This window comes from Halocynthiibacter namhaensis (assembly GCF_000812685.1).
Classification (GTDB): Bacteria; Pseudomonadota; Alphaproteobacteria; order Rhodobacterales; family Rhodobacteraceae; genus Halocynthiibacter; species Halocynthiibacter namhaensis.
The window spans coordinates 1-115,343 of record NZ_JWIF01000067.1 but is presented as its reverse complement, the minus strand read 5'-3'; the positions used below and the strand labels follow the sequence as shown (position 1 = coordinate 115,343).

The window sequence follows — 115,343 nt, the reverse complement described above, 5'->3', positions numbered from 1 at the left end:
GGAAGCGCGCGGCGATCTGATCACGACGTCCACACTGCTGTTGTCAATGAATGACGTCGATTTTGACACCGCGTGCGAGGCGCGTTTCACTTTGGAACGTGCCTGCGCCCCCCTGTCCGCCCAACGCAGAACCCCCGATCATCTGGCAACAATGCGCGCGGAAATCACACGCCAAGGTCAGGCGGGCCTGTCCGATGAAAGCTTTTGCGCGTCAGATGTGGCCTTTCATCGGGCGCTTGTGGATGGTGCAGGAAATCCCGTGTTGTCATGGCAATTGGCCGCCGCGGTTGAGGCCATTGAACCCCTGATGAATATGATCACCTATAGTCAACGAGATCGCGACCAAATCATCGCTCTGCACACAAGAATTGCCGATGCCATCGAAGGCCAAAATGGTGCGGACAGTGACCAAGCCTTGGCTGATTTGGCAGAATACACCCGCAGCTTGGCCCGTGCCGCCATGGAGCGCCGCAAAGCACGTTAACTGTGGATTTACTTTGATGTGATGACGTGAAGATATGCAAAATATGTCTTCATATCCAAACTCACCTCTCACCCCGGACATTTGGTTGCGCGACTTATTTTCATCAAAGGCCGCCCGCGATGGCAAAGTTATTCGACGTAAATCCGAGGATATTGAACGCCTTGTGGGATGGCCCCTGTTCACAGCCGAACTGGACCGACGCGGGTATCACGCCGTGGAAAAATGTGGCCAAGTGGTGATTTTCTGCAACCAAGCGCCGGTCCGTGTTTTGCGGTAATTCGTTTTCTTTGAAAGAAAACGGACCGGAAACTTTCAAAGTTTCCGGCGCTCCCCCTTTTCAATCCGCGTAACTGCACCTATATAGAAAATGTCCTTCGGGACTATGAACATAAACGCGCTCGTAATAAGCGGATCGGACCCGGGGGCGGTACCCGGCGACTCCACCAACACATTTCTCATTTGGGGATTTTGGGGTCGAAATAGGATCGACGGACGTCTAAAGGGGTTAGCTTTGTTTCGGTGAGATACCACCGTTATCGGTTCAATATAAGCTAGTTGCAAATGACAACAAAGCTCCGGCAATGGTTCTGGCAGCGTAAGCTGTTCGGATCGCCGAAACTAAGCCCCTTCGCCTAGCCGCGTTGGGCGGGGTCCGCAGGTACCTGGCAACAGAAACCTGCACCTTCCCCCATTTCGCCACCCCGCGATTTCCACTGCTTGACCTTGCCACATTTGTTTGCGAAATAAGCATATGGGGTACATTGCGAATACCCCGTGAGGCTTCGGTCAAAATTTCGCGTCCCAGCCCTAAAACGGAGGATGCAATGCCCGCGCCCAATGAAATCACCCCTCAGAAACTATCTCGGCTGATTGGCACGCCAGATGCACCTATCATCTTGGACGTCTGCCTTGCGGAAGACTTTAACACTGATCCGCGCACCATACCTGGTGCATCTCGCCAGTCCCATCTTGAACTTATGCAAAATGCAGAACAATGGCGTGATAAGCGTTTGGTTGTAAGCTGTTGGCAAGGTCAAAAATTATCGCAAGGCACCGCTGCAATATTACGTGATGCAGGTGCCCGTGCCGAATATCTGCGTGGCGGCAACTGCGCTTGGGCCGCTCTCGATCTGCCAATGATCCCAATTTCAAAGATACCACATACCACGCAAGAAAATTCAATATGGGTCACACGTCATCGCCCGCGTATTGATCGCATCGCATGCCCGTGGTTAATCCGTCGTTTTGTCGACAAAAACGCCCGTTTTCTCTTCGTCGCCCCCTCTGAGGTGCTGGGCGTTGCAGATCGTTTCAATGCGATCCCCTTTGACGTAGAAAACACGTTTTGGGGGCATCGCGGTGACCAAGGCGAGTATTGTACATTTGACACGATGATCGCCGAATTTGGCCTAAGAACGCCTGCACTGGAACGTCTCGCAACCGTCATTCGTGCCGCAGATACGAACCGCCATGAGCTTCACCCCGTGGCCGCTGGCCTTTTGGCGATATCCGTTGGGCTTTCGCGCCAGTATAAGGATGATGTACAGCAACTGGATGCTGCGATGCCACTTTACGACGCGCTTTATCGATGGGCGCGGGACGGTTTTGAGGAAGAACATGATTGGTCACAGGAAAGCAAAACATGAATAATGATATTGTTTCGTATCGTGAACTCTTTCGTGTTTTTGGCCGCATTGGGGTGATGTCTTTTGGCGGTCCCGCCGCGCAAATCGCATTAATGCACCGCGAGTTGGTCGAAGACCGGCCTTGGTTGAGCGAGGATAGTTTTTTGAACGCACTCTCTTTCTGCATGCTCTTACCCGGTCCAGAAGCCATGCAACTTGCGACATGGGCAGGTTGGAAAAAACGAGGCATCCCCGGTGGCCTGATCGCTGGTGGTTTATTCGTCATTCCCGGTGCATTGATGGTGCTGGCCCTTGCTTTAGCCTATGCCAGATTTGGCGCTTTGCCTTGGGTCCAAAGTCTGTTTCTTGGCGTCAAGGCAGCGGTGGTCGTGATCGTGATTGAAGCCCTCTTGAAAGTCTCTAAGCGTGCATTTGGCCAGGCCTCGGGCGCATCCGCCCAGCAAAGCTGGGTCATCGCAGGGCTTAGTTTTCTTGGCATCTTCGCCCTCAATATTCCGTTTCCAATAATCATTTTTCTGGCCGGGCTGTGGGGATATTTCACGGCCTTAAACACGCATCAACAAGAAGCGCCCAAAAATACGCATAAGCCCGTCCATTCACTGTGGGTCATCATGTTTGGCATCCTAATTTGGGCCCTGCCCTTTGCCTTCATCAGCGCAAGCCCGGCTGCGGACTTCTTAACACACAGTGGCATCTTCTTTTCCAAGCTCGCGGTGGTGACATTTGGGGGGGCCTATGCCGTTTTGGCCTATATGACCCAAGAAGTCGTCAGCACGAATGGCTGGCTTAGCACGCAGGAAATGTTGGATGCTTTGGGGCTGGCCGAAACCACGCCCGGGCCTTTGATCTTGGTCACTGAATTTGTCGCGACGCTTGCGGCGCATAAACAAGGTGGTGTTTCATTGGCCATCGGCAATGCCGTTTTGACACTATGGGTCACCTTTGTGCCCTGCTTCATCTGGATATTCGCCGGCGCACCTTGGGTCGAGCGTATCATGGCACATCCTCGGTTGCGCGCGGGTTTGCAGGCCATCACCGCTGCGGTGGTTGGCGTCATCGCAAACTTATCGATCTGGTTCGCGCTGCATGTCTTCTTTGATCAGGTTGATACCACCGAAATGTGGATGTTCTCCCTGCTAAACCCAGTGTTATCAAGCCTGAACCTTTCTGCCTGCGTCCTTGCGGGGTTGTCTGCGTATCTTCTGCTGGTGCGCAAGTGGAACCTGCTCATTGTCCTTGGCGTCCTGGGGATATCAGGGCTTCTGATCAACGCAATATTGTAGCCAACCAGGGTGTTACGCGAAAAACCATCTGCGCGGGGCTACCATTCGTCTGGGAATCACTTATGATCGACAAAACAAGCCGGTGCTTCCGGCTCAACAAATCAGAGATATAAAAATGTCCGACAGCACCGACAACGACACCATTGAATACGGCATTCTCATGCATGATGCCCTACGCGTTTTGATTAAGACAGTGCTTACTGACGTTTCGGAACGTGGCCTGCCCGGCGATCACCATTTCTTCATTACCTTTGATACGACCCACCCAGATGTGCAAATCGCTGAATGGCTGCAAGATCGCTATCCTGGCGAGATGACCATTGTCGTACAGCATTGGTTTGAAAATCTCGAGGTCGGTGACGAAGGCTTTGCCATCACATTAAACTTTGGCGAGCAGCCCGAACCCCTATATATCCCTTGGGATGCTCTGGTCACATTTGTCGACCCATCTGTCGAATTCGGCCTGCGGTTTGAAACACACCAAGAAGATGACGACCCAGACCCCGAGGATGACGAGATCCCTGAGGCGCCGATGGAAGAAAATGCCCAAGACGATGACACGCCTCATGAGGCCGAAGTCGTCAGTCTAGACGCCTTCCGCAAGTAAGCCTTCACTTGTAAGATCCATTGAAACGCCCCAACAGGTTTAGGGGCGTTTTTTTTGTAAGATCGCGTTGTTCTTACAGCGGCAGTAGGTACAGCAAGCCCGGCAAAATCACCATGCCCGCAATCGCCTGCCATGTCATGATATCCGCATACAGCCCTGCATTGCCGCCCATCCGCCGCGCAATGATATATCCGTTCGCGGCAGCAGGCACTGCCATGACCATCGCTCCGATCAACAGATGCAATGGCACAAGCCCTGCATAGGTTCCAAGCAAAACAAAAATCGCTGGCGCAAGAACCGGGCGCATCACCAGCCCAACAATCACCAAAGGTCCAACGCGTAGCAAGCGACGAAACGTAATCCCAGCCCCCACAGCCAAAAGCCCCACACCAAGTGCTGCACGGCCAATAAAATCAAGGGATTGCGCAATCGGCCCGGGAATAGTCAACCCACTTATACTAAGGGACAGGCCAATCGCACAGGCTTGCACCAGCGGGTTTTTTACAATTGTCATGACCACAGTCTTCAAGCTGGCCTCGCCCGGGCCATAGACCGACAGCATAATGATGCAGACAATGTTGATCAGCGGAATAAGGAACGCCATAACCACGGCGATCAGCAAAATCCCCTCATCCCCTGCGATTTGTTCCGCCAAGGCCAAGGCAATAAATCCGTTCCAACGCGTCGCCGACTGAAACACCGTGGTAAACGAGGGCGCATCCATCACGTGATCGGGCAACAAGAACCGCAGCAAAAACACCAATGCAGCCAAGATCACCAACGTCAGGATCAACATACCAATCAAGGGGCCAAAACGCGACATTTCCAACTCGGATTCTGCAATCGCGCCAATCAGAACCGCAGGAATTAACAAGCGAAAGCTCATCACTTCAACCCCGGTCCATTGGTCCGCAGGCAGCCCCCCACTGACAGCAAGACCATATCCACAAAGGATGGTTAAAAAAACTGGCAATACAAGAAGTGCTAGATCCATGAAATTTGTCCCGTGATGCGACGTAAACACGACGCTTTGCGCATTGGAAATTCTTAACCTCTGGGGTATTAGAAACGCAACCACAGAACTGGCACTTTACAGCGGAGATTCCCATGACCGATACACGCACCGAAACGGACAGCTTTGGCCCATTAGAAGTTCCTTCAGACAAATACTGGGGCGCACAAACGCAGCGCAGCCTGATGAACTTCCCGATTGGTTGGGAAAAACAACCGATTGCCATCGTGCGCGCACTTGGTGTGATCAAGCAGGCCTGCGCCGAAGCCAATATGGCCGCAGGTGTTCTGGAATCTGACAAAGGCAAGGCAATCGTTCAAGCCGCAACTGAGGTGTTTGAAGGCAAGTTTGACGACAACTTCCCGCTGGTTGTTTGGCAAACAGGATCTGGCACACAGTCCAACATGAATTCAAACGAGGTCATCGCGAACCGTGCGATTGAAATTATGGGCGGCGTGATTGGGTCCAAAACCCCTGTTCACCCAAATGATCACTGCAATATGGGTCAATCTTCTAACGACACATTCCCCACCGCGATGCATATCGCAACCGCCATGTCCGTGCGTGAAGTATTGCTGCCAGGTCTTGAAAAACTGCTTGCTGGTCTTGATGCCAAAGCTGAAGAATTCAAAGACATCATCAAAATTGGGCGCACACATACACAGGATGCGACCCCTTTGACCTTGGGTCAGGAATTCTCTGGTTATGCCCATCAAATCCGCAAAGGCATTGCACGTGTAAACGCTTGTTTGCCTGACATTTATGAGTTGGCGCAAGGCGGCACTGCCGTTGGCACCGGCCTGAACACACGTCCCGGTTGGGGTGAAGAAGTGGCGGCCAATATGGCCCGTATCACTGGTTTACCTTTCGTGACCGCACCGAACAAATTTGAAGCCCTCGCCGCCCATGATGCGATGGTGTTTATGTCTGGCGCATTGGCGACTGTTGCCGGTTCCGCTTACAAAATCGCCAATGACATCCGTTTCTTGGGCTCTGGCCCACGGTCTGGTTTGGGGGAATTGATCTTGCCTGAAAACGAGCCAGGATCATCTATTATGCCAGGCAAAGTGAACCCAACCCAAGCCGAAGCCCTGACCCAAGTGGCAGCGCACGTCATGGGCAACAACGCCGCCATGACTTTCGCAGGCTCGCAAGGTCATTTTGAGCTGAATGTTTACAACCCAATGATGTCTTACAATCTGCTGCAATCTATCCAACTTCTGGGTGATGCGGCAGACAGCTTCACCGAACGTATGCTCAACGGCATTCAGGCGAATGAACCCCGTATCGACAAGTTGATGAAAGAAAGCTTGATGCTGGTCACAGCCCTAGCCCCAACCATCGGTTACGACAACGCAACCAAAGTTGCCAAGACCGCGCATAAGAATGGTACAACTTTGAAAGAAGAAGCCATTGCCCTTGGTTTTGTAGATGCGAAAACCTTCGATGAAGTGGTGCGCCCGGAACAAATGATCGGTCCAAAAGCATAGGCATTTCACATGGCAAAGCTCGTAAACCTCAACCGGGCCCGTAAACAGCAGGCCCGGGAAGAAAAACGTGATCAATCTTCTGAAAATGCTGTAAAACATGGGTTGAGCAAAGCAGAAAAACTGCTTATGGCCACACGTAATACGCGGGCGCAACAGATGCTCGATCAACACAAAAATGAAGATGACCACGACGAATGAACATCTATACCGACACACGACCAAAAAAACGTTCCCTCACTCTTAAAGGGCACCGCACCTCTGTCACCCTTGAGGATGATTTCTGGCGCGCCTTTCGTTCCATCGCTTCTGACAAAGCGGTAGCGGTCAACACGTTGGCAGCTGAAATTGATTCAGAACGTGGCACTGAATCCGGCTTGGCGACTGCAATTCGTCTTTATGTTTTGCGTCACTTCCAAGCCATAGCACGCGAGACGGCGCAAGTTCACTCGCATGCTCAGGCCAGCTGATTGATAAATCAGAAACTATGATGAACGGCGGCTCCCTTATTGAAAGGCAGCCGCCGTTTTCATTATGCCGTTTCACGTTTCTTTAGGTCCAACCAAATACCATTTTTGGCCCGTACCGTCAGATGTGCAACCGGCACAGGTGTTTGATCTGGCACGGTTTGAAATTCAAAACGCTGCAATATCATCGAAAGCAACAACGGCCCCTCGACCATCGCGAACCCTGCCCCGGGACAAACCCGACTGCCGGTGGAAAATGGAATGAATGCTTTACGCATGCATTCGCGGCCGTTCTCGCTGTGCCAGCGCGTCGGATCAAATCCATCAGGATTATCCCAAAGACGTTCATGGCGATGCAGGTGCCACGGCGAAACCACCACTTGGGCACCCGGCGCGATGTCTCGGTCCCGAAAATGTTCAGGGCACTGGGTTTCCCGCACCATCATCGGCACGGGCGGATACAGACGTAAAGCCTCGCGGAACACATCACGACTGACTTTCAGTTTTGACATCTCGGAAAACGCCCCGTCCTTCAACGCAGATGCTTCCTCTGCAAGCTTATCTTGCCAAACAGGATAAAGCGCTGACAAATACAATGTCCAAGCAAGTGCAGAGGCGCTGGTTTCATGCCCTGCCAAAAAGAAGATCGCCACTTGATCCACCATTTCCTCAGTCGTGAAACAATCCCCTGTCACCGGATCTGCCGTGGTCATAATTTTGGTCGCCAAATCATCCGGGGCCGTGCCTGCTTCGATTTCGCGCATCCGCGCAATAGTCAATCCCGTGATCAAATCGCGAATGTCTTTTGCGGCTTTCTTAGTGTTTTTCCGAAACAAACGCGGCATCCACCGCGGCATGGGAATAAACGCCGCAATGTTTAAGATCGGCTGACTGCGTTGATAATCGCGAAACTTTGTGAATACAGCACTGGCTGTTTCATGTTCAATCGGGATCGAGAAAAGTGTGCGGAAAATCACATCGGCTGCCGCATGGCTTGCTTCTTCCTCGATTTCAATGCGTCCGTCGCCACGCGCTTCCAGTCGTGCAACGCAGGCCTCAGCCGCCGCATACATCGCAGGCCAAGTTTCGCGCAACCTGCCCCCCTCAAATGCCGGGTCAATGATGCGACGCTGCCGCTTCCACACCGCGCCATTGGTCAAGAACACCGAATTTCCCAAAAGCGGGCGAAGTCCTTCGGATATCCGCCCGGATTTTGGAAAATCATCGGGACGCGCTTTCAACACCTCATCAATCAACTCAGGCTGATTGATCATATAACTGCGGAAAAACGGCGTCTTGAACGCCGCCATCCATGCCCGGTACAACCGCTGCGGCTGCGCCGACAAAATGTCTTGCCGGAACAACTTCACATAACGCCACAGAGATACTTTATCCGGCCGCGCTGGGGGCTTAGGGGGCAAAATCACAGTCATAAGACATCCTGATACGGCGACAGCGGATCTTCTAGGCGAGACTTTGACGCAGGGCGGTTTTCATAGCGCTGCCACAGAGTTTGGGGACCAGCTGTAATCTGAAAATAGTCATAGTCCTTCGGTGCATCAAAGGCGCAAAGATATTGGAAATGAAGTCGGAAAAACCGCCAACGCAAGGCTTTCCAGCGCGCGGGCGTCAGGCTTTGTGTAAAGGATGCGGAAAACACCAAAGGCCAGCGTTTGTTTTTAGGTGCAACGCCAGTCACTGAAACCGGGTCACACAGCGCGAATGCACAACCATCCCCAGGCGCAGTCACATCCACCCAAGGGATTACATCCTGCCCTGACATAAACTGAAGATCACCGCGTAACCTATTGGCATTTTTCAAAAAAGACACCATTGGAACAACTTGCCCAAGGGTTAACAAAGACACGGTCGTCCCCCCCTTTGGCATGTTATTCCTGCGTGAAAAATCCGCCAACAAGGACACCGCAATATGCGCGCCGGAACTGTGCCCGACCACCAATATTTCATCGTATCCTTCAGACAGTGACTGCAACAAGCGCCCTCGAAATGCTTCGATCTTTGCTTCCAATTCAGGGGGGCTGGCCCCGTGATTGCGCGCGGACCACGAATAATCATGCATCAAATAATAGGCGAACAGCTTGTTATCGATTTTGCGGAACCCTCGCAGGGAAAACATCAACACCAAGGCAAAGACTGGGACAAACAACCACCCATGCAAAAGCCTTGACGTCAAATTTCCGAAAATCATGCCTAAACCGCATGCGACAAGCAGTTGTAAAGTCAGCATGAAGATCGGATAAAGCGCTGCGATCATTGGGCCTTTTCGGGTTTTCAGCAAACGCGAAAAAGCGCCAGATCCAATATAAGTCCATGCCGTGCGCGCCAACATAAGATAGGTGCGCGGGATGTTTTGGGTCATGGTTTCTTTGACGATATCGGACCAGACGAGCACCTCGAAATCAGACGAAACCACTTGGCCGCCAATCTTAGCATCAACATGCCACCCATAAGGACCACCGCCCTCGGCCCGTTTCAAGGCAATATCATAACCGGAAATCTCAGCCTGAAGCGCGCTTTCCTTGCGGTATAGTTCACGGTACCGGCGGGGATGAAACGGATCATAGCCTGGAATATAGAAAACCTTACGCCTGCGCACAAAAGGCACCGCCTGAGTTGGTTTAGGATCATTTTCAGACGACATATCCGGGTTACACCTACGTTCTACAAGGGCAGGATAAACCGGGATGATGGTAAGATTAAGTTAAATTCGTCACATGTCACTGAGAGAGTTTTACCTCTGCGGCATTTGCGCCGCAAAAGCGTTGATAGGACTCAGCCAAAAGCTTGAAGAACGGGGAATTTCTCGTTGATCCAAAGCGCAAATTCGGTGAATTGCCCTGTTGCCATCATCAAACCAACCGTCCAAAGCAGCAGACCCATGGTGGCTTCGATACGGCCCATATGGCGTTTCATCCAGCTCATGAGGCCCTTCAAGCGTGGGAAAAACGCAGCCACCAGTATAAAGGGAATTCCTAGACCAAGTGCATAAAAGCCAAGCAACAACATGGAGCGTGCAGCAGAGCCTTCCATCATCGCAAGAGAACTGATTGCCCCGAGAATCGGGCCAAGGCATGGCGACCAGCCAAAGGCAAAAGCAAGTCCCAACACAAAAGCACCCAGCGCAGATCCGCCCTGATCCCCGGCATCAAGCCGCGCCTCGCGATCCATGAACTTAATGCGATAAACCCCGACAAAATGCGCGCCCATAATCATAATGACGACGCCTGCGATCGTGGTGAACAAATCTTGGTTTTGGATCAAAAACCGCCCAGCAAAAGACGCCGCCAGACCGATCATCAGAAAGACAACGGACAAGCCCATCACAAAAAACACTGCTGCAATCAACACCTTAGCACGACCGTTGGTCTTAACATTATCTTCACCAGACATCTCAGTCATACTAATCCCACTCATGTAAGCGAGATAGGGTGGCACGATTGGCAGAACGCATGGGCTTAGAAATGAAATCAAACCGCCCGCAAGCGCGATGAACAAAGAAATCAGCAGTGAGGCGTCAAAAATTTGGGTCGCGTCAAGCACAGGGCATCCTTTCGGGACAGGTCAGCGGCGAGAAAACCTTTACCGCAGTTGATATTTAGGCGAAACAGCTGAGAAGGTCACGCCGCAGAATGTCACATTCACGTGCGTCCGGCGTGCAACGCGAAAAGAGAGTGAACATGAACGAGATGCCAAGCGCAGATCTTGAGGTCGACGCCCTCGGAATGCTGTGTCCCCTGCCCGTGTTGCGCGCCGCAAAACGTTTGCGTGGATTGCGGCCTGGCCAAGTCTTGCGCTTGGAAACCGACGACCCGGCGGCTGTGATTGATGTGCCGCATTTTTGTAACGAAAGCGGGCATGAATTACTGGGGCAGCAATCGGGTCAAGGTTCCCACATATGGTGGATTCGACACAAACCCTAGGGGCATCCTCAACGAGAAACGCCGGGCAATGCCCGGCGTTTCTGTTTCGTCTCAATGCCTTGGGAGTATTAGCGCCCCAAAGACCACCAGCCCTTACGTTTTGGCGCCGCAGGCTCATCAGGCGCCGGCGTTGGTTCCACCGCAGCTTCCACAACAGGAGTTTCTTCTGCAACTGGGGCTTCTGCAACGGGAGTTGGCTTCGTGATCACTGCCTCTGCGGCAGTTTCGGTTGCAGGTTCAGAAACCACCTCAACTGCAACGTTTTCAGCTGGCGCTGCCTCGACCACGGGTTCCGCCTTTTTACGCGTGCGGCGTTTTCTAGGCGCAGGCTTTTCTTCGGCTGCGGGGGTTTCCCCCTCTTCCACGGAATCGCCTTCAACAACAGGTTCTTCAACCTTTTTCTTGCGCGTCCGACGAGGCTTTGGCTTCGGCGTTTCTTCAGGTTCAGTAGTGTTTGCATCGCCAGCTTCCGCTGTTTCCGCTGCAACAACGGGGGCTTCATCCGTTTTCTTACGACGCGTACGCCGTTTCTTCGGTGCTTCTTCAACCGCCGGAGTGCCCTCTGCAACCGTCTCGGCATCAGCAGTCACCTCAACCGCTTCAACCTCATCCACCTTTTTCTTACGTGTCCGGCGACGTTTGGGTTTTTCTTCAACCTCGGTTTCAGCAGCAACATCTTCGGTTGGGGCAACGACGCTCTCGGTTGCTTCTTCTAGGGCTTCAACCGGCGCAACAGAAGATTTACGACGACGACGGCGTTTTGGTTTTTCTTCTGCCTGCGCCTCTGCATCACCTTCTGTAGGTGCTTCGGACGTTACAGCATCACCCAATGTCGCATCCGCAGAAACGGCATCCGACTGTTCCGTCGTATCGGAACGTTCGGTGCCATCTTCATTATCGGTCTCGGCACCGTTTTCACCACCACGACCACGGCCACCACGACGACGCGAACGACGACGACGTTTACGCTTGGGCGTGCCATCTTCATTCGTTTCAGTGTCAGTATTGGCTTCCACGACTTCCGCCTCTACCGCGTCATCAATGTCTTCCATCATCTCTATGGAGCCAGTCACAACTTGGGTTTCGGCTGGTTTCACGCGACGGGTTGCTGTTTTAAAGCGTTCGATTGTGAAATCTGGGCTGGTCAAATGCACGTCAGCTTCGATGCGAATGGAGATGCCATAGCGGGTTTCAATATGAGCAATATGTTCGCGTTTGTTGTTGAACAGATAGTTCACAACAGCCAGTGGCGCTTTCAACAGAACCTCGCGGGACCGCTTGCGCACGCCCTCTTCTTCCAAGGCACGCAAAATGGTCAATGCAAGATTGTCATCAGAGCGGATCAGGCCCGTGCCATGGCAAGATGGGCAAGGCTGTGTCGTTGCCTCAAGCATGCCAGGACGCAGACGTTGACGCGACATTTCAAGCAAGCCAAAGCCAGAGATCCGGCCGACTTGAATACGCGCACGATCCGTTTTCAGGCGATCTTTTAGACGCTTTTCAACCGCGTTGTTATTGCGGCGTTCGTCCATGTCGATGAAATCGATGACCAACAGACCTGCAAGGTCGCGCAGGCGCATTTGACGCGCAACTTCTTCTGCTGCCTCAAGGTTGGTCTTAAGCGCAGTATCTTCGATCGAATTTTCTTTCGTCGCACGACCAGAGTTCACATCGACAGCCACCAAAGCTTCCGTCGTATCAATCACGATATAACCACCGGATTTCAACTGAACGGTTGGGTTGAACATGCTGGACAAATAATTTTCGACTTGGAAACGCGCAAACAAAGGCAGTTGTTCTTTGTACAGTTTCACATTGTCTGCATGGGTCGGCATGATCATCTGCATGAATTCTTTGGCGTTTTTATAACCCGCCTCGCCGTCCACGATCACTTCGTCAATGTCACCATTGTAAAGATCACGGATCGAACGTTTAATCAGATCGCCCTCTTCATAGATCTTCGCAGGTGCGATCGATTTCAACGTCAGTGCACGGATTTGCTCCCACATGCGTTGCAGATATTCATAGTCGCGCTTGATCTCACTTTTGGTGCGCTGCGCACCAGCTGTGCGAACAATCAAACCAGCGCCCTGAGGCACATCAATTTCGGTTGCGATTTCCTTAAGTTTCTTACGATCCGCAGCGTTGGTGATCTTACGAGAAATGCCACCGCCACGGGCAGTGTTTGGCATCAAGACGCAGTAACGGCCCGCCAGTGAAAGATATGTGGTAAGTGCTGCGCCCTTGTTGCCACGTTCTTCTTTAACCACTTGAACCAGCAGAATTTGACGTACTTTAACAACTTCTTGGATCTTATAGCGACGTTGACGTGGCTTGCGTGGGCGACGAATTTCTTCTTGCACATCTTCGTCCGCAACGGATTCAATGCTTTCGTCTTTGTCCGTAGGTTGGGCCACTTCCGCTTCTTCAGCAACCTCGTCGTCAGATGCATCATCCACATCTGCGACAACTTCATCAGAAGTATCCGATGTGGTTTCAATCGCCGCTTCGGATGTTGTGTCGTCTGCTGTTGAAGCTTCAACTGCAGGCGTTTCAACTGTGTCACTGGTTGCTTCGATGACAACTTCAGATTCTGCAACTTCTGTCGCCTCAATCTCTGGAACAGCAACATCAGCCGGGGTCTCTTCAGTCCCTGTCTCAGGTGTATCAACCGGTGTTTCTGACACCAATTCCATCGGAGAGCTGCCCTCTAGATCGTTATTATCATCATCTAGATCAACAACTTCCATGCCGCTTGGCGCATCAGAGGATACCTCTGGAACATCACGGGTTTCCACCGCATCTTTGTTCTCAGTACGCGCAGCAGCTGGCTTACCGCGACGACGACGGCGGCGCGGTTCAGAATTGGCTTCGTCTTGTTCTTCTTCTGCGCGCAAAGCTTCAGTATAGGCGCGTTCTTCCGCCATAAGCGCTTCACGGTCCGCAACAGGGATCTGGTAATAATCTGGGTGAATCTCAGAAAACGCCAAGAAACCATGACGGTTTCCGCCATAATCCACAAAGGCCGCCTGAAGCGAAGGTTCAACCCGCGTTACTTTCGCGAGATAGATAGAACCAGCTAGCTGGCGCTTGTTTTCACTTTCAAAGTCGAATTCTTCAACTTTGTTTCCGTCAACCACAACAACACGGGTCTCTTCCGCGTGGGTGGCATCGATGAGCATCTTTTTAGCCATAAAGTTTCTGCGCAGAGCAGAGACGCGAGCCGGGGCACGCGAAGGCGTGACGACCGGCGGTCTGATCTGCAATGTCCTGATTTGGCGCGCGGGGTGCCACAACAGGAAACGTGGGCAAGCATGGCTTCCCCTTCGTAACGTCCTGTGCCTGCACTGCCTCGCATCGCGTTTCTCTCTGACGTCTTGGTGACGCCTGTTTAGCCGCTTTTGGCCAATCGCCCGGGGTTGTCAGCGCCCGGTGGGTCAAAAGCTTGTATCCGGTTGCCGTTTCCCGTCGGGATCGTTCGTCAACCACATCAGTCTGCATCTGGAGGCCTGAAAGCGGCACAACCCTAAGCAGTGAATTCCATCGGCGCACATCTGTAGCCGCCGTATTGTCAACATAGTGTCATAAGTGGGTCAATTACAATGGCAAATAGCGCGGTCACCTCAGTGAATTCAGCTTCATTTGTATTCACCAGGCAAATAACTGCGGCGGATGGCCATCGCCGCCTCTTGTGATCCAACGAAGTTTATAATCCCGTCACGAAAATGAGGGGCCCCATTCGCCCCCCCATTCGTTGTTTATGTCTGTACGGTTTTCTCAAATCAGCCCAGGTAATCGGACCGCTGCAACCCATATTTCGCCATTTTCTCGTTCAATGTGCGGCGTGGCAAACAGAGTTCCTCCATCACATTCACAATCGACCCTTTATGGCGGCGCATCGTGTTGTCGATCAGCATCCGCTCAAAGGCTTCCACATATTCCTTCAAAGGTTTGCCTTCGGTGGTCATAACGGGCTGCGTATCGTCATCATCTGCCATCAGCAAGCTGGCGATGGTGCCGGAACCACGACGGTTTTGCAAAACGGCGCGTTCCGCGACATTGATCAGCTGACGGATGTTACCCGGCCAAGGCGCTTGCAGCAATTGTGCCGCTTCTTGTGCAGACACCTCAGGTGCCGGGCAGCCGTATTCTTCCGCAAATTGTTCAGACAAGCGAGAAAACAGCAACAACACATCGTCGTCTCTTTGACGCAGTGGTGGAAGCGTAATTTTCAGTGCAGCCAAGCGGTAGAACAGGTCAGGCCGCAATGCGTCTTCCAGAGTTTTGCCTGCTTCTTGCAAGTTGGAAATCGCAATCACACGCGTTTCGGCCGGGTTGCCTTGCTCATTGATGAACGTCAGTAAACGCGCCTGCGCGACTTGTGACAGGGTTTCGACATCTTCCAATACCAAGGTTCCGCCACGCGCAGCTTCGACCAAAGGAATTGAACCGCCGTCGTCATCCATGGGGCCAAACAAGGTTTTCAGCAGCGCTTCTTCCTCCAAGGCGGCACAGGACAAAAGAATGAATTTTTTACCAGCGCGCGGCCCAACCGCATGCAAAGCGTGTGCAACCAAGGATTTCCCTGTACCAGTCTCGCCTTCGATCAGAACATGGCCGTCGGCCTGCCCCAAATCCAAGATGTCTTCACGCAATCGCTGCATAGCATCCGAACTGCCGATCAATTTTTTCATGATCGTCCCACCGTCGGACAATTCTTTGCGCAGTGCACGTGAATCCAATGTCATCCGACGCTTAAGCGTCGCCTTCTTGGCAAGTTCGGTCATCCGATCTGGGTTGAACGGTTTCTCTAAGAAATCCCAAGCACCAAGACGCATCGCCTCGACCGCCATAGGCACATCACCGTGGCCCGTGATCATAATCACCGGCAAGCCGCTATCAACGCTCATCAGTTTTTTCAAAAACTGCATCCCGTCCATACCTGGCATGCGGATATCACTGACCACAATCCCAGGGTAATCCGCGCCAAGGCCTTTCAAGGCTTCTTCGGCTGAGGCGAAGGTTTCCGTGTCAAAGCCCGACAGCGCCAACCATTGGCTGATGGATTGGCGCATGTCCCGCTCATCATCCACGATCGCAATTTTCATAGCCTGTGCCATTTGTAATACTCCTGCCCCACCTAGGGACTTATCTTAGCTGTTGTCACGGGGCGTGCCCGCAACCTCTGTCTCGGAACCCAAAGATGGCAGGTGCAATACAAACACCGCGCCACCATCTGCGCTGTTGTGTGCAGTTAATCGTCCACCGAAGTCGCCTGCAATCCCAGATGAGATCGCAAGCCCCAATCCAACCCCGTCGCCAGGTTCCTTTGTGGTATAAAAGGGTTCAAACAGACTTTCGAAATCATCGATGCCTTCGCCGTTGTCTCGGATCGTGAGGGTCACTTGATGCCCCATGGACAAGACGATTTCGATGCGCGGATCCGGTGTGAACTTCGTGGCATCCAAAGCGTTGCGCAAAAGATTGATAAGCACTTGTTCCAAACGCAGCGGATCCGCTAGAACCATTGCGGGTTCTCGGGGCAAACCCGCTTTGATCTCGACATAACGCTGCTTCAGCTGAGGTTCCATCATTTCAAGGGCTGCATTCACGCAAGATCTTGAATCTACGGGCTCAAATGTCTCTTTGCTTTTGCGCGCATAGCTTTTCAGCTGTCGGGTAATCGCGCCCATACGTTCAATCAAATCGTCAATGCGATAAAACGATGAAAGTGCTTCTTCGGGCCGCTTGCGTTGCAACAAAAGGCGCGCGCCAGCCAGGTAGGTTTTCATCGCGGCCAAGGGTTGATTTAACTCGTGGCTCACGGCGGCGGACATCTCGCCCAAGGCCGCCAATTTGGAACTTTGCGCAAGCGTTTGTTCGGCAAATTTGAGGTTCTTTTCCACCTTCTGGCGTTCGGCAACTTCTCGCTGTAGCTGGTGATTAAGCGCGCGCAGTTCCGCCGATTCTTGCTGAAACATCCGCAACTTGCCCGTCGTACGTCGGCTCATCAGGTAGAACGTCAGGGTCAGAAGCATCGCAAACCCCATGATCTCGATCGCCAGAACGCCATTCACCCGTTCGCGCACAGAGGCAAAAGACGTGAATGATGCGATGCGCCAACCGTGAAATGGCATCCGCGCTTCAAGGCGCAACACCGCCGCCCCCTCAAGCCATGCATCCGGCGGCACAGACCAGTCAACAGTCGCTTGAAAGGCGCGGGTCAAAGCCGAAGGCACCGACTGAACAGCAAGTGCATCTGCCTCGCGCAGGCCCCGCCATTTGGGTTCTGTGGACAGCAGAATTACCCCTTCGCTGTTGGTCACAAAAACAGCATCTGAGATGCCAGCCCAAGCGGTCTGGAACTTGTGCAAATCAACTTCAACGACAATAACGCCGATGGTTTGGTCGCCCTGCTCCATCCGGCGAGACCATGTGAAACGTGGAACGGATCCTGCTGGGTCCCCCGTGGAAAACAGGGTTTCGTTACTACGGACAGCTTCAATAAAAAACCGTTCGGATCGCATAGGCGTACTAATTAAGTTGCGATCAGTAGATGCAACAACGCGCCCATCACGATCCAACATGAAGATGTTGGCCGCGCCAATTTCTTCGTCATAAGTGATCAGACGTTGGCTGGATTGCGAAAAGTCAGACGATTGCAGCGCCCCAATCAACGCCGGATCACGCGCCAAAAGCTGCGGTACAATCGCATTGCGGCGCAGTTCAGACAGCAGATTTCCAGAATATAGGGCAAGGCGCAACTCGCCCCGATTACGCGTTGTTTCGGTGAATCTTTCGGTCAAGAACAAGTTACTGACCCAAACAACCAAAGTCGCAAACACCACAAGCACAGCCACGAGGATGCGCATGCGCCACGACAATGATGTCGGCTTGTCACTTGGAGTGCTGGCGGCAGTTTGGGCAGTAATCATCGGGCGAACCTACGCTCTGCACGCGAAGGTAACAACCAACGAAACACCCAAAGCGGTTTTACAGCAGTTTTCAGCCATGCCTAAGTTTAGGCGGACTCAAGCATGCCAGCAAGCCCCTTGAACATGGGCATACCCTCGACAGATCCGTGGCCTTCGTCTGACGCACGTTCAGGGTGAGGCATCATCCCGAGAACACGGCGGTTTTCGGAAAGGATGCCTGCAATATCGTCTGCAGCGCCATTCGGATTATCGGTATATGTAAAGGCCACACGGTCTTCGCCTTTCAGGCGTGCCAAAGTATCGGAATCCGCGTTGTAATTGCCATCGTGGTGGGCAATCGGCACATTGATAACATCACCTTTGGACCATTCAGATGTGAAAGCACTGTCAGAGGTCGCTACGGTCAAACCAACCGTTTTACAGATATATTTCAACCCTGCATTGCGCAAAAGCGCGCCAGGCAAAAGGCCTGTTTCCGCCAAGATTTGAAACCCATTGCATACGCCAAACACATACCCACCACGATTTGCGAAATCGACAACAGATTGGCAAATTGGACTTTGCGCCGCAATCGCGCCACAACGCAGGTAATCTCCGAAGGAAAACCCACCGGGAACACCAACAAAATCAAGCCCATCAGGCAAGCTGGTATCTTTGTGCCAGACCATGGTCACATCCATGCCCTGCGCCTTCAAGGCAACTTGAAGATCACGATCACAATTGGATCCTGGGAAAACAATGACTGCGGCTTTCATGGCGCGGCTCCGTTCAGGCGAGGACAACAGTTGTGCGCGGCATAGACGGTGTGGCGCCTAGGATCAAGGCAAGATGCGCTATTTGCAGCCTTTATGAATGAATGAACAGCGAAATCCTAAAGAACCGTAGCAATTCTTGCGCCATAATTGGAGTTGAAATAATAATTCATACGCCCCCCCCCCCACACCTCACAGAAAGTAGTTAACATAGTCCATATTCACGTCGAGCGACTAACATACGGCAGATCTAATCAATGCAACTGACGGTGAACTGTCTTTGTCAAATCGCTGAGCGAAAACGGCTTTGGCAGAAACACTGAGTTCGGGATCACCTCGTCGGTCTCGTTGAACACATCCTCTGCATAGCCAGACACGAACACAACCTTTACGTCCGGGCGCTTTTTCAACGCTTCTCGAACCCAACTTGGGCCATCCATTCCCGGCATAACCACGTCAGTCACAAATAAATCAACGTTTAGCGCACTGTCTTCCAGTGTTTCCAATGCTTGTTCCGCACAATCGGCCTCCAAAACAGTATATCCTCGCATCCGAAGTGCACGCGAGGCAAAAGCGCGAACTGGCGCCTCATCTTCTACGAGCAAGACCACGCCATCGGCATGCTGCGGCTCGGCACTGTCAACTGCGGGGGCTTCATTTGTGGTGATCGCAGCCACTTCTGGCACTGTTTCATGTAAAATAAACGTCGGAAAATACAAGGTGAAGATACTGCCCTGTCCCGGTTCGGAGTCTACGAATATATAGCCGCCCGTTTGTTTCACTATTCCGTAAGCCATTGACAGACCTAATCCAGTTCCCTCGCCTGTACGCTTTGTCGTGTAAAATGGCTCAAAGATTTTCGCAATTTTGTCAGGTGTTATTCCAGTCCCTTGATCTGACACGCGCACAACCGCGTATTCTCCATCTGGTACCGTCGCCCTATCCCGGTGAAGCGGCTCGCTAAGGATGCAGTTGGATGTCTCAATTCGGATCTCACCGCCCTCCGGCATCGCGTCACGTGCGTTCACGACAAGGTTCATAAGAACCTGTTCCAGTTGGCGCTTATCTGCGCGAATAGACTTCAATTGTGGGTCATGCGACAATGTAAGGGTCACTTTTTCCCCCACAAGGCGATTTAAAAGATGCGTTAGGTCCGCAACGGCGCCGCGAAGATCCAATACCTCAGGCTGCAGATTTTGCTTCCGTGAAAAAGCAAGCAATTGCCCTACGAGGCTCGCAGCACGGTTGGCGTTCTCATTGATTTGGATCAGGTCCGCGTAATCGGGATCTCCTTGATCGTGGCGCAACATCAGTAAATCACAATGCCCCGTGATCGCAGTCAACAGGTTGTTAAAATCATGTGCGACACCCCCGGCAAGTTGTCCAATGGCCTGCATTTTTTGACTTTGAACAAACTGAGCTTCAAGCGTTTTCAATTCTGTTGCATCCGTCAAAACCGCAATCAAAACATGACCTGAATTCTCGGTGCGGCGTGTGAGTGTAATTTGCAAAAACCGTTCAGGCTCAGGCAAGCGGGCCCGAATGATTTCAGACCGCGTCAACCCCCGACCATCTAACGCCTCATTTAGCCAATCCCGAACAGAACGCCCGAGCCCCTCAATAAGTTCCGATACAGTAAAATCGCCATCATCAGGAATTGACAACATTTTACGCGCAAGTCGGTTTGCCGTCTCTACACGTCCTCCGGGCAGGATTTTCAGCAATGGAACGGGTAAATCTTCAAACATTGAGGGCGGCGACGCAGACTGCAGTGGCGCTTCAGTGTCACTGACGTCCGCATTGATTGTAGCTGGTAGCTCTGAGTTTCCAGGAATGAGGTATAACTCCTGACGCCCGCCTGCTCCACTTACTTCGGCAACCAAGGCGGGCATGGGACCATCCGGTGTGGAAATTGAATTACGCTGCCCCGGACGCACTGGAAGTGTGGTGAAAATCCTGTCCAGTGTTTTCACGCGCCCCCCAAGCACCCTGCGCATCGCTTCATTCATGAACAGAACCGTTCCAGATTTCGAAGCCGTAAGCATCGGCAAGCTCATCCCTTCGGCACCACGAGAATTCGATGTCCGTTCACCAAAGTCTTCCACACGCCACAGAAATAATTCGGCTTCAATAAGATGCACGGCAAGGCGTGTTTGTCCGCGGCGCGCAGACACATCTTCTCGCGCAGATCCAACAGCTTGCGCACGATTCTGCAAACGAAACAGCACAGCAGCAGGGTTGGCGAAGACATCACGAAATGCCCCTGCCAATGTATCTGGCGCTGAATCGCCCAATCGATCATCTGCAGCAGTGTTCCGCCACAAGATGGCACCATCTTTACTCGTGACAAAGCAAGGTGAACTGTCCCCACCGGCCACAAAATTAAATTGGCGCAACACGCCAGGCGCCATCGGCTTAGTGCGTCGAAAAATATGCCACAGAAAGCTGAACGCCAGCAATGTTGCAGCTGCACTTAGGCAGATTAAGCGCAGAAGCCCAGTATCCACGACGAATGAGATTGCGAATATGCAGACAGCGACAGTCGCAAACATCGGGGATGGGTTAGTTGCCAGTCGACGAAACAATCTGTCGGAATGGGATGCGATATCAGGGGCGACTGCGGGCTGCGACACAAGAACTCTCTATGTATGTTCGATTCGTATTGCCCCAGTGTCGCGCGACAAACCTTAATTGCCGCTTAATTCAGCACTGAAGACCACCTTAGGTTGAGTATCGCCATACAACAACCCTACGTCAACCCCTGACAACTGTGTGTCAGCCGCGCGCCAAAATCGCGACATAAAACCCATCCCCGCCTTGTAATGGGGTGAAATGTTTCTGACTTTGCACGGCCCAATCGGTATTCCGCAGCAAAAACGAAGCGATCTGATCTTGGTTTTCCTGAGCCAAAAGCGAACATGTCGCATAGACCAGCACCCCGCCGTCAGCCACATATGTTGCCGATGCGTCAAGTACCTCGGATTGACTTCGAAGCAATTCGTCCAACCGTTCCTGCGTTAAACGCCATTTTCCTTCGGGGTCACGGCGCCAAGATCCAGCACCTGAGCAAGGCGCATCCGCAAAGACGACGTCAAATTTCTTTTGAGCAGATAGGTTTTCTGGCGCACAAACCACGATCTTCACCCCTGCGCGTTCAGCACGTTCTGGGATGTCTTTCATGCGTGCAACAGATATATCATGGGCCGTTACCTTGGCACCTCGGGCCGCCAAAGCAAGGGATTTCCCCCCTCCGCCAGCGCAGAAATCAAGCAGCCGCCCCTCAGCCGGCACCAAATCAGCCACCGCCTGAGACGCAACATCTTGGATCTCGGCAAGCCCATCATGATACACATCAGACGATGCAAACCGGCGGGGGTTTGACGTGACTTCAATTGCATTGGGCGACAAGGGATGGGGCTGTGCGTCAATGCCATCTTTGGCCAGTGCAGTGATCACTTTACCCACAGATGCCTTCGCAGAATTTACACGCAAAAACAAAGGGGCCCGTTGGCGCATAGCGCGCTCAATTGCCCCAAACTCATCCCCCAACGCGCTTTTTAGATCAGGAACGATCCAATCCGGAAAGTCACAAGCTTCGCTTGAAACCGGCACCGCGCGTTCAATGGCATCCAACTGAGACGGACCGTAGCCTTCGCCCGTAAAATATTGATCTGGATCGTCCCCACGCGCCCGCAACAAACCAAGCATAAGGCCACGGCCCGTAAGCGCGCCACCGAGGGCCGCAAAACTGTTGCGATTGCGCAAGGCCTCAAACACCAAATCCCGCAGCGCAGCACGATCTTTTGAGCCAGCAAAACGTGATCGTCTGCTCCAATTTGTCAGAAGCTTTTCAATCGGATCACCCGCGATCCATAGGTCTAAGATATCAATTGCAGCAGCAACGCGCGCGGCCGGGGTCATCGAACGAACACCAAACATGACGGGAAACTTGGTTTCACAAACAGCATATTTACCTCTCAGGTCGGTTAAACCGTAATAATTGACAGGTTTCCACCCTATGGGACGAGCAAGACAAAGTGAACAGTCAAACATTGAGTAGATGATGATAGCCTGCCCTGTGCACCGCTATAACCCAAACATGCTTGTTATACTGGTGCCCAGTAATTGACACGCCTCCCCCCGAGTGTAGGGTACAGTATGAGTAATTTAAACATATACACTTGGATGACTATAGGTGCGGCCTTTGGCGCAATCTATAATTTGGTCCCAAATATCAGTCTAAACATTTCATTTTTGCTCGGTGCCATGATGGGTGGCGCAATCGGGGGGGCCGTCATTTTCGGACTGGGCTTCTGGATCTACAACTATGTTCTCAATCAAAAGTAGACATCTGATTTCTCGGCTGCTTGCCTGCCTACCCCGCAAAACTCCCCCATTATCATTACCCGAACATAGGGACCTCTCATGAGCCTCAGAACGATATTATTGCTTGTAGGGGTGTTACTGCCCTCGACGACAATCGCGCAATCCACGTCTCCCACACAAGACTGCTATGAAGTGCCCAACTCTTTCGAACTCTGCGAGAATGATAACGTTTCAGTGCAAGGCCTTTGGGAACCTAATCGCTTGGGAATTAGTGTTCGTGGAAATCAAGGCCAGCGCCATGGAATCGGAGTGCGCTTTTCCGACCCAGACTGGTGTATTTTATGGTGGATATGTCGCAACAGCGATCATGAAGTATATGTCGCAAACCGGCTGCAAGAATCTAAAAATGAGATGCTTGTGCATGGAAACGAAGATAGCCTGCACATTGTCCATAAAGGAACTCTCCAACTCCCAGGATACACAGGCAACGTTACCCGATTCAGACTCTATGACTTACGAACGATGTCTTTTTCTACACGCATTGGCAATCGAACAGTGACTTTTGAAGCTTCGAAAATTAACAGTGAAAATGATGCCAGTTTTGCTGTTATGGAAAGGCGAATATCGATGGTCTTAACGCAAATTCAGTAACAAAAAATGCCTGAATACCTCTCATTGTTCCCTGATGATATGACTTCCAGTCGTTGGCCTGTGGGTGAGATGTCAGGTTAAGTTTGCTGTTGGGAATTGAATGTGCGACCTAGGAACATGCACTTCGACCCCAATATAGCCATCAATAACGACTTCGACCACACCATCTGGGCGTGATGCGTTTGGCTGTGAGGCCCGTACAGAGGATCGTGAGAGCAAGCGTGAATGTTGGTGCGTCCAAGACCCTCTGCGCATAACGTTGCCCACACGCTCAACGTGTCTCGCACAACGATCTACACTATGAACCAAAGGGCGAGATTCGGATTTACAAACTTGGCGGCGCGTCCAACCTGAAGGTTTCAGAGATTGATGCCTTGATCGAAATCTAGGTTTTGCAGCTCGATACGCCCAGAGGAACACCACAAATTGGCTACAGCAAAGCTAAATATATATGGTAAATAGTCGTATAATGTGGTGCCCGAGGGGGGACTCGAACCCCCACGCCATTTCTAGCGGGGGATTTTGAATCCCCTGCGTCTACCATTCCGCCACTCGGGCCTGAACCAATTGGTCAGGTGCCGTTGATTTAGCGCTGTGCGCCGTCAGGGTCAATGCGATAAAGACGAGAAAATACAAATTATCTCATAAACGGTATCATGACGGCTAAGCCAGTGGGTTACGGTGCGTCGCCCTACCCGTCCTGTTCAGGTAGATCTTCGATCAAACGGGTCTCAAGAAGCTGGCCATTGGCATAAAGGATCGGATATGCGACGGCCGCGATATGGCTGTTAAATTCACGCAGCGCCCGCAATGTATCTAAATGAACATCAGAACTGTCAAAGCTTTCCTGCCCGCCATTTTGCAAGCGTTTCAGGTGTTTTTTACGACTGTCCCGTTCCATGCGTTTGATCTCTGTTTTCTCAAGACTCAACAGGCGCGCACTTTCAAGATCATCTGAAATCAACACGTTCGACGCCAGCTTCAAGTTGGCCAACACGTCCTCGTGGATGCGCGTCAATTCAAGCCAACCGCTTTTGGAAAAGCGAATCTTTTTCTTTTCGGTGGTTTCGGCCAGATTTATAAGCCTGCGCGCCACCACATCACCTGCGGTTTCGAGGCGAATGGCATATTCTAACAGGTTGCGCGCTGTTTTGGCGTTTTCCTTACCAAATTCCTCAGCAGGAATGCCTGCCACATAGTTTCGAATCCCAGATAAGGCTGCGTTCACGTCCGCATCCATCGCACGCACGGCCTTCATTTGGGCCCGATCACCAGTATCATACAAAGTGAGAACAGGACGGAACATCACATCCACAAGATCCACCATGCGCAGCAACTCACGTTTCAAACTGGCCAAAGCTTGCTGTGGTGCACCAATATCATTTGGATCAAGCACACTGATCTGGCGCGCAAGCGGATCACCCACAGCCTGCCCCACCGCATCAGGAACCAAGCGGCACATTGGTGCCCGCAGCATTCCACAAAAGGGCAAAGCAAAGACCAAAAGGGACGCGTTGAACACCAAATGGGCATTCACCAACATCTGCCCACCGACTGGCGCCTCGATCAAATTTGCACGCAACACCATATTGCATAAGAACAGCGCTGCGACCGCCCACAACCCGCGCAACACCAAGTTTGCAAAAGGAATTCGGCGGGCCGCAACTGGCATGTCACGGGTCAACCAAACCGGAATAAAGGCACTTCCAAAGTTTGCGCCCAACATCAAAGACAGGCCCGCGGCAAAGGGAATCGCGCCAATATCAACAAGTGTCACACACATCAAAATGGCCGCAACCGAGGAATGCATCACAAACGCCAACGCAGCGCCAACCAGAAATGCCGTGATGTAATCCTGCGCTAAATACCCCGCAACTGCAGGCAGAAATACACTATCACGGATCGGATCCATTGCCTCGCGCAGAAAGCGCAGCGAGATCAGAATAAAAGCCACGCCCATCAAAATGCGCCCAAACTGACGTGCCTTGCGATGTTCTGTTTTTACAAACAACCACCCGCCAATCGCCAACAACAAGGGCACAAGCCAATCCAAGCGAAACGACAGAAGTTGAATAACCAAGGCCGAGCCAAGATCGCCGCCAAGCACAATGGCCAATCCCGTCGCAAAAGCGAGGGTGCCGCTTGCGGCAAAGCCTGCTGTCAGCAAGGCAACCGCAGCGGAACTTTGCAGCACAACCGCCAAGGTGAGACCCGTCAAACTGGCATTGATACCATTGTTCTGCGTGGTCAAAAGTCGCTGAAACGACGCGCCATAGCTGCGCTCAATTCCCGTTCGCACCATGCGAACCGCGAAGAGCAACAACATGGTCGCCCCCATAAGAGAAATCAAAAAACTAACGATTGCCATGATTTGCCTGCTCTTTTTAATGTTCGAAGATTACATATTCACCTTCAGTTCTTGGGAATCTCTGCCCAGTTCCGCATAGGTAATTACATTTCTTCTTCTATGGTTGCGACTGAACCTTATAGATTGAAAATCGCTTGAAAACCATAAAATTTCGCGACCTGCACAATATTTGACAGTGGCGCACCCCGGAAAATTGCCATTGTATCTTGGCGTCGCTCGCGATTATTTACCGCAGAGGGTCACAAATGCCCCACCCTACGAATGTACACTCATGCAACACGCGTCATCATCTCAAATATTTCAGGCACATATCAGTAATGATGCCCCCATCAGCCAAAAGCTGTTGGAACATGACATATTGATGACTGCGCGGCTGACCGAGGTGTTTGGCGAAATGATCGCCCATCAGACGGCTTGCCAAGATGGCCCTGATCAGTTCACGCGTTTCTCAACCCTGCACCGCGAAGGCCATCAGGCCGTCATTTTGGACGCAACACTTGTGATCCAAAAAGCCGAACTTCCCCGCGGTTTCTTGGATGATCTGCAACGTACAGACATTCTATTTGGCCAGCTTTTGATGAATTACGCCATTGATGTGCACATGTCAGATCGTCAAATTTACAACATAAGATGCCCCAAAACAGGACTGATCCGCTGGGGCAGACAGCTGCGTATGCTGCGTAAAGAAACCCGCACACAACTGGCGCAAATCCAAGAATTACTAGTGCCCGAGCGGTCCCTAACAGATATTATCCCGTAAATTCGCGTCAAATCTTACCCATCTTCCTCGATTTTTCACTAAATTCTGTGATTCTCAGCAAAATAGCGCTATGCCTTGGCCCGTAAACAGGTTAGATGCCGCCTCTGGCATCACCACGACACATATGGATATACCCCTTGAACCCTTCGCTTACAAAAGCGCTTTCTGCGCGCGGTTATGAAACCCTGACACCAGTTCAGCAAGCTGTCAGCAACCCTGACCTTGCAGGACGTGACCTTCTTGTATCGGCGCAAACCGGTTCGGGTAAAACTGTTGGATTTGGCATCGCCATCGCGTCCACCTTGCTGGGCGAAGAAGAAAAATTTGACCGTGCAGGCGCCCCGCTGGCTTTGATCATCGCCCCAACACGCGAACTTGCAATGCAGGTGAACCGCGAATTGACGTGGCTATATGCATCCGCTGGTGTCCAAATGGCATCCTGCGTTGGTGGCATGGACAGCCGCGATGAACGCCGTGCCTTGGCACGTGGTGCCCATATCGCTGTTGCGACCCCTGGTCGTTTGCGTGACCACATTCAACGTGGCGCGATTGATTTGACCGAAATCCGCGCAGTTGTGATGGATGAAGCCGACGAGATGCTTGATCTTGGCTTCCGTGAAGACCTTGAATTCATTCTGGAAGCCTGCCCTGAAGATCGTCAAACTCTGATGTTCTCAGCAACCGTGCCTGCCGCGATTGCCAAGCTTGCGAAGAACTTTCAGAAAGATGCAGAACGCATCATCACCAAAGCGGAAAACAAGCAGCACTCCGACATTGAATATCACGCGGTTGAGGTCCACCCAGCGGATTCTGAAAGCGCGATTATGAACCTGTTGCGCCTGCATGAGTCCCCCAATGCGATCGTGTTCTGTAACACGCGCATCATGGTGTCGCGCATGACGTCCCGCCTGTCGAATCGTGGGCTTTCCGTTGTGGCTTTGTCCGGTGAATTGACGCAATCAGAACGCACAAACGCCCTGCAAGCGATGCGCGATGGCCGTGCCCGCGTTTGTGTTGCAACCGATGTTGCGGCACGCGGTATTGACCTTCCGAACCTTGATCTGGTGATCCACGCGGAACTGCCAACCGGTTCCGAAACACTGTTGCACCGTTCTGGCCGTACAGGCCGTGCCGGTCGCAAGGGTATTTCCGCTTTGATCGTACCTGGTAAGATGCGTCGCAAGGCAGAAAACCTGTTGAAATGGGCGAAACTCAACGCCAAATGGATTGCCGCACCTACCGCTGACGAAGTGCGTGCCGCAGACAGCCAACGCCTGACCAATGATCCTTTGTGGTCTGATGTTCCGACCGACGCTGAAAAAGCCCAAGCCGCGACATTGATCGAAAACCACGAACCCGAAGCCTTGGCTTTGGCGGTTCTGCGCATGTATGCCTCTAAGCATTCTGCACCAGAAGAGATCCGTAAAGTCACTGCCGAAGCCCCACGCGAACGTAAGCCGTTCGGCCCAAGCCGCTGGTTCTCGCTGGAACTGCCAAAAGATGAGCCCGCAGAAGTGCGCCGTATTTTGCCAATGTTGTGTAAAGCGGGCGACGTGTCACGCGAAGATTTTGGCGCGATCCGCTTGATGGGCCCCCTCGCCTATATCGAGCTGTCCGAGACATCCATTGATGGCTTTATGAAAGCCGTTGGTGCTGACATGAAAGTCGAAGATGGCGCGCAGCTGACCTTGCTTGAAGTTGTCCCTGATGACGTGCGCAACGCCAAACGCCCTGAACGTAAACCCGGTGGCAAATTTGGTGACAAACGTGGTGGCGGTAAATTCGGCGGCAAACGTGAAGGTGGTCGTGATGGCGGCAAGCCATGGGAGAAACGTGATCGTGACGGCGATTCATCGGATCGCAAACCACGCGTGAAGAAAGAATGGCAAGATGCGCCAAAAGAACGTTCCTATGATGACAAGCCTCGCGGCGAGAAATCATATGGCGACAAATCTGAGTCACGCCCAGCCAAACGCGACTGGAATGATGGCGAAGAAAGCAAGAAAAAACCAAAGGCACGTCCGGGCAAGCACGGCCATAAGCCCGCAAAACCTGGTGAACGCACTGATAAACCTGCCCGTACAGGAGCTGGCGACGCTGGAAAATCTTTCCGCAAGTCACGGCCCGAAGACAGTCGTCCAGATGGTGTCGTAAAAGAACGCAAGCCTCGCCACAAAGACAGCGGCAAAGGCCCTAAGCCACCCGCAGGCAAGTCAAGTAGCAAGAAGAACAAAGCTCGTGCATCTGACAGTGGTGGCAACGCCACACCACGTCGTAAAAGCTAAAATTCCAAATATATGAACACCAAAAAGGCCGGCGAAAACGCCGGCCTTTTTGTATCTAACTGATTGATTAACTTAGCCACGAAAGCCCGTTGCGACGACGAATTTCTCGGAACTGTCCGAGCGGCTGGCAGGGGGTTTCATATGCGCAACCTTGTCGAATTTCTGCTTGAGCAGCTTTTGCAGGTCACCTTCTGCGCCACCCGCAAGTACTTTGGCGACAAAGGTGCCACCGACTTCCAGCACATCAAACGCAAAATACGCCGCGGCCTCACAAAGCGCCATAATGCGCAAGTGATCGGTTTGTTTGTGGCCTGATGCCGAGGCCGCCATATCCGACATCACAACGTCAGCTTTGCCACCCAACCATTCTTTAACCTTTAGGTCCGCATCATCTTCCATGAAGTCCAATTGATGCAATTCTGTGCCGGCAATCGTTTCGATTTCCTGCAAGTCAACGCCAAGGATCGTGCCGACTTTCTTGCCAGACTTTTCACCAAGGGCATTCACCCGTGGAACGGCAACCTGGCACCAACCACCGGGGGCACAGCCAAGGTCCACCACACGTGCGCCAGGCACCAGAAAACGGAATTTATCATCCAATTCCAAAATCTTATAAGCGGCCCTGCCCCGAAAGCCATCAACTTGGGCGCGCTTCACATATGGATCATTCAGCTGACGTTCCAGCCACAGCTTGGACGACAATTTACGTCCACGCGCGGTTTTCACCTTCACAGTCAGATCTCGGTATCCCCGTCCACTTTTTGTCGCTTTTACCATATCTTCATCCTTCCAGTACCGCGGCCTATCGCCAGCCTGTGCTCATGCCCGTTTCAGCCATGGGCGTCAAGCTTTCGCCCATCATCGGACATCAAAGCGTATAACAAACCTTCACGCAGGCCACGATCCGCAACAGACAACCTTTGCGTGGGCCATACGCGTATCAGAGCCTGCAAAATCGCGGAGCCCGACATGATTAGCGCAGCCCGATCACGGCCAATGCGCGGGTCTTGCCGACGCCCATTTGGGCCCAATTGCAAATAGCCATGAATGACCTTGTCGATCTGATCCGATGTCATCTGCAATCCGTCAACCTTATTGCGATCATAGCGCGTCAAGCCCAAATGCGAGGCCGCAACCGTGGTGATTGTACCAGAGGTTCCGACGATCTGAAAACCGTCGTGTGAATGCAGCCGATCATAGGGCGCAAAGCTTTGCAGCTTTTCTTCAAAGAACCATGACATCAGGGCAAAGCGCCCCCCGTCGTCATCAACATCTTCAAACTGATCGCGCAGGGTCGCGACCCCCAAAGGAACTGAGATCCAATCAATCACTTTTGCGCCGAAAGCGGGCGCAGAACCTTTGGTAAATCCTTGTTTTATTTGCAAAATTGAATTTGCCTTATCCGCCTCGGGAACGTCCGAAATATCGATCCAAACCAGTTCGGTGGATCCCCCACCAATATCGACGACCAGCAGTTGTTCTGTTTTCTTATGTACAAGGGGGGCGCAGCTGATTACGGCCAGGCGGGCTTCTTCTTCGGCTGGGATAATCTCAAGCGGCAACCCCGTCTCGCGCTTCACCAGACGTATAAAATCACGGGAATTCTTAGCACGTCGACAGGCTTCTGTCGCAACCAAACGCATGCGCGTTACATCATGTTGGCGCAGCTTCCGCTGGCAGATGCGCAGTGCTTGAATGGTCCGATTGATAGAGGAACGCGACAAACGCCCTGTTGCCTCAAGCCCTGCACCCAGCTGAACGGCTTTGGAAAAGCTGTCCACAACTCTAAACTGGCCTCCCTCAGGGCGGGCGACCAGCATTCGACACGAATTTGTGCCCAGATCAAGCGCCGCATAAAGCGGCTTCGATCTGGGGGTCTGAGGCACGGGAGTCTCGACCGTTTTGGGAAACGCGCCCGCACCTTTGGGACGCCTGGGCGACATACCGCCCTCCATTTCAAGTTACCTCGACAATAGGCATCCGCAGGTTGAGACGCAAGAGCCAGTCAAAGCCAATTTCCCGCTTTCGAACGCTCCGCACCCTCGCCCATCTCAACGGGACCTGCAAATCAATCAGAAATGCAGAAGTAAAACGCAGACAAATTCAGCTCGACATGAGATTTTCTCAAGGTAATCTGCACCGATCAGCAGATCGGAGGTCATCATGATTCAGCACTGGCAGCACGCGTTAGAAACCCACTGGAATATCAGCGCCGAACTTACCCAACTTGACGGTGAATATGACCTGAATTTCAAGGCCAGCAGTGGGCATGTTCTAAAAGTCATGCGGCCCGGTTGTGATGCTGCATTCATCGATATGCAAACCAGCGCCATTGACGCCGCCCGCAAAGCTGATGCAGATCTCCCCCTTCCCGATGTCATAACCACAGGTACCGGCGCCCTATTCCTTGAGCTGCCTGATGAAAACGGCGAAACGCGCCTGTGTTGGGTGCTGTCCTTGGTCGCGGGGCGTCCATGGGCAAAATTTCGTCCCCATGCTGCCCCCTTAATCGCCGATCTGGGCGCACAAAATGCGCGCCTCACACTGGCTATGTCTGGTTTTGAACACCCAGAACTACATCGCGACTTCAAATGGAATTTGATGGATGCGGGTTGGATCAAAGATGACCTTGATGTCATCAAAGATGCCTCACGCAACGCCCTCATATCCGATATGTGTCGTGGGTTTGCGGATGCTAAGGCGCAACTAAACACCCTTCCACGCGTCGCAATTCATAACGATCTAAACGACTATAACATTCTCGTGTCTGGATCACTCAGCGAGGTACCACATGTCAGCGGATTGATCGATTTTGGCGATATGTGCATCGGCCCACGCATCGTCGACTTAGCGATCACAGCGGCTTATCTTGTGCTGGGTGATGTTGATGCAGAAAAAGCACTGGTGGCCTTGGTCCGCGGGTATCATTCTGTCTCGCCCCTGACGCCACAAGAAACTGATCTGATTTGGCCGCTTTTAAAAATGCGCCTTGCCGTATCCGTGGTGAATTCCACCGTCATGGCAGCGGAAAACCCTGACGATCCTTACGTGACCATCAGTCAAGCCCCCGCTTGGAAATTCCTTGAACATCATAATGTTAACGAAGGTTTGATCAACGCACGCCTGCGTGCAGCATGCGATCTACCTGTCACAGATGCAGCTGACAGAGTGATGGCTTGGCTGGCATCTGAGCGTGGAAACTTCGCCCCCGTTATGAGCGAAGATCTGTCACAAGCCCCTTTGGGCAGCCTGTCGGTCGAGGCCTGTGCAACCCCACAAAACCCCTTTGATATGCCCCTAGCTGAAGCCGCTATTGTGGGCAAAGAATATGAACAAGATGACGGCGAAGGCAGTTATAAAACATGGCTTGGCTATTATAACGAACCACGCCTGGTGTACGCCGATCTGGCCTTCCGCAAGGGGCCCTATAAGGCCAGTGACCGCCGGACAGTGCATTTGGCGATTGATGCCTTCGCCCCTGCCGGACGCAAACTTTTGGCCCCCTGTGACGGAGAAGTGTTCTGCGCAGAATATCGGGCCGGGCATTTGGATTACGGCGGTGTTATCATTTTGAAGCACCAAACCCCCGAGGGTGATGATTTCTACACGCTGTATGGTCACCTTAATCCTGAATTTAAAGACCGTCTGAACATCGGTGACAAAGTCGCCAAGGGTGAAGCCTTTTGTCAGCTCGGCGATCCAACCCAGAACGGCGGCTGGGCCCCGCATGTGCATTTCCAGCTGGCCCTGTCCACCGACGGTATGGGGGAAGATTGGCCAGGCGTGGGTGACCCGGACGAGATGTTCCTGTGGGAACGTCTCTGCCCTAATCCGGCGATGCTCATGAATCTTCCTGACGATTACGCACGTTGGGAACCTACTGACAAATCACAGGTTCTTGCGGATCGTGACGCCTATTTTGGCAAAAATCTAAAGCTGTCATATTCCAATCCCGCCATGCTTGTGCGCGGCTGGAAGCACCATATGTTTGACGAATGGGGTCGCCCCTATTTGGACGCTTACAACAACGTCCCCCATGTCGGTCACGCCCATCCACGCATCCAATCTGTGGCTGCAGATCAGTTGAAACGGATGAACTCAAACACCCGATATTTACACCCTGCACAGGTGGCCTTTGCAGAAAAAATTCGCTCGAAATTGCCCGATCCCTTGAATGTCTGCTTTTTCGTGAATTCCGGCACCGAGGCCAATGAACTAGCGCTGCGTCTGTCGCGCACGGCCTCTGGCAACAAAGGCATGGTGACGCCCAATCACGGCTATCACGGCAACACGACCGGGGCGATTGACATTTCCGCGTATAAATTCAATGCTAAAGGTGGTGTTGGGCAAGCGGATTGGGTTGAGCTTGTTGAGGTCGCGGATGACTACAAAGGCCGTTTTGGCCGCGACGATAATGACGCAGCCCAGAAATACGCTGACCTTGTGGATGACGCTATCATCAAGCTGCAAAGCAAAGGCCATGGTGTCGCCGGCTTTATCGCGGAAACCTTCCCCTCTGTTGGCGGGCAAATCATTCCGCCCAAGGGTTATCTTCCTGCGGTATATGACAAAATTCGTGCCGCTGGCGGCATCTGCATCGCGGATGAAGTGCAAACAGGCTTGGGCCGCTTGGGCGAATATTATTTCGCCTTTGAACACCAAGGTGCAGTGCCTGACATCGTAGTTCTGGGAAAACCGATCGGCAATGGGCACCCGCTTGGCGTTGTCATCACCACACGCGAAATCGCTGACAAATTCGCCCAAGGTCCCGAGTATTTCTCGACCTTCGGTGGATCAACATTATCTTGCCGCATGGGTAAGGAAGTTCTTGATATCGTTGATGACGAAGGGCTTCAGGAAAATGCCCGCGCGCGCGGTGCTGAGTTAATGTCTGGGCTCAAAGTCTTAATGGAAAAATACGACGTCATCGGTGATATCCGCGGGATGGGCCTGTTCATCGGGGTTGAGTTGGTTACGGATCACATGGCCAAAACCCCAGCAACAGAGGCCGCATCTTATGTTGTGAACCGCCTGCGTGAACACCGCATTTTGACGGGGCGCGAGGGCCAAGATGACAATATCCTAAAAATCCGCCCCCCTCTGACGATTGATGCGGAAGATATTGATATGTTGATCGGCGTGATGGATAAGGTGTTAAAGGAAACCACCTGTTTGATGCATTAAGAAAGCCGAATGGCCCGATCCACTCATATTCGAAATTTAACCAACATTAATCAACTTGAGGGGCCTCAGCCCCCTCTTGTTGTTCATGCCGAAGGTGATTGGTTCGATCATATTCTGTCAGGTGGATGTGATTTCTTTGAAAAGATTTCACAAACTGCATTCGCACATAATTTCCGACCACTCTTGGTGAATACCTATGACGTATTGTCTCCAAGCGTGATTTACACCGACCACCTTCAAATTGTGATTGGCCCCAAACACCCACAAGGTCCGCGTATATTTCACGCTCGTCCCAGCTATATTCAAAACTTCTGGTACTTAGACCCCCAAGGGTTTTACTGGAACTCAAGTGTTAACGAATTAACCTTTTCCCCAGACAGGGTAGATTGCGCAGAAGCCACGTATTTCTTTAACGGCGTCAGCGGTTACTTCACGCGCAATAACATCTCGCTGCGCCCGCAAAATGACAGGGGGGCCCTGCCCCCGGCTGATGCGTTTATCCCTTTACAAAATATCGAGAAATACCCACGTAAAATACACCACTTGACCTCTGCAGAGATCATCGAAACCACCTGTAGATCAGTCTCTGGGCGGGTCTATGTGAAACTACATCCACTGCACAATGAAGCTGCGAAACAAACCCTGCGCGACATCTGTGCCCGGTTTGCAAATGCCGTCCTATCGGATGCCAGTGTTCATGATCTGATTGCGGCGTCTAACATGGTGATCTCGCAAAATTCGGCCGTCGGATTTGAGGCCTTGATGCATAAAAAACCTGTCCTGATTTGCGCCGAATGTGATTATCATCATGGGGCCTTAACTTGCAAGACCAGCCATGATCTGCGAGACAACATTCAGAACGCAATGGGCCACTTTCACGCTTTCCCCTTTGAAAAATATTTCTATTGGTTCTTAGGACAACAGATGCTGGAACCACAAAAAGAAGAATTCACAGATCGGGCCTGGGCTCGGCTTCTGTCCACATCGTAACAAAAGGTTCGTCATGCAGGTTTTGCGAAATCATTGGCAGTTAATCGTGCTGTTTGCCTTGGTGATGGTCTTTTGGAACGGTCCGCAAATGGTGCCGTTAAAGCTTCTGGTCGTGTTCTTTCACGAATTCTCACATGCCCTGATGACCTGGGGAACGGGTGGATCTGTGGTGGATTTCACGGTCAGTGCCAATATCAGCGGAGAAGTCCTTTCACGTGGCGGCAGTCGCTTTCTTATCTTGCAAGCCGGGTATCTTGGCTCATTGGCGATAGGCGCGTTTCTGTTTGTCTTGGCTGTTCGCACAGATCTTGATCGTTGGATCACAGGCGTCATAGGGGTGCTGATGGTCATGATCGCCCTTCTTTATGTCAGCGCGGATTTCTCCACCTTCTTTGCACTCGGCACCGGCGCTGCATTGATTGCTCTGGCGTGGTTTGCCCCGGTTCGGGTCAATGATTTAATCCTGCGTATTATCGGTTTGGCCAGCATGGTCAGCGTGCCGCGCAGCCTTTGGAATCACACAATCCAATTTCCTGAATTGCAGTCAGACGCACGCATGTTGTCGGATGAATATGGATTGCCAGTCCTCATCTGGGGTGTCATCTGGCTTTTAATCAGCGCGGCTATAATCTTCGCCAGCCTGTACAAAGGACTACGGGGCAACAGCAACCTCATCATCCATTAAGCTCCAATCATCAGCCCAACGCGTATCCAGCACCACGTACAGTGCGCAAAGGATCATCGCCACCCGCCTTCATCAATGCCTTGCGCAGGCGTCCGATGTGCACGTCAACGGTACGCGTATCCACATAGATATCGCGCCCCCACACCCGGTCCAAAAGCTGTTCACGTGACCACACCCGACCTGGCTTTTCCATAAATGTGCTCAGCAGGCGATATTCGGTTGGGCCAAGTTTCACCGGCTCATTCCCCCGCCACACTTTATGACTTTCCGCATCCAATGTGATGTCATCAAAGGAAAGCTTTTCCCCAACGGAAGCAGGGCGTGAACGGCGCAACTGGTTGCGCACACGGGCCATCAGTTCGGCGATGGAATATGGTTTCACCACATAATCGTCTGCCCCTGTTTCAAGTCCACGAACTTTGTCGACGTCTTCGGAACGGGCCGACAACATGATCACCGGTATGTTGCGCGTTTCCGCGCGTGCTTTTAGACGTCGGCAAATCTCGATCCCGGACACGCCAGGCAACATCCAATCCAGCATGATCAGATCTGGTGCTTCTTCTGAGATCAGCAGCAACCCCTCTTCTCCGTCTTCCGCGCTGCGCACGTTAAAGCCTTCGGCTTCAAAGTTGTAAGAAAGCACTTCTCTCTGTGCTGGTTCGTCTTCAACAATAAGTACTGAGGGCTGTCCAACTGACATTGCTCGTCTCCGTTACTTTGTTTCAACATCTGAGATGATATAGGAGCCTTTATCGCGCGGATCCTCAGGCAATTCGCCCGTCACAAGATAGATCACCTGTTCCGCCACTGACGTTACATGGTCGCCCATGCGTTCGATGTTCTTGGCAATAAAATGCAAATGCATGCAGGCCGTGATATTGCGCGGATCTTCCATCATGAATGTCAGAAACTCGCGAAACAATGCGTTGTACATTTGATCGACGTCATGGTCACGTGCACGCACATCAGCGGCCTTTTCGACGTCACGCTGAATATACGCGTCCAGCGCATCTTCCAGCATGGCCTCAACCGCTTTGGCCATACGGCGGATCGCACCATTGGCACCGTCGATCTCTGGCATGTGAACAAGAACGGCGGTTCGTTTCGCCAGATTTTTAGCGTAATCACCGATGCGTTCAAGGTTTCCCGCGATTTTCATCACCGAAAGCACAGTGCGCAGATCCGTTCCCATTGGCGCGCGCAAGGCCAGAAGACGGGCGGTTTCTTCGTTGATTTCCTCTTCGAGCGCATCAATGGCTTTGTCAGCCGCCCGCACCTTATCGGCCAATTCCACGTCTTTCGTGTCAAGCGCGCGTGCACTGTCGGCAATGCCCAGCTCTACGAGGCCGCCCATCTTCATAATCAGCGCCTGAATACCTTCAAGGTCGCGGTCAAAAGCGCTAGCAATATGTTGATCTTGCATGTTTTTTCCTCTGAGGTCGGGATCAGCCGATCCGGCCGGTGATATAAGATTCGGTACGTGGGTCAATCGGATTAGTGAAAATCTGCCCGGTTTCACCAAATTCGACAAGGTTTCCCAAATGGAAAAACGCCGTCTTTTGCGACACGCGTGCGGCCTGCTGCATTGAATGCGTCACAATCACGACACTGAATTTCTGCCGCAAGTCATCAATCAGCTCTTCAACCTGTGCCGTCGCGATCGGATCAAGTGCTGAACATGGCTCGTCCATCAGCAGAACTTCGGGTTGTGTTGCAACAGCGCGTGCAATGCAAAGACGTTGTTGCTGGCCACCGGACAGACCTGTTCCAGGCGCATCCAGACGGTCTTTGACTTCATCCCAGATCGCAGCACGACGCAAGGATTTCTCAACGATATCATCAAGATCCGCCTTGTTCTTCGCCAATCCATGAATGCGCGGACCATAGGCCACATTGTCATAAATCGATTTAGGGAATGGGTTGGGTTTTTGGAACACCATGCCAACTTTGGCGCGCAATTGCACCGGATCCACCTTAGGGTCGTAAATGTCTTCCCCATCCAGCAAGATTTGCCCACTGACCCGGCAAATGTCGATCGTGTCGTTCATCCGATTCAAACAGCGTAGGAAAGTGGATTTGCCGCACCCTGATGGGCCGATGAAGGCGGTGACGGTTTTGTCTTCGATCTCAACGTTCACGTCTTTGATCGCATGGGTGTCGCCATAATGGACCTGAACCCCGGTGGCGGAAATTTTGCGCGTGCTCACGTGTGTGGCCCTTTCTGCAATTCTCATATCATTCATTATATCAGCTCCTGCCCTTTACCAGCGACGCTCGAACCGGCGGCGCAGCATCACGGCGACGGCGTTCATGATGATCAGGAAGACCAACAAAACAATAATTGCACCAGAGGCCCGTTCCACAAAGCCCGCATCCGCACGTTGTGTCCAATTGTAGACCTGCACAGGCAAGGCCGAGGCCGGATCAAAGAACCCCTCAGGAGGTGCTGCGGGAAATTCCTTCACAAAGGCGACCATGCCGATCAAAAGCAAAGGGGCGGTTTCGCCCAAGGCTTGGGCCAGGCCAATAATCGTGCCGGTCAAGATGCCAGGGGCTGCCAAAGGCAGGACATGGTGGAAGACTGATTGCATCTTCGACGCCCCAACCCCCAATGCCGCGTCGCGGATGCTGGGTGGGACAGATTTCAAAGAGGCTCGCGTCGCGATGATGATTGTAGGCAAAGTCATCAGCGTCAACACCAAGCCACCAACGATGGGGGCCGATTGCGGCATGCCGCCGAAGTTGATGAAAATCGCGAGGCCCAAGATCCCGAACACAATCGACGGAACCGCTGCAAGGTTTGAGATATTCACTTCAATTAAATCGGTCCATTTGTTGGTTGGCGCGAATTCTTCAAGATAGATGGAGGCCGCAACACCGATGGGCAAGGCCAGCACCAGAACGATCATCATCATGTAAAGCGACCCTAAAATCGCCACCCCAAGACCGGCCGCTTCTGGGCGCTGACCAGAGGCATCAGGTGAGGTCAGGAACGCAAAGTTAAAGCGCTTCTCAAGATTACCGCCCTCAACAAGAAGGTCAACTAGATCAAGCTGTTGTGGGCTGACATTACCATCAAGCGCGGCAATTTCACGATCTACACGACCTTTCATATACCCATCAACACGCCCATTCGCGAGCATCTCAAGTGTCACGGTCATACCAACCACATCGGGGTTTGCCAACACAAAGCGACGCAGCTGCGCAGCCGCTTCTTTAGAGATGATCGCGCCCATATCTTTGGGTGTCATTCCATCGGGCATGCCCCAGCCAAGTTGGTCAGCGCGCGCAACAACAGCCGCACGGATCAAAGGCGTATATCCGAAGGTCGAGACAGATTTCATCTCTTCCACATTGCGGTTGCCCTGTTTGTCCAGCTTGTCGGCAGGCAGTTCCACTTGCAACGTCACATAGGTCTGCATGAAGGCGCCGGATCCGTTGCTAAGCACCGATGACAGCAGCACAATAAGGGCGATGATGCCAACGGCAATGGCAGACAGACCATAGGCCCGAAAGCGTTTCTCAGCGAGATTACGACGACGGACATTATCCGTGATCGCAAAAAGGGATGAGCCTTGGATTTCGGTACTCATTCGTATTGCTCCCGGTATTTGCGCACGATGTAAAGCGCAAGCACGTTAAGTCCCAGGGTGATGACAAACAATGTCAGCCCCAATGCGAAAGCCACCAGTGTTTCCGGGGCTGCAAAATCAGTATCACCTGTCAATTGACTGACGATACGTGTGGTCACGGTGGTCATGGCCTCAAGCGGGTTGATCGCCTCAAGCAGACCTTTATCAAGCTGTGCAGCGGCGGCACCTGCCCCCATCACCACAATCATGGTTTCGCCAATGGCACGTGATGTGGCCAACAGAACCGCACCCACAATGCCAGGCAAAGCGGCGGGTATAATGACCTGGCGAATGGTTTCAGATTTCGTCGCCCCAAGGCCCAAAGACCCATCGCGCAAAGATTGTGGTACGGCGTTAATGATATCGTCAGACAATGAACTTACAAAGGGGATCAGCATGATGCCCATTACAAGCCCCGCCGTCAGCACGGAATCCGCCCCGCCGCTGAACCCAAGAGGTTGTGCAAAATAGTCGCGCAAGGCCGGACCTACGGTCAGCAAGGCAAACAACCCATATACAATCGTCGGAATACCCGCGAGGATCTCGATCAACGGCTTGGCGACAGCCCGCAGTCCTGGCCCCGCATATTCAGACATATAGATCGCGGCAAACAACCCGATTGGCACAGCAACAACCAAAGCGATCAGTGAGATATATAAGGTGCCCCACAGCAGTGGAAGAATACCAAGCGCGGAATCCCCACGGAAATCAGGTGCCCATTTGATGCCAAAGAAGAAACTTGTCGCCTCGTATTGTCCGAAGAAATTCCACGTTTCAAACAACATCGACATCACAATACCAAGCGTCGTCAGGATCGCGATCGACGCAGCTGAAATCAGCAACGCCAGCACAGCTTTTTCAACAATGTTGCGCGCGCGGAAATCCTTATCGCTGCGGGACCAAGCATATGCTGCACCGATCATCGCCAAAGTCAGCACCGAGAACATCATGTAAAGCGACGCCCGGCGTGTCATCATGCGGTATTTTTGCGCGGCAAACAGGACCTCAGCTTGGACATCAGACCCAAGCGCAACACCAACACTGGCAAGCCGTTCACGCAGGTTTGTCAACTCAGAACGCAGGCCCGTGGCCTCATCCGGCGTCATGCCCCCCTCGGCGATGGCCGTATCAAGACCATGGGCAATGCGACGTACATCAGACATCATCAAGGACCGTGTTGTATCCTCAGAAATTGCAGCGTCCGGGATCAATTTTGACACTGAAGTCTCGATCAACAGTGGCTGCATAATCAGCCAAAGCGCAAGGACCGCAAGGGACGGCACAATGGCGCTTAATGCTGCGTTTGTGCCATAATAATTAGGAAGGGAATGCAGCGCCCGGCTGTCGCCATCCGCTGAGGTCATCGCCCGATTGCGTGCGGCCCAAAAGCCAATCGCCGCAACGGCAAAAACCATTATAAGTATCCAGAGAAGAGGCATGTGTAGCAGCCAGTAACCGGTGTGGAAGAAGACTGACCCCCGCGCAATCGGGGATCAGCTGTGTTTTTTATGCGCCCAAAGGCTTAATTGCTGACACCCGCTGCAGCAACGGCAGCTTGGATATCGGCCAGCTCTGGGTCAGACACGAGGCCATATTCAGCCAATGGGCCATCTGGACCTGCGATTTCATCAGACACGAAGAATTCAGCGTATTCTTTCAGACCTGGGATCACGCCGACATGCGCGCCTTTGATGTAGAAATACAGTGGGCGTGACACAGGGTATTCGCCCGTTGCAATGGTTTCCGTCGAAGGCACGACACCGCCCATCGGGGCAACTTGCAAGATGGATGTGTTGTTCTCATAGAAGGCCAATCCAAACACACCGATGCTGTGTGGCGTCGAGATGATGCGCGCCAGCGTCTCGGTGTAATCGCCATCAATATCAACGGTGCGGCCGTCTGTGCGCAGTGAAATACAAGCTTTCTCTGCAGCTTTTCCGCGTGCTTTATCTGTGTCGCCTTCTGCAGCCGCGAGGTAGGTATCGTAATCACCTGTCGCTTCACAACCCGCCAAAATCACTTTGTCTTCAAAGACTTCGCGTGTACCGTGTTTCGTGCCTGGGATAAACGCCTGAATTTCTTGCTCTGGCAAGTCAGGGTTTACTTCGTTCCACATGGTATAGGGGTTCGCAACCAATTCACCGTCAACGACGACCTGCTCAGACAGGGCAAGGTACCAGTCACGTGGCTGGAACTCAAAGCTGTTGCCAGCGATGTCAGAGGCAAACACAATGCCATCATAGCCAATGCGCACTTCAACAATGTCTGTCACGCCGTTTTCAGCACAGGCTGCAACTTCGCGGTCTTTGATCGCACGAGACGCGTTCGCCACGTCGATGGTGCCTTCGCCAACGCCTTCGCAGAATTTCTTCAGGCCTGCGGATGATCCGCCAGATTCAACAACAGGTGTTGGAAAATCAAAGTTCTCGCCGAATGCTTCGGCAACGATGGCCGCGTAAGGCAATACGGTAGAAGATCCGGCAACTTGGATCTGCTCACGTGCATGCGCGGCGGTGGAAGAAGCGGCCGCAACGGCCAACACAGAAGCGGTCAATTTCAAAAATGTCATAGTGGTCAACTCCTAAATGACATGGATGGATCCCCTCAGGGAACTCGAGGGGATGAATACTGATCACAGACAATGGTTTTGTGTAGATTTCGTAACAGTTTCATGACACGTCGCGTGAAACCCGGAAAAATCACGCAGCTTTCATGGAATTTGGCCTGTGCAGGCCAAAAATTAAGGCAATATTCACCTTACGTCCCTTTTTCAGAGATCATCCGAATCCGTGGTGATTGTCTAAGCGTCCTGACGCAAAACGACCGTAAAGCAACTGCCTTGCCCAAGGGTGCTTTCCACCCGAAGTCGCCCACGATGGCGGCTGACGATATGCTTTACAATCGCGAGGCCAAGACCCGTCCCCCCCATCTCGCGGGAACGGTGGCTGTCCACACGATAGAACCGTTCCGTCAAGCGCGGGATATGTTCAGGCGTAATCCCCTCGCCCTGATCACACACACGGACTTCCAAACTAGGACAACGCAAAGATCGGTCATGTTCGATCCGGGCGATCTCAACCGTGACAGTTTTGTCCCGGCCGCCATATTTCAAAGCATTCTCAACCAAGTTGGTAAAGATCTGTTGCAGCTGATCCCGATCACCCAATACAGGCCCAATGTCATCAGCGTGAACAAGCTTCACATCACACCCCTGCCCCTGCGCCAATGGTTTCAAGGTCTGCAATACCGAACGCAACACAGATACAATGTCGATCTCATCTGTGGGACGCATACGTTCATCGCCTTCGACGCGCGACAAAGATAATAAATCGCCCACGAGACGGTTCATGCGGCCCGCCTCTTTATCCATAATGCCCAAAAAACGATCACGCACTTTTTCGTCGTCTCGTGCAGCCCCCCGCAGAGTTTCAATAAATCCCGAAAGCGCTGTCAGCGGCGTGCGCAATTCGTGGCTGACGTTGGCAACAAAATCGCGCCGCATCTGGTTGGCTGTTTCCAACGCGCTGACATCTGTAAAGCTGACAAGCACCCCCAAGAAATCCCCCTGAACCGTCAGGGGCGAACAAATAACATCCCATGTGAAGGCCTGATCCCCTTCGCGCCCAACGAAGTTTGACAAGGTTTTCTCGCGGTGTGACAGAACTTTCTCAATCGCTTCCAGCAGCTTAGGTTGCCGCAGTCCCATCACAAAATGGCGCCCCAAAATGTCATGCCCCAACAAATCGATTGCGGCGTCGTTCATACCTTCGATCCGTTCAGACGTTCCAATCGCGACCAAAGGCAAATGGATGGCATTGAGAAATGTTTTCAAATCAAGGCGTTGCATAATATCCGTCCGCTTCTGAGACATCTCGTCTCAACCCAGGTTAGTAAAGTTAATGGCATAGTGAACACCAATGGCATTGTGGCTGTTCCCCAACCCGAACCTACCGTGCGTCAACGTCTAAACCGGATCAAATCTTGCGTCATCTGGAAATCTCGTACCACCGAAACATCACAATATCGTGTCATTTCGATGCTTGTGCCAAAAACTTCGAAAAAGAACTTCGACGCACAAATATCTCAAAATCAAAGGAAAAACATCAATTATTCATGATGTAACTTATCAGTAACCATTTTTTTTTGACAACCAGAGCAAATGGACGGCCTTATTGAGTTCAGTGTTTATGAGTGAGTCGTTTGTATTCAGAGACAATCTCTGTGTTAGAAGGATGTTCGCGCGTAATGGCCAACACTGTTATTTTAGTTATCGGTAACGTTGAAAGCTGGCTTTCAAGCGGACGATCACTTCCCCAGGATGAGGCGCTGGTTTTCATCGACTTCCACGCGTTTTCAGCAGAGGCATTGCTGAAACACCGACCAACTATGATTCTGACACCACTGACATCATTAGATTTCGATGCATTGGACATTGCAGAACGCCTTCAAGCCTTTCGGTTTGCTGGGGCCTTTCGCATTCTCGCGCCCAAACTGCCCAACCCAGAAATGATCGCCCGCGAGATCAACTACAAAGCCCCCAACGTCGATTCTGAAATCATCGAGCTCAGCCGACTGCCAGAATTCAAATTGGTCCCCTCCTGAGGCGGTGACATATTTGATGTCAAAACTTGGCGTTTGTCGTCGCTTCTGAATATGCCGAACGATCCGCGCGACAGCTATAGCTTAAGACAGGTTAATCCCGTCAAAAATCGCTGTGCATTCATTTGATACCCAACTGCGGAACGGAGCAAACCTTCAATCGCGTCATCAGATAGGTCACGCACCACTTTTCCTGGCACCCCCATCACCAAAGATCCATCGGGGATTACTTTGCCCTCAGTGATCAACGCCCCTGCCCCAATCAGGCAGTTTTTCCCAATTTTCGCACCGTTCAACACCGTCGCACCCATACCGATCAAACTGTTGTCGCCAATGGTGCAGCCATGCAGCATCGCCTTATGGCCCACGGTACAGCCCGCTCCGATCACCAGTGGAAACCCCATGTCCGTATGCAAAACACAATTTTCTTGGATATTGCTGCCCGCGCCCAGATCGATCAGTTCATTGTCGCCTCGAAGGGTCGAACCGAACCACACAGATGACCCTGCCTGCAGCCGAATCTTTCCGATGACATTGGCATCTGGAGCAACAAAAACGTCAGAGGCGATCTCGGGGCTATGTTCATCCAGCGCGTAGATCGTCATGACATTTCCTCAAATTCAGCCTGCAGCCCGCGAATATGTTCCACGACCCCTGGCTGTTGTTCACGGCGCAAACGTTCGGATGCGACAATCGTCAATAAACGTTCTTCCGTTGCATCCAGATCGTCATTCACCAGAACATAGTCGTAATTTGACCAGCGACTGATTTCGTCCCAGCTTTTGCGCATCCGTTTTTCAATCACTTCTTCGCTGTCCTGACCACGTCCTTCCAGACGTGCCCGCAATTCAGCGATGGAAGGTGGCAGCAAGAAAATCGACAAAGCGTGTTTGCCAAGGTCCGTATTGCGAATTTGCTGTTCGCCCTGCCAATCAACGTCAAACAACACGTCTTGGCCGGCCTCAACCGCTTCCAACACAGGACCACGGGGCGAGCCATAGAAATTGCCGAAAACATGCGCATGTTCCAGCATCATGCCGTCAGCGACGTCACGTTTGAAATTGGCCTCGGTCATAAAGTGATAATCTTGACCGTCAACTTCGCCAACACGTGGTTCGCGCGTGGTGGCCGATACGGAAAAGCGAATGGTTGGATCCCATCTACGCAAACGTTTGGAAAGTGTCGATTTGCCCGCGCCAGATGGCGAAGACAGGATCATCAAAAGGCCCCGGCGCTGGTTGGTGTTCATCGACTACTCCACATTCTGAATTTGTTCGCGCATCTGATCAATCACAGCCTTCAGGTCAAGTCCCGTAGCCGTCAAATCGCTGTCTTGGCTTTTGGAACACAGTGTATTCGCCTCGCGGTTAAACTCCTGCATCAAGAAATCAAATTTCCGACCGCGTGGCCCATCTTCCCCCAATAAAGCACGCGCGGCTTTGATATGGGTCAGCAAACGGTCCGTTTCTTCAGTGACGTCAGCCTTCACTGCCAACAGGGCCAGTTCCTGTGCAAGGCGCCCTTCATCGACAGCTTCGCTATTGTCTAAAATCCGCGCGATATTCTCGCGAAACGCCTGTTCTACCTTTGGCAGGCGCGCGCGGGCTTGGGCAGTGGCTTGTTCTGTAAGTTGTTCAATTTCAGTGAGCTGCGCATCAATAATGTCCGCAAGCGACAGCCCTTCGGCAGCACGCATGTCTAGGAAATCCTGCAATACAGAGGCGAAATCACCCTGCAGCGTTTTTGAAAGCGCCTCAGCATCGGTGATTTCAGGCGCGCTATCAAGGACACCGCGAAGCGCCATCACATCAAGCGCAGTGGTCGGCACAAGCGCCACCCCAGCGGCACGGGCGGTTGCTTCGATTTGGTTCAAGTTTTCCAGCGCCGCTGTCAATGTTTCTGGAACCACCCGCACCGAAGACGCGGTTTCTTCCCGCGTCAAACGCAGGTTCAGCGTGACCGATCCGCGTGCCAAAACGCCAGTCAAAGCCGTGCGCAGCGTCTGTTCCAGACCTGGCAACCAATCCGGCATACGCAGGCGCAAATCAAGCCCACGCGCATTCACTGCGCGCAATTCCCAAGTCCAGCTGAAGCCGTGTTTTGCCCCCTGACCTGAGGCAAATCCAGTCATTGAGTTAACCATCTCTTAAGGTTTCCCACCAATTTTCGTTTTTCTGTGCGATATTAACTTACCGGTAACCATTCTGGTGTCAGGGTTAACAGAACATCACCCTGTAAACAATCGTACGGGGTTCATTAGCCGGCCCCACCGTAAGCGAGACGGGCCCATGAAAAAGAATAGCAATGAACATACTGATAAACGCATCATTTCCTTTTCGAAATACCAAGGTCAAATGACCTGGGCGGCCCTCAAACAAATGGAGGCCTATTGGGAAGGTCTACGTCATGGTCGTACGGTGCCCCTGCGCACGGATGTGAACCCGCGCGGTATTGAAAATGTTCTGGAATACGCCTTTATTCTTGAACGCATTGCGCCAGGCCTCGCACGCTTTCGCCTTGCGGGCATGCATCTGGTCGACCTGATTGGAATGGAGGTCCGCGGCATGCCTTTGACGTCGTTCTTCGTCCCAAACAGCCGTAAACCCGTGTCTTCCCTGCTTGAAGACGTGTTTCAGGGTCCAGAAACAGCGACTTTGACACTTAAGGGTGAAGCTGGGTTTGGCAAACCTGAATTGGAGGCTCGGATGCTGCTGTTGCCACTGAAAAGCGATCTTGGGGATGTGTCGCGCATCCTTGGATGCCTTGTCACAGACGGATCTGTTGGGCGCACCCCACGTCGTTTTGAAATGATCAGTGCGGAACGCAGCCTTGTGCAGCCGAAATCATCAATCTTAACGGCATCTCCAGCACCGGCAAAATCACAACCCGTCGCCGAGCCTTCATCTAAGCACCCCACGAAACAAGCTGAACGCGGATTTGCTGAAACCGCAACGCCCTTTCAAAACAAACCCAAAGTTCCCTACCTAAGGTTGGTAGAAGCCCCGGATTAAGGGCACGATAAGACATTTAAAAACGGCAAGATAAGTCGAGAAAAAAGGCCGCAACATCAATAAGATGCGGCGGCCTTTTAAACTATTAACGTCACATTAAACGGCTTGGGATTGCAACGCCTTGCGGTTCGCTGACAGCTCTTCCGCGATCAAAAACGCCAGCTCCAAAGATTGCGATGCGTTCAAACGTGGATCACAGGCCGTGTGGTAGCGGCTGGACAGATCTTCATCGGTCACAGCACGCACGCCACCCGTACATTCAGTCACGTCTTTACCGGTCATCTCAAAATGCACACCACCAGGGATCGTGCCCTCTGCTTTGTGAATGTTGAAGAATTCCTGCACTTCGCGCATCACGCTTTCAAATGGGCGGGTTTTGTAGCCAGACGCCGCTTTGATCGTGTTGCCATGCATCGGGTCACAAGACCAGACCACATTCGCGCCCTCTTCCTGAACCGCTTTCACAAGACGCGGCAGGTGATCGCCAACAGAACCGGCACCGAAACGCGCGATCAAAGTCAGGCGGCCCGCTTCGTTTTCCGGGTTCAGCTTGTTCATCAGAACCTTCAGATCATCCACATCCATGCTGGGACCACATTTCAGACCAATCGGGTTTTGCACACCGCGGCAGAATTCAACATGGGCGCCATCAGGCTGACGGGTGCGATCACCGATCCAGATCAAATGACCAGAGCCCGCAACAGGCTTGCCAGACGTCGAATCAATCCGGCACAGTGCTTCTTCATATTCCAGAAGCAGCGCTTCGTGGGATGTATAGAAATCAACGGTTTGCAATGTGTGTGCGCGTGAACTGTCCACACCAGCCGCTTTCATGAAATCAAGCGTGTCTTGAATGCGATCCGCCATATCGCGGTAACGCGCGGCGTTCTCGCCTTTGACAAAACCCTGCGTCCATGAATGCACTTGATGCACGTCTGCGTAACCACCTTGGGAAAACGCGCGCACAAGGTTCAGCGTTGCAGCCGACTGCGTATAGGCCTGCAACATTTTTTCAGGGTTCGGAATACGGGCTGCGGATGTGAAATCCAGCTCGTTGATGATATCGCCACGGAACGACGGAAGTTCAACGCCATCAATGGTTTCCGTGGGGGCAGAACGTGGTTTTGCGAATTGCCCGGCAAGACGGCCAACCTTGACCACAGGCACTTTTGCGCCCCAGGTCAAAACCATCGCCATCTGCAACATCACTTTGAATGTGTCGCGGATCATATCAGCAGAAAATTCCGCAAAGCTTTCCGCACAATCGCCGCCCTGCAGCAGGAACGCATCGCCACGAGACACATCCGCCAAAGCGGATTTCAGATTGCGGGCTTCACCGGCAAAAACCAATGGCGGATAAACCCCAAGCTGGTTCTCCACAGCGTTAAGTGCCCCCTGATCCGGATAATCCGGCATCTGGATCCGGGGCTTGTTGCGCCAGTCAGATTTTTGCCATTGCCGTGTCATTAGATTTGCTCCCGCAAGATTTGTTAAGACCTTCTCTATAAAAGCGATTGAGGGGGCTTGCCAACCGCTGAATTTGCAGGCAAAGGGCAAATTCGGTAATATCTGCATGAGATAGTACCGAAACATCTTGATCCCAGCGCCGTTTCCTGTTTCGGTTTTCAAGTTAACATGAGGTAAGCCAATGGCAGAGATTCCACAGACAATTGAGGTCGAAGCTGGCGTAAAGCCTCGACGGTTTGTCTTTGTTTTGCTTGAGAATTTCTCTTTGCTGAGCTTCTCTTCAGCGGTCGAATCTTTACGCATCGCAAACCGCATGTCGAACAACACCCTCTATGAATGGATTTTAATTGGCGAAGGCGGCGAGACCGTGTCTTGTTCCGCAGGCGCGCAGTTTAATTTAGACGGTGATCTTGACGAAATGTTGCGGGATGATCGGTTGATCCTTTGTGGTGGACTGGATGTTCAGGCAGCGACAACCAAGCGTCTACTGAATTGGGTGCGTCGCGAAGCCCGTCGCGGTCCCGTTATTGCGGGGCTGTGTACCGCTGGATTTGTCATGGCGCGCGCAGGGTTATTGGATGGCAAGAAAGCGACCATTCACTGGGAAAACCAAGACAGTTTTGCCGAGGAATTCGACGACGTTGAGCTGACCAAGTCTGTTTTTGTCATGGATGGCAATCGATATACCACGGCAGGCGGCACCTCATCCATTGATTTGATGCTTAAACTGATTGCTTCTGACCACAGTGAAGATTTGGCAAATGCCGTGGCGGATCAGTTGATCTATTCTTCCATTCGCACCGACCAAGATACACAGCGCCTGTCTGTTCCATCGCGTATTGGCGTGCGTCACCCCAAATTGTCGGCCGTCATTCAGATGATGGAACAAAACATCGAAGAACCAATCAGCCCGTCTGTTTTGGCGAAAGATGTTGGCATGTCGACACGTCAGCTGGAACGCCTGTTTCGTCGCTATTTGAACCGCTCGCCCAAACGATATTACATGGAGTTGCGGCTGCAAAAAGCGCGTAACCTTTTGATGCAAACCGACATGAGTGTTATCAATGTGGCCTTGGCCTGTGGTTTTGCCAGCCCGAGCCATTTTTCAAAATGTTACCGGTCTCATTACAACACGACCCCATATCGTGAACGTGGCAGTCGGGCGATCCGCCTAAGTATCTGATCATCTCCAGCGTCAAACAAAACGCATGATCAAAACTTGGTCCGATAGAATCACCATTCCGTTGGACCAACGCAGCGATAATACGCATTGCCATGCCTCGCAGCACAGGTCGATATTTGCGACGGCACCGCTGACAAAAGTGACATTTACTTCAAGTATAAAGCACCCAAAGGGCCTTATTTTACGTCGTTTCACCCCCATTTGAGCCAGTTCTTCGGCTAAAGGGTTTCAATTTGAATATGTTCAGCTAAACTCCGAGCCAATTAAAAAGTCTACTAGGGAGAGACACATGAAAAAGCTGCTTATGGCAACTGCCGCGACCGCAATTATGGGCGCGGGCGCTGCATCTGCTGACGGCCACGGCGCTGTTAAACTTGGCATTCTGTTTGGCTTCACCGGCCCGATCGAAACACTTTCACCACACATGGCTGCCGGCGGCGAAGCTGCGATGGCAGAAGTCAACGCGGCGGGCGGTATTCTTGACGGTCACATGGTCGAAGCTGTGCGCGCTGATTCCGGTTGTATCGACAACGGTCTTGCAACATCCAATGCTGAAAAGCTGATCTCAGCTGATGGCATTTCTGGCCTGATCGGCGCGGATTGTTCCGGCGTAACTGGCGCGGTTCTGCAAAACGTAGCGATCCCGAACGGCATGGTGATGATTTCACCTTCCGCGACCTCCCCTGCGCTTTCGTCCGCAGAAGACAATGATCTGTTCTTCCGCACCGCACCTTCTGATGCCCGCGAAGGTCAGATCCTGTCCGACATCATGATGGAACGTGGCTTCAAATCTGCGGCCCTGACCTACACCAACAACGACTACGGCAAAGGCATCGCGGAATCTTTCGCAGCCGCTTACACCGCAGCTGGCGGCGAAATCACAATCTCTGCGGCACATGAAGACGGCAAAGCAGATTATTCTGCTGAGATCGGCGCACTTGCAGCGGCTGGCGGCGACATCCTTGTTGTTGCGGGTTACCTTGACCAAGGTGGTCTGGGCATCATCAACGCGTCCCTCGATTCTGGCGCATATGAACAATTCGCTCTTCCAGGCGGCATGATCGGTGACAGCCTTCCTGAGAACGTTGGCGCTGATCTGAACGGATCGTTCGGTCTGATCGCTGGTGTTGGTGGCGATTCTGCTGAGAAAATGGCGACTATCGGCGCGGCAAACGACTTTGACAGCACGTCTTCCTTCACATCCGAAACTTATGACGCAGCTGCGTTGTTCATGTTCGCGATGGAAGCGGCGGGGTCTTCCAATGCTGCGGATTACGGCAGCAAGATCATGGAAATGGCGAATGCCCCAGGTGAGAAAATCTATCCTGGTGAATTGGCCAAAGGCCTTGAGATCATCCGCAACGGCGGCGACATCGACTATGTTGGTGGGTCCGCAGTTGAGCTGATCGGTGGCGGTGAAAGCGGTGGTTCTTACCGTATCATCGAAGTCCAAGACGGTGCCAACGTTACTGTTGAATATCGTTAATCTGATCTGAATTGATCTGAAGCAGCCCGGGGATCATCTCCGGGCTGTTTGCACTAACTGCAGTCAATGCAGAACGACAATAAGGGGTTACGGGATGATCACCGTAGAGGGACTTGCCAAAAATTTTGGTGGATTTTACGCTGTTGACGGCGCGACATTGCAAATTGAGGAAGGATCAATCACCGGATTGATTGGCCCAAATGGTGCAGGAAAAACAAGCCTTTTCAACGTGATCGCTGGTGTTCTTCAACCAAGCGCAGGTCGCGTCTTGATGAAGGGTGAAGACATCACAGGCCTTCCCCCACATGAATTATTCCACAAGGGCCTTCTGCGCACCTTTCAAATCGCCCATGAATTTGAAAGCATGTCCTGCCGCGAAAACTTGATGATGGTGCCCGGCGCGCAATCCGGCGAAACCCTGTGGAACACTTGGTTTGGTCGCAAACGCATCGCCGATGAAGAACGCGCCCTACGTGCCAAAGCCGACGAAGTTCTCGAATTCTTAACCGTTGAACATCTGGCCGACCATAAGGCGGGGCAGATTTCTGGCGGTCAGAAAAAGCTGTTGGAACTTGGCCGCACCATGATGGTTGATGCCAAGATCGTATTTCTGGATGAGGTCGGCGCAGGCGTGAACCGCACCCTACTCAACACCATTGGTGACGCGATCCTGCGCCTGAATAAGGAACGCAATTACACCTTCGTCGTGATCGAACACGACATGGATTTCATCGGCCGCATTTGCGACCCCGTGATCTGTATGGCCGAGGGCAAAGTCCTGGCCGAAGGCACGCTGGCTGAAATCAAAGCAAATGAACAAGTGATCGAAGCCTATCTCGGCACTGGTCTGAAAAATAAGACAAAAGAAGAGGCCTCGGTATGAGCGAACCCTTCCTGATTGGCGATGGCATGACCGGTGGTTATGGCAAAGGCCCGGATATTCTGCACGACTGCACCATTGCGGTTGATAAAGGCGAAATTGCTGTGATTGTTGGGCCGAATGGCGCTGGCAAATCCACTGGAATGAAAGCCGTTTTCGGCATGTTGAACCTGAATAAAGGTTCCGTGCGCTTGGATGGCGAGGACATCACCAAACTGTCCCCCCAAGATCGCGTGGCAAAAGGCATGGGATTTGTGCCGCAGACCCATAATATCTTCACGTCAATGACGGTTGAGGAAAACTTGGAAATGGGCGCATTCATTCGCACTGATGATTTCTATGAGACCATCGAGCAGGTCTATGAACTCTTTCCGATCCTTGGCGACAAACGCAACCAGCCTGCGGGTGAATTGTCTGGCGGGCAACGCCAACAGGTCGCTGTGGGGCGCGCTTTGATGACCAAGCCCACTGTTTTGATGCTGGATGAACCCACCGCAGGCGTTTCCCCCATTGTGATGGACGAACTGTTCGATCGCATCATTGAAGTCGCCCGCACAGGTATTTCCATCCTGATGGTCGAACAAAACGCCCGTCAAGCGCTTGAAATTGCGGATAAAGGCTATGTTCTGGTTCAGGGTGCCAATCGTTTCACCGACACGGGACAAGCCTTGCTTGCCGACCCCGAAGTCCGCAAATCTTTCTTGGGGGGCTGATCAATGGATATTCTCAACGCATTTATCGCGCTTGCTAACTTCGTACTGATCCCGGCAATCTCTTATGGCAGCCAACTTGCCTTAGGAGCTTTGGGTGTCACGCTGATCTATGGGATTTTGCGGTTCTCGAACTTCGCCCATGGCGACACCATGGCCTTTGGCGCGATGTGTACGATCCTTGTGACATGGTTGTTTCAATCTTGGGGCATCAGCTTTGGCCCATTGCCAACCGCCCTGCTCGCGCTGCCGTTTGGGATTTTGGGCGCAATCGCGATGTTATTGGCCACGGATCGTGTGATCTACAAGTTCTACCGCGAACAAAAAGCCAAACCCGTGATCTTTCTGATCGTGTCGCTTGGGGTGATGTTCGTGATGAATGGTGTCGTGCGTTTCATCATCGGACCTGACGATCAGCGTTTCTCTGACGGTGCACGCTTCATCATGAAAGCCCGCGACTTCAAGCAAATGACGGGTCTATCCGAAGGTTTGGCCTTCAAGACCTCGCAAGGCATCACCATCGTCACGGCTGTGGTTGTGGTCGCTCTGTTGTTCTGGTTCCTAAACAAAACCCGCACGGGGAAATCCATGCGCGCCTATTCCGACAATGAGGATCTGGCGCTTTTGTCTGGCATCAACCCTGAACGCGTGGTCACGATCACTTGGATCATCGTCGCGGCCTTGGCCACCATTGCAGGTGTCCTATACGGGCTTGATAAGGGGTTCAAACCTTTCACCTATTTCCAACTTTTGCTGCCGATTTTTGCCTCAGCCATTGTTGGCGGTCTTGGCAATCCCCTTGGCGCGATTGCTGGTGGTTTTGTGATCGCCTTCTCAGAGGTCACCATCACTTACGCCTTCAAAAAGGTGCTCGGATATCTGATGCCAGAGGGGCTTGAACCATCCAGCCTCGTACAACTTTTGTCCACTGATTACAAATTCGCGGTCAGCTTCACGATCTTAATTATCGTCCTTCTGTTCCGTCCCACCGGCCTGTTTAAGGGAAAATCGCTATGACACTTAACGCTAAAAACATAGCACTTTTCGCAATCATTGGGGTGATCTTCATCCTAACGGGCTTTGCAAAAGGTCCGAATGCGGCGCTGTATTTGCTGAACCTTGGCTTGATCTCGGCGATTCTCGCGCTGGGTGTGAACCTACAATGGGGTCTTGCGGGGCTTTTGAACGTTGGTGTGATGGGCTTTGTCGCACTTGGCGCGCTGGCCACGGTTTTGATTTCCATGCCGCCAACCGTTGAAGCCATGGCCGCAGGTGGCCTTCGTGTCGTCGTCGCCTTGATCACGGGTGCATTGGTAATCATTGCAACCGTCATGACCTCGAAGCGCATGAAACCCGGCAAAAAACGTACCTTTACCATCCTTGGCTTGCTGATTGGCGGCTTCTTTCTGTACCGGTTCTTGTTCGATCCAGCCGTTGCCGCGATTGAGGCTGTGAACCCTGCAGGTACAGGTTACCTTGGAGGTCTCGGCCTGCCCGTTTTGGTCGCTTGGCCTGTTGGCGGCCTTCTGGCTGCCGGTGCGGCTTGGGTCATCGGCAAGACAGCACTTGGGCTACGGTCTGATTATCTGGCTGTTGCGACTCTCGGCATCGCTGAGATCATCATTGCTGTGTTGAAAAATGAAGATTGGCTGTCACGCGGTGTGAAAAACGTTGTCGGCATTCCGCGCCCTGTTCCCTATGAAGTTGACCTACAGGCCTCTGACACATTTATCGCCAATGCCGCCAGCTTAGGTTTTGACAACCCCGTTGTGGCTTCCACGATATTCGTGAAACTGTGCTATACAGGCTTGTTCTTAACGGTTTTGGTCATCTTGATGTGGCTGTCTCAAAAAGCGCTGAATTCCCCTTGGGGCCGCATGATGCGCGCGATCCGCGACAACGAAGTCGCAGCCGAGGCCATGGGTAAAGACGTCACCAAACGCCATTTGCAGATCTTTGTTTTGGGTTCCGCGATCTGTGGCGTGGCCGGTGCGATGTGGGCGACGATGGACAGCACGCTGATCCCTACATCGTATAACCCGCTGCGGTTCACTTTCCTGATCTGGGTGATGGTGATCATCGGAGGATCGGGCAACAACTGGGGTGCGATCCTTGGCGGGTTCTCGATCTTGCTGCTGTGGGATTGGGGCGAACAATTGGGCCTATGGATGATGCAAGCCCTGACCTTCCCGCTGGCAGAAGGCGTTTGGCTAAAGGATCACCTGATCCACAACGCGCCACATATGCGCTTGTTGATGATTGGGGTCGTCTTGTTATTGATCCTAAGGTTCAGTCCACGCGGGTTGATCCCTGAAGAATAAAACCAAAGACATCAAACAAAAAGGCCGGAACATATGTTCCGGCCTTTTTCATATTCGCTTTAGATCGTTTGACGGTTAGGAAGATGCTTTTTCTTCCAGCTCTATCCATTCTTCTTCTGCAGCTGACAAAGCGTTTTGACGCTCGGTCATGGCCTCAGTGGCTTTGTTGAATTTGATAGGTTCTTTGGTAAAAAGATCAGGGTCCGACATGAATACCGTCAGTTTCGCGATCTCGGCTTCCAAACGCTCCATTTCAGCGGGCAAAGCATCAAGACGATGTTGTTCCGTGTAGCTAAGTTTGGGGGCGGCACCTTTTGTGACAGGTGCGGGTTGAGCGATTTTCTGCGATTTACTTTTGCTTTTTTCAGCCTTTGCAGCCGCTTGCATATCGCTGCGTTGCGCTTGGTAATCTGACCAACCACCCGCATAGACCGTGGCCTTGCCATCCCCTTCCATCGCAATGGTTGTGGCGGCAACGCGATCCAAAAAGTCCCGATCATGCGAAACGAGAATCACTGTCCCATCATAGCTGTCGAGCAGGTCCTGCATCAGATCGAGCGTTTCCACGTCAAGGTCATTGGTCGGTTCATCCATCACCAAAAGATTCGACGGACGCGCCATCAGACGGGCCAACAACAGGCGGGCTTTTTCACCGCCGGACAGCGACCGCACAGGCGCGCGCGCTTGACGTTCGTCAAACAAGAAATCTTTCAGATAGCCCACAACATGCTTGGGCACACCACGCACCATGATCTGATCAGAACTGCCAGACAGGCCCAAAGTTGGGTCAAGCGTCAGGTTGTCCCAAAGGCTTTTGTCACCATCAAGACCTTCGCGGGATTGGTCGAAAAACGCAAGTTCAAGACCGGTGCCTTGGCTGATTGTGCCGGTGTCTGCTTCCATCTCGCCGATCAGCATTTTCAACAGGGTGGTTTTACCCGCCCCGTTGGGACCAACAAGCGCCACGCGGTCGCCGCGATTGATGCGCAGGTCAAGTGGATCAAGGATGACCTTATCGCCAAAGACCTTGCTGATGCCCGTGGCTTCAACCACTTTGCGGCCAGATTTTTTGCCCGCGTCCAATTCCATCGCAGCCACGCCCTGACGGCGGATTTGGCCGGACCGTTCAGACCGTAATTCTTGCAGCGCGCGTACGCGACCTTGGTTGCGTTTGCGCCGTGCTGAAATGCCTTCCACAGCCCAACGGGCTTCGGATTTGATTTTACGATCAAGCTTGTGACGCGCCATGTCTTCGTCTTCCCAGGTTTTGTCGCGCCAAGCTTCAAAATGAGAGAAATCTTTTTCCATACGACGCGTTGTTCCCCTGTCAACCCAAAGGGTTGCGCGGGAAAGTTCACGTAGAAATGCGCGGTCGTGGCTGATCAAAACATAGCCAGATTGCGTTTCTTTCAGCTGGCTTTCTAGCCATGTGATCGCCTCGATATCGAGGTGGTTGGTCGGTTCGTCCAGCAGCATCAATTCCGGGGCTTCCCCCAGAAGTTTCGCCAAAGCCGCACGGCGACGTTCCCCGCCAGAGGCGGTCGCGACGGGGGTGTCTGGATTGAATTTCAGGCCCTCTGCGGCCATTTCAACGCGCCATGCCTCAGAGATATCCATGCCACTGAGGGCAAATTCACCAAGGGTTTCGAAGCCTGATAGATCAGGGTCTTGTTCCATATAACCAACGGACACGCCCGGCGACACAACGCGCAGGCCTTTGTCGGGTTCAACCATCGCCGCCATCATTTTCATGAGGGTCGATTTGCCCGAGCCATTGCGTCCAACAAGCGCCAAACGATCGCCCGGTTGAACGATGAGATCAAGATTGTCAAAGATAGGATCTCCGCCGAAAGTCAGCGAGATATCCGTGAGCTGTAAGAGAGGTGTACGTGCCATGACATGCAGCTAACGCGACGCCTGCCAAAGGTCAACGTGTCAGGCTGCGCTCATGCGTAAAAGCTTGGCGCGTGCCGGGGGAATCGCCCCCACCTCGATGCCCGTGAACACATGCAAAGTGCCCAAATCACGATCGATGACCGCATGATCTGACACCCAGCCCCCCATCGTCAAATAGGTGCGCAAAAGTGGTGGCATCTGTTGCATCGCAGCTTTCAGGTCAGGAACACTGTGTAAGTCACCTTCAAAATCGAAGACCTCTGCCGCTTTGATCCGCGGCATAAACCGCTTTGGCGCAAGGTATTTATCGCGCAACAGGCCAAATGCGTCTTGATACAAGACCGGGTCCACCCCCTGAAACGAAGTGCAGCCAAACATCATATCTATTTGATTTTCATCAACGTATTTTGTCAGCGCACCCCAGGCGATACGCAAAATGTCAGGGTCAACATGTGCGGGGTCGATGCAGAACCGGCCGATTTCCAACATGGTCCCAACAAAGCCGGAAAGATCGGATAAATCATAATGCTGGGCAGAATAACTTCGCGCCACATCGGCCCCTGTTTGCAATGGAAACAACCGAAAACTACACACAAGATCTTTGGTTTTCTGATCTTCCACCAGAATATGTTCACAGATCGCGTCATATGGGTCTTCGTCAACGGACTGAGCAAAACGGTTATTCTGCGTCAGTAAGGCACCCCGCCCCTGCGCAGCAGCGTGAAAGCACCGATACCGCAAAATCTGGCTGGCGCGGATATCCTGTGGCCCAGACGCCATTCTGGCAATGTATCGGCCTTTTCGTAGACTGAGCATACGCCCTCCTGCCTTCATGACACCATCATATATGCCACGGTTGATGCCAGCAATATGACAAAGCACAGATCCGCGTGCTTTTAAGGGTTTGGTTCATTTCGAAACAAAAACCTCGGCACGCAGTCAAGCGTACCGAGGTCTTACACATCTCAAACGGCCGGTCTTTAAAGCTGCCAGCCTTTAATTGTCACCGAGGAACTGATCAGCGGCAAAGTTGCCAAAGTTACCAAACAGCTGTTTCAGGAAGGAAACGCCCTTGATGTTTGAATCGGTGATCCGGCGGGACAGGACAATCACCTGACCGTCATCCAAGCCGAAACGTTCCACATTGGACACAACGCCATCACTATCAAAACTGACCGCAACGACTTCGCGTTCAATTTCCACAGGTGCTTTCCATGCATATTGTCGCCACCGGCTTTCAACATAATACCAGCCGCTGTTGGCCAGAATCCCAGCAGACGTTGGACGCCCGATCACTGAGGAAACAGTTTCCTGTGTGTCGACACCAACAATCACCTGTTCAAGATCACTTTGGATCGGAACATAGCCATGGTTGCGGAATTGGGCGCTACAGCCGGCCACAAGCGCCACAAAAACCAGTGCCACAATGGGTTTAATCAGTGTCTTACGCCCTGCCATTCTATGTACCTTGCTGTTCTTTGCCCAATACGAGCATATTATTATCTGCAAATTCGCCCCAGAACTTGGCTTCTCATTGCCAGCCCCTTGCATAAGCGCGCTTTGCCTTTTATCCGACTTACCGAATGACGCGGCACTCTGCAAGCTTTGCCAGCCGCCCAAAGCAAGGATAAGCGGATGACCGACAGTAACCAAGACCTTCCCTTCAGTCACAGTTTCGAAACACGCAGCTTAAAAACCAGCCGCGATACAGTGTTCAAGCTGCAACCCAATGCCGAGGACTGCGCAGCAATTGCAACGGCACTGGGCCTGCTAAACCTGACAAAACTGCGGTTTGACGGAAAACTATCAGCGTCTGGTAAACGTGACTGGGTTCTAACAGCACAATTGGGCGCAACGGTCGAACAGGCCTGTATCTCAACCTTGGTTCCAGTGCGAAGCCGCATTGAAGAAACGGTGGTTCGCCGTTTTGTTGCGGATTACGAAGCGCCGGATGAAGGCAGCGAAACAGAGATGGACCCAGATGAGACGGTCGACACCCTTGGCAGCACCATAGATGTCGGCGATATCATGACCGAAGCCTTGGCCTTGACCCTGCCCGCATATCCGCGTTCCGACGCGGCCGCAGCCGATACGCAACCGATTCAGGCAGCCCCGAAAGGCATCACCCCCCTAACTGATGCTGATTTGAATCCATTTTCTGCACTTCTTGATTTAAAGAATACGCTTAAAAACAAGGATTCTGACGCGGAATAAGTCGAAAACAATGCCCCCCCAGTTAAAAAGGCGGCTATACGCCGCTGTTTTCTACGTGTATGGGGTTGCACAGCCGGGAAATCTCGCTATGTTCCCGGCTTCGTTTCAGGGTTTCTTTCACGACACAATCGTGTAGAAGCCTAAGCAGAAACACCAGTTAAACAGGGGCCAAATCAACACGCCCCCCGAATTTGAGGTTGTGACATGGCTGTCCCAAAAAGTAAGATCACCCGTTCACGCCGGGGCCAACGCCGCTCCCACGACTCGCTCGTAGCAGGCAACCCGGCTGAATGTCCAAACTGTGGTGAGCTGAAACGCCCACACCACGTTTGTGCTTCTTGCGGTCAATACGACGATCGTGAAGTCGTTGCACAAGCTGACGAAGTTGATCTTGACGGCGAAGACGCTGCATAAGATCTGAGAATTAGGGCGCGCTCTGGATTGACAGGCGCGCCTTTTTCTCGTCCTCTGCCTACTTGGAGCCCAGCAACCCCCCGGAGCCTGACTATGTCGACCGAGACACCCTCTCACAATATAGCCAGTACCGAACCCCAAGTTGCGGCCTCACCAAATTCCAAAATCATCATTTCGGTTGACGCCATGGGCGGCGATCTTGGGCCCTCTGCTGTTGTTGCAGGTGTTGCCAAGTCTGCTGAAAAGAACCCAAACATCGGGTTTATTCTGCACGGTGATGAACCCACCCTATCAAAACTAATTGCGAAACGCAGCGGCTTGTCCGAGGTTGTCGAAGTTCGTCACACAGAAGATGTCGTGACAATGGATGCCAAGCCCAGTCACGTCATGCGCAACGGCAAGGCCACATCCATGTGGTCGACCGTAGATGCCGTGCGCAACAAGGAAGCGACCGTCGCCGTGTCTTGTGGCAACACTGGCGCACTTATGGCACTGTCGATGATCCGTCTGCGCAAACTGCCTGGCGTGAACCGACCCGCCATTGCTTGCCTTTGGCCCTCAAAGAATCCGGGTGGTTTCAACGTTATGTTGGATGTTGGCGCAGATATCCGTGCTGATGAACAGGATCTGCTGCAATATGCCCTAATGGGGGCGTCCTATGCCCGCAATGGTCTTGGCCTCAAACATCCGCGCATTGGCTTGTTGAACGTCGGCACTGAAGAACACAAAGGTCGTTCGGAACTAAAAGCTGCGAATGACTGATCCCGGCAATGGCAGAACAAGCGAATTTCGACTATGTCGGTTTTGTTGAAGGCGGTGACATCCCCTCTGATCGGGTTGATGTAATCGTGACCGACGGATTTACCGGCAATATCGCGCTTAAAACGGGCGAAGGCACCGCATCATTCATCAGCAATGCTCTGAAAGACGCGTTCCAGCACTCTCTGCTGTCGCGTCTCGGCGCACTTTTTGCACTAACGTCACTTAAACGGCTTACAAAGCGTATTGATCCACGTCGCGTGAACGGTGGGGTCTTCCTTGGCTTAAACGGCACAGTGGTAAAATCCCACGGGTCAGCGGATGCCACGGGCATTTCTGCCGCAATTAAGCTGGCCTTTACCTTAGCTGAGTCAGGCTTTTCTGAAAAGCTGGCGGCGCGGGTTGCATCTGCAGCGCAGCCTCGGCAAGATGACACACCTTCGAAGACGGCCTCTGACGCAGATTCTGCGTCAGAAATGGCAACAACAAACAATGGTATAACCAAATGACAATCAGAGCTGTGGTCCGAGGCGTCGGGCATTATTTGCCCAAGCGAGTCGTCGAAAACGCTGAATTTGAAGCCAGCCTTGATACCACGGATGAGTGGATTCGGTCTCGGTCCGGCATTGAGCGTCGCCACTTTGCCGCGAAAGGCGAGACCACTTCACAACTGGCGACCATCGCAGCGCGCCACGCATTGAAAGATGCTGGCATGAGCGTCGATAAGATTGATGCCATTATTGTCGCAACATCGACCCCTGATCTGACCTTTCCCTCTGTTGCGACCATGGTTCAAAACGAACTTGATATGGAACAGGGTTTCGCCTTTGACGTGCAGGCTGTTTGTGCTGGTTTTGTCTTTGCCTTGACCAATGCCAATGCTTTGATCGTGTCAGGCCAAGCACAGCGCGTGCTTGTGATTGGCGCAGAAACCTTCTCGCGGATTATGGATTGGACCGATCGTTCAACCTGCGTTCTGTTTGGTGATGGTGCCGGTGCATTGGTGCTTGAAGCCGAAAATGGCGCCGGCACATCCGATGACCGCGGCATTCTTGCCTGTGACCTGAATTCCGACGGGCGTTATCGCCAAATGTTATACGTGGACGGTGGCGTATCGAGCACGGGCACATCAGGGAAACTGCGCATGCAGGGCAACCCTTTGTTCCGTCAGGCCGTGGAAAAACTGACATCGACCGCTCATAAAGCTCTTGAAAAAGCGGGTGTTAGCGAAGCTGACGTCGATTGGATTGTCCCGCATCAAGCCAATATTCGCATCATTCAAGGCACGGCCAAGAAGATGGGATTGTCCATGGATAAGGTCGTTGTGACCGTTCAGGATCACGGAAACACATCTGCCGCATCGATTCCTTTGGCCCTATCCGTTGGCCGCGACAAGGGGCAAATCAAACCTGGCGACCTTTTGGTGACAGAAGCCATCGGTGGCGGCCTCGCTTGGGGGTCAGTCGCCTTAAGGTGGTAATTTCGTTTATTTCCCGATGGTTGAAGCCTCTATTCCCGATACGTTACAATATCACTTCACGCAGATATCGAATGGTTTTTTACCATCTGTTGACTTTGAATTTTAGCACGAACTAGAATGCCCTGAGAGAATAGGGTCACAAGGAAAAAATTATGAGCACCAAGACTTTAACGCGCATGGATCTCAACGAAGCGGTATTTCGCGAAGTTGGATTGTCACGAAACGAGTCTGCCGATTTGGTTGAAACTGTTTTGCAGAAGATTTCCGACGCATTGGTTCAAGGCGAAAGCGTAAAGGTTTCCTCGTTCGGAACATTTTCGATCCGCGACAAATCTGCACGAATCGGCCGCAACCCAAAAACTGGCGAAGAAGTTCCAATTCTTCCGCGTCGCGTCATGACATTCCGTCCCTCGCATCTGATGAAAGATCGCGTTGAGCAAGGGAATAAATCCTGAACACGGAAACCTGAATAATGGCAAAATCGCCCGATGCTTTCCGTACCATAAGAGAAGTCTCAGAATGGCTGGACACCCCCGCCCATGTGCTTCGCTTTTGGGAAAGTAAATTCAGACAGGTGGCCCCTGTAAAACGTGCGGGCGGCCGCCGCTATTACCGTGGAAGTGACATGCTGTTGCTGGGCGGCATCAAGAAGCTTTTGCATGAAGACGGCATGACCATCAAAGGCGTCATCCGTTTGCTGCGCAGCGATGGCATCAAGTCGGTACAAGCGCTGTCTCAGCCGCTTGACAGTGATCTGCCCGCGCCGCCAGCCCCCGACAACCAAGATCACAACATGCCCCCCGCTGAAATACCGAATGTTGTTCAGGACACGTCGCCAGAACATCCCGTGGACGAGGCCGTTATTGACAGCAAAGTGGAAGCAGAAAAAGCGCCCCTCGACGATGCCTCCCTGCCCGAGGAGTTAAATATGAACACCCCCGAGGCCCCAACAAGTGACGCGCCCGATCTGTTCTCTATGACCCCGGCCGACAACGTTCCTTCCCCCACACAAGATCTATCAACAGCGGATGAAGATACGGCACCTAATGTTGAACTCGCGCCTATTGCTACGCCAGTTGAGCCTCAGTCCGTTGACATCGACGGTGCGGCAAATATTTCACTGGAAACACAGCCTGCGCCCGACGCAACAGAAATCGACATCCCTGATCAGATGCAATCTGCTTTGGGTGATGAAACCGCGTCAATCGCGACACCAGATGCTGATTCTCCATTACCACCAATGGAAGAACTGGCTGGCGCAGACGATGAAACCACTCAAGCACCAGCCCTTGATACACCTAAGATCACACCGCTTGACCTTACCCCCCCTGGTGATCCGCAGCCTGATGTGTTGCAAGACTCATCCCCCATTGAAACGCACACAATCGACGTCGTAGAAACTCCACCTCTTGAGGGTGATACACACACTGTCGAAACCGACGCGCCATCCGACATCTCTGCGCCTGTCGCACCCGAGATCACAACCGCAGTAGAAACGCCCGCCGCCGTCCAAGGCGCGCCTCATGCGGAAATTCCGGTTGATACGCCCCTGCCCGTTGCAGATCTGGAAGAAATTACCCTTCCCGAAATGCCGCCCGTCGACGCCCAACCACCAATGGTGACCACTGATACGCAGATCGAACCCATTGAACAGCCTACGCCTGTTCAGATGGTTAAAGTCGCCCCAGATCCCAAGGAAGGCGACATTCTGCTAGACAGCACCCCACTGCTTTCGACCATCCTAGAGACTCCAACTTCGGATCTCATCGCCGCGCGCCCTGCACTGGAAGTCGCCGTTGGGCGTTTGGAAGCTCTGCGCAGCCGGATGATCAACCGGTAAACGTAAAAACTTGCAATTTCGATCTTGCCCCCACCTGCAAAACCGCTATGTAAGGGGCCAGTTCGGGCTATGGCGCAGCCTGGTAGCGCGTCCGTCTGGGGGACGGAAGGTCGCAGGTTCGAGTCCTGCTAGCCCGACCACCGAACAGAACCGCCCGCACCACTACGGTGACGGGCGGTTTGTTTATTCAGCCCTTGATTCTGCTTATGTTTTACCATGGGATGGGTCAAACTTCAGACCACGCGCAACAGCGCAGTTTCAGAAAGGATTCGCCCATGGCTGACCTCTCCTCAACAACCAAGACCCAAGATTTAGGGATTGGTGTGCTGCCGGACACAGAAATCAGCCAGATGATTACTGAGGGGCAGATCCTATGTGACGCGGATTGTGTTGAAGGGCAAATTCAGCCTGCCTCTCTTGATCTACGCCTTGGACTGCGCGCTTGGCGCGTACGTGCATCTTTTTTGTCAGGTGCCGGAAATAAAGTTGCAGATCGTCTTGGCGAATTTGAGATGCATGAGATCGCCCTCACCCCGGGTGTGGTCCTTGAAAAGGGCTGCGTCTATGTGGTCGAACTCATGGAAGGTCTCGACCTTCCAGACAATATACAAGCCGTTACAAACGCCAAGTCATCCACCGGTCGCCTTGACCTGTTGACCCGTGTTGTCACGGATGGGGGCGCCGAATTTGATCGCATCCCTGCCGGATACTCTGGGCCATTGTATGCAGAAATCTGCCCGCGCAGCTTTTCCGTCTTGGTCCGTCCAGGAATGCGACTGAACCAAATTCGGTTTCGCAGGGGCCAATCCATATTAAGTGATGCAGATCTAACAAAACTTCACGAACGTGATCGCCTGGTTTCTGGTGACGCGCTCATCAGCGACGGCCTTGGCTTTTCTGTCGACTTGAAGCCCGAAACCGGCAATCTCGTGGGTTTCCGCGCCAAACCCCATTCCGGTGTCATCGATCTCGACAATATTGCCCATTACGACCCAGCCGATTACTGGGAGCCCATCCACACATCCGAGGGCCGCATCATCTTGGATCCCGGTGCGTTCTACATTCTTGTCAGCCGTGAAGCCGTGACCATACCACCAAACTGCGCCGCCGAAATGGCCCCCTATTTGGCCATGGTTGGTGAATTTCGCGTGCATTACGCCGGGTTCTTTGACCCCGGTTTTGGCCATGATACCGCAGGCGGTGCCGGATCTCGGGGTGTGTTAGAAGTGCGCTGTCACGAGGCCCCCTTTGTGCTTGAACATGGACAAGTCGTTGGTCGTCTGGTCTATGAAAAGATGGCTGAAATCCCCCAACAGCTGTATGGGGCAGGCATTGCCTCAAACTATCAGGGACAAGGCCTAAAACTGTCTAAACACTTCAAACCATTGGCATAATATTGGCGGGATCGACCGCACGTAGGTCTTCTGTAATCTCTGCTTGAATAGGACGTTCTTGATGGGTTGTCAGCACCACATGGCTGCTGGTGGCCCGCACTTCCTTTAGCGCATAAAGCCGTCCAAGGAATCCTTCTAACGCATTTGAGTTGGCAACGCGAACTTTCAAAATCACGCTGATATCACCCGTGACCGTGTGTACTTCTTCCACCTCTGGTAAGCGCGAAATCATGATCATATCAGGCGTAATCCCCCAGCCAGCCGCGGTGACATGCACGAATGCCAGCAATGGTTTTCCAATGCCTGGACCGTCCAAGGCAACCTGCGTCGACTTGATCAACCCGTTTGCGCGTAAGCGTTTCACGCGCTCATGTAACGCCGCAGGGGAAAGGCCAATTTCCTCTGATAGGCTCGCGAAGCTGCGATTGGCATTTTGCACCAATGCAGCGGATATTTTTCGGTCAATCGCATCAAAGCGGCGTTCCTCACGCATAGCAGGCTGAAGATTATCTGTTTTTTCGTGCGCCATGTGATTTCCTCTGTTTCAATATTTCATTCGGTGATTAAAGACATATAGCGAATGACATTCACAAACCAATTGGAAACTTCATGCAACGCTCGGCCGTTCTTCTGTTAACCTGTACCGTCGGCATTGTCGGTTCCAATTCTCTGGTTCTGTCGCCTGTCGCCGCGGCGGTTGCCTCTGGCTTGGGGCTGCAAGAAGCCGCGGATGTGCTGTCTGCCATGGCGTTATACGGGCTTGCGGTTGCTTTATCCGCTGTTCTGTTTGCGCCACTTGTTGATCGCTATGGCGCTGATAAGGCTTTGAAAATCTCTCTTGCCGTCATGACCTTGGCCCTGGCTGTCACCGGAATTGCGCCGAACCTCTATATTTTGATCGCCGCACAGGTCGTCGCAGGTTTTGCCGCAGGTGTCGCCCTGCCCGCCACATATTCCCTTGCAGCACATCTGGCACCCAAAGGGCGCGAGTCGCAGATCATTGGCCAAGTATTAACAGGTTGGACCCTATCCATGGCCGGGGGTGTCACCCTATCTGCATGGATCACAGAATTCGCAGGTTGGAGATCCGTCTATTTCCTGTTGGCAATAGGTCTTGGCTTGGCAACTGTCAGTGTTTCCCGACTGCGTTTCGAAGCACCTCCAGCATGTGGGCAAATCACATCCCCACTTCGTGCGCTGCGTTTGCCAGAAGTCATCCCCGGACTTTTTGCTGTCCTTATGTTGGGTGGAGGTTTCTACGGAATCTACAATTATCTCGGTGCCCACCTTGAACGCAATATGGGCATGCAGGTGGGTGACGCGGGCTTTCTTACCTTGATGTATGGGATTGGGTTCGGCCTTTCCATGTTTCTTGATCCATGGCTTGATAAGGTTGGCCCTCGTCGCGGGCTGATTGTAATTTTCGCAACACTATCAGTATTCTACGCCAGCTTTAGCAACCTATCGAACATCTATAGTGGCTTGCTGGTTGGGATGTTCGTCTGGGGAGTTTTGCAACACGCGGGCCTTACACTAACCGTGTCGCGCCTGACAGCGATTGACCCAACACAGCGCGGGGCAATTCTTGGTTTGAACTCGGCTGTCATGTACCTTAGCGTCTTCGGCGCGACGCTGGTCTTTCGCATGGGCTTTGACATGTCCGGCTTAGCCGGGTGCATGTTGATCTCAGCCCTCCTCGCGGCCTTCGGAGCAGTCGAGGCAAGCGTCGCGCGGATGCGTCAACGACGCGCCGCTGCGACCTCGTAATTCTCAGATCTAGAACCGCATCATTCGCATAAGCCGCTGGATCATATTGATCGATTGATGCATCTGTTTTTTGCGTTCGGGGGACTGTGCCGATTTTTCACCATTTTTGGGCTGACCAAAGCGATCAACGCCCTTGCGCAATGCCATAAACCCAAACCTGCGGATTAATCCATAAATGTTCACATGCGCCTCCTGACAACTGTACTATTTCTATATGGCTTAAGGTTTCATTGACAATCAAGCATCAATCTTCGAACAATTCGCTCTGATCCGTGTCACCTAGATGGTCTTCGCTCTCGTCCCCTACCGGGCCAGGCATAAGACCGGGTGGTGGCCGATTGTCCAACAACCCTGCAGCGCGCAGTTCTTTCAAGCCAGGTAAATCGCGGGTGTTTTCAAGGTCAAAATGGTCGAGAAACTCCTGCGTCACCACAAAGGTCACCGGGCGACCTGGCGTCATGCGCCGCCGACCAATGCGTATCCATTCCATCTCAAGCAACTGGTCAATGGTGCCGCGCGAAACAGACACCCCCCGTATCTCTTCGATCTCTGCGCGTGTCGCGGGCTGGTGATAGGCGATGATCGCCAACGTCTCGACCGCAGCGCGGGATAGTTTACGTGTTTCCACCACTTCCTTATGCATCAAAAATGCAAGATCCGGTGCCGTCCGCATTGCCCAAGAATCCCCCGATTTTACAACGCGAACGCCCCGCCCTTCATAGCGTTTGCGCAGATAGGCAATCGCCTCGGCTGCGTCGCATCCATGGGGCATTCGCGATTCAATTTCTTTCAGGGTCATTGGCTCTGCAGAGGCAAACAGCATCGCCTCAACCATGCGCTCTTGTTCTGCAACCGGCGGGGCCTCGAAAAGAGTTTTCTCTTTTTTCTTAGGGTGTTGGGCGGCACTCATCGGATCAAGTTCAAAGTCACTCACTGGATTTCTTTCTAATCTGAATGGGCGCAAATACACTGCCCTGTCGCAGTTCAATCTTGCCTTCTTTCACCAGTTCAAGCGAGGCGGCAAAAGTCGCAGCCGTTGCGGATCGTAACTTTTCTGGGTCTTCAATCCACCCATCAGGAAGATAGGTGCCAAGCTCAGTCCAATCACCGCTATAACCGATTAATCCACGCAAACGTTCCAAGGCCTGTTCCATCGTGAAAACCGCATCACGATCCATGACAAACGGCCGAAAATCATCGCGCGTTCGCAGCCGTGCATACCCCTGCATCAAGTCCAACAGCGTTGCGGTGTAGGATACTTTACGCACACGTTCCACGGTTTCGACCTCACCGCGCGCAAAGAAATCTCGTCCCTTTTGATCGCGCGCCATAAGCCGTGCAGCGGCCTTTCGCATTGCCTCTAGGCGCTCCAACTGAAACGCGAGGTGTGCGGCCAATTCTTCGCCCGATGGCCCGGCCTCCGTTGGGTCAGGTGGCAGTAACAAGCGTGACTTAAGAAACGCCAACCATGCCGCCATAACCAGATAATCTGCGGCCAGTTCAATTCTTAGTGACTTCGCTTTTTCAATGAACGCGAGGTACTGATGCGCCAATTCCAAAACCGAGATCCGGCGTAAATCCACTTTTTGGGTGCGTGATAACGTAAGCAACAGGTCCAACGGACCTTCAAACCCTTCAACATCCACGATCAACGCTTCTGCCGCCAATCGCCGTGCGACGCGATCAGACACGCTTTCCCCGGGTATCACAGCTGCATTGTCCATCATTGTGAGCGGCTCACCAGTGTAGAACAGTTAAAGAAGTGTTTTAAGCTCGGCGATCGCAGCTGAAATGTCAACGCTGACGCCATTTTCGCGCAAAGCGAGCGCAGATACAGCGCGCCGACATGCGGCATCACTTAACCCGCCTGAAACCTTCGCAATGCCTTGCATCTCAGCCATCTCGCCATTGCAATGCAAAATCACGTCACACCCAGCGGCCAAAGCACGTTGACTGCGTTGCGCGACGGTTCCGTCCAAGGCTTGCATCGACAGGTCATCGGTCATCAACAGGCCACCAAAACCAATATCGTCGCGAATAAGACGGATCATATCATGGGAGGTCGTCGCTGGCCCGGTTTGGCCTAGGGCCTCGTAAACGATATGGGCGCTCATCCCCAATGGCAAATCCGATAGGGCACGAAACGCGGCAAAATCAACCTGATCAAGATCCGCATGATCTGCAGAAACACTGGGCAATTCCAGATGGCTATCAAGTGTAGCACGTCCGTGGCCAGGCATGTGTTTCACCACAGGCAGGGCACCGGCATCGAGATGAGCCTGCGCAACAGATTTCGAAATATCCACAACAGTTTCAAGGTCTTCGCCGTAACAGCGATTGTACAACACCGGGTGTGTTTCGGCGTGAGCGACATCGGAACATGGCACACAGTTCACATCAATCCCGGATGCCAAAAGCTGTGCAGCAATCACTTGATATCGCAAATACATTGAGCGGCGCGCCGCATCCGCACCATAGGCGGCCCGAACAGTTCGCACTTGGTCCAAAGGCGAGATCCATGTTGACCAATGCGGGGCGCTCATCCGTTCGACACGCCCCCCTTCTTGGTCAATCAATACCATCGCGTCATGACCAGCAGCCAAACGCAAATCATCGGTCAGCCGTCGAATTTGATCCGGATCCACCAGATTGCGTGCAAAAAGAATAAACCCAAGTGGCCGCGTTTCACGAAAGAAAGCGGCCTCCTCGGGTAATAAATCTTGGCCTGAACAGCCAAAAATATAAGCACCTGTCGCCGTGGAAACCGTCATCAGCGGATTTCTACAGGGATACAAATAACGGACCGTGCGATCATCTCGGAACAGAACTGACCCGTTTGTGCCGTGTCATCGAACCCATGTACACGCAAACGATAGAAGCTACGTCCGCTATGCGCTGCCGACTGGATAAGACGTTGTTTTCCTTCAAAAACACCACCAAACTGGCTGGTCAAACGATCCCATTCTGCCCGCGCGGCATCTTCACTGTCGAAGGCGCCAATTTGAACAAGTTTGGTGCCCACGGTGATCGCGCTTGGATCAACGTCCACACCGGAAACCGCTGCAACTTGTGTCGGTGCCGTACCTGCGTTGGACGCAGTCGATGTCGCGTTGGTAGGATCTGCCAAGCGAGTATAGGACCCTAGATCAAGCTGTGGACGCGGCAACGGTACCTTCGAAACAGACACGCCTGGAACGGACGGCGCTATACGTGTAATAACATTACCCTGCGCATCGCGCGTCTCGCCATACGTCGTGCCATCGGACTGGGTAATGGCCGAAGCCACGGCAAGCTGAATGCTGCTGTCCAAGTCATTTGCGGAATTCGTCGGAACAATACTGCGTGCGACCGCGGGAATAATGTCGGAAACGGGGCCGTCCCCCTCGATCAAATCAATCGGAGGCGGCGCAAGGATCAACCGATCAGCGGTCGCTGTGGCCTCGCCATTGGCCTGAACATCATTCACAGCCAAGCCTTGATGCGCAGCTTGGCGTCCACCAGGATCTTCGGGTTGCACACGTGCCGGAATATCCAAAGCCGCAACAACCGGAATGCCATTCACATCACGCATCGCAATCTGGTACCCCCAAACGCCCACACCGATGATCAGACCCAAAGACAAGGCTGCCCCAAGGTAATAAACCGGAGATGGCGCAACAGACGTAGGAACATATCCTTGTGCATCGCCCTGCTGATAGGGCTGCCCATATGGATCATGCGCCGCCTGATGTGGTGCATATTGGGGCTGCGCCTGCCGAGGTTGAGCATACTCAGGTTGGGTATATTGCGCCTGAGGCGCTGCATAACGCGCATCTGGCGCTTGCATCATATGATCAGGAACTACACGACGCGGCACAACAGCCTTGCGCTGCACAGCCTGCAGGCCTGGATGATGCCGATGGGCACCGTGGGAATCCGGCTGATCGTAAACCGCCATAGTCTTGCCTTTCTGTCCGCCTCCTGCTCCCAATGTGTCTCGGGTTTAACAGTTGCGGTTTCTCTGCCTCAATGACCAGCGACAGCACAGAAAGAGATCTCTTGGCGGATCCGTTAGCGCATTTCGTCGACCGGTTTCACACCAAGAATAGCAAGACCAGCAGAAATAACAACGGAAACTGAACGCGCCAGCGCGATTTTAGACTGAGACAGCGAAATGTTGCTTTCTTGCAAGCTGCGCAGCCCTTCCTCGTTCTTGCCCATATGGTACAAACCGTGGAATTCTGATGCCAATTCAAATAGATAGAATGCAACGCGATGCGGTTCATTGGTGCGCGCAGCGGTTTCAATCAAGCGTGGAAAGCTGGCCAATTTCTTGGCCACAGCCAATTCGGCATCGTGATCCAGAACAGATAAGTCAGCAGTTTTCAACGTCGCATCATCAACGGGAATTCCCGCTGCTTTCGCCTTCTTCAACACCGAATTCACACGCGCATGGGCGTATTGCACGTAGAATACCGGGTTGTCTTTGGACTGTTCAAGCACCTTGTCAAAATCGAAATCCAGCGGGGCGTCGTTCTTACGTGTCAGCATTACAAAACGAGTCACATCAGGGCCAACCTGATCAACCACATTGCGCAAAGTCACGAAAGTGCCCGCGCGTTTTGACATTTTAAAAGGCTCGCCGTTTTTGTACAGTTTCACCAATTGGCACAGCTTAATATCAAGGGGTACACGGCCACCGGACAAGGCCGAAACCGCGGCCTTCATACGTTTGACATAGCCACCATGATCGGCACCGAAGATGTCGATCAGCTGATCAAAGCCGCGCTCTACCTTGTTGTAATGATAGGCAATATCAGGCGCGAAATAGGTCCAAGCACCGTCTGACTTCTTCACCGGACGGTCCACATCATCACCATGTTCGGTGGATTTGAACAGGGTTTGCTCGCGGGGTTCCCAATCGTCAGGCTTCTTGCCTTTTGGCGGCTCAAGCACGCCTTCATAGATCAGACCGCCGGCTTCAAGTGCGCCAATCGCGGCTTCAATTTGGCCCGTGCCATATAGGGACTTTTCGCTATAGAATAGGTCCATCTCAACGCCCAAAGACTTCAAGTCTGCGCGGATCAGATCCATCATTTGTTCCGTCGCGAATTCACGCGCCTCAGCCAACCAAACTGATTCCGGCTGCCCAACCCAAGCGTCACCAACCTTATCTTTCAAGGCCTGCCCAACTGGCACGAGGTAATCACCCGGGTATGTGCCATCAACAAAGGCCACGTCCTGACCATGCGCCTCAAGGTAACGCAGATAAACCGACCGCGCGAGCACATCAACCTGGGCGCCTGCATCATTGATATAATATTCGCGCGTCACGTTGTATCCAGCGAAATCCAACAGACTTGCCAAAGCGTCACCAAACACTGCACCACGCGTATGCCCAACATGCAAAGGCCCAGTGGGGTTCGCAGAGACATATTCCACGTTCACCTTCAGACCAGCGCCCAAATCGGAACGGCCAAAATCAGCCCCCTGCTCTAGCACGGCGGCGACCAAACCTTGCCAAATAACAGGATCCAAACGCAGGTTCAAAAAGCCAGGCCCCGCGACCTCAGCACTGATCACCCGCGCATCGGCCATAAGCTTGGCGGCCAAAGCCTCAGCGATGTCGCGTGGTTTCGCCTTTGCAGGCTTCGCCAAAACCATCGCCGCATTGGTCGCCATATCCCCATGCGCCGCATCGCGGGGCGGCTCTGCGGTCACATTGTCATACGACAGGCCAGCAGGCAGCGCACCCTCAGCAACCATTGCATCCAGGCAATCAATCACAAGCGCACGAATATCAGCAAAGAGGTTCATGTTAGGCGTCCTTTAAATCAGTATCGCGGGTTTATCATGTTACGAGTTAGGGTCAACGCTCATTAATCCCCCTAAATGTCACCTCCAAACAATTGCAAAGCAGGCGCTCACTCGGAACATATCAACTCTTCAATCTAGCGCTCTTCCAATTCAGGGAAATATGGCGACATATTTTCATCTACCACCCATTTGATTTGCCCCTTTTTAAGGACAAGCACTTGAAACTGATTGTCTTTACCCTTTTGATCTTCATCATCGAAGAAATGAAGCACTCCATAAGATCCCACCGCCACCTTCGCGATAAACTCAAATAAAGCAACTACATAGTTCCACCGGCTATCCTTGTGGTTAAAGTTCCCGTTTACAAGGAGATTGTACGCGCCATTTTGCACAACCTCAGTACAGATAAGATTGGAATCCGGAGCATTCCGGAGGTACCTCCCGATCTTGGATCGCGCTTCAGAAAACAATACCTCGCATTCCCCCTCTTCATCAAAAGATTCTCGAAGGACGACCCAGCCGTGCAACTCAATCATTTTGTACTCCTAGCCACTTGAAGCTCGCCTTCATCACCCAAAAAACCGCGCATGTTCCGTCAGAGCAAAGCGATCGGTCATGCCTGAAACGTAATCCGCCACCAGGCGGGCGAGCATGATTTTGTCTGCGGGGTCAGAGATTTCGCGTTGCCAGTTTTCGGGTAGGACTTGTGGATTTTCAAGGAAATATGGGAAAAGATCTTTCACCACTTGGGTCACTTTTTTGCGCATTTCGACCACGCTTGGGGCGCGATACATACGGGTGAACAGAAATTCACGCACAATCTTTAGGTCTTGGAAGACCGCGTCTGAAAACAGCACCATCCCCCTGCCCGCGTGGCGAATATCCTCGACGGATTGAGGGTGCAGCTCGGCAATATTAGCGCGGGCCACGTCAATCACGTCCCCCACCAAGATGCCAAAGAACCGCCGCAGAATTTCATGACGGCGACGCCCCTGATCAAGGTCGGGATATAACGCGTCAACTTCTGCAAAACAGGGCTTCAACAGTGGCAAATCGGCAATGTCATCCATCGTAAACAACCCCGCGCGCAGACCATCCTGCAAATCATGGTGGTTGTAAGCGATATCGTCGGCAACGGCTGCCGCCTGGGCTTCGGCGCTGGCCCAAGTGGGCAGCTCAAGATCATGCACATCGTTGTAGTCACTTAAAGCATAAGGCAAATCACCCACCACAGGTCCGTTGTGTTTGGCGATCCCTTCAAGGCATTCCCACGTCAGATTCAACCCATCCCATTTCGCATAATGACGTTCCAAAGACGTGACAATTCGCAAGGCTTGGGCGTTGTGATCAAAGCCACCATAAGGCGCCATCATCTCTTCCATTGCGTCTTCGCCCGTGTGCCCAAAGGGCGTGTGGCCAAGGTCATGGGCCAATGCAACGGCCTCTGTCAGTTCGGCGTTCAACCCCAAAGCGCCTGCAATTGTGCGGGCAACCTGGGCCACCTCAATCGAATGTGTCAGACGCGTGCGGTAATAATCGCCCTCATGTTCCACAAAAACTTGGGTTTTATGTTTGAGACGTCGAAAAGCCGACGCATGAATGATCCGATCGCGATCTCTTTGAAAACAAGACCGAAACGCACTTTCTTCTTCCGCAAACAGCCGCCCGCGGCTATTATTCGGGTGTGAGGCATAGGATTTCAACATATTTGCCTGATCTCGCTGTTGTCGCCAGTTATCCACACCCTTATATTGACTGTGAAACGAAATAAACCGCGAACTGAGGCCCCCATGTCCCTGACCCTGCCCCCAAGCGTGACAAAACGCGCCTTTGAACGTCTCTCTGAAATCAATGATGGCGTCGATATCCCGCAAGCCCTGCGCATTGCTGTTGAAGGCGGTGGGTGTTCCGGCTTTCAGTATGAGATCAAACTTGACGCTGTGACGGGTGATGACTTGGTGCTTGAGGGCGAAGGTCAAAAGGTGGTGATTGATTCAACCTCGCTGCCATTCTTGACCAGTGCGGTGATTGATTTCACCGATGAACTGATCGGTGCGCGATTTACAGTTGAAAACCCGAATGCCACCAGCGCCTGTGGATGCGGCACCAGTTTTTCTATGTAATCTTCCCTGCTATCTTTACGACTTAGCACAATCAAAAAGCCCCAGAGATCGCTCTCTGGGGCTTTTTCGTCGTGGTAACTCTTGGGCTTAATTGCGATCTGATGCGTCTTCAGAGGCCAATTGGCTTGCGAACCAAGCTGCGGCAACCGGGTTCACGCCGCCTTTGGAAGACGCCGTTACACCAACAACTGGGTTTGATTGGGTTTCGATGCCGGTGCCTGCCTCTGCTGCGAGATCTGCAAAGATTTCAACAGCTTCTGCAGTGACTGGTGTGTGGCTGTCCAAAACAACGGCTTCAATGCCAGTGTTGTCTTGTGCGAAATGTGCTTCGACGTCTTTGGCGCCAGCAAAAGCAGGAGCAGCAACAGTCAGGGCGAGGATGGATGCGATTACAGTTTTCATTTTCATATTCCTTACGGGTCTGGGTTCGTTTGTTTCGGTGGAAGTCTTGTTGCTTCCGATGAGTTTGATTTGGGGGTGGCCGTGGTCACGTTCAACACACAGAAGCGTGAGGATTGATCACACATCGTGCACGACCGCACACAGCCGTGTGATCGACTGAAATAGGCACATCCGCATGGCCTTGCATTACGCAGCGATCCGAGGGAAAACTGCCCAAACAACGGAGAGCGCCATGATCATCGCCACATATAATATCAACGGCATCAAAGCCCGATTGAACGCGCTAACCGATTGGCTGAACACCCGAAAACCAGATGTCGCGATCTTGCAAGAGATCAAATCTGTAGATGAGAACTTCCCACGTGAGCATTTCGAGGACATGGGATATCAGGTGGAAACACACGGGCAAAAAAGCTTTAATGGTGTGGCGATCCTATCAAAGCTGCCGTTGGAAGACATTCGTCGCGGATTGCCTGGTGACGACAGTGACGAACAGGCCCGCTGGATTGAGGCAACTGTTATGGGGGAAAAAGCGGTGCGGATCTGCGGGCTTTATCTGCCCAATGGCAACCCGGTTCCCGGCCCGAAATATGATTACAAACTTGCTTGGATGGAACGGATGGAAGCCCGTGCGCGCCAACTGTTGGACTTCGAAGAACCCTTCCTTATGGCCGGGGATTACAACATCATCCCTCAAGCGGAAGATGCCAAACACCCAGAGAACTGGGTTGAAGATGCCTTATATCGCCCCGAAAGCCGTGCCGCATGGCGTCGCCTGTTAAACCTTGGGTTCACCGATGCGTTGCGCATGCGCAATGCCGCGCCTGAAACCTATTCCTTCTGGGATTTCCAACGGGGCGCTTGGAACCGCAACGATGGTATTCGCATTGATCATTTTTTACTGTCGCCAGATTGCGCGGATCTTTTGCAGGATTGCCAGATCGATTCCGAAATTCGGGGCTATGAAAAGCCCAGCGACCACGTCCCGGTTTGGGTTAAATTGGACGCGTAACACGCGCCCAAGATTGCTGTGACGCTGCTGGATTACTGCGAAAACCCTGCCAAATAGGCCGCTATGTCTTCGCCGCCTTGAGCCAGTCGGACGCTCATGTTTACCCGGAGATCACTGTCACCGGTAAAATCACGCACGAAGGCGATAGGATCTTTGACGAACGCGGCGAGGTTGGCCTCGGTCCAGACCAATCCGTCCGCGCCCGCATGTTTCATTGCATCTGTATACATGCCTATCGGCAAACGCGGACCACCGTTCAGATAGTCATTCTCGGTGCCCGCCACTCGTCCAATCACGCCAAACAGGTTCGGGCCTGTAATTCCACCCTTCACCAGAACCGTACCGGCGTCATCAACAATAATGTGGCAGGCAATGCAGCGTCTAAACTGCTGTTCCCCTTTGATGGCATCCCCTTCGGCGAATACGCCTGTAGCGCCCACCGCCCCCAACACGCCCCACATCAGCGCTGTGGCAATTCTAATCGTCTTCATTTCACCCTCTTTTTAGATTCGTGCACATCCCCGCGCACAACTTCAAGGGGAACCATATTCACGTCATATATGGGTTGATCCAGATCAACGGTTGGTATGAAACAAAAAAGAGCCGGGACAAACCCGGCTCTTTCATATTCGCAATGGATCGGTTCACCGCAACGATGAGATCTAGTCGCGGTGCACACGCTCGCGGCGTTCGTGGCGTTCCTGCGCTTCCAAAGTCATGGTCGCAATCGGACGCGCGTTCAGGCGTTTCAGTGAGATAGGTTCACCTGTCTTATCGCAGTAGCCAAATTCACCCTCTTCGATCCGACGCAATGCGCTGTCGATCTTATTGACAACTTTGCGCTCACGATCACGCGTGCGTAATTCCAGCGCACGATCTGTTTCTTCCGAGGCCCGATCCGCAACATCTGGGATATTGCGTGTGTTGCCTTGTAGGGCCTCAATCGTATCTTTATTGCCTTCAAGAATATCATCTTTCCAAGCAATCAACTTACGACGAAAATATTCCAATTGGCGATCATTCATGAACGGCTCATCTTCAGCCGGATGATAATCGTCTGGCAAGAAAACTTCAGCTTTCATACCCGCTCCCGTTAATAATATTGCCAGGGACATAACTCGCCAGTGATCGAGGGTAAATTCCCCCCAGGTCCCGAGTCCGTCTTCCGGCTCTCTCTCTCTTGTGCTTGCATTACGCGATCTCAATAAGATTGTCTACTAACAGTTCACCGGGAGTTGTAGCGTCGCCCACATCTGCTATGGTCGTGGGAAAATCATGTGGTCGATTGAACGCAAATTGAGCAATATTTCGCAAAGAAAGACACGACAGAAATGAAATTTACTGGCACCAAATCTTATGTTGCAACCGACGATTTGACCGTTGCAGTCAACGCCGCCGTGGCGCTTGAGCGTCCCCTTTTGGTAAAGGGTGAACCTGGCACAGGCAAAACCGAACTTGCCAAACAAGTGGCGGACGCCTTGGATCTGCCAATGCTGGAATGGCACATAAAATCCACGACAAAAGCCCAGCAAGGCCTGTATGAATATGACGCTGTTTCGCGCCTGCGCGACAGCCAATTGGGCGATGCACGCGTTCATGATGTGAAGAACTACATTCGCAAAGGTAAATTGTGGCAAGCCTTTGGTGCAGAACGGAAATCCTTGTTGTTGATTGATGAAATTGACAAGGCAGATATCGAGTTTCCGAACGATCTTTTGCAAGAACTCGATAAAATGGAGTTCCACGTGTATGAGACCGGCGAAACCGTCAAAGCGGTCAATCGCCCGGTGGTTATCATCACGTCAAACAATGAAAAAGAGCTGCCCGACGCGTTTCTGCGTCGCTGCTTTTTCCACTATATTCGCTTCCCAGATATGGACACGATGCGCAAAATTGTTGAAGTGCATCACCCTGGGATCAAGGATGCTTTGCTGACCGCGGCCCTGACGCAATTCTATGAAATTCGTGATCAAGCTGGCTTAAAGAAAAAGCCATCTACATCCGAAGTTCTAGATTGGTTGAAACTTCTACTTGCAGAAGATCTTTCTGCGGCAGATTTAAAGGCGGATTCAAGTTCCGCTCTGCCCCGCCTGCACGGTGCTTTGCTTAAAAATGAACAAGACGTTCATCTGTTTGAGCGCCTCGCTTTCATGGCCCGCAATCAACGCTGAGAACACTCATGTCAAAAACGAACATCACCATCCGCCCGCTCACCCAAGATGACGAAGCCGAATGGCGGCGCATGTGGACGGGGTACCTTAACTATTATCAATCAGAGGTCACGCAAGAGATTTATGCGTCGACATTCGCGCGGCTTTTGGGGGACGATCCCCAAGATTTCAGCTGCCTGATCGCCGAACATGAAGGTAAGCCCGTTGGATTGACCCATTTCCTATATCATCGGCATGCATGGAAAGTTGAAAACGTCTGTTATTTACAAGATCTCTGGGCGGATTCTGACCAGCGTGGTTTGGGCATTGGACGCGCTTTGATCGAGGCTGTATACGCCCACGCAGATCAAGCGGGAAGCCCAACAGTTTATTGGCTAACCCAGCACTTCAATGAAGATGCAAGGAAGCTATATGACCGTATCGGTGTATTGTCGGATTTCCTCAAATATCAACGTCCGTAATTTCCACCATTTTGCCCGCTAATTTTTCGTCATGCTTGTTCCTGTCAATTCGTATCTTGGGTTCCTATATCAATAGACACATCCGCCGCAGCACTTGCCGCCGCCGCTCTCTGAATTCAACAGGACACACATGCCGCTTTCGACCTATCTTCGCATTACCAGAAGTATATCAGCGGCTTGTATGATCGCGGGGCTTGGTGCGGGATGTGTTTCCTCCACGATGCCCCCTGATCACATCCCGGCGACCGGGGGGGACCTGCCGGCAATGCGGCAGTTCACGTCACCACCACAACATGGTCCCACCCGATCCAATCGCAGCCTGGCCCAAGATTTTCTGGACCTCAGTTTTCAGCTAGAGAACGGGGCAGCCCTGCCCGTCATGACGCGTTTTGAAGGGCCGATCAGCCTGCGTGCGACGGGAAATCTGACCGCCACAGCACAGCATGACCTCAGCAGGCTTCTGGCCCGTATCCGACGCGAGTCCGGTATCACTTTGGCCCAGGTGCCCGCTACGCAACCCGCCAATATCACAATCGAATTCGTACGCCCGTCTGACATTCGCCGCATCCTGCCTTCAGCCGCATGTGTTGTCGTTCCCAATGTGAACAGTTGGCATGAATATCGAAGCCAACGGCGATCTGACATTCGTTCGTGGACGGATATGGTCATACGTGAAAACATTGCGATCTTCGTGCCGGATACCAGTGCCCCCCAAGATATTCGTGACTGCCTGCACGAAGAACTGGCCCAAGCGCTTGGCCCAGTGAACGACCTGTGGCGCCTGCAAGACAGTGTGTTCAACGATGATAATTTCCACGTGGTGCTTACCCGTTTTGATATGTTGATGCTGCGCATCACCTATGACCCTGCCCTGCGTTCGGGCATGACACGTACTGAGGTCGCAGCGCGCTTGCCTGCAATCCTTGAACGCATAAACCCTGAGGGCAGTTTCAACGCTGGGCGTCCGATCGCGACAGTTTCCCCCGCGGTCTGGCAAAACGCCATCGAAACGGTTCTATATTCAAACGCGTCCACTTCAAAGCGTCAGCATGCCGCCCAAAATGCAATTGCAATATCACAGAACAGTGGTTTGCCCCCCCAACTGTCAGCACTTAGCTATTATGTGCAAGGGCGCCTAAATGCCGGGCAAGATGCGCAGCTTTCAATCAATGCATTGTTGCAGGCGGGTAAGATTTACCAGCAGATTCCAGGCACCCAATTGCAGTCTGCCCATGTCTCACATCGCTTGGCATTCGCGGCATTAAAATCCGGAAACACATCAGATGCCATTCGCCTGATTGACGGCGCGCTTCCCATCATAGAAAAGGCACAGAACGCAATCGTCTTGTCGTCACTTTTGATGCTGAAAGCCCAAGCCTTTGAATATGAAGGACGCTTGACAGAGGCACAAAACACACGCCAAACAGCCATCGGCTGGGCGCGTTATGGCATTGGCGACATTGCAAAAATCAACAAGCGCTTAGGCCGGATTGCATCCTTGCCACCGCCCCGCGCAGAAGACGGAGAAATTTGATGTTTATCTTTGGTTTTGGGCTTATCGGAGCCTTCCTCGGCACGCGCCGCGCAACACGTCTGAACGGCGCACGTATTGACAAAATTTGGCTTGCGGGCATCTTTGGGGTTGTGGGCATGATCCTGGGCCTGCTGACCACCGTCTTCATCGAACGTATGGGATTGATGTAAACCATGTTTCTGCCCTTCTTTGACAAGCTGCGTGACGAAGGCGTTCCTGTTTCTCTGCGCGAATATCTTAGCTTTCTTGAGGGCATGAAGGCTGGCTTGACGATCTATGATCCTGAAGGGTTTTACTATCTGGCCCGAACCATCATGGTAAAAGATGAACGCCACCTTGACCGTTTTGACCGTGCGTTTTCCGCCAGTTTTTCGGGCATTGAAAACATCACCCTTGATCAAGTGATGGAGGCCGTGGACATCCCCGGTGACTGGCTTGAAAAACTAGCTGAAAAACACCTAAGCGCTGAAGAAAAGGCCGAAATCGAAGCTCTTGGTGGCTTTGATAAGCTGATGGAGACCCTGAAAGAACGCCTGAAAGAACAAGAAGGGCGTCATCAGGGCGGCAACAAATGGATCGGCACAGCGGGCACATCGCCCTTTGGTGCCTATGGCTACAACCCCGAAGGCGTACGCATTGGGCAGAACGAAAGCCGCCACCAACGCGCGGTGAAGGTCTGGGACAAGCGCGACTTTAAGAACCTTGATGACAGTGTCGAATTGGGCACCCGCAACATCAAAGTCGCGATGAAACGCCTGCGCAAATGGGCGCGCGATGGGGCTGCGGATGAACTGGATTTGGACGGTACAATCCGGGCGACCGCCGAAAATGGATACCTCGATGTGGTCACCCGCCCGGAACGTCGTAATGCTGCTAAAGTGTTGATGTTCTTTGATATTGGTGGATCGATGGATCCCTATATAAAAGTGGTGGAAGAGCTGTTCTCGGCGGCGCGCAATGAATTCAAACATCTCGAATATTTCTATTTCCACAACTGCCTTTATGAAGGGGTGTGGCGCGACAACGCACGCCGCTGGGGCGCACAAATGCCGACCCATGAAGTGTTGCGCACCTATGGCGCGGATTACAAATGCATCTTTGTGGGGGACGCCTCAATGTCGCCCTATGAGATCGCCTATCGTGGTGGTGCCAACGAACATTGGAACGAAGAACCCGGCCAAATCTGGCTTGAACGTGCGCGTGAGCAATGGAAATCCAACCTGTGGATCAATCCGATCCCGGAAAACCAATGGCGCTATACCCAATCCATTCGCATGATCCAGGAGATCTTTGAGGATCGTATGGTCCCTATGACCTTAAAGGGCATCGAAAGCGGCATGAAAGAACTGTCGCGTTGAGCGCTTGCACCTGACCCGAACCCACCCCATATTCAACGCATGATCCGTTTTACCCCAATTCTGCTTGCGCTGCTTTATGGCATCTTCATGTATCGTTTTTCTGTGCGGCGAACCCATCGCCAGTTGGATGAACAATCCACGCGATTAGATGATGCAGATCTGGAAACTTTGACGCGCAAGATGGCCCAGGCATTGGACCTACCCCGCATTCCTGTCTTTATCTATGAAATCGATCCGGTGAACGGGTTGGCGGCGCCGGATGGGCGCATTTTCATCACCCGTGGATTTTACAATAAGTTCAAACAAGGCGATGTCACTGCTAAAGAAATGTCCAGCGTGATCGCCCATGAATTGGGTCATGTCGCCCTTGGCCATTCCCGCCGTCGGATGATCGATTTCTCGGGGCAAAATGCGATGCGCACAGCCCTGGCTATGGTCTTTAACCGCTTCATCCCCTTCATCGGCCCATGGATCGCAAGCATGGTCATGTCGCTGCTTATGGCGCGTCTGTCCCGCAATGACGAATATGAAGCCGACGCTTGGGCCGCCGCCTTGTTGCACAAATCGGGCATTGGGGTCGCGCCGCAAAAGTCGCTGTTTTCAAAACTGGAAGCGCTGACCAATTCCAACGCTGGCACAGCGCCTGCGTGGCTTCTCAGTCATCCCAAAACCACGGAACGTATCGCGGCACTTGAGGCTTTGGAAAACCGCTGGTCGCGCGTGGATCAAAGCTGATCGATGTAGGCCGACACAGCTTTGCCAAACCGGGGCATACGGGCTTTTTTGTATAGTTTACGGATGTCCCAAGGCTGACCCGACAGCTCTTCGGCCTTCGCGTGAATACGCATGGCAATCGCGTGCATGAGCTCAGGGTTTGCATGAAACAGGCTGACAACGAACCCGTCAGGGTCTTGTCTGCTCAGGCCTTCCTCCGCCAAAATACGTTGGGGAAAATCCTTTGCATTCATAGTGATAATCAAGTCGCATGAGGATTCAGCAGCAGCAGCCAAAACATGAATGTCGTTCTTATCCGGCAACCAATACCGCGCCATGCGGCCCTGATCCACAAAGGCTTCGCACCCAGGCCATGCCGCGCGCAACAGGGCAATTTCGCCCCGCGCAATAGGTTCACTGGCAGGCGCAACACGGGCCGCAGCCCGCGCCCATTCTTCCAAGATGCGGGCAGACCACCGGGGTTGATACATTCCCTGATCTGCCGCCCCGATCAACACTTCGCGCATCACCGTTGGGTAAAGCACGCAGGCGTCAAGCATGGCACGCATCAGCCGTCCAAACGCCAGAACATCGCCTTGAGATAACCGCTTTCGGCCAATGATGGATGCTGCGGATGATCAGGTCCAGCGGACCCCGTGTGCAACAATTGCGCCTGACGCCCAGCCTTGCCAACACCACGATCACAAGCTTCGCGAAAACGTGTTGCATCCGCGGAATGCGAACAAGAACACAAGCCCATATATCCGCCAGGTGCGACCAATTGCGCCGCCAAACGTGCGACACGTTCATACGCTCGGAGACCCTTTTCAAGCGCTGGCTTAGACGGTGCAAAAGCAGGCGGATCACAGATCACAACGTCAAACTTGACGCCATCTGCGACCATTTCTTCCATAACATCAAAGGCATCACCCTTACGTGTTACAAGACGATCAGAGGCGTTCATTGCCGCAGCACCCTTTTCAGCCAGCTCAAGCGCCGGAGCGGACCCATCAATGCAGGTCGCAGATTTCGCGCCCGCAGCAAGGGCCGCAAGACCAAACCCGCCAACATGCGAAAACACGTCCAAAACAGTCGCGTCTTTTGACACACGCGCGCCAAAGGCATGGTTATCGCGTTGGTCAAAGAACAAACCGGTTTTCTGACCACCCAAAAGGTCCGCCATATAAGTCGCGCTGTTCATTTCCACAGGGATCAACCCCGTGACTTCGCCCAAGACGACGCCAGAAACGTCATCCAGACCTTCCGTTGCACGGGCGCGTCCAGCGGCATTTTTCACGATATTCTTAACACCATCGATCGCCGCCAAAGCGTCTTTCAACATGTCAAAATGCATTTCGGCCCAGGCCGCGTTGGGTTGCACAACAATCGTGTCGCCAAAACGGTCGGCAACAACGCCAGGAAAGCCATCGGCCTCGGCGTGGATCAGGCGGTAAAATGGCGCGTCATAGATGTTTTCGCGCAGAGCCAAAGCACGCTGCACACGAGTCACAAACCACGCGGCATCAATGCGGGTTTCAGCATTGCGATCCAACATGCGGGCGGCAATTTTGGAACCCGTGTTAACAGCAACCGTGCCCAGAGGTGTGCGTTCTGCATCCTCAAGCGTGGCGATTGTTCCAGGGGCCAGATTTTTACTGCGGCGGTCAAGCACAAGTTCATTGGCCCAGACCCAAGGCGCACCAAAGCGAATGCGGCGCGTGTCCATTTTGGGTTTCATGCGAATAACCGGGCGATCAGCGGGGTCCGTAACGGAGAAAGAAGAAGATGTCATATCCCCCTCTTAGTGCGTTTCGTCAGCGCCCGAAAGCCCTGGAATTGCCTTATGTCTCGTAATCTGGCCGTGGACGCCCCCGCGCGCCCCCACGACGCCGACCTTTATTTTGTGCGCCCATCACCGCGTCACGTAAAACAGAGCTCATCGGGTGATCCGGGCTGGGCGTTGCGAAATGCGCATGTAGATCCGCAAGGGCTTGGGTTTCATCGACGTCATCCTTGCCGCTGATTGCCCAATCCAAGAAAACAGATCGGCATTCCTCAAGCGTGATTCCATCCATGGAATACACGTCTGTAAACAAGCCCTTAGGGTCGATTTTCGTCAAATCAGGCACGAGATCAGCCATCATCATTTCCTTACCGTTTTACGGCACTTGAATGCCCAGAATTCGGTCAAAAATCGCAGCCACTTGCTTTTTATGCGTTTCCACCTGCGACTTCAGGGCGTCAATACCGACACTTTCACATGATGACAGCAGGAATTTACGCCCGCCTTCGCCGATTTCATCCTCATTCAACGCCCCGGCGGTCAGCAAACGTTCCGCCATACGCAGGTTCCAGATCAAATTCCGTGCTTGGCGCAGGTCATCCACCTCCCCCATATGCAGAAGATCACCGGCATCTGCGATCTGTGCATCCGTGCCCCGGGCGTTGGAATGGCTGCCAAGGGTCAAAAGCTGCGCCAAAAGTTCAATATCTTGCAATCCCCCCGCACCGCGCTTTAAGTTCCACCCCGCACGTGGCGGATAGGCATCGGCAAGCCGCGCCCGCATGTCCGCCACATCCTGAAGCACCTGTGTCCCCATGCCGTGGCCGTCGATTAGATCCTTGCGGAACGTTTCAATCCGCACGCCTAAATCCCCATTGCCCGCAATCACCCGCGCCCGCGTCAAAGCCATATGTTCCCAAGTCCAGGCTTCCTCGCGTTGATAGGCCTCAAAGGCATCAATCGACGTGGCCACTGGGCCAGACCGCCCGGATGGACGCAGCCGCATATCGACTTCGTACAAGCGGCCCTCAGCCATGGGCGCGGTCAGGGCTGTGATAAAGGATTGGGTCAGGCGCGCATAATAAGGGCGCGTGGCGAGGGCACGTTTTCCTGCCGCATTGCCCGCGCTGTCATCAATGCCTTTAGCGTCATAGATCACCAGTAAATCAAGGTCTGATCTGGCGTTAAGCCCCTGTGCGCCAAGGGATCCCATCGCAATAACAGATGCCCCGCCACCCTGTTCTGTTCCAGGTGGCACCCCATGTTTGCGCGAGAATTCCGCAACCACCAGCGGCCACAAAGCCCGCACCAAAGCTTCTGCCAAATCCGCATATTCGCGCCCAGCTTCGGTCGCGGTGATGAGGCCCCGCAAATGATGCACCCCAATGCGAAAATGCCATTCCTGCATCAGGCGGCGTGCCAGATCCAGCTGACCTTCGTAATCCGTGACAGCGGAAAGTGCCTCAGAAATTTCTGCATAAAGCGCATCAATGCCAGGCCAAGTGCCAAAGAACGTCCCACCGATCACCGCATCCAGGACCTTGGCATTCTGTGACAAATATTGCGCCAAAGCCGGGGCCGTGGCGCAGATATCAACCAGCAAATCAATCAACTGTGGATTGGCATCAAACAGGGAAAACAACTGAACCCCAGCGGGCAACCCGGCCAGGAAACGGTCAAATTGCGTCAAGGCTTCGGTTGGGTCGGCAGCATTTTGCATCCGCGACAGGATTTCCGGGCGCACACGGGCAAATATTTCCTGCGCACGCGAGGTCCGCAAGGCAGGATACCCAGGCCAGCGCGACAGAATTTCCGCCTCGTTTTCCGACAGATCAGGGCCATCGCAGGCTTTGCTTCCATCGGGGGCGAAAAACCCTTCGGCCACTTTATGCACGTCAAGCAACTCGGCGGTCAGACGCGCCTTAAACGCCTCAACATCGCTTTCGCCCATGAAACAGGCCAGACGCGCAAACCCTTCGTCAGAGTTCGGCAGACTATGGGTTTGGGCGTCGTTGATCATCTGCAAACGGTGTTCAATCTCGCGGTGACTGCGATACCTCGCGATGAACAGATCCGATGCCTCTTGCGGCACCCAGCCCTTTTGCGTCAGCGCCCGCAGCCCCGCCACAGTTTCGCGCGACCGCAAATCCGGGTCCCGCCCGCCGGCAATGATCTGTCGGGTCTGGGTGAAAAATTCGATTTCCCGAATGCCACCACGCCCCAGTTTCATATTATGCCCAGGCAGCGAAAACGCCCCGCCCAAACCTTTGTGATCGCGAATACGCAAACGCATGTCATGGGCATCCTGGATCGCAGCAAAGTCCAGATGTTTGCGCCAGATAAAAGGCGTCAGGCGCTTCAGATAACGCGCGCCCGCTGCCAAATCCCCCGCGCAAGGATGCGCTTTGATATGGGCGGCGCGTTCCCATGTGCGGCCCTCGCCCTCGTAATACCGCTCTGCCGCTTCCATCGACAAACAAACCGGCGTCACCGACGGATCAGGGCGCAGACGCAAATCCGTGCGAAAGACGTATCCCTCATGGGTTAAATCATTCAACGTCGCCGCCATTTTACGCGTCGCGCGGATCAAAGACGCCCGCGCATCATGGTAATCATCTGGCGCGTATTGATCTTCGTCAAACACACAAATCAAGTCGATGTCCGATGAATAATTCAGCTCGCCCGCGCCCATTTTCCCCATGGAAAGCGCGACCATGCCACATCCGGTTTCCAGATCCGCATCCGTCATACCAGGCAGCTTTTTGCGGCGTATTTCATGCGCCAAAGCCGCTTTCATCGCCAAATCAGTTGCGAGATAGGAGAATTCCGTCAACGCGCCGGTCACCTGTTCAAGCGCATAGACCCCGCCCAAATCTGCAAGCCCCGCCAATAAGGCCACCCGGCGCTTGCCTCGGCGCAATTCATCGGCGATTTGGTCATATGGGACCTGACGCAGGCGCGCGTATTCTTCTTGCAAAACCGCATCAGGATCACGGGTCAACGCATCAGACAACCAAGCCTGTTCGCGCCCCATCAACCCCAAAAGATAGGGAGAACACCCGCCGGTACCCTCGATCAAGGGTCGCAACTCGGGTGCGAGGTCCGGAAATAAGACGCAGGCGTCCTCCCCTCGGGCAACATCAAAGGGAATCGGATGGCGGGTCAGCTGAGACGTAAAATTCATGCTTAAAAATGCGCGTGCAATGCCCCGATGGTCAAGCGGACTTGTCATCGCGACCGCAATCGGTTTCTCTGCCGCAACAAGGGAGATCATTTCATGAGCAAAAGCCTAAAACGCGTGCGTGCCGCCTTAGAAGCCGCAGGCTGCAACGTCGAAATCAAAGAAATGCAGGATGGCACACGAACAGCGGTCGAGGCCGCAGCTGCGGCGGGATGCGACATAGATCAAATCGCAAAATCTATCATTTTTGCCGGTGCGCAAACCGGCGGGTTGTTTCTATTCGTCACCGCAGGCGGCAATCAGGTAGACCCGACCAAAGCCGCTAAACTCGCCGGTGAGGATTTGATACGTGCCGACGCAGGGGAAGTACGACGTATGACAGGCTTTGCCATCGGCGGGGTGTCCCCCGTTGGCCACCTCACCGCCCCCAGGACTTTCTTTGACTCACGATTGATGGACTTTGACATCGTATGGGCCGCTGCAGGCACCCCGCGTCATATTTTTGCGATCCCTCCAATGGATCTTTGCGGTTTCCTAAATGTTCAAACATCTGAATTCACGTCATAATTTGAATAATGTAAAAAGTATTTACATTAACTCTTGATATTTCAGGCAAGGACGCCAATCTTGGGTATGTAAACATGATTTACATTATTCAAACGACGGAGACCCAAAATGCATACCGCAACCGCCCATCACGCAGACACCTCAGGCAACTGGTTCTCTCGTGCGACGCACTGGCTTGATGAACGTGGCAAAGGCGCCTGGATCGCAGCGATGGTCCTTGGTTTTATCTTTGTTTGGCCTGTTGGCCTCGCCCTTCTTGCATATATGATTTGGAGTAAACGCTTGTTTTCACGTTCTTGCACCCATTCCGCCCACGCCCCGCGCCACCACGGTTTCTCAAGCTCGGGCAACAGCGCGTTTGACAACTATAAAGCGGATACGATCTCACGGCTTGAAGACGAACAACGCGCCTTTGAAGACTTCATGATCCGTCTGCGTGAAGCACGCGATAAGACAGAGTTCGACGACTTTCTCGACGACCGTTCAAAACGTGCAAAGGAAACCGCGCGGCGTGAAGCTGACTTGGCAAAAGACGACCCCATCGACGCATAATACGTCTCCCTATTTGACGGAATATACCTCGATATAGATCGACAACAAACCTGCAGTTTCCCCTGCGGGTTTTTCTTTTTGTGGGGCGATGCATTCACCAATTAACCATTTTTTCATACCTTCCCCCAATTTTGGTGCATTAACCTTACTCCTGAAAGGGCTTGGCCTTAGGCCACCCAGTTGTTATTCTAGGCAAAGTCGGGGCCCAATGTGATCTAGGGCACTCGTTCTGTGAAAAGAAACGTCAACCACGTTGTGATCATGCCGATTTGGTCTGATCGCAAGTCATTTCACCCCTTGGGGAGATACCGAATATATGCGCCATTCGTTACCTATTGCGCCCCAATTCTATGTGACCGCCCCGCAGCCCTGCCCCTATTTAGAAGGGCGGGTTGAACGGAAGTTATTCACCGCACTTCAAGGTGAGAATGCAACGCAATTGAACGATGCACTGTCCCACCAAGGGTTTCGCCGTTCCCAAAATGTGCTGTACCGACCATCTTGTGCTGATTGCAATGCTTGCATGTCTGCTCGTATTCGCGTGGCTGACTTTGCCCCATCACGCAGCCAAAAACGTGTCATGAAACGCAATTCGGATCTGACCCGTCGCGCGACCGCACCTTGGGCAACCGAAGAACAGTTTGATCTGTTCCGTCTGTATCTAGAAACACGTCACGCCGATGGCGGCATGGCGGATATGGATATCTTTGAATTCGCCGCAATGATCGAAGAAACCCCGATCCGCTCGCGCGTCATCGAATACACCATGACAGACCCCGAAGGCACCGAACAGCTGTTGAAAGCCGTCTGCCTGACCGATGTTCTTGAGGATGGCGTTTCAATGGTCTATTCTTTCTTCGACCCCGAGCGTGAGAAACTTAGCCCAGGAACATGGCTAATCCTTGATCACATCGAAATCGCCCGAAATGCGGGATTGCCCTATGTTTACTTGGGGTATTGGGTGCCCGGCAGCCCCAAGATGGATTACAAATCCAAGTTCTCGGCGCTTGAGGTCTTTCAAAATGGGGCCTGGACACCTGTGGATGCCTCAGACGCCACAAACACCAAACAGCATCACCCACTAGCAACAGATCCCATATCGGAACAGGTCGCCCAACTGACCCTGCCCGACGCCATGACACCCCCGATCTCATAGTTGAACGGCAGCTAAAACGCCCCCCCAAAGTCATACATGGTCACAAGGTGCGAATGCGGAACACATACCCAAATCGCTGTGGATATATGTTCCGGTCTCCACATAGCGCAGAGGTCTGGTTCACCGCCAGACTTGGTAACTTCCACAAACGCCGCGCCCCCCACATACGGAAAGATCCAGCCCATGACGCATGATGACCAGTTCCACACACCCCCTGATCATTGGTCCACTCTAGTACCCGAAATGCTCGTGACGGATCTGCCGCGCTCGCGGTCTTTCTATTGTGACCTAATCGGGTTTACCGAAAAATTCGGACGCCCCGAGGATGGATTTCTTTATCTCGAGATGGGGCACGCGCAGATTATGCTCGAGGCAATATCCGACGACAGAAAACAGGCATGGATAACCGGCCCGCTACAAGCGCCATTCGGGCGGGGGCTAAATCTTCAAATCGAGATACCTGATGTTCAGTCAATTTACGCACGCGTGCTTGCAGCGGGAATTACGCCATATCGCCAGATTCGCGCATCTTGGTATCGCGAGGGTGCACACGAAAACGGTCAAAATGAATTTCTCGTTCAGGATCCCGACGGCTATTTGCTACGCTTTGTGCAACACCTTGGGGCACGTCCCGTCGCAGACCGCTAAACACTCGCGCCACCCTACAGGCAGAGGTTTCCCGCGTCCCCCGCACATCCCAAAACGAGCCAATTTTCCTAATAGGCGATCCCAACCGCCCTCAGAACTTAGCATTAAAAAAGCCGCCCCAAAGGGCGGCTTTTGATTTCGAAATGCGGGTTTAGATCAATGCCCGATCAGGTTCGGCACGATTGTCACAACCGATGGGAACATCCACAAAAGCCACAGCCCAAGCACCTGGATCAACACAAACGGAATGATGCCGCGATAGATGTGACCGGTGGTAACTTCTTTTGGAGCAACACCGCGCAAATAGAACAGCGCAAAGCCGAAGGGTGGCGTCAAGAAGCTGGTCTGCAAGTTCACCGCAATCATGATGGTGACCCATTTCGGATCCATCGTGCCGCCGTAAATCACAGGCCCGACAATTGGGATAACGATGTAAATGATCTCAAGGAAATCCAGCACAAAGCCCAGTACAAACAACACCAGCATCACGATCAGGAAGACGGTGAATTCATCGTCAAAGCTTTTCAGGAATTGCTGGATGTAATGTTCACCCCCGAAAGAGATCACCACAAGGTTCAGCAACTGTGAGCCAATCAAGATGGTGAACACCATGCTTGTGACTTTCGCAGTTTCCCGCACCACAGGCGATAGAACCGCGCCGCGCCACAGAACCCAGCAGGCCCAAAGCAGGCCGAACATCACCGTGATCCACGCCGCCATTGCAACGATATAAGCGATGAAATCTTCTGTCGGCACAACCGCGCGGCCCATGCGGAGGTCAAAGTTCACACCCACAAGGATCATGATCACAATCGCAAAGGCTGTGACCAAAACGCCGCGTCCAGTGCCACCAGTGTCTTGCAGCTTACGGAAGGCCGCGAGCATGATCGCCCCGCCTGCCCCAAGTGCCGCCGCAGGGGTTGGGTTGGTGATGCCGCCAAGGATCGACCCCAGAACCGCGATGATCAGAACCAGCGGTGGGAAGACCACCCGGATCAGATCATTGCGCCCCAGCATGATCGCCCCTTCGCGCGCGCCATAAATCGCCAAGATGCCAGGAACGACCAACCAAAGGAAGGTCGCGCCAGAAGTCGTCACAGGTGTAATAAACACCGCATCGACCAAAAGCATGCCCAACAGGCCAATCGCGCCGATAATCAGAGGTTTGCGATCGCCGTGCAATTCAACACCGCGGGCAAAGGCCAGAACCAAACCGAACAACACAACAAAGGCCAGGATGCCCGTGCCAATTGGCGCGGCGTCTGCGATTTTTTGCAGACGCGAGGCTTCGATTTCATCCGCAGTCAGCGCCACAGATTCCTGTGTGCCACCCGCGGCTGCAATATCGGCTTGTTCCGAAACCGCGATGTCCCAGGCCTCTTGGCCATGCAGCGTGATCATCGACGCCTGACATTGCTCTGGCACATTTGTGCGCAAAGATGCGCTTGCACCAACGTCAGAATAGCTATCAACAACAATCGCTTGCGTGCCTGCAAAATTCGCCATGTTGGCCGCAACCACGAAACCGATGATGCCCACAGGCACCGCCAAGAACCATGTCAGGGAATGCGCGCGCGTTGAAGCACCACCACCGGATCCAGCAATATGCACCGCAGGCGCATGATGCGGGCGCAACAACGCATACCCAAAGGCATAAAGCGCATAAAGCATCGCCAAAAGGATACCCGGAAGCAGTGCTGCCTGGAACAATGTGCCCACGGAAATCACCGCCGCCTCGCCCAGATATGTCAGCGCGTCAGAACAGCCAGCTTCTTGGGCACGGGCCTCTTGTGCGGCGGAATAAAGGTCGCCCGCAAGCGTGCCCAGCAACACAATCACGATGGATGGCGGAATGATCTGCCCCAAAGTGCCCGACGCCGCGATGACGCCGGTTGCCAGTTCAGGTGAATAGTTATTGCGCAACATGGTTGGCAGGGACAGAAGGCCCATGGTCACAACGGTTGCGCCCACAATGCCCGTTGAAGCGGCCAAGAAAGCCCCCACAACAACCACAGCCACAGCCAAACCACCTGGCAACGGGCCAAAGACCTTCGCCATTGTTGTCAGCAAGTCATTTGCGATCTTGGAACGTTCCAGCGTGATGCCCATCAACACAAACATCAGAACCGCCAGAAGGGTTTCAATGGATTGCCCCGCGAGAACACGTTCGTTCATCCGGTTGACAATAAAGGAAATATTGCGGTCCAGCGCCGTTTCCCAACCACGCGTGAACACAGGTTCCGCGATGGTGGGCAAGTCAGGATACCTGAACAGACTGATCGTGTCCGGGTGGAGCCCCGAGTTCGTCAGCTGTTTATAGGCCTCAGAACTTGTGTCCACCGCCGCATGTATCAGCAGGCCGGACGTGTCCAAACCCGCGATAATTGAAAAGGAAATAACCCCAGCGCCGCCAATTGCGAAAGCCACCGGAAAGCCGGAAAGGATCCCGGCAAACAGGCTGAGGAATACGATAATCAGGCCGACTTCTACGCCATCTAGTCCAAAAAACATCTATCTCATCCGCCCTTAATGCGTGCCTTCGTAGGCTTCTTCACCCTCTCCGAGGGTGTCTTTATCGAGGTACTTGCCCTCGCTTGCTTCGCCTTCTTTACGTTCCAAATAGGACCGCCAGAAGAACGACCAGCCGTGAATGAACACAAGGCCCGCGAATGTCACCAGAAGGATCTTGAACATGAAATAGCCGTTGAACCCTGAGGGGCTGAACCCGATGGTTTCAATGTTCCAGCGAATGGCGCGTGCTTTGGTGATCAGACGATCCAAGCTGTCGGAAGCCGATGGTTTCGGCACAACAAGGTGACGCCACATGAAATACCAGCCATACATCCAGGTCAGCACGGCCGAAGGCAGCATGAAGACCATCGCGCCGAACATATCGATCGCGCGTTTGGTACGGTAAGACACGCCGGAATAGACCAGATCAACGCGCACATGGCTGCCTTGAACAAAGGTATATGTCGCACAAAGCGTGACGATCAGGGCGTTTTCGAACTTCAACATCTCAGCCCACCAGCTGACGTCTTTGTTCATGCCTTCGCCAAAGAAATAAGGGATTGTGGATGCCGTAAAGATCCGCTGCATGAAGACAATCATGATCTGCTGCAGCACCATAATCAGACCCGCCCAGGCCGCGATCCGACCAAGGCCATTTGCAAAACCTTCCGTGATGCGCACCAGACGCCACATGAATTCATTGCGCGCGATGCCAATCACCGTCAGCACGATGAACCCCGTGAAAATTACGAAGAAAAACTCAACCGAGCCGCCATAATAGATAAAGCGCATCAGCGATTGCTTCACCTCAAGCTCAGGCATTTTATCGTTGATATAGGGCAGCCAAGACAGCCAGCTCCCCGGATGTGTAAGTGCATAGCCTAAATTGTAAAAAGCCATGGCGAGGTTCGTCGCGAACCAGGTAATGCCATCAAGCATACCTTCCCCCTGCAGTCAGTGCCCAGGCCCCCGCCCGCGCGTCTTTTGTTGCCCGGTTGATCCAGGTCGAACATTGGAAAACTCCGGGCCTGTCACCAGGCCCGGAGCAAATAAGCAGCCGTTTAAGGCTTAGCCCATGATACGGTCACGCTGCGCGCGATATGTACCTTCAGATTTTGTCAACCAGCCGGAAGATGCCGCCATGGATGTCTCAACAGATGCGCGCACTTTTGCGAACAGCTCGTCATCCATGTATTGGTCAAGAACTTCACCCGTTGCAGTCGCCATTGAATCCCAAACCGCGTCAGGGAATTCCAGCGTTTTAACGCCGCCAGCTTGCAAACGAACCAAAGCTTCACCGTTGTTCGCAAGGAACTGAGCAAGGTTCCATTGGTTTGCTTCTGCAGATGCAACTTCGATCATTTTCTGATGTGCTGGGGACAGCTCGTCAAAGACGTCGCGGTTGGTTGCAAGGGACAGACCTGCGCCTGGCTCGTGGAAACCAGCGGTGTAGTATGTTTTGGTGATTTCTTGGAAACCAGCTTTTTCATCAGCCCATGGGCCGATCCATTCGGTGCCGTCAATCGCGCCGGATGCCAGTGCTTGGTACACTTCAGAACCTGGAAGGTTTTGAACAGATGCGCCCAATTTGGACAGCGCTTGGCCGCCAAGACCAGGCATACGGAATTTCAGGCCTTGGAAATCTTCTGCAGAGTTGATTTCTTTGTTGAACCAACCACCCGCTTGCGCGCCAGTGTTACCAGCCAAGAAGGATTTCAGGCCAAAGATTTCGCCCAGCTCGTCATGCAGTTCCATGCCGCCAGCGTGGTAGTACCAGTTGGACAGTTCTTGTGCAGTCATGCCGAATGGCACAGCGGTGAAGTAAGCATATGCAGGGTGCTGACCAACGAAGTAATAATCAGCCGCGTGATACATGTCCGCTTGACCAGAGGTCACAGCATCAAACACTTCCAACGCGCCAACAAGTTCACCAGCCGCTTTGATTTCAACAGTCAAGCTGCCGTCAGACATTGCATTGATGGAATTCGCAGCGTGCTCAGCGGCGTCAAAAACGCCCGCAAGACCACGGCCCCAAGCCGTTACCATAGTCAATGTGCGGTTGCCGGTCGCGTAAGCTGGTGCAGCAAGCGTAGAAGCAGCAGCAGCAGTGCCACCAAGTGCAGATGTTCTTAGAAATGAACGACGATCCATTAAGGTCTCTCCCGTTAGATTGCGCCCACGCCATCAAGTGGCCGGGTCATTAAGGTGCCGTGACCCTACGACGTGTTCGGGTTTCGGAAAAGCCTCAATTTTAGGCGAAACGCCGCGTTCCTTTGCATCCACAACGAATTTATTGTGTTTTGGTAAGAAAATATAACCAAACAGACGACACTATAAAATTGCGTAAAGCCGTCGTAAATTCACACAAAAGCGCAGGTACAGCCCAAATTCGACACCCAACTAAGCCGTTTTCATTCGAAATCATAACATAAATCGCTCTTCTGCGAATCTCTTGGCCTGATAGGTTCCGAGAAGTCATTAGCCTCCGGCACAAGGATCGACGGCGGCTATACATTGTAAAGCGACATCAAGATAGGACCAGGCCAGCCACCGAATGTGGTTGACCGGGACGAACGCCATACGGACGCCCCGTTCCTTGATCAACAACTTCGGCCAATATACTGCCGTCTTCAGATGGAGAATACGCCTACGGTGCCTTCGCAAATGCGACCAGCTGGCAGAACAAAGCAGAGCACAGTCAGAATCTGGCACAAAAGCTGACCTGATTTTGCAAAAATTTGCCTAGACCGTCGAAATTCGCAACTTTCCAAAAGATTTTTTTTGCCAGAAGACAGATTATTGCACATTTTGCCTGTTGACCCCCCTTTCGCTGCACAATAAAGTCCCCCCACGTAATGAAACCTTTTGGGAAGAATTCTGATGAACGCTCTTGTGGTCATTGTGGGAAGTTGGCGCATGGTCCGGTAACGGAAACCAGATTTAAAATCATGCGCCCCGGACCTAAACAGCCCGGGGTTTTTTATTACGCAAAAGCGGGCAGACCGGGATGGTCTGCGAGAATGGAGAAGACGATGAGTGGTTCAAATTCCAGCACAATGACCGGTGCACAGATGATCGTAGAAGCTCTGAAAGAACAGGGTGTCGACACGATTTTCGGCTATCCTGGTGGGGCTGTTTTACCGATTTACGATGCAATTTTTCAGCAAAATGATGTCCGTCACATCCTTGTGCGCCATGAACAAGCAGCGGTGCACGCTGCCGAAGGTTATGCCCGGTCCACCGGCAAACCTGGTGTTGTTCTTGTGACCTCCGGCCCGGGTGCCACCAATGCTGTGACTGGCCTAACAGACGCGCTTCTCGACTCCATCCCGCTTGTCGTGTTGTCTGGCCAAGTCCCTACATTTATGATCGGCACTGACGGCTTCCAAGAGGCCGACACAGTGGGCATCACCCGCCCCTGTACCAAGCACAATTGGCTGGTTAAAGACACGGATAAACTGGCGGAAACCATCCACCAGGCCTTCCATGTTGCGACCTCTGGCCGCCCTGGCCCGACCCTGATTGATATCCCAAAGGATGTGCAGTTTGCATCCGGCACGTATGTTTCAAAACCTAAAGCAAAAACAGCGCATTACGCCCCACAAGTTAAAGCAGATGTAGACGCCCTAACACAGCTTGCTGAGCTGATGGAAAAGGCCGAACGTCCCGTGTTTTACACCGGTGGTGGCGTCATCAATTCCGGCCCTGCCGCCAGCCAATTGCTGACCGAACTTGTTGATGCAACAGGCTTCCCGATCACCTCAACCTTGATGGGTCTGGGATCCTACCCCGCATCGGGCAAAAATTGGATCGGCATGCTGGGCATGCACGGTCTTTATGAAGCCAATATGGCGATGCATGATTGCGACCTGATGATCACCATTGGTGCGCGTTTTGACGACCGTATCACCGGCCGTTTGGATGCGTTCAGCCCGGGTTCTACCAAGGTTCAAATCGACATTGACCCGTCTTCCATCAACAAAGTTGTGCATGTTGACCTGCCAATTCTAGGCGATGTCGGCCATGCAATGGAAACACTGCTGAAAATCTGGAAAGCCCGCGGTCGCAAGACCAACGCAGGCCCCCTTGCCCAGTGGAACGAACAGATCGCTAGCTGGAAGGCCAAGAAATGCCTGTCCTACACCCAGTCTGAAACCATCATCAAACCGCAATATGCGCTGGAACGCCTTGAGGCCCTGACGAAGGGCCATGATCGTTACGTCTGTACCGAAGTTGGTCAGCACCAAATGTGGGCTGCGCAATATCTGAACTTTGAAGGTCCTAACCGTTGGATGACCTCTGGTGGTTTGGGCACGATGGGTTATGGCATGCCGGCCTCTGTTGGTATCCAAGCCGCCCACCCCGAAAGCCTTGTTGTGAACGTGGCGGGTGAAGCGTCCTGGTTGATGAACATGCAAGAAATGGGCACCGCGATGCAATATCGTCTGCCGGTGAAACAGTTCATCCTGAACAATGAACGTCTGGGCATGGTGCGCCAGTGGCAACAATTGCTGCATGGTGAGCGTTATTCACAGTCTTGGTCCGAAAGCCTGCCTGATTTCGTATTGTTGGCAGAAGCCTTTGGCGCGAAAGGCATTCGTGTGTCAGACCCGAAAGATCTGGACGATGCGATCATGGAAATGATCAACTATGATGGTCCGGTGATTATGGATTGCTTGGTTGAGAAACACGAGAACTGCTTCCCGATGATCCCATCAGGTGCCCCGCACAATGAGATGCTTATGGGCGACGCAAATGTCGAAGATGCCATTGGGTCTTCCGGCGCGGTTTTGGTTTAAGAAAGGCTGACAAATGTCTGCACTACAACTAAATAAAGGCGCATCCAAAAAATCCGCCTATGACCTAAAAGATCCGAATTCGGATATCATCGAAACCCACACGCTGGCTTGCGTGGTTGACAACGAAGCGGGTGTTTTGGCCCGTGTCATTGGTCTGTTCGCAGGTCGTGGGTATAACATCGACAGCCTCACAGTGGCCGAGATCGACAAAGAAGGCAGCCTGTCGCGGATCACGATTGTGACCACTGGGACGCCCGCGATCATTGAACAGATCAAAGCCCAACTTGGGCGCATCGTGCCTGTGCATGAGGTGCATGATCTAACGGTTGAAGGTGCATCTGTAGAACGTGAATTGGCCCTTCTGCGTGTGCATGGCACAGGTGACGCCCGCGTCGAAGCCCTGCGTTTGGCAGATATCTTTCGCGCACAGGTCGTTGATTCAACACTGGAAAGCTTTGTGTTTGAGATCACCGGCACGCCAGATAAGGTCGATGCCTTCGCAGATCTTCTGCGCCCGCTTGGCCTTGGTCGGATCGCACGCACAGGTGTCGCGGCCCTGTCACGCGGAAAGTAATCCGCTCAGTCAACTCACATATGTTTTCGACTATAGTTTAAGGCGGCCAGATTTCCCCTGGCCGCCTTTCCTTTCGCAGCGGATGTTCCGCATGGTGAGTGTGTGTTCTACCCGCTTCTAAGCTGGGCGTATACGAAAGGAATTCATGGGGATCGTTGCCCTGTCCGAGTTTTCATTCGCAGCGCATCTTTCGCGCGAATCTATCCAACAACGACCCACCTGAACGGGATTTCCACCTTTAGCCCAAGCCTTGACTGTTCGTCCAAGGAAAGCAGCGTCCACGCACTGAGCGCCACCTTCCTTGGACGGTTCCTGCGGCTCATCTGCGAGGAATGGAGCACGCGGGAATTCGGTTATTACTGCATTCGTATCAACGTCGATTGGTGGCTCTTGTGCAGTATCGCCTTGTGTGGTCGCATGTTTCGCCTGCGCCATAAGAATACTTGATAGAGATTCACCAAACGAATTCTGGGCAAGCAATTCAATCGTGCTAGCAACACGCCGGCCGTATGAATAACGGCATTCAAACCGCACGAAGTCGCCCATCTTCAAAGGATCAACCGGAAAGTCGTCCAAACCCTCGATCGAAAAATACACGAGGTCATCCTGATCTTCGCACCAGATCATTCCGCAACCTTTCCGTACCCATAATACCAGTCCCAACATAAACACTACTCCTTGCAACGTCCTTCAACTATGCCGAACAAATTCCGGTCATGCGAGATCGTTTCATGTGACACGATTGTTTGATTTTGTGACGCTAAGGCTTGTTTTGCGTCACATTGTGGTTAAAGGTTCTACTAGTGGAACCCTCCATCGCCCAAATCAACCATTGCGAGAGTCACTTGTGACTGTGGTTGCCTAGGGTTAAACACGCACAATGGCAGCTGTAGCCGAGTAACGTAATGATTAATACGTCATCCCCTCACGACACCCGTGGGATATTTGCGCGAAACCTGAAGCTCCTCATGGGAGAACACGGGAACGTCGCGGAATTATCTCGCGTTCTTGATGTCAACCGAACTCAACTCAACCGTTTCTTATCCGGTGAATCTTTCCCGCGTCCAGATATCCTGCAACGCTTCTGTGATCACTTCAACGTGGATGCGCGCATCTTGCTTGAACCAGTCGAATCTCTGAAGGGCCCAACAACCGGGCTAAAGCAGGAATTGGAAAAATACGGGTCTGGGTATAACTACGAAGCTTCCGGGCGACTGCACGACGGGTTCTATATTTTTTGGAAGCTCACCTATGGGCGTCCGCAAAAGGGCCAATCCATCTTAACACTGGTTAAGACCGTCGACGGGATTCAGACATTTTCAGGGTATATGCCCAAGGCCAGCGGCACGTATTTCATGCCTTCGGACCCCCAGAAACGACGCGCGGGTGGGATCATCTTCCCGCAAGACGATGGGTTTTCGATGTTGGCCTTTGACCCTCAGGGGCGCCGCATTTCCCTGAGTTTTATGGAATATGGCTATATGTCGCGGCTGTATGTTGGGGCCAGTTATCTATCCACAGGTGACACCCCGAACACCCAGCCCTATGTGCCGGTCGCCATGCAGCAGCTTCCGCCAGATGCACAACATGTGCTCGCGGCGGCGCGTGACTCGGGTTTGCGCCCCCTCGAAACAATTCCGCCAGCCATTCGCGAACTTCTTCTCGCGTCACCTGCATATTCGTGAACGACGCAGGGCGTTTTCAACGCGCCCTGCTCACCCCTGCAACACTCTAAGCCGCTTTCAACGCAGTCCGGCGCTTGACTGGCATCGACAAGACCGCATATTTGCGCCCATCCCCGGGATTAAGATAAGGTTCTCCGATGCGGCCAGCGTCATAGCCCAATTGGCGCAGCGCACGCATCAACGCCAAGGGCGACAGGGACATGAGTTCCGTCCCGCCCTGCGACGCAGCTGTCTCAGCAAGACCTGACACAATCAAGGACAGGCATTCTGACCGCTGCGCATGGGTGGTCAAACCATCGCTAACCACAAGACGCGTACATTCCCACAAGCCCTGACTTTCGACGGCGCTGTCCAACACTTCTGACGGAATATCGAGCAACTTTCCATCGACCGCATCTTTTAACATATAACTGTGTTGCCCCCAACGCGCCGTGGTCGGCATAACACGCGCGCCGCCAACAACCTGCCCCCGATCCAACACAAGAGAATACCAAGCGACCGGCGTGTCATATTGGTCCATCTCGAACTGATCGTCATGCGGAATATCCCACCCCAGTTGATCAACGAAGAAATGCTTACGGAGCTTAAGGTATCCCCAGAATGCATCGTTATGGTTGTGAAGGCAGGTGAGGTTAAAAGTAATGTTTTGCATTATGCTAACTCCTATTTTGCCAATACAGTTAACGCCTTTAAGAAATGCAATTCTATAGATATTCAACCAAAGCGGGAACATCTGGGTATCATAGTCCCCCCAGCTGGTGCCTTCAGGGCGTTCCAAAGTTTCAGAATGAGTGTAGACAGATCAGATCAAACCGAACTGAATGGCCAAAGCTGCAGCATGGCTGCTGGTTTTGGCATGCAGCTTGTATTTTGCGTTCTTTAAACGTTGCTTCACCGCCCCGAGAGATATCCCCAAATCATCAGCGATTTGCTTCATCAACAAACCATCTTTGATCATAATCAGGACTTCAAGCTCGGCTTTGGTTAAGTTCTTCGGCGGTGAATAGCTCGCATGCAATTCGCTGATAACTTGGCTTAAAATACGTATTTCTTCATCGCTAAAAGCCCGATCTTGCCGCGCAAAACTGCCGTAACTGCGCTGCCCATCGACACAATCATCCAGACAACTGATCGCGACCCCATGGTCAAGCCCATGGCGCTTGGCGTCCCGCAACACGTTTCTCGGATCAGGGATTTTGATGTCAGCCCAACGGGTGGCACCTGTATTTCCATAGACCCATTTCAGGACCGGGTCATACATCATAAAGCCATGATTGGTGTAATGAGACACCCATCCCTCAGGCAGGGTATTGGCCTCTGCAACAGGAAAAGCGAACCCTACTCGCATCGCAAGATAGAAGCCAGACGGCGCTAAGGTCGTCAAAAAATCGAGATCAGCTTTATCAATCATCAAACAAATATATTTTGGTTAAACCATTACCCTTTAGAGAGGTTCCCTCCGCCACAAGGTCATGTCATAATTGCAAATAAGACGAATGTTTCTCTTTTTGCAACAAAAATACACTGAGATCTACGAAATGCGGACAGAACTTACTATTTCTCCTTTGCTCAGTGCGTTGGATGAAATTTGCCCTTCAGGATATGCGATCGCACTGCATATTCGTTTTACGACTCCAATGTTTCTCTTTCAGACCTACAAGCGTGACTGGATTGACACCTACACCCGTAAGGGAATGGTGATGACAGATCCCACCGTGCGTTGGGGGTTTGAAAACACCGGCACGCAGACTTGGGACAATCTCAGCGATCAAGATGACGCAGGCGTTTTGCGAGAGGCCGCTGCGCACGGATTGAAGTTCGGGTTTGTCCACGCGATGGAAGCAGGTGATTCACGGACCGTTGCCAGTTACGCCCGCAGCGACCGTAACTTTTCCGACGCCGAGACAAGTGCCATCACCGCCATCATGACGAAACTGCATGAACTTACCCGCGACACCGACGCGCTGCCCGCAGCAGAAATTGCCGCACTTAAGACCTTGTCGATCACCCTGACCCACGCGGGCCGCCCGATCACATAACCCCCAGAACACCGAACTGTCCCCGATCAATCTCGCTATGTCGCAGCTTTGGTCGGGCGCTTCTGTCTACGTCCCAGATTTCCCCAAAAGAAACAAAAATTTCCTGAAAGCGACATATTGTCGTAAACGCGCGGGCTGTGATGAAAAATCGCATGCAATTTTCATGAAGAAACTGTTTCAAACGGAGCCTGCCTTGGTCCATTGTCTTGACTGGAAGATCTCTCTGATCATTATCACGATTGGTGCAGAAAGGGGCCGTGCCGCGCGCGGTGGTCCAGGCGTGCTGTAAAGTACCCTTCCCTTTCTACTAACCAAATCGAGACATAACATGACTGCTAAAACCTCCCGCCGTTCCGGTGGCCGCGCCGCCCGCAAAGCCCTTCGTGAAGCCCCAATTGCCATGGAAGAACGTTCCATCCGTCCAGGGATGGAAAGCGCGACCCTGAAAATTCTGTCCGACGAACAGATCAGCATGATCCACGAAGCCGCGATTGAGGCGCTTGAAACCATTGGTTTTGCAGATGCACCGCAATCTGGTGTCGATCACATGGTACGTGTTGGCTGTATCCTTGGCGACGATAACCGTATTCGTATCCCCCGTGCGGTCGTCGATGACGCCCTGTCAAAGGCCTGTAAAGACATCACTTTGAACGGGCGCGACCCAAAGCATGACATGCAATTAAACGGCCACCGCGTGCATTACGGCACGGCCGGTGCTGCGGTCAGCTTGGTGGATGTTGAAACCGAAGAATATCGCGATTCCACTGTGCAGGATCTGCATGACGCCGCGAAAATCGCGGATCAATTGGACAATATCCACTTCCTGCAACGCCCGATGGTCTGCCGCGATATTCCCGACAACTATGAGATGGATCTGAATTCTATCTATGCCTGTGTCGCGGGCACCACCAAGCATATTGGGACTTCTTTCACCGAACCCGACTTCGTCGATGGTGCGTTTGAAATGCTGCATATGATTGCCGGTGGCGAAGATGAATGGCGCGCGCGTCCATTTGTGTCCAATTCCAACTGTTTTGTCGTCCCCCCCATGAAGTTCGCGACTGAAAGCTGCGAAGTGATGGAAAAGGTCATTGCTGGCGGCATGCCTGTATTGCTTTTATCCGCAGGTATGGCAGGCGCGACCACACCATCAACTGTGGCAGGCGCCGTCGTGCAAGCGGTTGCGGAATGTTTGGCAGGCATCGTCTATGTGAACGCCGTCAAGCCTGGCCACCCCGCAATCTTTGGCACATGGCCCTTCGGCCTTGACCTGCGTTCCGGCGCTATGACTGGTGGGTCTGGTGAACAAGCACTTCTGACCGCAGCTTGCGCACAGATGCATAAATTCTATGGCCTTCCCGGCGGTGCCCCTGCGGGGATGACCGATGCGAAACTGCCTGACATGCAGGCAGGATGGGAAGCGATGGCATCGAACGTCATGGGTGGTCTGTCTGGTCTGAACATGGTCTACGAATCCGCTGGGATGCATGCATCCCTGTTGGGGTTTTGCCACGAAAGCCTGATCTTGGGCGATGATATCATCGGTCACGCCCTGCGCTGTGTGCGCGGGATTGAGGTCGACGATATGACGCTTGCCCTAGATCAGATGCGCGAAGTTTGCCTAGGTGGGCCTGGTCATTATCTTGGCACCGATGCGACCCTTGCGCGGATGGAAAGCGATTATGTTTACCCAAAAACCGCTGAACGTCTATCGCCGAAAGAATGGGTCGAGGTAGGTAAACCTGACCTGATCAAGGCTGCAACTAAGAAAAAAGAAGAGATCCTGGCAGAACCTTCCAATGCGGCACTTGACCCGGTTCTCGATCAAGAAATCCGGTCTAAGTTCAAAATCCACTTGGGCTAAAGACCCACGGAATATTCAAAACGTAAAAAAGGGCGGCGGGATAAACCTGCCGCCCTTTTACATCGCTAAGGTCTCGTTAACCGCGCAGGCGTTTGCCTTCGGGATCAAAGGCAGGTTGCTCAAGAATACGCGCTTTATGCGGCGCACCCAGGATAAAGACATCCACCGTATCACCAGGCTTTGCGACGCCAGCCTTCACAAACCCAAGCGCCAGGGATTTACCAACGGATGCCCCAAAGGCACCAGAGGTCACGCGACCCGCAGGCGTGCCATCGGGCATAAACACAGGTTCCCCGCCGCTGGCATCCGCATTGTCGACTTCGATTTCAAAACCCACCAGCAGTTCACGCGGCGCGTCGTTTTTGATTTTCTCCCAGGCCGCTTTGTTCAGGAAATCTTTCGCAGGCTTCACCAAACGTTCAAGGCCCACTTCCTGTGGGTAATATTCAGGGCTGTATTCGCGGCCCCATGATCCATAGCCTTTTTCAATGCGCAACGCCCCCAACGCACGCCCGCCAACCGGGCCACCTTCAACCGCACGCGCCTCAGTGATCAAAGCATCATAGAGTTTGACCTGATCCGCCTCGGCGCAATGCAGCTCCCAACCAAGATCACCAGTGAAACTGACGCGGATCGCAAGGCAATCTACCCCGGCAACGGTGATCTGCTGTGAACGCATGAAACGGAAAGCCTCATGCGACAGGTCAACATTTGTGAGACGCGCCAGAAGATCGCGCGACTTGGGCCCAGCAATGTTAAAGCCAGCGGTCGTGTCCGTCAGGTTCGTAAATGTTGTTCCCTCAGGCATTGGAACCGCGTTGAAGAAACGCTGATGATAGCGTTCCGCCATACCAGAACCGACCATCATATAATCGCCCTCGCCCAACATGGTCACCGTGAAGTCACCCGCAATACCACCGCGCACAGAGATCAGCGGCGCAAGACAAGACCGCCCGATTTCCGTTGGGATCGTATTGGCCAGCAACGCATCCAGCCAGGCATGCGCGCCAGGCCCCGTGATGCGGTAATTGGCAAAGTTGGAAATATCAATGACACCAACATGGTCACGCAACATCTTGGTTTCATTCGCGACAGGTTCGAACCAGTTCTGACGGGTAAACCCATTGGTGTCGGTCACACCCGGCTTATCAGCGAACCAAAGCGGATGTTCCCAACCACAGCTTAGGCCAAAGACCGCGCCCATATCCTTTTGCATCTCATAAGCAGGACGCACGCGTGCAGGACGGCCCGCAGAACGTTCCTCATTTGGGAAGTGAATTGAGAAACGGTTCGCATATTGATCCTGCACCTTGGCTTTGGTGAATTTCGCATCCGCCCAATCGCCAAAACGTGCCAGATCCCAAGCGAACATGTCATATTGTGGTTCGCCCTCAATGATCCATTGCGCCGCCAGCAGACCAAGCCCACCGGATTGCGAGAAACCAGGAATAATACCGTTACAACAGAAGTAGTTAGACAGTTCAGGCACGGTGCCAAACAGTGCGTTTGAATCCGGCGACCAGATCATCGGACCATTGATCACACGTTTGATACCCGCGTCCCCGACGACCGACAAACGATCAATCGCACGCATGATATTGTCTTCGATCCGTTCAAGATCATCTGCGAATAGTTCATGGCCGAAACCTTGTGGCGTGCCATCTTCGGCCCAGAACTTCATGTTCTTTTCATAGGCACCAACCAATAGACCATCACCTTCTTGGCGCAGGTAATATTCGCCATCGCGATCCGCAACAGATGGCAAACGTTTGCCATGCGCTTTGACCTCTGCAATGGCTTCGGTCACAAAATACTGGTGCTCTGTTGGGATCAGTGGCAGTTTCAAACCCGCCATCGCGCCCACTTCACGCCCCCAAAGACCGGCTGCATTCACGACCCATTCTGCTTTGATGTCACCTTTCGGCGTGCGCACAATCCATGTACCATCTGGCTGTTGTTCCGTTGCGGTCACCGGGCAGAACCGTTCCACTTGCGCACCCATCGCACGTGCGCCAGCCGCATAGGCCTGGGTCACACCGGATGGGTCCACATTGCCGCCATCGGGTTCATACATAATGCAACGAATGCCGTCATAATTCACCAATGGGTGCAATTTTTCAGCCTCAGCGCGGGAGACTTCATGGAAATTCATGCCGTAATATTTGGCTTTGGCTTCCTGCAAACGCAACTGATGTTCACGGGCCTCGGTCTGGGCCAAGTACAAAGATCCCGGCTGAAACACGCCACAGCCCTGCCCGGTTTCTTGTTCCAATTCCTTATACAGGTTCATGGTATAATGCTGAATTCGCGTGATATTACTGTTGTCGTGCAGGCCATGGATGCCTGCGGCGGCGTGCCATGTTGATCCAGAGGTCAGCTCGTCGCGTTCCAGTAGGATGCAATCTTTCCATCCAAGTTTTGCGAGGTGATAAAGGATCGAGCAACCGATCAGCCCGCCTCCGATGACGACAACCTGGGCTTCTGTGCGCATGGGTATTCTCCGTTTTGCTGCCCATAGATTGGACTGCGTCAAGCGGCAACTCCGCGCCAGTTAGCGACATTAAATGTCGTATAACTTTCAGTTTCTCACTGCTTTTCTATTTCAAGGTCAAAATCCAAACGGATTATCGGGTCCACCAGATCTGGATAGCCGTCCGCGCCGAAATCTCGTCGGTCAAATTGGCCACGCACCCGCAAAACCGAAGGCTCGTCCATGTCGCGACCATCATGAGCCAAGGTAATATCCAGATCTAAAGTACGGGTCTGCCCCCGCAAGGTAAACTGGCCGCGCACCAGAACACCATCTTGATTGGGCAGAACTGAGCTGCTGACAAAATGTGCGGAGGGATAAATACTGGTCGAGAGAACCCTAGGTTCTTTCAGGGCTGCGGTGGCAAATAGATTCCCCGCACGCGCCTTTGAAACGTCAAAATTCACATGGATCACCGCATTTTCAGGATCATCCAAATCCAACAACAGCCCGGCGGATTCTATTGGAATGAATCCCCGCGTCAGAATACCTGCAAGATGATACTGAAAATGGGCTCGGCCTGAATTCGTGATGCGATAGGCTGCGTTCTCAGCGGCTGCGGGTTGGATGAAAGCAACAGATGCGACGATCATGAACACAGCGACCTTGCCAAACCACCAACCGGTTGACCTTATCCGGCGTATCGCCGCAGAAAAAATATACATGCCCCATCATCACCTGTTTGGCGAGAATGGCAACTCACATCATAGCTTGGCCCCGCTAGATGTGATGAATTTCGTTCAATTAAAAACGACGCATTTTGTCGCTTTGATACATGCGCCGATCTAAATCCACGCCAATCTGGCGGAAAGTTTAAAACATCGGAGGGAATTCGCATGAAATCACATGCTCGCGTTGTGGTCATCGGTGGTGGCGTTGTTGGCTGCTCGGTTTTGTATCATTTGACGAAACTTGGTTGGTCTGATGTGCTGCTTCTTGAACGCTCTGAGTTGACGTCAGGGTCGACTTGGCACGCGGCAGGTGGTTTCCACACCATCAACGGTGACACGAATATGGCCGCTTTGCAGGGCTATACCATCCGCCTTTACAAAGAGTTAGAAGAAATCACAGGCATGTCTTGTGGCTTGCACCATGTTGGCGGTGTAACCATCGCGGACACACAAGAACGTATGGATATGTTGAAGGCTGAACGCGCCAAGCATCGCCATATGGGGCTTGATACTGAAATCCTCTCCCCTGCTGAGATCGCGAAAATCGCACCTGCGACCAATGTTGATGGCATTCTTGGTGGGCTGTATGATCCGCTTGATGGCCATCTTGACCCGTCTGGCACCACCCATGCCTATGCGCGCGCAGCCAAGATGGGCGGCGCCGAAATCGAAACACATTGCATGGTCAAGGAAACCAACCAACTGCCGGATGGCACATGGGAAGTTGTGACCGACAAAGGCACTGTGATTGCGGAACATGTCGTTAATGCCGGTGGCCTATGGGCGCGTGAAGTTGGCGAAATGGCTGGTGTTTACCTGCCTCTGCATCCAATGGAGCACCAATATATCGTCACCGACGACATTCCGATGATTTATGAGGCGGATAAAGAACATCCCCATGTGATGGATCCGGCTGGTGAAAGCTATCTACGGCAAGAAGGTCGCGGTCTGTGCATTGGCTTCTATGAGCAACCCTGCCGCCCTTGGGCCGTTGATGGTACGCCGTGGAAGTTTGGCCATGAACTATTGGCGGATGACTTTGATAAGATTGAAGATTCCATCGAATTTGCCTATAAACGTTTCCCCGCACTGGCCGAGGTTGGCGTTAAATCCGTGATCCACGGGCCGTTCACTTTTGCGCCGGATGGCAACCCGCTTGTTGGGCCTGTTCCTGGGAAGAAAAACTACTGGTCAGCCTGTGGTGTAATGGCTGGTTTCAGCCAAGGCGGCGGCGTGGGTCTGACCCTTGCGCAATGGATGATCGAAGGTGAACCAGAACGCGATGTCTTTGCAATGGATGTGGCACGTTTTGGCAAATGGATCACCCCGGGCTATACCCTGCCAAAAGTAATTGAGAACTATCAAAATCGGTTCTCAGTGGTTTACCCGAACGAAGAACTGCCTGCCGCGCGTCCGATGAACACAACCCCCATGTATGATATCCAAAAAGAAATGGGTGCGGTGTTTGGTCAGCAAAACGGGCTTGAGGTTGCGAACTATTTCGCCCAAGGTGATGAACCCCGCTACGAGACCCCATCTTTCCGTCGTTCCAACGCCTTTGACGCCACCGCGCGTGAGGTGAAGGCTGTGCGCGAAGCCGTTGGAATCAATGAGGTTCAGAACTTTGGCAAGTATGATGTGAAAGGTCCAAATGCCCGCGCTTGGTTGAATAAAATCATGGCGGGGCGTGTGCCTAAAATTGGCCGTCTCTCCCTGACCCCTATGCTTGCACATTCAGGTCGGTTGATCGGTGATTTCACCATGTCTTGCCTTGCAGAAGATCACTTCCAGCTGACAGCATCTTATGGCGCACAGGATTTCCACACACGTTGGTTTGAACAGCACGAACAAGATGGCGTGACTGTTGAAAACATCTCGGATCGTCGCACCGGTTTCCAGATCGCGGGCCCAAATGCGCGCAAGGTGTTGGAAGCCGTCACACGCTCAGATGTATCGGCAGATGCGTTCAAATTTCTTGATGTAAAACAAATCACTATCGGCATGTCTTCATGTATTGTTCAGCGCGTAAGCTACACCGGCGATTTGGGATATGAGATCTATACCGATGCCATGAACCAGCGCGCTTTGTGGAGCACATTGTGGGATGAAGGCCAGAAACACGGCATGAAACCCTTTGGCATGCGCGCGATGATGTCCTTGCGTTTGGACAAGTTCTTTGGCTCTTGGCTGTCCGAGTTTTCACCTGATTATACGGCGGGTGAAACCGGCCTTGATCGTTTTATCAGCTTCAAGAAACCGGATGATTTTATTGGTCGTGCGGTCGCTGAGAAGGAAAAAGCGGAAGGGTCCGCCCGCACGCTTGTGGCCTTTGAGGTCGACGCCAAGGATTGTGATGTTCACGCCTATGAACCCGTCTGGATCAATGGCGAAGTTCAGGGCTTCTGCACCTCTGGTGGCTATAGCCATTATGCGCAGAAATCCATCGCCATGGCGTTGATCCCCACGGAGCTGGCCGGGGACGGTAATGAGGCCGAGATCGAGATCCTGGGTCACATGCGTAAAGCGCGTCAGATCATCACACCGCTGTTTGACACGGATGGAGCAAGAATGCGCGGTTGATCCAATTCACGCCGGCATACGGGGCACCCAATTGGTGTCCCGTATTGCTGTAGAAAAGACATCCGCCATTGACTTAGCTTGGCACAATCAAGCTGGCTTCATGCCGTTTCAACACTTTGCGCGCTGATGTGTAATTCTGTATGCCTTCCGGTGATTTGAGTTCCGGAAAAATTTCATATATTTCGCGCCGCTGCATGTTTCCAACACCTTTCAAAGAATAATCTCCGGGCTGAAAACTTTCAGTCCAACACCCATTTGCCAGAACGATCTCGTGGTTTTCAAACATGAAATGGATGTATGTTACGCTCATCACGTCCTGCTTATGAACGCTTTTTCTGTTAACCAAATGTTTGGCGGCAGCAAGTATTTCATGTTCGTCAAAATAAAGCGAGGTCACCTCGTTTGACACAAGCAAACGATGGTTGGGACTTAGCAATAGATCACGATCTGGCATCCCTGCCCCCAAGCTTCCAGCGCGGATCATAACAGGACGTAGATGTGGATTGTTCCCAAGGGTTTTCCAATCCAGAGGTTTTCCGCCAACCCAACAGATCTTTTGAACACCATTGTCGCGTGTCACGACAAGATCGCCAACACAAAGGTCTTCAACAGCACGTTCACCCGTTGGGGTCAAAATCATCGTACCGGGGGTAAAACAAGGCGCGGCAGCGACGGCATCAAAATCAATCGGGCCCACATGCACAACGCCCCCGCGGTGATAATCTCCTCCGTTGTCATGTATAACTTGGATGCAAACAACCGATCCAGGAATGGTAACTCGTACTGTATCGGACGCACCAGATCCTTCAACACCGGGACTGGCGTTCCCGTCAGCTTCCACGGTGTTGCCCGTAACGATATGGTGAACTGTGGTATTGGTGAAGGTGATCGGCACTTGATTTCCGTCAGCGTCGAGCGCAATCACCGTCACCCTATCATCCCACCCCGAACCGGCGTCGACATCATAGATTTCAAATGTCACACCAGTCACAGCTGTATCAAAAGTAACCAATGCCAAAACCGGTTCAGTCACACCCGAACTGCGCAATGTGTTCCCGTCTAGGTAGAAATCCCTGCTGTTATTGGTTGGCGTCGAAACAGTCACGCCAATTGTATCTGTACCATTCGAAAAACTTGTAGACCCATCAGCACCTGTAGCGCTGAAATTGAGGGTAAAATCAGACATCACGCCTACCTTTAGCTATCGAGGTCCAAAAATAGGAGGACCATCAATTCAATATCCGCGCAGGGGGCTCCTGCGCCGCACATCACTATAAAAACTCAAGGGGTTTCGCGGTACTGCCGTGACCGAAAGGTCCGATAGGAAAAAAATACTCCGCAACCATGACCCGATGTATACACCAAGTAAGATCTCCATTTATCAAATGCCCAAACTCACAGAAAATAAAGGAATAAATCGTTAACAAAATCCCAATAAATCGTTAACAAAATCCCATCACAACAGTTTTAGATCTGTCGTTGTTTGGTTAATTGCGCCATGTATTGTGTTTGAATATTCGGTGATAAACCATCTATAAGATGTATATTAATACGCTAACATCCATCTGTTCCGAAACGAAAATTATTGCCGTGCCTTCGATAATGCTTGAATGCAATTTCAGGCACGGCACCGCGAAATTTGAATGAGCTAGCTCAGGGCATGTCGATCGTATAAAGGTTAATTATTGCGTTAAAGTTTATTTATAAAAGTGATACAAAGCGACGCGCTGAAGACGTCTTTGTTCTCTGATTAGGTGCAATTCTACACACCGGCCCATAATTGAATAATTTGGAAACAATTAACGATTAGAATCGCATCAATCCGTTACAAATGTGACGTTCGGTGAAACAAGCCAGAGCTGTTTCCCTTTCGCGCAGAAATTTCGCCCAGTTATTACAACGTCACTTTCAATTGCTTGTCCATTCTCAAACACAAGCTTTGCGGTATCAGCCCCGTTCTTTTCGATAGGTTTCACAGGCGCGCAAAATGCAGCTGACGTTTGGCCTGGATCTGTTGTGGTGAGAGTCAGCTGCTGCGCCGGAAGTCGAAAGAACACATCGTCACCGGCCTTAACCGCCCATTCATTGGGAACATAGATCTCTTGCCCCGCAAACGTAGCAGTGTTCGGGCGGTCCGTCATTTTGGCACGCAAAGAGCGCGGTGCATCCTGTGTTGTTGTAATGATCCCGTGGGATATCTCGATGCTGCGATCCGCAAAACGTGCCACCTCGGCGCGATCATGGCTGACGAAAACTGCAGGACATTGCGCACGTTTCAACGCAAGCTGGATGCGCGGGATCAGGCGCTCTTTTTGCTGTGGATCCAAACCAGACAATGGTTCATCAAGCAACAACAACCGGGGGGCCGCAACCAAAGCACGGGCCAACGCCACGCGTTGACGTTCCCCACCAGAAAGCCGTGTGGCAGGGCGATCCATCAGGGGGCCCAAGTCTAAGATATCAATGATCTCGGGCAATATCTGAGGATCCACAGGCTGTGTCTGCCAGCGCCCAGAGATTTGAATATTGTCTGTGACGTTTAGATGGTCAAACAAGCGAATATCTTGAAAGACAAAACCAATGCGGCGCCGATGCGCTGGGGTCATGACCTTGCGCCCCTGCTGCCAAACTTCACTGCCGAAACGGATGTCACCTTCGCATGGGTCCAGCCCCGCTATCATCCGAAGCAAGCTTGATTTGCCGCTGGCACTGCGCCCAACCAAAGCGGTGATGCCCGACAGTGGAATGTCATGTTGAACACGCAGCTCAAAACTTTCGCGAGGCGCGTTTATGTTCAAGTGTAACATCGTCATGATTGCGGCTCACGACTTAGGAAATAGGTGAAGGCCAAGGCGATGAAGGACAGGACCAACAGCCCAAGTGACAACACATGTGCCCCGCTGTAATCCAAAGTTTCCACGCGGTTAAATATTTCAATCGAAATCACGCGGGTTTGGCCGGGGATATTTCCGCCAACCATCAATACGATGCCAAACTCACCCAATGTATGGGCAAAACTCAGCACGGCAGCTGACAAAAAACCACGACGCGACAAGGGCAACACAACTGAGAAGAATGCTTGCAAGGGTGATGCGCCAAGGGTTGTGGCTGCCTCGCGTGGTCCGATCCCTACGCTTTGGAAAGCTGTGCGCAGGGGCTGCACAGCAAAGGGCAGCGAGTAGATCACCGACGCCAGTAACAGGCCCGAGAACGAAAACGCCAATGTTTCGCCCGTCAGGCGCAACCACGCCCCGCCAAGCGGCGCGTTTGGGTTCATCATAACAAGCAAATAAAACCCGATGACCGTCGGGGGCAGCACCAACGGCAGCGTGACCAAAGCTTCGATCAAGGGACGCATACGCCACTTAGAGACAGTCAACCACCATGCCAACGGTGTGGCCAAAGCCATCAAGATTACGGTTGAGAACCCCGCCAATTGTAAGGTCAAAACAACAGCGGGTCGAATTTCGGTGAAAAGCTCGGTCACGGGGTAGCCTCGCCAGGGGACTGGTATCCATGAGCAGCCAGGATCTCGGCGGAAGCGCCTGACAAGATCAGATCCAGAAAATCCACTGCCCTGTGGTCCTGTGACACGATGGTGGCGTACTGCTCCACATGAACCTCATGCCCATCCAAGGCTGTAACGGTATAGTCGTCTCCCTCGGCGATCAGGCCACGCAATTCTTGCGTCAAAGACCGCGAGATCAACGCCTGATCCACATTGCCAGATGCAAACAACCCCGCCGCAGCCGACACATTCGCACCATAAACCAATTCACGCGCGTCTGGGGCAACACCCAAAGCGTCATACAGGTTCAAGGCAACCATCCCATATGGTGCAAGATCAGGATCCGCGATTGCGGTGCGCGCCCCGGAAAGAGCTTCTTTCAAACTGTGATCAGAAAAGCTGCCCACCTGGCCACGTTGCAGAAGAACCAGCTCGCCCATGGCATAAGGCACAGGATCTTGGCCCAGCCCAGCATCAAAGAGCACCTGCGGACGTTCGAAATCAGCCGATAAGAACAGATCATAAGGCGCGCCGTTTGAAATCTGGGCAAACAACGTGCCAGACGACCCATTGATCAGCACCACTTTCTCAGTGGTTTCAGAAGTGTAGAGATCCGCCAAGTCGCGCGCGGTTGTCAAAAAATTCGACGCCACCGCCACACGCAAAGGGCGCGTGTCTGATATCCCTGCCGTGGCAAAGCCAAGAAATACCAAAGCCGAAGTGAGAGCCGGGAAAAGTCGTTTGTTTATCGCATGCATGGGCGCATAAAACAGGCTTGCCCCACTGATTGCAAGCGCCTGTTCGCAGTATATTTCCCCATGACTTGGTACAGGGACGTGAGGTTCCGCCGCGCCCTACCCGACGTCACACTTGTCTATGGCGGAAGGCTTTGTTTCGGTTCATCAAAAGGGAGAAACCACAATGATACGTCGCCGCATTTTCACACAAGATCACGATATTTTTCGCGCCTCTGTCGTAAAATGGGCCACAGCCGAGATCATCCCCTTTGAAGCCGATTGGCGTCGCGCGGGCCAAGTCAGCCGTGATCTGTGGAAATCCGCCGGAAACCAAGGGTATCTGGCGATGCACATGCCCGAAGCCCATGGCGGCCTCGCACTGGATGATTTCCGATACGACCAAATCCTAGCCGAAGAACTGGCTTGGCGCAGCCCCGGTTTTTTCTTATCCCTGCACAACCGGATGGTTGCCCCCTATTTTCTTCATGTTGCCAATGCCGAACAACAAGCCCGATTTGTTCCAGGCATCACATCTGGTGATAGTATTCTGGCGATTGCCATGACCGAGCCCTCAACAGGGTCCGATCTTGGCGCGATCCGCACCCGTGCGGATGATCACGGCGATCATTGGGTTCTGAATGGCTCAAAAACCTTTATTTCTAACGGTTTGCTCGCGGATGTTATTGTGGTGGCTGCGCGCAGCGATCCCGACACCCCCCGCGCGATTGGCTTGTTCATTGTCGAACGCGGGATGCCGGGCTTCACCCGTGGTGATAAATTGGAAAAACTTGGCCAACCCAGCCAGGACACAGCAGAGCTGTTCTTTGACGATGTTAAAATCCCCAAAAGCAACCAATTGGGCGATGCTGGTCAGGGTTTTTCATATATGATGCGTGGTCTCGCAGAAGAACGCCTAACCGGATCAATTGGCTTTCTTGCACGCGCGCAACGTGGTCTTGTCCCGCTTACGTTCCGGTCTCTGAACTCATTTATGCGGCCTTTCGCTCAAAAGCCAAGGGACTTTTCCCGCCAAGCGATGAGTGGCGACGGCGCGGGTTATAGAACCCGTTGATATACTGGAAGATCGCGCCTTCAGCCTGACGGCGTGTGTCCCAACGGTTGCGCCAAATCAGCTCAGCCTTAATGGATTTGAAGAACGTCTCGACCATAGAATTATCATAACAATTTCCCTTGCCGCTCATCGAGACCTTGAAGCCGTGCTTGGACAAGCGCTTCTGATACTCATTTGAGCAATATTGTGAACCACGATCCGTATGGTGAATGCAATCCTCCGGTGGTTGGCGCAAAGCAACGGCCATATCTAACGCCCGGATTGCCAGATCCTTCTTCATGCGGTTACTGATAGCCCATCCGATGACGCGGCGAGAATACAGGTCAAGGATGACGGCAAGATACAGCCAACCTTCGCTGGTCCAAATGTAGCTGATGTCGCCAGCCCATTTCTGATTGG

105 protein-coding genes, 2 tRNA genes, 1 other RNA gene and 1 pseudogene (1 of these 109 running past the window's edge) are annotated in these 115,343 nt (G+C 52.7%); 52 read left to right on the top strand and 57 right to left on the bottom strand.

Going from position 1 to position 115,343, the window contains the following annotated elements; all coding sequences use genetic code 11:
• The 6 genes from RJ38_RS15250 to RJ38_RS15230 all read left to right on the top strand — a co-directional run.
• Positions 1-484 carry the 3' portion of a FadR/GntR family transcriptional regulator gene (locus tag RJ38_RS15250; protein WP_039019728.1) on the top strand. It extends 242 nt beyond the left edge of the window, so the window shows 484 of its 726 coding nt (coding positions 243-726); the start codon falls outside the window, past its left edge; the stop codon is at positions 482-484.
• Positions 485-527: 43 nt separating this feature from the next.
• The gene (locus RJ38_RS15245) at positions 528-761 is read left to right on the top strand and encodes a hypothetical protein (RefSeq protein WP_039019759.1); all 234 of its coding nucleotides are present in this window, start codon (positions 528-530) and stop codon (positions 759-761) included.
• Between the two features lie 53 nt (positions 762-814).
• Positions 815-1,167: a transfer-messenger RNA gene (gene ssrA, locus RJ38_RS18625) on the top strand.
• Between the two features lie 141 nt (positions 1,168-1,308).
• Positions 1,309-2,130, top strand: a complete 822-nt coding sequence (locus RJ38_RS15240) for a chromate resistance protein ChrB domain-containing protein (RefSeq protein ID WP_039019727.1) — start codon at positions 1,309-1,311, stop codon at positions 2,128-2,130.
• A complete protein-coding gene (gene chrA / locus RJ38_RS15235) occupies positions 2,127-3,413 on the top strand; it encodes a chromate efflux transporter (protein WP_039019726.1) in 1,287 nt (428 codons plus the stop codon). Before RJ38_RS15240 ends, chrA begins: the two co-directional genes overlap by 4 nt.
• A 115-nt stretch (positions 3,414-3,528) precedes the next feature.
• Positions 3,529-4,020 carry an SspB family protein gene (locus tag RJ38_RS15230; RefSeq protein ID WP_039019725.1) on the top strand — a complete coding sequence of 164 codons (492 nt, stop codon included), beginning with the start codon at positions 3,529-3,531 and terminating at the stop codon, positions 4,018-4,020.
• A 73-nt stretch (positions 4,021-4,093) separates the two neighbouring features.
• On the opposite strand, the gene RJ38_RS15225 is transcribed toward RJ38_RS15230, so the two are convergent.
• Positions 4,094-5,014: an AEC family transporter gene (locus RJ38_RS15225; RefSeq protein ID WP_039019724.1), complete on the bottom strand. Its 921-nt coding sequence runs from the start codon at positions 5,012-5,014 to the stop codon at positions 4,094-4,096.
• A 113-nt stretch (positions 5,015-5,127) separates the two neighbouring features.
• Here RJ38_RS15225 and fumC point away from each other — a divergent pair, with 113 nt between their 5' ends.
• The 3 genes from fumC to RJ38_RS15210 are packed head-to-tail and all read left to right on the top strand — an operon-like array spanning position 5,128 to position 6,989.
• A complete protein-coding gene (gene fumC, locus RJ38_RS15220; RefSeq protein ID WP_039019723.1) occupies positions 5,128-6,522 on the top strand; it encodes a class II fumarate hydratase in 1,395 nt (464 codons plus the stop codon).
• Between the two features lie 9 nt (positions 6,523-6,531).
• Positions 6,532-6,720 carry a DUF4169 family protein gene (locus RJ38_RS15215; RefSeq protein WP_039019722.1) on the top strand — a complete coding sequence of 63 codons (189 nt, stop codon included), beginning with the start codon at positions 6,532-6,534 and terminating at the stop codon, positions 6,718-6,720.
• Entirely contained in the window at positions 6,717-6,989 is a 273-nt protein-coding gene (locus tag RJ38_RS15210; protein ID WP_039019721.1) for a ribbon-helix-helix domain-containing protein, read from the top strand. The genes RJ38_RS15215 and RJ38_RS15210 overlap by 4 nt, the downstream gene beginning before the upstream one ends.
• A gap of 62 nt (positions 6,990-7,051) precedes the next feature.
• On the opposite strand, the gene RJ38_RS15205 is transcribed toward RJ38_RS15210, so the two are convergent.
• The 3 genes from RJ38_RS15205 to RJ38_RS15195 all read right to left on the bottom strand — a co-directional run bounded on the left by RJ38_RS15205 (position 7,052) and on the right by RJ38_RS15195 (position 10,547).
• A complete protein-coding gene (locus tag RJ38_RS15205) occupies positions 7,052-8,419 on the bottom strand; it encodes a cytochrome P450 (RefSeq protein WP_039019720.1) in 1,368 nt (455 codons plus the stop codon).
• The gene (locus RJ38_RS15200) at positions 8,416-9,648 is read right to left on the bottom strand and encodes an alpha/beta hydrolase (protein ID WP_052245457.1); all 1,233 of its coding nucleotides are present in this window, start codon (positions 9,646-9,648) and stop codon (positions 8,416-8,418) included. The genes RJ38_RS15205 and RJ38_RS15200 overlap by 4 nt, the downstream gene beginning before the upstream one ends.
• A gap of 131 nt (positions 9,649-9,779) precedes the next feature.
• The gene (locus tag RJ38_RS15195) at positions 9,780-10,547 is read right to left on the bottom strand and encodes a cytochrome c biogenesis CcdA family protein (protein ID WP_039019719.1); all 768 of its coding nucleotides are present in this window, start codon (positions 10,545-10,547) and stop codon (positions 9,780-9,782) included.
• Positions 10,548-10,684: 137 nt separating this feature from the next.
• Between RJ38_RS15195 and RJ38_RS15190 the strand changes: the two genes are divergently transcribed.
• Complete coding sequence (locus RJ38_RS15190) at positions 10,685-10,927, top strand: sulfurtransferase TusA family protein (protein WP_238321719.1); 243 nt, start codon at positions 10,685-10,687, stop codon at positions 10,925-10,927.
• Between the two features lie 68 nt (positions 10,928-10,995).
• On the opposite strand, the gene RJ38_RS15185 is transcribed toward RJ38_RS15190, so the two are convergent.
• The 6 genes from RJ38_RS15185 to RJ38_RS15160 all read right to left on the bottom strand — a co-directional run bounded on the left by RJ38_RS15185 (position 10,996) and on the right by RJ38_RS15160 (position 22,535).
• A complete protein-coding gene (locus RJ38_RS15185) occupies positions 10,996-14,121 on the bottom strand; it encodes an Rne/Rng family ribonuclease (protein WP_039019718.1) in 3,126 nt (1,041 codons plus the stop codon).
• Between the two features lie 588 nt (positions 14,122-14,709).
• Positions 14,710-16,047, bottom strand: coding sequence for a sigma-54-dependent transcriptional regulator (locus RJ38_RS15180; protein WP_039019717.1), 1,338 nt, complete (start codon positions 16,045-16,047; stop codon positions 14,710-14,712).
• Between the two features lie 33 nt (positions 16,048-16,080).
• Positions 16,081-17,862, bottom strand: a complete 1,782-nt coding sequence (locus RJ38_RS15175) for a sensor histidine kinase (RefSeq protein ID WP_039019716.1) — start codon at positions 17,860-17,862, stop codon at positions 16,081-16,083.
• Positions 17,863-17,948: 86 nt separating this feature from the next.
• On the bottom strand, positions 17,949-18,617 hold the full coding sequence (gene purQ, locus RJ38_RS15170; RefSeq protein WP_039019715.1) for a phosphoribosylformylglycinamidine synthase subunit PurQ: 669 nt from the start codon (positions 18,615-18,617) through the stop codon (positions 17,949-17,951).
• A 251-nt stretch (positions 18,618-18,868) separates the two neighbouring features.
• Positions 18,869-21,166, bottom strand: coding sequence for a hybrid sensor histidine kinase/response regulator (locus tag RJ38_RS15165; RefSeq protein ID WP_052245456.1), 2,298 nt, complete (start codon positions 21,164-21,166; stop codon positions 18,869-18,871).
• Between the two features lie 223 nt (positions 21,167-21,389).
• Entirely contained in the window at positions 21,390-22,535 is a 1,146-nt protein-coding gene (locus tag RJ38_RS15160) for an RsmB/NOP family class I SAM-dependent RNA methyltransferase (protein ID WP_039019755.1), read from the bottom strand.
• A gap of 504 nt (positions 22,536-23,039) precedes the next feature.
• Here RJ38_RS15160 and RJ38_RS18960 point away from each other — a divergent pair.
• Positions 23,040-23,591, top strand: a complete 552-nt coding sequence (locus tag RJ38_RS18960) for a hypothetical protein (protein WP_156121890.1) — start codon at positions 23,040-23,042, stop codon at positions 23,589-23,591.
• Between the two features lie 472 nt (positions 23,592-24,063).
• On the opposite strand, the gene RJ38_RS15145 is transcribed toward RJ38_RS18960, so the two are convergent.
• A tRNA-Leu gene (locus tag RJ38_RS15145) sits at positions 24,064-24,149 on the bottom strand.
• A 133-nt stretch (positions 24,150-24,282) separates the two neighbouring features.
• On the bottom strand, positions 24,283-25,959 hold the full coding sequence (locus RJ38_RS15140; RefSeq protein ID WP_039019712.1) for a Na/Pi cotransporter family protein: 1,677 nt from the start codon (positions 25,957-25,959) through the stop codon (positions 24,283-24,285).
• Between the two features lie 271 nt (positions 25,960-26,230).
• Between RJ38_RS15140 and RJ38_RS15135 the strand changes: the two genes are divergently transcribed.
• Positions 26,231-26,719: a hypothetical protein gene (locus tag RJ38_RS15135; protein WP_039019711.1), complete on the top strand. Its 489-nt coding sequence runs from the start codon at positions 26,231-26,233 to the stop codon at positions 26,717-26,719.
• A gap of 137 nt (positions 26,720-26,856) precedes the next feature.
• Positions 26,857-29,004, top strand: a complete 2,148-nt coding sequence (locus RJ38_RS15130) for a DEAD/DEAH box helicase (RefSeq protein WP_039019710.1) — start codon at positions 26,857-26,859, stop codon at positions 29,002-29,004.
• 72 nt (positions 29,005-29,076) lie between these two features.
• On the opposite strand, the gene RJ38_RS15125 is transcribed toward RJ38_RS15130, so the two are convergent.
• Both RJ38_RS15125 and RJ38_RS15120 read right to left on the bottom strand, forming a co-directional pair.
• The gene (locus RJ38_RS15125; protein ID WP_039019709.1) at positions 29,077-29,781 is read right to left on the bottom strand and encodes an RlmE family RNA methyltransferase; all 705 of its coding nucleotides are present in this window, start codon (positions 29,779-29,781) and stop codon (positions 29,077-29,079) included.
• Between the two features lie 53 nt (positions 29,782-29,834).
• The gene (locus RJ38_RS15120) at positions 29,835-30,947 is read right to left on the bottom strand and encodes a Ppx/GppA phosphatase family protein (protein ID WP_039019708.1); all 1,113 of its coding nucleotides are present in this window, start codon (positions 30,945-30,947) and stop codon (positions 29,835-29,837) included.
• Positions 30,948-31,167: 220 nt separating this feature from the next.
• On the opposite strand from RJ38_RS15120, the gene RJ38_RS15115 reads away from it, so the two are divergent.
• Genes RJ38_RS15115 through RJ38_RS15105 form a run of 3 tightly spaced genes read left to right on the top strand, consistent with a single transcriptional unit; the run spans position 31,168 to position 35,863 of the window.
• Complete coding sequence (locus RJ38_RS15115) at positions 31,168-34,188, top strand: aminotransferase class III-fold pyridoxal phosphate-dependent enzyme (protein WP_039019707.1); 3,021 nt, start codon at positions 31,168-31,170, stop codon at positions 34,186-34,188.
• A 9-nt stretch (positions 34,189-34,197) separates the two neighbouring features.
• A complete protein-coding gene (locus tag RJ38_RS15110; protein WP_039019706.1) occupies positions 34,198-35,178 on the top strand; it encodes a capsular polysaccharide export protein, LipB/KpsS family in 981 nt (326 codons plus the stop codon).
• A 13-nt stretch (positions 35,179-35,191) separates the two neighbouring features.
• Positions 35,192-35,863 (top strand): M50 family metallopeptidase, encoded by a 672-nt coding sequence (locus tag RJ38_RS15105; RefSeq protein ID WP_039019705.1) that lies wholly within the window; start codon positions 35,192-35,194, stop codon positions 35,861-35,863.
• Between the two features lie 10 nt (positions 35,864-35,873).
• On the opposite strand, the gene phoB is transcribed toward RJ38_RS15105, so the two are convergent.
• The 7 genes from phoB to RJ38_RS15070 all read right to left on the bottom strand — a co-directional run bounded on the left by phoB (position 35,874) and on the right by RJ38_RS15070 (position 43,366).
• Complete coding sequence (gene phoB, locus RJ38_RS15100; RefSeq protein ID WP_039019704.1) at positions 35,874-36,563, bottom strand: phosphate regulon transcriptional regulator PhoB; 690 nt, start codon at positions 36,561-36,563, stop codon at positions 35,874-35,876.
• A 12-nt stretch (positions 36,564-36,575) separates the two neighbouring features.
• On the bottom strand, positions 36,576-37,286 hold the full coding sequence (phoU, locus tag RJ38_RS15095; protein ID WP_039019703.1) for a phosphate signaling complex protein PhoU: 711 nt from the start codon (positions 37,284-37,286) through the stop codon (positions 36,576-36,578).
• Between the two features lie 22 nt (positions 37,287-37,308).
• Positions 37,309-38,106: a phosphate ABC transporter ATP-binding protein PstB gene (pstB, locus tag RJ38_RS15090; RefSeq protein ID WP_039019702.1), complete on the bottom strand. Its 798-nt coding sequence runs from the start codon at positions 38,104-38,106 to the stop codon at positions 37,309-37,311.
• 18 nt (positions 38,107-38,124) lie between these two features.
• Positions 38,125-39,456 carry a phosphate ABC transporter permease PstA gene (gene pstA / locus RJ38_RS15085; protein ID WP_039019701.1) on the bottom strand — a complete coding sequence of 444 codons (1,332 nt, stop codon included), beginning with the start codon at positions 39,454-39,456 and terminating at the stop codon, positions 38,125-38,127.
• Complete coding sequence (gene pstC, locus RJ38_RS15080; protein WP_039019700.1) at positions 39,453-40,934, bottom strand: phosphate ABC transporter permease subunit PstC; 1,482 nt, start codon at positions 40,932-40,934, stop codon at positions 39,453-39,455. Before pstC ends, pstA begins: the two co-directional genes overlap by 4 nt.
• 83 nt (positions 40,935-41,017) lie before the next feature.
• Positions 41,018-42,064, bottom strand: a complete 1,047-nt coding sequence (locus tag RJ38_RS15075) for a substrate-binding domain-containing protein (RefSeq protein ID WP_039019699.1) — start codon at positions 42,062-42,064, stop codon at positions 41,018-41,020.
• A 231-nt stretch (positions 42,065-42,295) separates the two neighbouring features.
• On the bottom strand, positions 42,296-43,366 hold the full coding sequence (locus tag RJ38_RS15070) for a sensor histidine kinase (RefSeq protein ID WP_238321718.1): 1,071 nt from the start codon (positions 43,364-43,366) through the stop codon (positions 42,296-42,298).
• Positions 43,367-43,740: 374 nt separating this feature from the next.
• Here RJ38_RS15070 and RJ38_RS15065 point away from each other — a divergent pair, with 374 nt between their 5' ends.
• A complete protein-coding gene (locus tag RJ38_RS15065) occupies positions 43,741-44,097 on the top strand; it encodes a hypothetical protein (RefSeq protein WP_039019697.1) in 357 nt (118 codons plus the stop codon).
• 74 nt (positions 44,098-44,171) lie between these two features.
• Here RJ38_RS15065 and RJ38_RS15060 read toward each other — a convergent pair whose 3' ends face one another.
• From RJ38_RS15060 to RJ38_RS15050, 3 genes are read right to left on the bottom strand one after another with little or no spacing between them, the layout of a single operon-like run.
• Complete coding sequence (locus RJ38_RS15060) at positions 44,172-44,699, bottom strand: gamma carbonic anhydrase family protein (protein WP_039019696.1); 528 nt, start codon at positions 44,697-44,699, stop codon at positions 44,172-44,174.
• Positions 44,696-45,343 carry a guanylate kinase gene (gene gmk, locus RJ38_RS15055; RefSeq protein ID WP_039019695.1) on the bottom strand — a complete coding sequence of 216 codons (648 nt, stop codon included), beginning with the start codon at positions 45,341-45,343 and terminating at the stop codon, positions 44,696-44,698. Before gmk ends, RJ38_RS15060 begins: the two co-directional genes overlap by 4 nt.
• A 3-nt stretch (positions 45,344-45,346) precedes the next feature.
• Entirely contained in the window at positions 45,347-46,225 is an 879-nt protein-coding gene (locus tag RJ38_RS15050; RefSeq protein ID WP_238321717.1) for a YicC/YloC family endoribonuclease, read from the bottom strand.
• Between the two features lie 157 nt (positions 46,226-46,382).
• On the opposite strand from RJ38_RS15050, the gene RJ38_RS15045 reads away from it, so the two are divergent.
• Entirely contained in the window at positions 46,383-47,105 is a 723-nt protein-coding gene (locus tag RJ38_RS15045) for a PAS domain-containing protein (protein WP_039019693.1), read from the top strand.
• Positions 47,106-47,201: 96 nt separating this feature from the next.
• Here RJ38_RS15045 and RJ38_RS15040 read toward each other — a convergent pair whose 3' ends face one another.
• A complete protein-coding gene (locus RJ38_RS15040; protein ID WP_039019754.1) occupies positions 47,202-48,572 on the bottom strand; it encodes a class II 3-deoxy-7-phosphoheptulonate synthase in 1,371 nt (456 codons plus the stop codon).
• A gap of 181 nt (positions 48,573-48,753) precedes the next feature.
• Between RJ38_RS15040 and RJ38_RS15035 the strand changes: the two genes are divergently transcribed.
• The 6 genes from RJ38_RS15035 (at position 48,754) to RJ38_RS15010 (ending at position 55,152) form a co-directional block, all read left to right on the top strand.
• Positions 48,754-49,755, top strand: coding sequence for a GlxA family transcriptional regulator (locus tag RJ38_RS15035; RefSeq protein WP_039019692.1), 1,002 nt, complete (start codon positions 48,754-48,756; stop codon positions 49,753-49,755).
• Between the two features lie 289 nt (positions 49,756-50,044).
• A complete protein-coding gene (locus RJ38_RS15030) occupies positions 50,045-51,241 on the top strand; it encodes an ABC transporter substrate-binding protein (RefSeq protein ID WP_039019691.1) in 1,197 nt (398 codons plus the stop codon).
• 94 nt (positions 51,242-51,335) lie between these two features.
• A complete protein-coding gene (locus tag RJ38_RS15025; protein WP_039019690.1) occupies positions 51,336-52,124 on the top strand; it encodes an ABC transporter ATP-binding protein in 789 nt (262 codons plus the stop codon).
• Positions 52,121-52,834 carry an ABC transporter ATP-binding protein gene (locus RJ38_RS15020; RefSeq protein WP_039019689.1) on the top strand — a complete coding sequence of 238 codons (714 nt, stop codon included), beginning with the start codon at positions 52,121-52,123 and terminating at the stop codon, positions 52,832-52,834. Before RJ38_RS15025 ends, RJ38_RS15020 begins: the two co-directional genes overlap by 4 nt.
• A gap of 3 nt (positions 52,835-52,837) precedes the next feature.
• A complete protein-coding gene (locus RJ38_RS15015) occupies positions 52,838-53,848 on the top strand; it encodes a branched-chain amino acid ABC transporter permease (protein ID WP_039019688.1) in 1,011 nt (336 codons plus the stop codon).
• Positions 53,845-55,152, top strand: coding sequence for a branched-chain amino acid ABC transporter permease (locus RJ38_RS15010; RefSeq protein WP_039019687.1), 1,308 nt, complete (start codon positions 53,845-53,847; stop codon positions 55,150-55,152). The genes RJ38_RS15015 and RJ38_RS15010 overlap by 4 nt, the downstream gene beginning before the upstream one ends.
• 75 nt (positions 55,153-55,227) lie before the next feature.
• On the opposite strand, the gene RJ38_RS15005 is transcribed toward RJ38_RS15010, so the two are convergent.
• From RJ38_RS15005 to RJ38_RS14995, 3 genes are all read right to left on the bottom strand, one after another.
• Positions 55,228-57,048 (bottom strand): ABC-F family ATP-binding cassette domain-containing protein, encoded by a 1,821-nt coding sequence (locus RJ38_RS15005; RefSeq protein WP_039019686.1) that lies wholly within the window; start codon positions 57,046-57,048, stop codon positions 55,228-55,230.
• Between the two features lie 39 nt (positions 57,049-57,087).
• Complete coding sequence (locus tag RJ38_RS15000) at positions 57,088-57,864, bottom strand: GNAT family N-acetyltransferase (RefSeq protein ID WP_052245462.1); 777 nt, start codon at positions 57,862-57,864, stop codon at positions 57,088-57,090.
• Between the two features lie 180 nt (positions 57,865-58,044).
• The gene (locus tag RJ38_RS14995) at positions 58,045-58,506 is read right to left on the bottom strand and encodes an outer membrane protein assembly factor BamE (protein WP_039019685.1); all 462 of its coding nucleotides are present in this window, start codon (positions 58,504-58,506) and stop codon (positions 58,045-58,047) included.
• A 177-nt stretch (positions 58,507-58,683) separates the two neighbouring features.
• Between RJ38_RS14995 and RJ38_RS14990 the strand changes: the two genes are divergently transcribed.
• The 8 genes and pseudogenes from RJ38_RS14990 (at position 58,684) to RJ38_RS14955 (ending at position 65,149) form a co-directional block, all read left to right on the top strand.
• Positions 58,684-59,262 carry a DUF177 domain-containing protein gene (locus RJ38_RS14990; protein WP_052245454.1) on the top strand — a complete coding sequence of 193 codons (579 nt, stop codon included), beginning with the start codon at positions 58,684-58,686 and terminating at the stop codon, positions 59,260-59,262.
• Between the two features lie 204 nt (positions 59,263-59,466).
• On the top strand, positions 59,467-59,676 hold the full coding sequence (rpmF, locus tag RJ38_RS14985; RefSeq protein WP_039019684.1) for a 50S ribosomal protein L32: 210 nt from the start codon (positions 59,467-59,469) through the stop codon (positions 59,674-59,676).
• Positions 59,677-59,862: 186 nt separating this feature from the next.
• Positions 59,863-60,944: pseudogene (gene plsX, locus RJ38_RS14980) on the top strand (phosphate acyltransferase PlsX).
• Positions 60,941-61,915: a beta-ketoacyl-ACP synthase III gene (locus RJ38_RS14975; RefSeq protein ID WP_039019683.1), complete on the top strand. Its 975-nt coding sequence runs from the start codon at positions 60,941-60,943 to the stop codon at positions 61,913-61,915. The pseudogene plsX and the gene RJ38_RS14975 overlap by 4 nt, the downstream one beginning before the upstream one ends.
• Before the next feature lie 152 nt (positions 61,916-62,067).
• Positions 62,068-62,370, top strand: a complete 303-nt coding sequence (ihfA, locus tag RJ38_RS14970) for an integration host factor subunit alpha (protein ID WP_039019682.1) — start codon at positions 62,068-62,070, stop codon at positions 62,368-62,370.
• 17 nt (positions 62,371-62,387) lie between these two features.
• A complete protein-coding gene (locus tag RJ38_RS18620; protein ID WP_082005778.1) occupies positions 62,388-63,755 on the top strand; it encodes a MerR family transcriptional regulator in 1,368 nt (455 codons plus the stop codon).
• Between the two features lie 63 nt (positions 63,756-63,818).
• A tRNA-Pro gene (locus RJ38_RS14960) sits at positions 63,819-63,895 on the top strand.
• Positions 63,896-64,030: 135 nt separating this feature from the next.
• The gene (locus RJ38_RS14955; RefSeq protein ID WP_052245461.1) at positions 64,031-65,149 is read left to right on the top strand and encodes a 2'-deoxycytidine 5'-triphosphate deaminase; all 1,119 of its coding nucleotides are present in this window, start codon (positions 64,031-64,033) and stop codon (positions 65,147-65,149) included.
• On the opposite strand, the gene RJ38_RS14950 is transcribed toward RJ38_RS14955, so the two are convergent.
• Positions 65,133-65,678, bottom strand: coding sequence for an Lrp/AsnC family transcriptional regulator (locus tag RJ38_RS14950; protein WP_039019681.1), 546 nt, complete (start codon positions 65,676-65,678; stop codon positions 65,133-65,135). The two genes, RJ38_RS14955 and RJ38_RS14950, sit on opposite strands and share 17 nt — an antisense overlap.
• Before the next feature lie 80 nt (positions 65,679-65,758).
• Between RJ38_RS14950 and RJ38_RS14945 the strand changes: the two genes are divergently transcribed.
• A complete protein-coding gene (locus tag RJ38_RS14945) occupies positions 65,759-66,916 on the top strand; it encodes an MFS transporter (protein ID WP_039019680.1) in 1,158 nt (385 codons plus the stop codon).
• Positions 66,917-66,925: 9 nt separating this feature from the next.
• On the opposite strand, the gene RJ38_RS18955 is transcribed toward RJ38_RS14945, so the two are convergent.
• The 8 genes from RJ38_RS18955 to RJ38_RS14910 all read right to left on the bottom strand — a co-directional run bounded on the left by RJ38_RS18955 (position 66,926) and on the right by RJ38_RS14910 (position 74,418).
• Entirely contained in the window at positions 66,926-67,099 is a 174-nt protein-coding gene (locus tag RJ38_RS18955; RefSeq protein WP_156121889.1) for a hypothetical protein, read from the bottom strand.
• Between the two features lie 61 nt (positions 67,100-67,160).
• Entirely contained in the window at positions 67,161-67,826 is a 666-nt protein-coding gene (gene scpB / locus RJ38_RS14940) for an SMC-Scp complex subunit ScpB (RefSeq protein ID WP_039019749.1), read from the bottom strand.
• A gap of 16 nt (positions 67,827-67,842) precedes the next feature.
• On the bottom strand, positions 67,843-68,643 hold the full coding sequence (locus RJ38_RS14935; protein WP_082005777.1) for a segregation and condensation protein A: 801 nt from the start codon (positions 68,641-68,643) through the stop codon (positions 67,843-67,845).
• A 27-nt stretch (positions 68,644-68,670) separates the two neighbouring features.
• Entirely contained in the window at positions 68,671-69,687 is a 1,017-nt protein-coding gene (locus RJ38_RS14930) for a glycoside hydrolase family 3 N-terminal domain-containing protein (RefSeq protein WP_039019679.1), read from the bottom strand.
• Positions 69,687-70,853, bottom strand: coding sequence for an SPOR domain-containing protein (locus RJ38_RS14925; protein WP_052245453.1), 1,167 nt, complete (start codon positions 70,851-70,853; stop codon positions 69,687-69,689). The genes RJ38_RS14930 and RJ38_RS14925 overlap by 1 nt, the downstream gene beginning before the upstream one ends.
• Before the next feature lie 113 nt (positions 70,854-70,966).
• Positions 70,967-72,712, bottom strand: coding sequence for an arginine--tRNA ligase (gene argS, locus RJ38_RS14920; RefSeq protein ID WP_039019678.1), 1,746 nt, complete (start codon positions 72,710-72,712; stop codon positions 70,967-70,969).
• Positions 72,713-72,846: 134 nt separating this feature from the next.
• A complete protein-coding gene (locus tag RJ38_RS18270; RefSeq protein WP_052245452.1) occupies positions 72,847-73,248 on the bottom strand; it encodes an Imm7 family immunity protein in 402 nt (133 codons plus the stop codon).
• A 33-nt stretch (positions 73,249-73,281) separates the two neighbouring features.
• Positions 73,282-74,418 (bottom strand): deoxyguanosinetriphosphate triphosphohydrolase, encoded by a 1,137-nt coding sequence (locus RJ38_RS14910; RefSeq protein WP_039019677.1) that lies wholly within the window; start codon positions 74,416-74,418, stop codon positions 73,282-73,284.
• A 90-nt stretch (positions 74,419-74,508) separates the two neighbouring features.
• On the opposite strand from RJ38_RS14910, the gene RJ38_RS14905 reads away from it, so the two are divergent.
• Positions 74,509-74,835 (top strand): HesB/IscA family protein, encoded by a 327-nt coding sequence (locus RJ38_RS14905; protein WP_039019745.1) that lies wholly within the window; start codon positions 74,509-74,511, stop codon positions 74,833-74,835.
• 87 nt (positions 74,836-74,922) lie between these two features.
• Here RJ38_RS14905 and RJ38_RS14900 read toward each other — a convergent pair whose 3' ends face one another.
• A complete protein-coding gene (locus RJ38_RS14900) occupies positions 74,923-75,237 on the bottom strand; it encodes a hypothetical protein (RefSeq protein WP_039019676.1) in 315 nt (104 codons plus the stop codon).
• A gap of 232 nt (positions 75,238-75,469) precedes the next feature.
• Between RJ38_RS14900 and xth the strand changes: the two genes are divergently transcribed.
• Positions 75,470-76,249 carry an exodeoxyribonuclease III gene (xth, locus tag RJ38_RS14895; RefSeq protein ID WP_039019675.1) on the top strand — a complete coding sequence of 260 codons (780 nt, stop codon included), beginning with the start codon at positions 75,470-75,472 and terminating at the stop codon, positions 76,247-76,249.
• Between the two features lie 32 nt (positions 76,250-76,281).
• Here xth and RJ38_RS14890 read toward each other — a convergent pair whose 3' ends face one another.
• Together RJ38_RS14890 and dksA are read right to left on the bottom strand one after the other, a co-directional pair.
• A complete protein-coding gene (locus RJ38_RS14890) occupies positions 76,282-76,740 on the bottom strand; it encodes a c-type cytochrome (protein WP_039019674.1) in 459 nt (152 codons plus the stop codon).
• 171 nt (positions 76,741-76,911) lie between these two features.
• Positions 76,912-77,331 carry an RNA polymerase-binding protein DksA gene (dksA, locus tag RJ38_RS14885; protein ID WP_052245451.1) on the bottom strand — a complete coding sequence of 140 codons (420 nt, stop codon included), beginning with the start codon at positions 77,329-77,331 and terminating at the stop codon, positions 76,912-76,914.
• Positions 77,332-77,580: 249 nt separating this feature from the next.
• On the opposite strand from dksA, the gene RJ38_RS14880 reads away from it, so the two are divergent.
• The 6 genes from RJ38_RS14880 (at position 77,581) to RJ38_RS14860 (ending at position 82,508) form a co-directional block, all read left to right on the top strand.
• Entirely contained in the window at positions 77,581-78,420 is an 840-nt protein-coding gene (locus RJ38_RS14880; RefSeq protein ID WP_039019672.1) for an AAA family ATPase, read from the top strand.
• A gap of 8 nt (positions 78,421-78,428) precedes the next feature.
• Positions 78,429-78,881 carry a GNAT family N-acetyltransferase gene (locus RJ38_RS14875; RefSeq protein ID WP_039019671.1) on the top strand — a complete coding sequence of 151 codons (453 nt, stop codon included), beginning with the start codon at positions 78,429-78,431 and terminating at the stop codon, positions 78,879-78,881.
• Positions 78,882-79,011: 130 nt separating this feature from the next.
• Positions 79,012-80,415 (top strand): DUF2927 domain-containing protein, encoded by a 1,404-nt coding sequence (locus RJ38_RS14870; protein ID WP_082005776.1) that lies wholly within the window; start codon positions 79,012-79,014, stop codon positions 80,413-80,415.
• A complete protein-coding gene (locus tag RJ38_RS18950; protein ID WP_156121888.1) occupies positions 80,415-80,585 on the top strand; it encodes a hypothetical protein in 171 nt (56 codons plus the stop codon). Before RJ38_RS14870 ends, RJ38_RS18950 begins: the two co-directional genes overlap by 1 nt.
• A 3-nt stretch (positions 80,586-80,588) precedes the next feature.
• Positions 80,589-81,773 (top strand): vWA domain-containing protein, encoded by a 1,185-nt coding sequence (locus RJ38_RS14865; protein ID WP_039019670.1) that lies wholly within the window; start codon positions 80,589-80,591, stop codon positions 81,771-81,773.
• 39 nt (positions 81,774-81,812) lie between these two features.
• Positions 81,813-82,508 (top strand): M48 family metallopeptidase, encoded by a 696-nt coding sequence (locus tag RJ38_RS14860; RefSeq protein ID WP_039019669.1) that lies wholly within the window; start codon positions 81,813-81,815, stop codon positions 82,506-82,508.
• Here the strand turns inward: RJ38_RS14860 and RJ38_RS14855 are convergent.
• The 4 genes from RJ38_RS14855 to RJ38_RS14840 are packed head-to-tail and all read right to left on the bottom strand — an operon-like array spanning position 82,499 to position 87,454.
• Entirely contained in the window at positions 82,499-83,056 is a 558-nt protein-coding gene (locus RJ38_RS14855) for an RSP_2648 family PIN domain-containing protein (RefSeq protein WP_039019668.1), read from the bottom strand. The genes RJ38_RS14860 and RJ38_RS14855 overlap by 10 nt on opposite strands.
• Positions 83,056-84,279 (bottom strand): RSP_2647 family RNA methyltransferase, encoded by a 1,224-nt coding sequence (locus tag RJ38_RS14850; RefSeq protein ID WP_039019667.1) that lies wholly within the window; start codon positions 84,277-84,279, stop codon positions 83,056-83,058. Before RJ38_RS14850 ends, RJ38_RS14855 begins: the two co-directional genes overlap by 1 nt.
• Positions 84,280-84,328: 49 nt before the next feature.
• The gene (locus tag RJ38_RS14845; protein ID WP_052245449.1) at positions 84,329-84,628 is read right to left on the bottom strand and encodes a hypothetical protein; all 300 of its coding nucleotides are present in this window, start codon (positions 84,626-84,628) and stop codon (positions 84,329-84,331) included.
• A gap of 18 nt (positions 84,629-84,646) precedes the next feature.
• Positions 84,647-87,454 (bottom strand): [protein-PII] uridylyltransferase family protein, encoded by a 2,808-nt coding sequence (locus RJ38_RS14840; RefSeq protein WP_039019743.1) that lies wholly within the window; start codon positions 87,452-87,454, stop codon positions 84,647-84,649.
• A gap of 93 nt (positions 87,455-87,547) precedes the next feature.
• On the opposite strand from RJ38_RS14840, the gene RJ38_RS14835 reads away from it, so the two are divergent.
• From RJ38_RS14835 to RJ38_RS14820, 4 genes are all read left to right on the top strand, one after another.
• On the top strand, positions 87,548-88,018 hold the full coding sequence (locus RJ38_RS14835) for a YbaK/EbsC family protein (RefSeq protein WP_039019665.1): 471 nt from the start codon (positions 87,548-87,550) through the stop codon (positions 88,016-88,018).
• A 108-nt stretch (positions 88,019-88,126) separates the two neighbouring features.
• Entirely contained in the window at positions 88,127-88,570 is a 444-nt protein-coding gene (locus RJ38_RS14830; protein WP_039019664.1) for a DUF2852 domain-containing protein, read from the top strand.
• Between the two features lie 316 nt (positions 88,571-88,886).
• Positions 88,887-89,726 (top strand): arginyltransferase, encoded by an 840-nt coding sequence (locus RJ38_RS14825; RefSeq protein WP_039019663.1) that lies wholly within the window; start codon positions 88,887-88,889, stop codon positions 89,724-89,726.
• A gap of 183 nt (positions 89,727-89,909) precedes the next feature.
• Complete coding sequence (locus RJ38_RS14820; RefSeq protein ID WP_052245448.1) at positions 89,910-90,374, top strand: bleomycin resistance protein; 465 nt, start codon at positions 89,910-89,912, stop codon at positions 90,372-90,374.
• Positions 90,375-90,530: 156 nt separating this feature from the next.
• Here the strand turns inward: RJ38_RS14820 and RJ38_RS14815 are convergent, their stop codons facing one another.
• From RJ38_RS14815 to RJ38_RS14805, 3 genes are all read right to left on the bottom strand, one after another.
• Positions 90,531-92,885 carry a TRAP transporter large permease gene (locus RJ38_RS14815; protein WP_039019662.1) on the bottom strand — a complete coding sequence of 785 codons (2,355 nt, stop codon included), beginning with the start codon at positions 92,883-92,885 and terminating at the stop codon, positions 90,531-90,533.
• A 15-nt stretch (positions 92,886-92,900) separates the two neighbouring features.
• Positions 92,901-93,824, bottom strand: coding sequence for a TRAP transporter small permease subunit (locus RJ38_RS14810; protein ID WP_052245447.1), 924 nt, complete (start codon positions 93,822-93,824; stop codon positions 92,901-92,903).
• A gap of 129 nt (positions 93,825-93,953) precedes the next feature.
• Complete coding sequence (locus RJ38_RS14805; protein WP_039019660.1) at positions 93,954-95,036, bottom strand: TRAP transporter substrate-binding protein; 1,083 nt, start codon at positions 95,034-95,036, stop codon at positions 93,954-93,956.
• 881 nt (positions 95,037-95,917) lie between these two features.
• On the opposite strand from RJ38_RS14805, the gene RJ38_RS14800 reads away from it, so the two are divergent.
• Together RJ38_RS14800 and ilvN are read left to right on the top strand one after the other, a co-directional pair.
• Positions 95,918-97,684: an acetolactate synthase 3 large subunit gene (locus RJ38_RS14800; RefSeq protein ID WP_039019659.1), complete on the top strand. Its 1,767-nt coding sequence runs from the start codon at positions 95,918-95,920 to the stop codon at positions 97,682-97,684.
• A gap of 13 nt (positions 97,685-97,697) precedes the next feature.
• Complete coding sequence (ilvN, locus tag RJ38_RS14795) at positions 97,698-98,258, top strand: acetolactate synthase small subunit (protein WP_039019658.1); 561 nt, start codon at positions 97,698-97,700, stop codon at positions 98,256-98,258.
• Between the two features lie 117 nt (positions 98,259-98,375).
• On the opposite strand, the gene RJ38_RS14790 is transcribed toward ilvN, so the two are convergent.
• Positions 98,376-98,924 carry a hypothetical protein gene (locus RJ38_RS14790; RefSeq protein WP_156121886.1) on the bottom strand — a complete coding sequence of 183 codons (549 nt, stop codon included), beginning with the start codon at positions 98,922-98,924 and terminating at the stop codon, positions 98,376-98,378.
• A 302-nt stretch (positions 98,925-99,226) separates the two neighbouring features.
• On the opposite strand from RJ38_RS14790, the gene RJ38_RS14785 reads away from it, so the two are divergent.
• On the top strand, positions 99,227-99,943 hold the full coding sequence (locus RJ38_RS14785; RefSeq protein ID WP_039019656.1) for a helix-turn-helix domain-containing protein: 717 nt from the start codon (positions 99,227-99,229) through the stop codon (positions 99,941-99,943).
• A gap of 46 nt (positions 99,944-99,989) precedes the next feature.
• On the opposite strand, the gene RJ38_RS14780 is transcribed toward RJ38_RS14785, so the two are convergent.
• Both RJ38_RS14780 and RJ38_RS14775 read right to left on the bottom strand, forming a co-directional pair.
• Positions 99,990-100,595 (bottom strand): acyl-homoserine-lactone synthase, encoded by a 606-nt coding sequence (locus RJ38_RS14780; RefSeq protein ID WP_039019655.1) that lies wholly within the window; start codon positions 100,593-100,595, stop codon positions 99,990-99,992.
• A 150-nt stretch (positions 100,596-100,745) separates the two neighbouring features.
• Positions 100,746-101,354, bottom strand: coding sequence for a helix-turn-helix transcriptional regulator (locus RJ38_RS14775; RefSeq protein WP_052245445.1), 609 nt, complete (start codon positions 101,352-101,354; stop codon positions 100,746-100,748).
• Between the two features lie 85 nt (positions 101,355-101,439).
• On the opposite strand from RJ38_RS14775, the gene RJ38_RS14770 reads away from it, so the two are divergent.
• Both RJ38_RS14770 and RJ38_RS14760 read left to right on the top strand, forming a co-directional pair.
• A complete protein-coding gene (locus RJ38_RS14770) occupies positions 101,440-101,982 on the top strand; it encodes an autoinducer binding domain-containing protein (RefSeq protein WP_052245444.1) in 543 nt (180 codons plus the stop codon).
• Between the two features lie 328 nt (positions 101,983-102,310).
• The gene (locus tag RJ38_RS14760) at positions 102,311-103,846 is read left to right on the top strand and encodes a trimethylamine methyltransferase family protein (protein WP_039019653.1); all 1,536 of its coding nucleotides are present in this window, start codon (positions 102,311-102,313) and stop codon (positions 103,844-103,846) included.
• A gap of 76 nt (positions 103,847-103,922) precedes the next feature.
• On the opposite strand, the gene RJ38_RS14755 is transcribed toward RJ38_RS14760, so the two are convergent.
• Both RJ38_RS14755 and RJ38_RS18265 read right to left on the bottom strand, forming a co-directional pair.
• Positions 103,923-106,337 carry a GcvT family protein gene (locus RJ38_RS14755; RefSeq protein WP_039019652.1) on the bottom strand — a complete coding sequence of 805 codons (2,415 nt, stop codon included), beginning with the start codon at positions 106,335-106,337 and terminating at the stop codon, positions 103,923-103,925.
• Between the two features lie 95 nt (positions 106,338-106,432).
• Entirely contained in the window at positions 106,433-107,041 is a 609-nt protein-coding gene (locus RJ38_RS18265; RefSeq protein ID WP_082005775.1) for a YceI family protein, read from the bottom strand.
• Positions 107,042-107,212: 171 nt separating this feature from the next.
• Here RJ38_RS18265 and RJ38_RS14740 point away from each other — a divergent pair, with 171 nt between their 5' ends.
• A complete protein-coding gene (locus RJ38_RS14740) occupies positions 107,213-109,627 on the top strand; it encodes a GcvT family protein (RefSeq protein ID WP_039019650.1) in 2,415 nt (804 codons plus the stop codon).
• 73 nt (positions 109,628-109,700) lie between these two features.
• Here the strand turns inward: RJ38_RS14740 and RJ38_RS18260 are convergent, their stop codons facing one another.
• The 4 genes from RJ38_RS18260 to modA all read right to left on the bottom strand — a co-directional run bounded on the left by RJ38_RS18260 (position 109,701) and on the right by modA (position 113,893).
• The gene (locus tag RJ38_RS18260) at positions 109,701-110,813 is read right to left on the bottom strand and encodes a Hint domain-containing protein (RefSeq protein WP_052245442.1); all 1,113 of its coding nucleotides are present in this window, start codon (positions 110,811-110,813) and stop codon (positions 109,701-109,703) included.
• 631 nt (positions 110,814-111,444) lie between these two features.
• Positions 111,445-112,440 (bottom strand): ATP-binding cassette domain-containing protein, encoded by a 996-nt coding sequence (locus tag RJ38_RS14730; RefSeq protein WP_052245441.1) that lies wholly within the window; start codon positions 112,438-112,440, stop codon positions 111,445-111,447.
• Positions 112,437-113,114: a molybdate ABC transporter permease subunit gene (modB, locus tag RJ38_RS14725; RefSeq protein ID WP_052245440.1), complete on the bottom strand. Its 678-nt coding sequence runs from the start codon at positions 113,112-113,114 to the stop codon at positions 112,437-112,439. Before modB ends, RJ38_RS14730 begins: the two co-directional genes overlap by 4 nt.
• On the bottom strand, positions 113,111-113,893 hold the full coding sequence (gene modA, locus RJ38_RS18255) for a molybdate ABC transporter substrate-binding protein (RefSeq protein ID WP_052245439.1): 783 nt from the start codon (positions 113,891-113,893) through the stop codon (positions 113,111-113,113). The genes modB and modA overlap by 4 nt, the downstream gene beginning before the upstream one ends.
• 163 nt (positions 113,894-114,056) lie before the next feature.
• Here modA and RJ38_RS14715 point away from each other — a divergent pair, with 163 nt between their 5' ends.
• Positions 114,057-114,944 carry an acyl-CoA dehydrogenase family protein gene (locus RJ38_RS14715; protein ID WP_162183579.1) on the top strand — a complete coding sequence of 296 codons (888 nt, stop codon included), beginning with the start codon at positions 114,057-114,059 and terminating at the stop codon, positions 114,942-114,944.
• Here RJ38_RS14715 and RJ38_RS18615 read toward each other — a convergent pair.
• Positions 114,862-115,343 (bottom strand): IS3 family transposase (locus RJ38_RS18615; protein ID WP_039017066.1); only part of this gene is annotated, 482 nt, incomplete at its 5' end. The two genes, RJ38_RS14715 and RJ38_RS18615, sit on opposite strands and share 83 nt — an antisense overlap.

Excerpts from the sequence above, each read along its gene's own strand:
- RJ38_RS14910 (WP_039019677.1), bottom strand. The coding sequence starts at position 74,418 with ATGTTGAAATCCTATGCCTCACACCCGAATAATAGCCGCGGGCGGCTG.
- RJ38_RS14785 (WP_039019656.1), top strand. The coding sequence starts at position 99,227 with ATGGGAGAACACGGGAACGTCGCGGAATTATCTCGCGTTCTTGATGTC.
- RJ38_RS14760 (WP_039019653.1), top strand. The coding sequence starts at position 102,311 with ATGACTGCTAAAACCTCCCGCCGTTCCGGTGGCCGCGCCGCCCGCAAA.
- RJ38_RS14890 (WP_039019674.1), bottom strand. The coding sequence starts at position 76,740 with ATGAAGACGATTAGAATTGCCACAGCGCTGATGTGGGGCGTGTTGGGG.
- RJ38_RS15060 (WP_039019696.1), bottom strand. The coding sequence starts at position 44,699 with ATGACGATCTACGCGCTGGATGAACATAGCCCCGAGATCGCCTCTGAC.
- RJ38_RS14805 (WP_039019660.1), bottom strand. The coding sequence starts at position 95,036 with ATGGATCGTCGTTCATTTCTAAGAACATCTGCACTTGGTGGCACTGCT.
- RJ38_RS15030 (WP_039019691.1), top strand. The coding sequence starts at position 50,045 with ATGAAAAAGCTGCTTATGGCAACTGCCGCGACCGCAATTATGGGCGCG.
- RJ38_RS14815 (WP_039019662.1), bottom strand. The coding sequence starts at position 92,885 with ATGTTTTTTGGACTAGATGGCGTAGAAGTCGGCCTGATTATCGTATTC.
- RJ38_RS15215 (WP_039019722.1), top strand. The coding sequence starts at position 6,532 with ATGGCAAAGCTCGTAAACCTCAACCGGGCCCGTAAACAGCAGGCCCGG.
- RJ38_RS15110 (WP_039019706.1), top strand. The coding sequence starts at position 34,198 with ATGGCCCGATCCACTCATATTCGAAATTTAACCAACATTAATCAACTT.
- RJ38_RS14900 (WP_039019676.1), bottom strand. The coding sequence starts at position 75,237 with ATGAAAACTGTAATCGCATCCATCCTCGCCCTGACTGTTGCTGCTCCT.
- RJ38_RS15045 (WP_039019693.1), top strand. The coding sequence starts at position 46,383 with ATGAAAAAGAATAGCAATGAACATACTGATAAACGCATCATTTCCTTT.
- RJ38_RS14825 (WP_039019663.1), top strand. The coding sequence starts at position 88,887 with ATGCGCCATTCGTTACCTATTGCGCCCCAATTCTATGTGACCGCCCCG.
- RJ38_RS14875 (WP_039019671.1), top strand. The coding sequence starts at position 78,429 with ATGTCAAAAACGAACATCACCATCCGCCCGCTCACCCAAGATGACGAA.
- fumC (WP_039019723.1), top strand. The coding sequence starts at position 5,128 with ATGACCGATACACGCACCGAAACGGACAGCTTTGGCCCATTAGAAGTT.
- RJ38_RS14775 (WP_052245445.1), bottom strand. The coding sequence starts at position 101,354 with ATGATTGATAAAGCTGATCTCGATTTTTTGACGACCTTAGCGCCGTCT.
- ihfA (WP_039019682.1), top strand. The coding sequence starts at position 62,068 with ATGAGCACCAAGACTTTAACGCGCATGGATCTCAACGAAGCGGTATTT.
- RJ38_RS14855 (WP_039019668.1), bottom strand. The coding sequence starts at position 83,056 with ATGCGTGCCATGCTTGACGCCTGCGTGCTTTACCCAACGGTGATGCGC.
- RJ38_RS15020 (WP_039019689.1), top strand. The coding sequence starts at position 52,121 with ATGAGCGAACCCTTCCTGATTGGCGATGGCATGACCGGTGGTTATGGC.
- RJ38_RS15065 (WP_039019697.1), top strand. The coding sequence starts at position 43,741 with ATGGCCAACACTGTTATTTTAGTTATCGGTAACGTTGAAAGCTGGCTT.
- RJ38_RS15165 (WP_052245456.1), bottom strand. The coding sequence starts at position 21,166 with ATGTTTGCGACTGTCGCTGTCTGCATATTCGCAATCTCATTCGTCGTG.
- RJ38_RS18950 (WP_156121888.1), top strand. The coding sequence starts at position 80,415 with ATGTTTATCTTTGGTTTTGGGCTTATCGGAGCCTTCCTCGGCACGCGC.
- RJ38_RS15200 (WP_052245457.1), bottom strand. The coding sequence starts at position 9,648 with ATGTCGTCTGAAAATGATCCTAAACCAACTCAGGCGGTGCCTTTTGTG.
- RJ38_RS15035 (WP_039019692.1), top strand. The coding sequence starts at position 48,754 with ATGGCAGAGATTCCACAGACAATTGAGGTCGAAGCTGGCGTAAAGCCT.
- modA (WP_052245439.1), bottom strand. The coding sequence starts at position 113,893 with ATGCATGCGATAAACAAACGACTTTTCCCGGCTCTCACTTCGGCTTTG.
- RJ38_RS15050 (WP_238321717.1), bottom strand. The coding sequence starts at position 46,225 with ATGACTGGATTTGCCTCAGGTCAGGGGGCAAAACACGGCTTCAGCTGG.
- RJ38_RS14975 (WP_039019683.1), top strand. The coding sequence starts at position 60,941 with ATGACAATCAGAGCTGTGGTCCGAGGCGTCGGGCATTATTTGCCCAAG.
- RJ38_RS14780 (WP_039019655.1), bottom strand. The coding sequence starts at position 100,595 with ATGCAAAACATTACTTTTAACCTCACCTGCCTTCACAACCATAACGAT.
- RJ38_RS18270 (WP_052245452.1), bottom strand. The coding sequence starts at position 73,248 with ATGATTGAGTTGCACGGCTGGGTCGTCCTTCGAGAATCTTTTGATGAA.
- RJ38_RS14740 (WP_039019650.1), top strand. The coding sequence starts at position 107,213 with ATGAAATCACATGCTCGCGTTGTGGTCATCGGTGGTGGCGTTGTTGGC.
- phoU (WP_039019703.1), bottom strand. The coding sequence starts at position 37,286 with ATGCAAGATCAACATATTGCTAGCGCTTTTGACCGCGACCTTGAAGGT.
- RJ38_RS15175 (WP_039019716.1), bottom strand. The coding sequence starts at position 17,862 with ATGATTACTGCCCAAACTGCCGCCAGCACTCCAAGTGACAAGCCGACA.
- RJ38_RS15105 (WP_039019705.1), top strand. The coding sequence starts at position 35,192 with ATGCAGGTTTTGCGAAATCATTGGCAGTTAATCGTGCTGTTTGCCTTG.
- RJ38_RS18960 (WP_156121890.1), top strand. The coding sequence starts at position 23,040 with ATGAGCCTCAGAACGATATTATTGCTTGTAGGGGTGTTACTGCCCTCG.
- purQ (WP_039019715.1), bottom strand. The coding sequence starts at position 18,617 with ATGAAAGCCGCAGTCATTGTTTTCCCAGGATCCAATTGTGATCGTGAT.
- RJ38_RS14880 (WP_039019672.1), top strand. The coding sequence starts at position 77,581 with ATGAAATTTACTGGCACCAAATCTTATGTTGCAACCGACGATTTGACC.
- RJ38_RS14730 (WP_052245441.1), bottom strand. The coding sequence starts at position 112,440 with ATGACGATGTTACACTTGAACATAAACGCGCCTCGCGAAAGTTTTGAG.
- RJ38_RS14820 (WP_052245448.1), top strand. The coding sequence starts at position 89,910 with ATGACGCATGATGACCAGTTCCACACACCCCCTGATCATTGGTCCACT.
- RJ38_RS14830 (WP_039019664.1), top strand. The coding sequence starts at position 88,127 with ATGCATACCGCAACCGCCCATCACGCAGACACCTCAGGCAACTGGTTC.
- RJ38_RS15185 (WP_039019718.1), bottom strand. The coding sequence starts at position 14,121 with ATGGCTAAAAAGATGCTCATCGATGCCACCCACGCGGAAGAGACCCGT.
- RJ38_RS14925 (WP_052245453.1), bottom strand. The coding sequence starts at position 70,853 with ATGGCGGTTTACGATCAGCCGGATTCCCACGGTGCCCATCGGCATCAT.
- dksA (WP_052245451.1), bottom strand. The coding sequence starts at position 77,331 with ATGAAAGCTGAAGTTTTCTTGCCAGACGATTATCATCCGGCTGAAGAT.
- RJ38_RS15015 (WP_039019688.1), top strand. The coding sequence starts at position 52,838 with ATGGATATTCTCAACGCATTTATCGCGCTTGCTAACTTCGTACTGATC.
- chrA (WP_039019726.1), top strand. The coding sequence starts at position 2,127 with ATGAATAATGATATTGTTTCGTATCGTGAACTCTTTCGTGTTTTTGGC.
- RJ38_RS15000 (WP_052245462.1), bottom strand. The coding sequence starts at position 57,864 with ATGCTCAGTCTACGAAAAGGCCGATACATTGCCAGAATGGCGTCTGGG.
- RJ38_RS14770 (WP_052245444.1), top strand. The coding sequence starts at position 101,440 with ATGTTTCTCTTTTTGCAACAAAAATACACTGAGATCTACGAAATGCGG.
- RJ38_RS14845 (WP_052245449.1), bottom strand. The coding sequence starts at position 84,628 with ATGGCTGATCTCGTGCCTGATTTGACGAAAATCGACCCTAAGGGCTTG.
- RJ38_RS18260 (WP_052245442.1), bottom strand. The coding sequence starts at position 110,813 with ATGTCTGATTTTACCCTCAATTTCAGCGCTACAGGTGCTGATGGGTCT.
- RJ38_RS14800 (WP_039019659.1), top strand. The coding sequence starts at position 95,918 with ATGAGTGGTTCAAATTCCAGCACAATGACCGGTGCACAGATGATCGTA.
- RJ38_RS15010 (WP_039019687.1), top strand. The coding sequence starts at position 53,845 with ATGACACTTAACGCTAAAAACATAGCACTTTTCGCAATCATTGGGGTG.
- RJ38_RS15190 (WP_238321719.1), top strand. The coding sequence starts at position 10,685 with ATGAACGAGATGCCAAGCGCAGATCTTGAGGTCGACGCCCTCGGAATG.
- RJ38_RS14945 (WP_039019680.1), top strand. The coding sequence starts at position 65,759 with ATGCAACGCTCGGCCGTTCTTCTGTTAACCTGTACCGTCGGCATTGTC.
- RJ38_RS15180 (WP_039019717.1), bottom strand. The coding sequence starts at position 16,047 with ATGGCACAGGCTATGAAAATTGCGATCGTGGATGATGAGCGGGACATG.
- ilvN (WP_039019658.1), top strand. The coding sequence starts at position 97,698 with ATGTCTGCACTACAACTAAATAAAGGCGCATCCAAAAAATCCGCCTAT.
- RJ38_RS18620 (WP_082005778.1), top strand. The coding sequence starts at position 62,388 with ATGGCAAAATCGCCCGATGCTTTCCGTACCATAAGAGAAGTCTCAGAA.
- pstA (WP_039019701.1), bottom strand. The coding sequence starts at position 39,456 with ATGAGTACCGAAATCCAAGGCTCATCCCTTTTTGCGATCACGGATAAT.
- RJ38_RS15160 (WP_039019755.1), bottom strand. The coding sequence starts at position 22,535 with ATGACCCCGGCCGCGCGCGTTGCTGCTGCAATTGATATCTTAGACCTA.
- RJ38_RS15025 (WP_039019690.1), top strand. The coding sequence starts at position 51,336 with ATGATCACCGTAGAGGGACTTGCCAAAAATTTTGGTGGATTTTACGCT.
- RJ38_RS14715 (WP_162183579.1), top strand. The coding sequence starts at position 114,057 with ATGATACGTCGCCGCATTTTCACACAAGATCACGATATTTTTCGCGCC.
- RJ38_RS14870 (WP_082005776.1), top strand. The coding sequence starts at position 79,012 with ATGCCGCTTTCGACCTATCTTCGCATTACCAGAAGTATATCAGCGGCT.
- pstB (WP_039019702.1), bottom strand. The coding sequence starts at position 38,106 with ATGAATGATATGAGAATTGCAGAAAGGGCCACACACGTGAGCACGCGC.
- RJ38_RS14865 (WP_039019670.1), top strand. The coding sequence starts at position 80,589 with ATGTTTCTGCCCTTCTTTGACAAGCTGCGTGACGAAGGCGTTCCTGTT.
- RJ38_RS15230 (WP_039019725.1), top strand. The coding sequence starts at position 3,529 with ATGTCCGACAGCACCGACAACGACACCATTGAATACGGCATTCTCATG.
- RJ38_RS15210 (WP_039019721.1), top strand. The coding sequence starts at position 6,717 with ATGAACATCTATACCGACACACGACCAAAAAAACGTTCCCTCACTCTT.
- RJ38_RS14935 (WP_082005777.1), bottom strand. The coding sequence starts at position 68,643 with ATGATGGACAATGCAGCTGTGATACCCGGGGAAAGCGTGTCTGATCGC.
- RJ38_RS14790 (WP_156121886.1), bottom strand. The coding sequence starts at position 98,924 with ATGTTGGGACTGGTATTATGGGTACGGAAAGGTTGCGGAATGATCTGG.
- RJ38_RS15135 (WP_039019711.1), top strand. The coding sequence starts at position 26,231 with ATGCAACACGCGTCATCATCTCAAATATTTCAGGCACATATCAGTAAT.
- xth (WP_039019675.1), top strand. The coding sequence starts at position 75,470 with ATGATCATCGCCACATATAATATCAACGGCATCAAAGCCCGATTGAAC.
- RJ38_RS15040 (WP_039019754.1), bottom strand. The coding sequence starts at position 48,572 with ATGACACGGCAATGGCAAAAATCTGACTGGCGCAACAAGCCCCGGATC.
- RJ38_RS15225 (WP_039019724.1), bottom strand. The coding sequence starts at position 5,014 with ATGGATCTAGCACTTCTTGTATTGCCAGTTTTTTTAACCATCCTTTGT.
- gmk (WP_039019695.1), bottom strand. The coding sequence starts at position 45,343 with ATGAACACCAACCAGCGCCGGGGCCTTTTGATGATCCTGTCTTCGCCA.
- RJ38_RS14930 (WP_039019679.1), bottom strand. The coding sequence starts at position 69,687 with ATGACGGTTTCCACGGCGACAGGTGCTTATATTTTTGGCTGTTCAGGC.
- RJ38_RS14755 (WP_039019652.1), bottom strand. The coding sequence starts at position 106,337 with ATGCGCACAGAAGCCCAGGTTGTCGTCATCGGAGGCGGGCTGATCGGT.
- RJ38_RS15120 (WP_039019708.1), bottom strand. The coding sequence starts at position 30,947 with ATGTCGCCCAGGCGTCCCAAAGGTGCGGGCGCGTTTCCCAAAACGGTC.
- RJ38_RS15005 (WP_039019686.1), bottom strand. The coding sequence starts at position 57,048 with ATGGCACGTACACCTCTCTTACAGCTCACGGATATCTCGCTGACTTTC.
- argS (WP_039019678.1), bottom strand. The coding sequence starts at position 72,712 with ATGAACCTCTTTGCTGATATTCGTGCGCTTGTGATTGATTGCCTGGAT.
- RJ38_RS14850 (WP_039019667.1), bottom strand. The coding sequence starts at position 84,279 with ATGACATCTTCTTCTTTCTCCGTTACGGACCCCGCTGATCGCCCGGTT.
- RJ38_RS15075 (WP_039019699.1), bottom strand. The coding sequence starts at position 42,064 with ATGACATTTTTGAAATTGACCGCTTCTGTGTTGGCCGTTGCGGCCGCT.
- RJ38_RS15115 (WP_039019707.1), top strand. The coding sequence starts at position 31,168 with ATGATTCAGCACTGGCAGCACGCGTTAGAAACCCACTGGAATATCAGC.
- RJ38_RS15070 (WP_238321718.1), bottom strand. The coding sequence starts at position 43,366 with ATGTCTCAGAAGCGGACGGATATTATGCAACGCCTTGATTTGAAAACA.
- RJ38_RS15245 (WP_039019759.1), top strand. The coding sequence starts at position 528 with ATGTCTTCATATCCAAACTCACCTCTCACCCCGGACATTTGGTTGCGC.
- RJ38_RS14840 (WP_039019743.1), bottom strand. The coding sequence starts at position 87,454 with ATGAATTTTACGTCTCAGCTGACCCGCCATCCGATTCCCTTTGATGTT.
- RJ38_RS14950 (WP_039019681.1), bottom strand. The coding sequence starts at position 65,678 with ATGGCGCACGAAAAAACAGATAATCTTCAGCCTGCTATGCGTGAGGAA.
- RJ38_RS15240 (WP_039019727.1), top strand. The coding sequence starts at position 1,309 with ATGCCCGCGCCCAATGAAATCACCCCTCAGAAACTATCTCGGCTGATT.
- RJ38_RS14955 (WP_052245461.1), top strand. The coding sequence starts at position 64,031 with ATGGCTGACCTCTCCTCAACAACCAAGACCCAAGATTTAGGGATTGGT.
- RJ38_RS15205 (WP_039019720.1), bottom strand. The coding sequence starts at position 8,419 with ATGACTGTGATTTTGCCCCCTAAGCCCCCAGCGCGGCCGGATAAAGTA.
- RJ38_RS14835 (WP_039019665.1), top strand. The coding sequence starts at position 87,548 with ATGAGCAAAAGCCTAAAACGCGTGCGTGCCGCCTTAGAAGCCGCAGGC.
- RJ38_RS14860 (WP_039019669.1), top strand. The coding sequence starts at position 81,813 with ATGATCCGTTTTACCCCAATTCTGCTTGCGCTGCTTTATGGCATCTTC.
- RJ38_RS15140 (WP_039019712.1), bottom strand. The coding sequence starts at position 25,959 with ATGGCAATCGTTAGTTTTTTGATTTCTCTTATGGGGGCGACCATGTTG.
- RJ38_RS14995 (WP_039019685.1), bottom strand. The coding sequence starts at position 58,506 with ATGGCAGGGCGTAAGACACTGATTAAACCCATTGTGGCACTGGTTTTT.
- scpB (WP_039019749.1), bottom strand. The coding sequence starts at position 67,826 with ATGAGTGCCGCCCAACACCCTAAGAAAAAAGAGAAAACTCTTTTCGAG.
- RJ38_RS14990 (WP_052245454.1), top strand. The coding sequence starts at position 58,684 with ATGACCGACAGTAACCAAGACCTTCCCTTCAGTCACAGTTTCGAAACA.
- RJ38_RS15125 (WP_039019709.1), bottom strand. The coding sequence starts at position 29,781 with ATGGTAAAAGCGACAAAAAGTGGACGGGGATACCGAGATCTGACTGTG.
- RJ38_RS14810 (WP_052245447.1), bottom strand. The coding sequence starts at position 93,824 with ATGCTTGATGGCATTACCTGGTTCGCGACGAACCTCGCCATGGCTTTT.
- rpmF (WP_039019684.1), top strand. The coding sequence starts at position 59,467 with ATGGCTGTCCCAAAAAGTAAGATCACCCGTTCACGCCGGGGCCAACGC.
- RJ38_RS18265 (WP_082005775.1), bottom strand. The coding sequence starts at position 107,041 with ATGTATATTTTTTCTGCGGCGATACGCCGGATAAGGTCAACCGGTTGG.
- phoB (WP_039019704.1), bottom strand. The coding sequence starts at position 36,563 with ATGTCAGTTGGACAGCCCTCAGTACTTATTGTTGAAGACGAACCAGCA.
- pstC (WP_039019700.1), bottom strand. The coding sequence starts at position 40,934 with ATGCCTCTTCTCTGGATACTTATAATGGTTTTTGCCGTTGCGGCGATT.